Origin of the sequence: Vibrio renipiscarius, assembly GCF_000827885.1 — a bacterium.
Lineage (GTDB): Bacteria > Pseudomonadota > Gammaproteobacteria > Enterobacterales > Vibrionaceae > Vibrio > Vibrio renipiscarius.
On record NZ_JTKH01000024.1, the window covers coordinates 921,475 to 1,036,817 of the forward strand.

At 45.7% G+C, this 115,343-nt stretch carries 96 protein-coding genes and 8 tRNA genes (2 of these 104 only partly in view); 69 read left to right on the plus strand and 35 right to left on the minus strand.

All coding sequences use genetic code 11. The features are described from left to right. The 5 genes from OJ16_RS17770 to OJ16_RS17790 form a co-directional block, all read right to left on the minus strand. A protein-coding gene (locus OJ16_RS17770; RefSeq protein WP_040992599.1) for an FAD:protein FMN transferase crosses the window boundary here: on the minus strand, positions 1–874 show its 5' portion. 80 nt of this gene lie to the left of the window's left edge; only the first 874 of its 954 coding nucleotides appear in the window; it begins with the start codon at positions 872–874; its stop codon lies off the left edge, out of view. A 122-nt stretch (positions 875–996) separates the two neighbouring features. Further along, positions 997–4,011, minus strand: a complete 3,015-nt coding sequence (locus tag OJ16_RS17775; protein WP_040992600.1) for an NADH-dependent flavin oxidoreductase — start codon at positions 4,009–4,011, stop codon at positions 997–999. A gap of 405 nt (positions 4,012–4,416) precedes the next feature. Further along, positions 4,417–6,837 (minus strand): fimbria/pilus outer membrane usher protein, encoded by a 2,421-nt coding sequence (locus OJ16_RS17780; RefSeq protein ID WP_040992601.1) that lies wholly within the window; start codon positions 6,835–6,837, stop codon positions 4,417–4,419. A gap of 7 nt (positions 6,838–6,844) precedes the next feature. Beyond that, positions 6,845–7,510, minus strand: a complete 666-nt coding sequence (locus tag OJ16_RS17785) for a fimbrial biogenesis chaperone (RefSeq protein ID WP_040992602.1) — start codon at positions 7,508–7,510, stop codon at positions 6,845–6,847. A gap of 53 nt (positions 7,511–7,563) precedes the next feature. Next, positions 7,564–8,118, minus strand: a complete 555-nt coding sequence (locus OJ16_RS17790) for a hypothetical protein (protein WP_040992603.1) — start codon at positions 8,116–8,118, stop codon at positions 7,564–7,566. Positions 8,119–8,597: 479 nt separating this feature from the next. Here OJ16_RS17790 and OJ16_RS19645 point away from each other — a divergent pair, with 479 nt between their 5' ends. The 5 genes from OJ16_RS19645 to OJ16_RS17820 all read left to right on the plus strand — a co-directional run bounded on the left by OJ16_RS19645 (position 8,598) and on the right by OJ16_RS17820 (position 14,945). After that, positions 8,598–9,254 (plus strand): helix-turn-helix transcriptional regulator, encoded by a 657-nt coding sequence (locus OJ16_RS19645; RefSeq protein ID WP_052810374.1) that lies wholly within the window; start codon positions 8,598–8,600, stop codon positions 9,252–9,254. Positions 9,255–9,382: 128 nt separating this feature from the next. Continuing rightward, entirely contained in the window at positions 9,383–10,129 is a 747-nt protein-coding gene (gene fabG / locus OJ16_RS17805) for a 3-oxoacyl-ACP reductase FabG (RefSeq protein ID WP_040992606.1), read from the plus strand. 331 nt (positions 10,130–10,460) lie between these two features. Further along, complete coding sequence (locus tag OJ16_RS17810) at positions 10,461–12,344, plus strand: DUF294 nucleotidyltransferase-like domain-containing protein (protein ID WP_040992607.1); 1,884 nt, start codon at positions 10,461–10,463, stop codon at positions 12,342–12,344. Beyond that, the gene (locus tag OJ16_RS17815; RefSeq protein ID WP_040992608.1) at positions 12,341–13,087 is read left to right on the plus strand and encodes a 3'-5' exonuclease; all 747 of its coding nucleotides are present in this window, start codon (positions 12,341–12,343) and stop codon (positions 13,085–13,087) included. Before OJ16_RS17810 ends, OJ16_RS17815 begins: the two co-directional genes overlap by 4 nt. Before the next feature lie 193 nt (positions 13,088–13,280). After that, positions 13,281–14,945 carry a BCCT family transporter gene (locus OJ16_RS17820; protein ID WP_040992609.1) on the plus strand — a complete coding sequence of 555 codons (1,665 nt, stop codon included), beginning with the start codon at positions 13,281–13,283 and terminating at the stop codon, positions 14,943–14,945. 439 nt (positions 14,946–15,384) lie between these two features. Here OJ16_RS17820 and OJ16_RS17825 read toward each other — a convergent pair whose 3' ends face one another. Then, a complete protein-coding gene (locus OJ16_RS17825; RefSeq protein ID WP_082030275.1) occupies positions 15,385–16,836 on the minus strand; it encodes a DUF3131 domain-containing protein in 1,452 nt (483 codons plus the stop codon). Positions 16,837–17,129: 293 nt separating this feature from the next. Here OJ16_RS17825 and OJ16_RS17830 point away from each other — a divergent pair, with 293 nt between their 5' ends. From OJ16_RS17830 to OJ16_RS17840, 3 genes are all read left to right on the plus strand, one after another. Further along, the gene (locus OJ16_RS17830; protein WP_040992610.1) at positions 17,130–17,753 is read left to right on the plus strand and encodes a hypothetical protein; all 624 of its coding nucleotides are present in this window, start codon (positions 17,130–17,132) and stop codon (positions 17,751–17,753) included. A gap of 79 nt (positions 17,754–17,832) precedes the next feature. Further along, positions 17,833–19,524 carry a type I secretion system permease/ATPase gene (locus OJ16_RS17835; RefSeq protein WP_040992611.1) on the plus strand — a complete coding sequence of 564 codons (1,692 nt, stop codon included), beginning with the start codon at positions 17,833–17,835 and terminating at the stop codon, positions 19,522–19,524. An 8-nt stretch (positions 19,525–19,532) separates the two neighbouring features. After that, a complete protein-coding gene (locus OJ16_RS17840; protein ID WP_040992612.1) occupies positions 19,533–20,843 on the plus strand; it encodes an HlyD family type I secretion periplasmic adaptor subunit in 1,311 nt (436 codons plus the stop codon). Positions 20,844–21,367: 524 nt separating this feature from the next. Here the strand turns inward: OJ16_RS17840 and OJ16_RS17850 are convergent. Both OJ16_RS17850 and OJ16_RS17855 read right to left on the minus strand, forming a co-directional pair. Further along, positions 21,368–26,227 (minus strand): beta strand repeat-containing protein, encoded by a 4,860-nt coding sequence (locus OJ16_RS17850; protein WP_040992613.1) that lies wholly within the window; start codon positions 26,225–26,227, stop codon positions 21,368–21,370. A gap of 138 nt (positions 26,228–26,365) precedes the next feature. Continuing rightward, positions 26,366–27,268, minus strand: coding sequence for a hypothetical protein (locus OJ16_RS17855; protein WP_236688454.1), 903 nt, complete (start codon positions 27,266–27,268; stop codon positions 26,366–26,368). A 302-nt stretch (positions 27,269–27,570) separates the two neighbouring features. Between OJ16_RS17855 and OJ16_RS17860 the strand changes: the two genes are divergently transcribed. The 11 genes from OJ16_RS17860 to OJ16_RS17910 all read left to right on the plus strand — a co-directional run bounded on the left by OJ16_RS17860 (position 27,571) and on the right by OJ16_RS17910 (position 40,098). Further along, positions 27,571–28,824, plus strand: a complete 1,254-nt coding sequence (locus OJ16_RS17860; protein WP_040992614.1) for a PP2C family protein-serine/threonine phosphatase — start codon at positions 27,571–27,573, stop codon at positions 28,822–28,824. Beyond that, entirely contained in the window at positions 28,776–29,108 is a 333-nt protein-coding gene (locus OJ16_RS17865) for an STAS domain-containing protein (protein WP_040992766.1), read from the plus strand. The genes OJ16_RS17860 and OJ16_RS17865 overlap by 49 nt, the downstream gene beginning before the upstream one ends. Positions 29,109–29,118: 10 nt before the next feature. Beyond that, positions 29,119–30,240: a sugar phosphate nucleotidyltransferase gene (locus OJ16_RS17870; protein ID WP_040992615.1), complete on the plus strand. Its 1,122-nt coding sequence runs from the start codon at positions 29,119–29,121 to the stop codon at positions 30,238–30,240. 19 nt (positions 30,241–30,259) lie between these two features. Continuing rightward, on the plus strand, positions 30,260–30,739 hold the full coding sequence (locus tag OJ16_RS17875; protein ID WP_040992616.1) for an ATP-binding protein: 480 nt from the start codon (positions 30,260–30,262) through the stop codon (positions 30,737–30,739). Positions 30,740–30,786: 47 nt separating this feature from the next. Next, positions 30,787–32,646, plus strand: coding sequence for a glycosyltransferase family 2 protein (locus OJ16_RS17880; RefSeq protein WP_040992617.1), 1,860 nt, complete (start codon positions 30,787–30,789; stop codon positions 32,644–32,646). Next, the gene (locus tag OJ16_RS17885; RefSeq protein WP_040992618.1) at positions 32,636–33,955 is read left to right on the plus strand and encodes a DUF3131 domain-containing protein; all 1,320 of its coding nucleotides are present in this window, start codon (positions 32,636–32,638) and stop codon (positions 33,953–33,955) included. The genes OJ16_RS17880 and OJ16_RS17885 overlap by 11 nt, the downstream gene beginning before the upstream one ends. A 23-nt stretch (positions 33,956–33,978) precedes the next feature. Further along, positions 33,979–35,379, plus strand: coding sequence for a DUF3131 domain-containing protein (locus tag OJ16_RS17890; RefSeq protein ID WP_040992619.1), 1,401 nt, complete (start codon positions 33,979–33,981; stop codon positions 35,377–35,379). Positions 35,380–35,390: 11 nt separating this feature from the next. Beyond that, entirely contained in the window at positions 35,391–36,773 is a 1,383-nt protein-coding gene (locus tag OJ16_RS17895) for a DUF3131 domain-containing protein (RefSeq protein ID WP_040992620.1), read from the plus strand. After that, positions 36,770–37,762, plus strand: coding sequence for a hypothetical protein (locus tag OJ16_RS17900; RefSeq protein ID WP_040992621.1), 993 nt, complete (start codon positions 36,770–36,772; stop codon positions 37,760–37,762). Before OJ16_RS17895 ends, OJ16_RS17900 begins: the two co-directional genes overlap by 4 nt. A 124-nt stretch (positions 37,763–37,886) precedes the next feature. After that, positions 37,887–38,627: a family 16 glycosylhydrolase gene (locus OJ16_RS17905; RefSeq protein ID WP_236688448.1), complete on the plus strand. Its 741-nt coding sequence runs from the start codon at positions 37,887–37,889 to the stop codon at positions 38,625–38,627. 160 nt (positions 38,628–38,787) lie between these two features. Then, positions 38,788–40,098, plus strand: a complete 1,311-nt coding sequence (locus tag OJ16_RS17910; protein ID WP_040992622.1) for a glycosyltransferase family protein — start codon at positions 38,788–38,790, stop codon at positions 40,096–40,098. Positions 40,099–40,428: 330 nt separating this feature from the next. On the opposite strand, the gene OJ16_RS17915 is transcribed toward OJ16_RS17910, so the two are convergent. From OJ16_RS17915 to OJ16_RS17930, 4 genes are all read right to left on the minus strand, one after another. After that, positions 40,429–40,626, minus strand: a complete 198-nt coding sequence (locus OJ16_RS17915) for a hypothetical protein (protein ID WP_040992623.1) — start codon at positions 40,624–40,626, stop codon at positions 40,429–40,431. Between the two features lie 47 nt (positions 40,627–40,673). Continuing rightward, positions 40,674–42,302 carry a response regulator gene (locus OJ16_RS17920; protein WP_040992624.1) on the minus strand — a complete coding sequence of 543 codons (1,629 nt, stop codon included), beginning with the start codon at positions 42,300–42,302 and terminating at the stop codon, positions 40,674–40,676. Between the two features lie 217 nt (positions 42,303–42,519). Next, positions 42,520–43,413, minus strand: coding sequence for a cation diffusion facilitator family transporter (locus OJ16_RS17925; RefSeq protein WP_040992626.1), 894 nt, complete (start codon positions 43,411–43,413; stop codon positions 42,520–42,522). Between the two features lie 246 nt (positions 43,414–43,659). After that, positions 43,660–44,538 (minus strand): LysR family transcriptional regulator, encoded by an 879-nt coding sequence (locus OJ16_RS17930; protein WP_040992628.1) that lies wholly within the window; start codon positions 44,536–44,538, stop codon positions 43,660–43,662. 137 nt (positions 44,539–44,675) lie between these two features. Here OJ16_RS17930 and OJ16_RS17935 point away from each other — a divergent pair, with 137 nt between their 5' ends. Beyond that, entirely contained in the window at positions 44,676–45,257 is a 582-nt protein-coding gene (locus tag OJ16_RS17935; protein WP_040992629.1) for a class I SAM-dependent DNA methyltransferase, read from the plus strand. 17 nt (positions 45,258–45,274) lie between these two features. On the opposite strand, the gene OJ16_RS17940 is transcribed toward OJ16_RS17935, so the two are convergent. Then, on the minus strand, positions 45,275–47,326 hold the full coding sequence (locus OJ16_RS17940) for an acetoacetate--CoA ligase (RefSeq protein WP_236688447.1): 2,052 nt from the start codon (positions 47,324–47,326) through the stop codon (positions 45,275–45,277). A gap of 284 nt (positions 47,327–47,610) precedes the next feature. On the opposite strand from OJ16_RS17940, the gene phhA reads away from it, so the two are divergent. From phhA to OJ16_RS17990, 10 genes are all read left to right on the plus strand, one after another. Continuing rightward, the gene (phhA, locus tag OJ16_RS17945; RefSeq protein WP_040992768.1) at positions 47,611–48,417 is read left to right on the plus strand and encodes a phenylalanine 4-monooxygenase; all 807 of its coding nucleotides are present in this window, start codon (positions 47,611–47,613) and stop codon (positions 48,415–48,417) included. Positions 48,418–48,434: 17 nt separating this feature from the next. Further along, complete coding sequence (locus OJ16_RS17950) at positions 48,435–48,797, plus strand: 4a-hydroxytetrahydrobiopterin dehydratase (RefSeq protein WP_040992631.1); 363 nt, start codon at positions 48,435–48,437, stop codon at positions 48,795–48,797. 68 nt (positions 48,798–48,865) lie between these two features. Next, positions 48,866–49,531, plus strand: coding sequence for an SH3 domain-containing protein (locus OJ16_RS17955; protein WP_236688446.1), 666 nt, complete (start codon positions 48,866–48,868; stop codon positions 49,529–49,531). A gap of 211 nt (positions 49,532–49,742) precedes the next feature. Next, the gene (gene yjjG / locus OJ16_RS17960) at positions 49,743–50,426 is read left to right on the plus strand and encodes a pyrimidine 5'-nucleotidase (RefSeq protein ID WP_040992632.1); all 684 of its coding nucleotides are present in this window, start codon (positions 49,743–49,745) and stop codon (positions 50,424–50,426) included. Between the two features lie 275 nt (positions 50,427–50,701). Next, entirely contained in the window at positions 50,702–53,263 is a 2,562-nt protein-coding gene (nirB, locus tag OJ16_RS17965; RefSeq protein WP_040992633.1) for a nitrite reductase large subunit NirB, read from the plus strand. A 13-nt stretch (positions 53,264–53,276) separates the two neighbouring features. Further along, positions 53,277–53,600 carry a nitrite reductase small subunit NirD gene (gene nirD, locus OJ16_RS17970; RefSeq protein ID WP_040992634.1) on the plus strand — a complete coding sequence of 108 codons (324 nt, stop codon included), beginning with the start codon at positions 53,277–53,279 and terminating at the stop codon, positions 53,598–53,600. Positions 53,601–53,716: 116 nt separating this feature from the next. Beyond that, positions 53,717–54,565 carry a formate/nitrite transporter family protein gene (locus OJ16_RS17975; RefSeq protein ID WP_040992635.1) on the plus strand — a complete coding sequence of 283 codons (849 nt, stop codon included), beginning with the start codon at positions 53,717–53,719 and terminating at the stop codon, positions 54,563–54,565. A gap of 122 nt (positions 54,566–54,687) precedes the next feature. Further along, the gene (gene cobA / locus OJ16_RS17980; protein ID WP_040992636.1) at positions 54,688–55,476 is read left to right on the plus strand and encodes a uroporphyrinogen-III C-methyltransferase; all 789 of its coding nucleotides are present in this window, start codon (positions 54,688–54,690) and stop codon (positions 55,474–55,476) included. A gap of 239 nt (positions 55,477–55,715) precedes the next feature. Next, complete coding sequence (locus tag OJ16_RS17985; RefSeq protein ID WP_040992637.1) at positions 55,716–56,837, plus strand: HD-GYP domain-containing protein; 1,122 nt, start codon at positions 55,716–55,718, stop codon at positions 56,835–56,837. Between the two features lie 147 nt (positions 56,838–56,984). Continuing rightward, a complete protein-coding gene (locus OJ16_RS17990) occupies positions 56,985–57,467 on the plus strand; it encodes a LabA-like NYN domain-containing protein (protein WP_040992638.1) in 483 nt (160 codons plus the stop codon). Positions 57,468–57,506: 39 nt separating this feature from the next. Here the strand turns inward: OJ16_RS17990 and OJ16_RS17995 are convergent, their stop codons facing one another. Beyond that, on the minus strand, positions 57,507–57,728 hold the full coding sequence (locus OJ16_RS17995) for a DUF2986 domain-containing protein (RefSeq protein WP_040992639.1): 222 nt from the start codon (positions 57,726–57,728) through the stop codon (positions 57,507–57,509). A gap of 430 nt (positions 57,729–58,158) precedes the next feature. Here OJ16_RS17995 and OJ16_RS18000 point away from each other — a divergent pair, with 430 nt between their 5' ends. Further along, positions 58,159–58,515, plus strand: a complete 357-nt coding sequence (locus OJ16_RS18000; RefSeq protein WP_040992640.1) for a DUF3316 domain-containing protein — start codon at positions 58,159–58,161, stop codon at positions 58,513–58,515. 199 nt (positions 58,516–58,714) lie between these two features. On the opposite strand, the gene OJ16_RS18005 is transcribed toward OJ16_RS18000, so the two are convergent. Together OJ16_RS18005 and OJ16_RS18010 are read right to left on the minus strand one after the other, a co-directional pair. Beyond that, positions 58,715–60,190: a peptide MFS transporter gene (locus OJ16_RS18005; RefSeq protein ID WP_040992641.1), complete on the minus strand. Its 1,476-nt coding sequence runs from the start codon at positions 60,188–60,190 to the stop codon at positions 58,715–58,717. A 190-nt stretch (positions 60,191–60,380) separates the two neighbouring features. Then, positions 60,381–61,766 carry an L-serine ammonia-lyase gene (locus OJ16_RS18010; protein WP_040992642.1) on the minus strand — a complete coding sequence of 462 codons (1,386 nt, stop codon included), beginning with the start codon at positions 61,764–61,766 and terminating at the stop codon, positions 60,381–60,383. 72 nt (positions 61,767–61,838) lie between these two features. On the opposite strand from OJ16_RS18010, the gene OJ16_RS18015 reads away from it, so the two are divergent. Then, on the plus strand, positions 61,839–62,732 hold the full coding sequence (locus OJ16_RS18015) for a YdcF family protein (protein ID WP_236688445.1): 894 nt from the start codon (positions 61,839–61,841) through the stop codon (positions 62,730–62,732). 21 nt (positions 62,733–62,753) lie between these two features. Here the strand turns inward: OJ16_RS18015 and OJ16_RS18020 are convergent, their stop codons facing one another. Continuing rightward, on the minus strand, positions 62,754–63,032 hold the full coding sequence (locus OJ16_RS18020; protein WP_040992643.1) for a putative hemolysin: 279 nt from the start codon (positions 63,030–63,032) through the stop codon (positions 62,754–62,756). 195 nt (positions 63,033–63,227) lie between these two features. Continuing rightward, a complete protein-coding gene (locus OJ16_RS18025) occupies positions 63,228–64,145 on the minus strand; it encodes a chemotaxis protein (protein WP_040992644.1) in 918 nt (305 codons plus the stop codon). 189 nt (positions 64,146–64,334) lie between these two features. On the opposite strand from OJ16_RS18025, the gene ppiC reads away from it, so the two are divergent. The 9 genes from ppiC to OJ16_RS18070 all read left to right on the plus strand — a co-directional run bounded on the left by ppiC (position 64,335) and on the right by OJ16_RS18070 (position 72,269). Then, the gene (ppiC, locus tag OJ16_RS18030) at positions 64,335–64,613 is read left to right on the plus strand and encodes a peptidylprolyl isomerase PpiC (RefSeq protein ID WP_005594502.1); all 279 of its coding nucleotides are present in this window, start codon (positions 64,335–64,337) and stop codon (positions 64,611–64,613) included. 830 nt (positions 64,614–65,443) lie between these two features. Continuing rightward, positions 65,444–66,328 carry a ubiquinol oxidase subunit II gene (cyoA, locus tag OJ16_RS18035; RefSeq protein ID WP_040992645.1) on the plus strand — a complete coding sequence of 295 codons (885 nt, stop codon included), beginning with the start codon at positions 65,444–65,446 and terminating at the stop codon, positions 66,326–66,328. A 28-nt stretch (positions 66,329–66,356) separates the two neighbouring features. After that, the gene (gene cyoB / locus OJ16_RS18040; RefSeq protein ID WP_173425025.1) at positions 66,357–68,423 is read left to right on the plus strand and encodes a cytochrome o ubiquinol oxidase subunit I; all 2,067 of its coding nucleotides are present in this window, start codon (positions 66,357–66,359) and stop codon (positions 68,421–68,423) included. Between the two features lie 14 nt (positions 68,424–68,437). Continuing rightward, on the plus strand, positions 68,438–69,079 hold the full coding sequence (gene cyoC, locus OJ16_RS18045; RefSeq protein WP_040992646.1) for a cytochrome o ubiquinol oxidase subunit III: 642 nt from the start codon (positions 68,438–68,440) through the stop codon (positions 69,077–69,079). Next, positions 69,079–69,417: a cytochrome o ubiquinol oxidase subunit IV gene (cyoD, locus tag OJ16_RS18050; protein ID WP_040992647.1), complete on the plus strand. Its 339-nt coding sequence runs from the start codon at positions 69,079–69,081 to the stop codon at positions 69,415–69,417. The genes cyoC and cyoD overlap by 1 nt, the downstream gene beginning before the upstream one ends. Positions 69,418–69,426: 9 nt before the next feature. Next, positions 69,427–70,347 (plus strand): heme o synthase, encoded by a 921-nt coding sequence (gene cyoE, locus OJ16_RS18055; RefSeq protein ID WP_040992648.1) that lies wholly within the window; start codon positions 69,427–69,429, stop codon positions 70,345–70,347. After that, positions 70,344–70,949, plus strand: coding sequence for an SCO family protein (locus tag OJ16_RS18060; protein ID WP_040992649.1), 606 nt, complete (start codon positions 70,344–70,346; stop codon positions 70,947–70,949). The genes cyoE and OJ16_RS18060 overlap by 4 nt, the downstream gene beginning before the upstream one ends. Before the next feature lie 62 nt (positions 70,950–71,011). Next, positions 71,012–71,533, plus strand: coding sequence for a copper chaperone PCu(A)C (locus OJ16_RS18065; RefSeq protein ID WP_040992650.1), 522 nt, complete (start codon positions 71,012–71,014; stop codon positions 71,531–71,533). Between the two features lie 136 nt (positions 71,534–71,669). Beyond that, positions 71,670–72,269, plus strand: a complete 600-nt coding sequence (locus OJ16_RS18070; protein ID WP_236688742.1) for a hypothetical protein — start codon at positions 71,670–71,672, stop codon at positions 72,267–72,269. Positions 72,270–72,333: 64 nt separating this feature from the next. Here the strand turns inward: OJ16_RS18070 and OJ16_RS18075 are convergent, their stop codons facing one another. The 4 genes from OJ16_RS18075 to OJ16_RS18090 form a co-directional block, all read right to left on the minus strand. Next, a complete protein-coding gene (locus tag OJ16_RS18075) occupies positions 72,334–73,257 on the minus strand; it encodes an LpxL/LpxP family Kdo(2)-lipid IV(A) lauroyl/palmitoleoyl acyltransferase (RefSeq protein ID WP_040992651.1) in 924 nt (307 codons plus the stop codon). Positions 73,258–73,381: 124 nt separating this feature from the next. After that, a complete protein-coding gene (locus OJ16_RS18080) occupies positions 73,382–73,693 on the minus strand; it encodes a c-type cytochrome (protein WP_040992652.1) in 312 nt (103 codons plus the stop codon). Positions 73,694–73,885: 192 nt separating this feature from the next. Then, on the minus strand, positions 73,886–74,893 hold the full coding sequence (gene ltaE, locus OJ16_RS18085; RefSeq protein WP_040992653.1) for a low-specificity L-threonine aldolase: 1,008 nt from the start codon (positions 74,891–74,893) through the stop codon (positions 73,886–73,888). Positions 74,894–74,914: 21 nt separating this feature from the next. Then, positions 74,915–75,445 (minus strand): NUDIX hydrolase, encoded by a 531-nt coding sequence (locus OJ16_RS18090; RefSeq protein WP_040992779.1) that lies wholly within the window; start codon positions 75,443–75,445, stop codon positions 74,915–74,917. Positions 75,446–75,732: 287 nt separating this feature from the next. On the opposite strand from OJ16_RS18090, the gene OJ16_RS18095 reads away from it, so the two are divergent. Together OJ16_RS18095 and viaA are read left to right on the plus strand one after the other, a co-directional pair. Beyond that, on the plus strand, positions 75,733–77,394 hold the full coding sequence (locus OJ16_RS18095; RefSeq protein WP_040992782.1) for an ATPase RavA domain-containing protein: 1,662 nt from the start codon (positions 75,733–75,735) through the stop codon (positions 77,392–77,394). 7 nt (positions 77,395–77,401) lie between these two features. Then, the gene (viaA, locus tag OJ16_RS18100; RefSeq protein WP_040992654.1) at positions 77,402–78,847 is read left to right on the plus strand and encodes an ATPase RavA stimulator ViaA; all 1,446 of its coding nucleotides are present in this window, start codon (positions 77,402–77,404) and stop codon (positions 78,845–78,847) included. Positions 78,848–78,887: 40 nt separating this feature from the next. Here viaA and OJ16_RS18105 read toward each other — a convergent pair whose 3' ends face one another. Continuing rightward, positions 78,888–79,772, minus strand: coding sequence for a DMT family transporter (locus OJ16_RS18105; protein WP_040992655.1), 885 nt, complete (start codon positions 79,770–79,772; stop codon positions 78,888–78,890). Between the two features lie 193 nt (positions 79,773–79,965). Between OJ16_RS18105 and OJ16_RS18110 the strand changes: the two genes are divergently transcribed. The 7 genes from OJ16_RS18110 (at position 79,966) to OJ16_RS18140 (ending at position 81,596) form a co-directional block, all read left to right on the plus strand. After that, entirely contained in the window at positions 79,966–80,445 is a 480-nt protein-coding gene (locus OJ16_RS18110) for a MarR family winged helix-turn-helix transcriptional regulator (RefSeq protein ID WP_040992784.1), read from the plus strand. Positions 80,446–80,503: 58 nt separating this feature from the next. Next, positions 80,504–80,860, plus strand: coding sequence for an MmcQ/YjbR family DNA-binding protein (locus OJ16_RS18115; RefSeq protein WP_040992656.1), 357 nt, complete (start codon positions 80,504–80,506; stop codon positions 80,858–80,860). A gap of 177 nt (positions 80,861–81,037) precedes the next feature. Then, positions 81,038–81,111 (plus strand) — tRNA-Cys (locus OJ16_RS18120). A 50-nt stretch (positions 81,112–81,161) separates the two neighbouring features. After that, positions 81,162–81,237: transfer RNA gene (locus OJ16_RS18125), tRNA-Gly, on the plus strand. Between the two features lie 78 nt (positions 81,238–81,315). Next, positions 81,316–81,402: transfer RNA gene (locus tag OJ16_RS18130), tRNA-Leu, on the plus strand. A gap of 9 nt (positions 81,403–81,411) precedes the next feature. After that, positions 81,412–81,487: transfer RNA gene (locus tag OJ16_RS18135), tRNA-Gly, on the plus strand. Between the two features lie 35 nt (positions 81,488–81,522). Further along, positions 81,523–81,596, plus strand: a tRNA-Cys gene (locus OJ16_RS18140). Positions 81,597–81,872: 276 nt separating this feature from the next. On the opposite strand, the gene asnA is transcribed toward OJ16_RS18140, so the two are convergent. Continuing rightward, a complete protein-coding gene (asnA, locus tag OJ16_RS18145; RefSeq protein WP_040992657.1) occupies positions 81,873–82,880 on the minus strand; it encodes an aspartate--ammonia ligase in 1,008 nt (335 codons plus the stop codon). A 404-nt stretch (positions 82,881–83,284) separates the two neighbouring features. On the opposite strand from asnA, the gene OJ16_RS18150 reads away from it, so the two are divergent. From OJ16_RS18150 to OJ16_RS18165, 4 genes are all read left to right on the plus strand, one after another. Then, positions 83,285–83,371, plus strand: a tRNA-Leu gene (locus tag OJ16_RS18150). A gap of 32 nt (positions 83,372–83,403) precedes the next feature. Further along, positions 83,404–83,479 (plus strand) — tRNA-Gly (locus OJ16_RS18155). 35 nt (positions 83,480–83,514) lie between these two features. Then, positions 83,515–83,588 (plus strand) — tRNA-Cys (locus tag OJ16_RS18160). A 378-nt stretch (positions 83,589–83,966) separates the two neighbouring features. Then, positions 83,967–84,365 (plus strand): nitrous oxide-stimulated promoter family protein, encoded by a 399-nt coding sequence (locus tag OJ16_RS18165; protein WP_040992658.1) that lies wholly within the window; start codon positions 83,967–83,969, stop codon positions 84,363–84,365. A 99-nt stretch (positions 84,366–84,464) separates the two neighbouring features. Here OJ16_RS18165 and OJ16_RS18170 read toward each other — a convergent pair whose 3' ends face one another. Continuing rightward, positions 84,465–85,625 (minus strand): MFS transporter, encoded by a 1,161-nt coding sequence (locus tag OJ16_RS18170; RefSeq protein WP_040992659.1) that lies wholly within the window; start codon positions 85,623–85,625, stop codon positions 84,465–84,467. A 223-nt stretch (positions 85,626–85,848) separates the two neighbouring features. Beyond that, positions 85,849–86,283 carry a thioredoxin TrxC gene (gene trxC / locus OJ16_RS18175; RefSeq protein ID WP_040992660.1) on the minus strand — a complete coding sequence of 145 codons (435 nt, stop codon included), beginning with the start codon at positions 86,281–86,283 and terminating at the stop codon, positions 85,849–85,851. A gap of 155 nt (positions 86,284–86,438) precedes the next feature. Between trxC and OJ16_RS18180 the strand changes: the two genes are divergently transcribed. From OJ16_RS18180 to OJ16_RS18195, 4 genes are all read left to right on the plus strand, one after another. Beyond that, positions 86,439–87,539, plus strand: coding sequence for a ketoacyl-ACP synthase III (locus tag OJ16_RS18180; protein ID WP_040992661.1), 1,101 nt, complete (start codon positions 86,439–86,441; stop codon positions 87,537–87,539). A gap of 213 nt (positions 87,540–87,752) precedes the next feature. Further along, entirely contained in the window at positions 87,753–88,898 is a 1,146-nt protein-coding gene (locus OJ16_RS18185) for an exonuclease SbcCD subunit D (protein ID WP_040992662.1), read from the plus strand. A gap of 3 nt (positions 88,899–88,901) precedes the next feature. Beyond that, positions 88,902–91,949, plus strand: a complete 3,048-nt coding sequence (locus OJ16_RS18190; protein WP_040992663.1) for an AAA family ATPase — start codon at positions 88,902–88,904, stop codon at positions 91,947–91,949. A 192-nt stretch (positions 91,950–92,141) separates the two neighbouring features. Further along, entirely contained in the window at positions 92,142–94,187 is a 2,046-nt protein-coding gene (locus tag OJ16_RS18195; protein ID WP_040992664.1) for an ATP-binding response regulator, read from the plus strand. A gap of 49 nt (positions 94,188–94,236) precedes the next feature. Here the strand turns inward: OJ16_RS18195 and OJ16_RS18200 are convergent, their stop codons facing one another. Then, the gene (locus OJ16_RS18200; protein WP_040992665.1) at positions 94,237–95,202 is read right to left on the minus strand and encodes a TDT family transporter; all 966 of its coding nucleotides are present in this window, start codon (positions 95,200–95,202) and stop codon (positions 94,237–94,239) included. Positions 95,203–95,326: 124 nt separating this feature from the next. Continuing rightward, entirely contained in the window at positions 95,327–96,715 is a 1,389-nt protein-coding gene (gene clcA, locus OJ16_RS18205; protein WP_040992666.1) for a H(+)/Cl(-) exchange transporter ClcA, read from the minus strand. A gap of 509 nt (positions 96,716–97,224) precedes the next feature. Between clcA and OJ16_RS18210 the strand changes: the two genes are divergently transcribed. Next, complete coding sequence (locus OJ16_RS18210) at positions 97,225–98,214, plus strand: CobW family GTP-binding protein (RefSeq protein ID WP_040992667.1); 990 nt, start codon at positions 97,225–97,227, stop codon at positions 98,212–98,214. Between the two features lie 108 nt (positions 98,215–98,322). Here the strand turns inward: OJ16_RS18210 and ylqF are convergent, their stop codons facing one another. Beyond that, positions 98,323–99,258, minus strand: coding sequence for a ribosome biogenesis GTPase YlqF (gene ylqF, locus OJ16_RS18215; RefSeq protein ID WP_040992668.1), 936 nt, complete (start codon positions 99,256–99,258; stop codon positions 98,323–98,325). Positions 99,259–99,816: 558 nt separating this feature from the next. On the opposite strand from ylqF, the gene OJ16_RS20015 reads away from it, so the two are divergent. Continuing rightward, positions 99,817–100,083, plus strand: a complete 267-nt coding sequence (locus tag OJ16_RS20015) for a hypothetical protein (protein WP_152613869.1) — start codon at positions 99,817–99,819, stop codon at positions 100,081–100,083. An 85-nt stretch (positions 100,084–100,168) separates the two neighbouring features. Next, on the plus strand, positions 100,169–100,786 hold the full coding sequence (locus tag OJ16_RS18220; protein WP_040992669.1) for a LysE family translocator: 618 nt from the start codon (positions 100,169–100,171) through the stop codon (positions 100,784–100,786). Between the two features lie 201 nt (positions 100,787–100,987). On the opposite strand, the gene uxuA is transcribed toward OJ16_RS18220, so the two are convergent. The 3 genes from uxuA to OJ16_RS18235 all read right to left on the minus strand — a co-directional run bounded on the left by uxuA (position 100,988) and on the right by OJ16_RS18235 (position 104,193). Beyond that, positions 100,988–102,172 (minus strand): mannonate dehydratase, encoded by a 1,185-nt coding sequence (uxuA, locus tag OJ16_RS18225; protein WP_040992670.1) that lies wholly within the window; start codon positions 102,170–102,172, stop codon positions 100,988–100,990. Positions 102,173–102,321: 149 nt separating this feature from the next. Next, positions 102,322–103,110, minus strand: a complete 789-nt coding sequence (locus OJ16_RS18230; RefSeq protein WP_040992671.1) for an FCD domain-containing protein — start codon at positions 103,108–103,110, stop codon at positions 102,322–102,324. 99 nt (positions 103,111–103,209) lie between these two features. Next, a complete protein-coding gene (locus tag OJ16_RS18235; RefSeq protein ID WP_040992672.1) occupies positions 103,210–104,193 on the minus strand; it encodes a TRAP transporter substrate-binding protein in 984 nt (327 codons plus the stop codon). A gap of 313 nt (positions 104,194–104,506) precedes the next feature. Between OJ16_RS18235 and OJ16_RS18240 the strand changes: the two genes are divergently transcribed. The 8 genes from OJ16_RS18240 (at position 104,507) to OJ16_RS18275 (ending at position 112,345) form a co-directional block, all read left to right on the plus strand. Continuing rightward, positions 104,507–105,019 (plus strand): TRAP transporter small permease, encoded by a 513-nt coding sequence (locus tag OJ16_RS18240; RefSeq protein WP_040992673.1) that lies wholly within the window; start codon positions 104,507–104,509, stop codon positions 105,017–105,019. A 20-nt stretch (positions 105,020–105,039) separates the two neighbouring features. Then, the gene (locus OJ16_RS18245) at positions 105,040–106,341 is read left to right on the plus strand and encodes a TRAP transporter large permease (RefSeq protein ID WP_040992674.1); all 1,302 of its coding nucleotides are present in this window, start codon (positions 105,040–105,042) and stop codon (positions 106,339–106,341) included. Positions 106,342–106,430: 89 nt separating this feature from the next. Next, on the plus strand, positions 106,431–107,894 hold the full coding sequence (locus tag OJ16_RS18250) for a fructuronate reductase (RefSeq protein WP_040992675.1): 1,464 nt from the start codon (positions 106,431–106,433) through the stop codon (positions 107,892–107,894). A 112-nt stretch (positions 107,895–108,006) separates the two neighbouring features. After that, entirely contained in the window at positions 108,007–109,431 is a 1,425-nt protein-coding gene (gene uxaC, locus OJ16_RS18255) for a glucuronate isomerase (RefSeq protein WP_040992676.1), read from the plus strand. After that, positions 109,428–110,363, plus strand: coding sequence for a sugar kinase (locus tag OJ16_RS18260; protein ID WP_040992677.1), 936 nt, complete (start codon positions 109,428–109,430; stop codon positions 110,361–110,363). The genes uxaC and OJ16_RS18260 overlap by 4 nt, the downstream gene beginning before the upstream one ends. A gap of 71 nt (positions 110,364–110,434) precedes the next feature. Beyond that, complete coding sequence (locus tag OJ16_RS18265) at positions 110,435–111,061, plus strand: bifunctional 4-hydroxy-2-oxoglutarate aldolase/2-dehydro-3-deoxy-phosphogluconate aldolase (protein ID WP_040992678.1); 627 nt, start codon at positions 110,435–110,437, stop codon at positions 111,059–111,061. A 103-nt stretch (positions 111,062–111,164) separates the two neighbouring features. Continuing rightward, positions 111,165–111,830, plus strand: coding sequence for a hypothetical protein (locus OJ16_RS18270; RefSeq protein ID WP_040992679.1), 666 nt, complete (start codon positions 111,165–111,167; stop codon positions 111,828–111,830). Next, the gene (locus tag OJ16_RS18275; RefSeq protein ID WP_040992680.1) at positions 111,827–112,345 is read left to right on the plus strand and encodes a YgjV family protein; all 519 of its coding nucleotides are present in this window, start codon (positions 111,827–111,829) and stop codon (positions 112,343–112,345) included. Before OJ16_RS18270 ends, OJ16_RS18275 begins: the two co-directional genes overlap by 4 nt. Before the next feature lie 60 nt (positions 112,346–112,405). Here OJ16_RS18275 and OJ16_RS18280 read toward each other — a convergent pair whose 3' ends face one another. From OJ16_RS18280 to proW, 3 genes are all read right to left on the minus strand, one after another. Further along, entirely contained in the window at positions 112,406–113,248 is an 843-nt protein-coding gene (locus OJ16_RS18280; RefSeq protein WP_040992681.1) for a YhcH/YjgK/YiaL family protein, read from the minus strand. Positions 113,249–113,467: 219 nt separating this feature from the next. Next, positions 113,468–114,475 (minus strand): glycine betaine/L-proline ABC transporter substrate-binding protein ProX, encoded by a 1,008-nt coding sequence (gene proX / locus OJ16_RS18285; RefSeq protein ID WP_040992682.1) that lies wholly within the window; start codon positions 114,473–114,475, stop codon positions 113,468–113,470. Next, positions 114,472–115,343 carry the 3' portion of a glycine betaine/L-proline ABC transporter permease ProW gene (gene proW / locus OJ16_RS18290; protein WP_040992683.1) on the minus strand. It continues 220 nt past the right edge of the window, so 872 of the gene's 1,092 nt are visible here — the last part of the coding sequence; the start codon falls outside the window, past its right edge; its stop codon occupies positions 114,472–114,474. Before proW ends, proX begins: the two co-directional genes overlap by 4 nt.

Consider the following 115,343-nt stretch of genomic DNA (forward strand, 5'->3'; position numbering starts at 1 on the left):
TGGCAACGGCTTCGATACCGGTTTGTTGATTGAGATAAGTGATCGCATGATGAATCGAGGGTAAAAACCCTGCGGTGCTCCAGATTTCCCCATCCGTTGAATGTTCCGAAATGATGGTTAAGCTCGCGATGTCGGTGACGATTGGCATACCCGTGTGCGCATCAAGCAGGTGATGGTAACGTTGCCCGTTGGCATGAAAGAAACGCTCATTGATGCCAGATGTCACCATTGACGCTCCGTTAAGAGGCACTGCTCGGATGATGGTTCCTCGCTCAGCAAGCGGATGCTGAATGCCCACGTTCCATGCTTGATTAGCATTACTTGGAGAGTGGCCTATGGTGACAACATTTCCGCCCAAACTAATAAACCCCGATTGTACACCAGCATTGATGAGCCTATTTTTCACCTGATCCGCAAAATAGCCTTTCGCGATAGCGCCGAGGTCAATTTCCATCCCAGGTTGGCTTAAATACACCGAATGGTCGTGGTCATTTAGTTGAATGTTTTTAGGATCAACGTAGGGAAGCTTGGCGGCAATTTCCTGTTGAGTAGGGATCTTCGCATCGTGAAATCCGATGCGCCACGCTTTTACGAGAGGACCGATAGCGATGTTAAATGGATTTTCTGCATCTTCACTGATCGCCTTGGCGAGTTTGATCAACTGGAAAAGATCCGGCTGAACCTTCACTGGCATTTTCCCCGCCTGCTGATTGATCATCATGAGCTCTGAATCGGGTTGGTTTACGGTGAAACGCTGCGAATAGTGTTCAAGTTGCTGGTAAACCTTTTTAATGAGGGCTTCACCGTTTGGGTGGTAAACCACTACATCAATAAACGTTCCCATCATTTGAAATCGAGATTGAGTTTTTGTCATCGTATTACTCTGTGCCATCGTTCAGATTAAACGTGTTATCGATGGAGGAAAGCATGTGATCCATGCGCGCCCATCAATGCTAAAAGAGGGAAGCATGGCTTCCCTCAGTCTATTGGTATGAATTAAATCAAATCGGCGGCACTTTCACCGGCGATGCGGCCATAAGTGAAGATATCAATTAACGCATTACCACCTAAACGGTTACCCGCGTGGATACCACCGGTAATTTCCCCTGCCGCGTATAAGCCTGGAATAATCTCCCCTTCTTTATTGATCACGCGTGCTTTGGTGTCGATCTTTAGGCCACCCATCGTATGGTGAACCGAAGGTTGACGCGGGGTCGCATAAAATGGCCCTTGCTCTACTTTTAAGCCGAACGCACTCTTATTGAACTCAGGATCATGCCCCTGAGCCACATAACCATTGTATTGCTCGATGGTGTGGGTGAGCACATCTTGCGGCACACCAATCTTAGTGGCGAGCTCTTCGAGTGTTTCCGCTTGAATAATGATCCCTTCTTTGATCTCTCGTTCGATGGTTTCATCAGAGGTATTCGCGGCGGTTTGGCGAATTTTTTCATCGGCAATCATGTAAATAAGACCACCGTTATCGAAGAAGGCGTCAGACAACACATCGCGACTTCCACATTCGTCAGTAAAGCGTTTGCCTTGTTGATTCACAAAGACAAAGTTTTCTGGCGGCACAATTAAACCGGTTAATAGCGCACCAGATTTCGGGTTGCCAATCGGCATTAACTGTACAAAGCCCATGCCGACAAGCTCAGCACCGGCTTTTTCGCCGATTTCAATACCGTCGCCAATCAGTGCTGGGGAGTTGGTTGTTTTGATATCGTCAGCGATCTCTTTCCAATACGTGTTGTATTTTTTGATCATCTGCGTATTCGCGCCAAAACCACCAGACGCGAGCACGACACCATGATTGACGTGAATAACACGTTTATTTCCGTTCGCTTCAGTTGCCTTGATTCCGATGACTTTACCGTCTTCAATAATCAGATCTGTAGCGCGCGTATCGGTGATGATTTGGCCATTTTGCTCTTGAATGCGTTTTTGCAGTTTATCGACAAACTCAACCCCTTTTGGACGTTTTGGTTTGTGCGCGCGACGCCATAGTGCCCCAACCGGAATTTCGACCACGCTGCGATCAAAATCAATGCCTTTGGTGCTTAGCCAGTCAATCGATTCCATAGAACGCGATGTTAAGGTTTCGACCAAGTCATACTGACCATAAATCGATTCGCCATTCAGATCGGTACGTTTGCCGCCTAGATAGGTTTGAATGCGGTGTAATTCAATCGAGTCGAATAAGTACTGCTCTCCGCCTTCAAGCGCAGAAAAATAACCATCGAGCTGGGTTTTTAGCACTTTGAAATCAGCCAGATATTCACCCACAAACTCCGTTTCTGGCGTGTTAGCCAAAGCCATTAGGGTTTCTTTTTCGCCCGGTAAGGCGGCGAAATCATTTTGCCAGTCAGGTTCAGCTGCGTTTACCCAGCCTCCTGTGCGAACCGTGTTGCCACCAATCGCAGGGAATTTTTCCAGCAAAATAACCGATTTACCTTTGTCCAGAGCGGTCAGCGTTGCACTTAAGCCGGCACCGCCACCGCCAACCACGACGATATCAACGGTTTCTTCAATGGTTTTTGATGCCCATTCAACCACTTCGCGTGCTTTGCAGCGTAGAGCTTCAGAGTTACCACCGGCAAGATCGACAGCATTAGAGACACCATCAATCACCGCTTGGCTGCTGACGGTGGCGCCAGAAATAACATCAATGTTTAGGGTTTGGCCGTCAAGGATTTGCTGCGGAATACGCTCAAATGCCGGGTTGGCTATCCCATCCGATTCTTTTGATGAGTCGACCACAATGTTGAGGATTCTATCTTCAGAGAAAGTCACGGTTACTGGCAAATGACCATTGTGACCACGTCCGTACGCGGTATACTCGCCTGAGTCGAATTTGATATCGATGCTTTGCAGTTCTTTAATGCGTTGGTGTTTGATGGCCTCCGCTTCGCTATCGACGATCATGTAATCCATGATTTCCCAAAGTGGAGTTGGGATTTGTAGTGCGTGTTGCTGAGCGATATCGGCAAATTCGGCGCAGGTTTCGTTGTTCAGGGCTTTGTGTGCCCACGTTGGCTCTACTAAGTAACCTTTGCCGATGCTGACCATGTCATAGCCTTGAGCGAGTGCGTGTTCCGCATCTTCGCGCTGGGCAATCCCGCCCACGCCAATTACCGGTACTTTTGCAACATTGTCTGATTGAAGTTGGCGATATTTGGCAATCAGAAGTTCGGTATCTTCTGGGGTGACGATAGAGTTACGCGCCCAACTCCCCATTGAGAAATGGAAGTAATCTAAGCCATGGGTTGCCAATTTATCTAACAGATACAGGGTGTCATCAAAGCGAATGCCCGGTTGTTCAATTTCTTCAGGAGAGAATCGGTAGCCAATAATGAAATCAGCTCTGTCGTGTGAGGCCGCGACTTGTTTGGTTTTGTTGAGAATCGCGAGTGGGAAAGCGGTACGTTTGTCTAAATCGCCGCCCCATTTGTCATTGCGACGATTGGAATGTGGGGAGAAAAACTGTTGGATCAGGTAAGTATTTGCGCCGTGAATTTCAACACCATCAAATCCGGCTAAGATCGCGCGGTTAACCGCATTTCCGAAGCTTTCGATCATGTCGTCGATATGTGCAGCGGTCATTTCCAACGGAATTTCTGCATTGTCGCGCAAGGCCGCCACTGGACTGGCAGAGATAGGCTTGTGACCCCCATTGTATTCTGGGTTGGCCATGCGTCCTGCGTGGTAGATTTGCAAGATGGCTTTAGAGCCTTTCGCTTTGATTGCTTCCGCGAGTTTTTTTAAACCCGCAATTTTGCTGTCTGTGTCAATGCCCAGCGCCCCTTGGAAAGCGCGGCCGTAATTTTCTACAAAAGCACTTTCAACAATTATAGCGCCCGCATCACCTGAGCGAGCGGCATAGTAGGTGATCATTTCTTGGGTCACACCGCCATCAAAAAATGCGGATTGAATCGTCATCGGCGCCATGACGATGCGATTTTTTAGTTTGACCCCGGATTGAAATACGATCTCATCGATTAACTGAGCCATCAAATGTTCCTTTACAGATTAATTGTCATATTAAAATTGCCAGTGAAACCCATCGGTATTTAACGAGTAATTTTGATATGAGAACGACTAAATTCTGTCTAAGCGTGTCGCTTATTCCTAATAACCCTAGGAATTATATTGACTTATTTATATGAGTAAAATGAATGCTTTGCATTGACGATATGACTTTTTTGCATAAATACGGTGCTGGGTACGTTTTAAATAGAGGGTTTTATACCCGTCCTACTTGGCGTTGCAGTAGCGTTGCAGTGGCGTCAACAGGCACTCTCAAACCTCATCGCATAGCGTATTGATGCTACGAGATCCGAGCTCAGAGGCTTTGTTCGCTTGTCGCTTACCTACATCGTCACGTTGTTTGGGGATAGGGGAGAAGAAGGGGGCTATTTAACGAGAAATGACAATGACATTGCCAAGATCAATAAATAACTGTTCGTCGTCTTGAGTGGCGGAGATTTGAATGTCTCTGGCGCTGGCGGCGTTATCATAAAAGCGAACCCGATAGTCGCCTTCAGGTAAGACATCGAGTTCAAAATTGCCTTCTTTATCGGTGAAAAAAGGATAGGTTTGGTTGGTTGATTTACTTTGAAATTCACCGACGATGTCAGCCATCGGCTTCTGTTTTTGGTTATAAAATTGCCCACTGACGAAATAACCTTTATCAATGGTTAATTGATGAGAAGAGCCGCTGTATAAGCCAGACAACGCGACGAACTCGCCTTGTTTTAGTTCCTCATTAAACGCAAGATTGCGCCCATCGACTCTGATGGTTCGATACCCGTCATTACTGATAGGAACGAGTAATTCTGAATAACCGGCATTGTCGGCGGCATCGGTAATTTGAATGCGCTTATATTGGTCATAGCTGAGTTGATAGCGGTCTTGATATTCTTCTGGAAGTGAGACGATATTGAAACTGCTCGTCACGGGGGAGGTCAATATTACGTTGTTGCCCGCCCATGCGATGGCGGTATCGGCCCCAACACTGAGAATGCGGCTTTTTGTGGGGCGTGATTCATTGGTACTGGAATAGCGTGCATTTAATGTGACTCTATTTCCGTACCATTTGCCATAGCTGTCTAGGCCATCATATTCTTGGCCGACAAATTTCGTCGCGGCTCGCCAGTAATAATCGGGTTGATATTGGGAGGCGGCGACTTCTGTTTGATATTCATCATTGCGGCTATCAAACGATGTGCGGGCAGACACGCTGACATTATTCCAACGCAACGGCATTGAAAAAGAGAGATAGATGCTACGGTCAATCTGGTCTTCATTCTTTTGCCAACGCAAGTTGACGCTGGTGGAGATTCTTTCACTGAAACGATAACTGGCGTTTAATGACGCCCCCTGAGATTGGGTTCTTTCGTTATCGAATTCATGGTCAAGATTGACAGAAAGGTAGCCATTGTCAAAAGGCGTATCGATGCTAGAGCTAAAGGATAGCTTATGCACCAAAGGGTCGGGCTTAGTCGTTTGATTGACGCCGTAACGGAAAGAGACATTAGACAGTGATTCATCAAACAATTGCTCGATGAACACTTGGCCCAAAAACTGATAGGAATGTGAATCGGGAAACTGATTAAATTCACTATCAAGACTGAAAAAAAGATCGCCAAGCGCGAAGTTTTGGTTGAGAGCGAAGTTTTGCTCGTCGTCCTCGTACAAGATGACGGAAGAAAGTGTCCACCATTCGGTTAACCCATATGAGATAACCCCTTGCGCGCTCATTATATCCCTATCGATGCTTTTCGTGCCGTTGTTCTCGTATCGTTGTCGAGCGCCATACAGCAGCTGGGTTTCTATGTCGCCTTTGAGCAATAATTGAGGGTGATCGACGAGGTTAAAGAAGCGTTTTTGCTCAATACCACCTTGGTCGATGTAACTGACTTCGACTTCATTCACCCCTTGCTCTAGCGGAAGATCTTTGAGGTTATATTGGCCTGCGGCTAAGCGTAGCGTTCGGTACTCTTCACCGTTGATGTTTATCTTAACCAGAGAGGTGGATTCTAAACTGATCGGTACGGAGTTTGGGTTGGTAAGCTCTTCAAGGTATTGGGGCTGATAAGAGTACGAGAGCCCAAAAAGATCCCCGCTGGGCAGAGAGGAAATATCGGTTTCAATTTGGTAGTCGCCAAACTGAAGATAACCTGAGTTGTTGGGTAAATTACTTATCACACGGGTTCTATCCCTTACCCAAGTTCCTTTGTCAGTAAAGTGATTGTATGTGTATGTATGACCGTCCTCAAAAGTGATAGGCCCTATGGCGGTAATCCCCCTCAAAGCGACTTGTGAGGCGGAGTAATCGGTGTTGACAAGATTGTGGCTATGAGACCAATACGTATTTAATACGCCACTAAATAGCACGGGTTCAATGTGAGGAATGCCGGTTGGCGGTGTTTTCGTGCCAAGATTTTGCAGGGGAATGTCGACCAGTTTTCGGTCGGATACTGGAACCGATATCGAGATGATCAGCTCATCAGCACGGTATTCGCTATCCCAGCCGAGATCTTGCAAGGTCGCCCGCGTGACTTTTTCATTTTGTAGGGCACTGCGTAGCGTCTCTAAGCGCGTCGCATCGATAGATTGCGTAAGAATATCAAGTAACTCATTGCCCTCTAAGGCCCAATACTCCTCACGTTCATCATCCAGATAGCCCGTCACTTCAACCCGTTGATTTACCACCTCAACATCAATCGGAATTTGCATCTCCTCGGCGAAGAGAGGAAGAGACGCACTCGCTAAAATGACGCAGGTAAATAAACTGCTGTGGGTAAAGCCTTGTGATCGCCGCGCTGAATGAGCCATAAATCACCTAGTTCAAAATGACTTCGGCTTGTTGATATTGTTTGCCAATGCTTTGTAGAGGCAAAAAGACTTGAGTCTCTGCCAGCATGTTGATGTCGGGTAACGGTTTGTCATAGAAGATACTGCCATTTTCCGAACTGAGCTTGAGCTTCCAATCGTCAAGAATGATGTGCTTGTTGCCGCGGTTTTGTAAGGCAAGTTGCGTACCTTTTGGCCCGTTACTCACCGTGGCTGTGAGTTCTGGTTCAGCATTTTTGGGCGTAATATAAAACGCGGTATGGAAGTTGAATTTTGCATTGAGTCCTTCTTGGTCATCTTCACTCACGTTACGATCCAATTGTTTGAATACGACACGGAACGATTTTTCTTTCGAGATGTTTTTCTTGCCCAAATAAATGACTTTTATGCGCTTTTTTTGTTGAGGTTCGAGAATTATTTTGGACGGGAATACGCGAATATCTTTGGTCGCGCCACGTAACTCTTCACCTGATTCACTTAACGAGCGGGAAGCCACATCCACTTCATAGGCGGCTTTGCGGTTAGTCAGGTTTTCTAAGGTATAGCTGGCCGACTTTTCTTTAATATCAATGCTCTGTGAAAGAGGTGAAATATTAAAATTGGCGTAGGAAATATTGGCAAAAAACAGAATAAATAACGCAGCGATTTGTATCATGGCGGGTTCTCCAATCAATTTAGGAGGGCATAACGCCCTCCTAATACAAAGAATTACAATGGAGTTAAATCAAAAGTCAGTGTTTCAGTGTATTGGCCTGCATAAGTGAAACTTTCATTGTCTGCGAGTTTCATAATAAGTTGGAAGCTGGCGATTTCAGTGGTTGCGCCTTCCGCCAGCAGCATGATTTCGCCTTGGCTCGGATTATAGTCAGAACCAATCGTTCCCACGGCTAGCTTATCAAAGTTGCCTTCACTTAGTGTGTATTCGACCCCTTGAGAGCCGCTAGCATCATTGTTTTCGAGTGAGCCGTTGGTTGCCGTGACATGGATGGTGTAGCCTCCGGATGCGTTACACAGTGCTTTACCAGAGATACTTTGCCCCGCTCCCGTGAAGTCGTTTATTTCACTGTGAACATACTGTCCGCCTACGTTGCTGACCGGGTCACCCACATCACCATCATTTGATGTGGCGAGGAGGCCAATATTACACTCCTGAGCGACATTTTTCGTTAGCGTGGTTGATGCTCCGGTGACATCGGCATGCGCTGCTGTGCTGCTTAAAGCCGTTGCGGAAAGAATGGCGACTGTGATTGCTACTTTGTTCATAAAGAATTCCCTTTTGTCTTTGTAGTATTTGTATTTGGTGTGTCTTGTGAATCGACACAAGCAATGATAGATAAAAGTGAACAACGGGGAGTGTTAATTAAGTTGCCATTTAAATTTGTGATTAGTGGTATTAAAGTTTACGACTTCGATGCCTTGTTGTATTTGGGTTTTTATATTACTGGCATGTCGATTTGGATTGGTGATTGTATTTTTGGTTAAGTATTAGAATGAAAAGAGCATTTTGCTTATTAGTATGCTGTATTCTTTTTGCTTTATTCTTTTGATGTAATACTTTTTGTTACAAATGTAATTATTACGCATTAGTCGATAAGTTTAATTGGCATTAAGCTATTGAAGTGATGGTTAATTTTCTTTCTTGATAGAGATCTCATTATCTATATATAGTCATTTTTTCTATTGAATATATAAATGGCGGGCCTACTCTTGTAGGGTCAGGAAGCTATAGAGGCAAGAGTGTAATGGATAATAATCAAAAGAAAATCGTACTAGTCTGTGAGTCTAATATTCAATTCGGTTTAATTAAAGAGGTTTTAGAAAGTGTTAAAAGTATCAAGCTTTCGCTTTGGTATTATAAAGAGTTAGGGCAGGAGATTGCTGATAAAGAGTTGGATATAGCCTTGATTGATTATAACTATATTAATAGCGAAAACTTGGAGCAGCTATATTCTAATTTACCTTCGGGTTGTGGCATTGTCTTTTTCAATGTGCGAGAAAAAATGCCAAAAAATCAGTTGATTAGATGGCCTAATTTGAAAGGTGTTTTATACAACACCGCTCCAGTATCCCATTTGGCGAAATGTTTAGATCATGTGGCATGCGGTGATATGTGGCTGCCAAGAAAACTGATGGTGGCGATGTTGAAGCAATCACACGAGTCCACTCAAACCGAGCGTAATGTAGAGTTGTTGACGCGTAGAGAGCGTCAAATATTGAATTTGTTAGTCACCGGGCAATCCAATCAAAAAATTGCTGATAATTTGTATATTACGGAAAGCACCGTGAAAACGCATATCTATCGTTTGTATAAAAAAATGAATGTGCGATGTCGTAAAGAAGCCATGTCATGCGTCAATCTGCAATCCAATCGGTTTTATTACGATGGCGCGCTCTCTTGATGCGATGATCTTGCCGCCGCTATTTTACTAACGAGTACAAGTTAGTGATGAATTTAGACTATGTTCATTGTGTTTGAACGTGACTTTGTACGTTCTCTTTTTTGCCCACAATGAGAAGGAATAGCAACATGCAAGGAAATAGCTTCGACAATAAGATATGTATTGTGACAGGAGCCGCACAGGGGATTGGCCAGGCGGTAACGCAACGGTTGAGTGATAATGGCGCGCTCAAAGTGTATGCGTTGGATCTTAACCATGAAGCATTAACTCACGCGTGGCATGCTTACTCCAACGTGATACCCGTCGCCTTGAATATTTGTGATAGAGAGGCGATCCGGTTGTTGGTGGAAGACATTCAACGTGAACATAGCCACATTGATGTATTGGTGAATAATGCGGGGATAACGCAAGATGCCCTATTGGAGAACATGTCTGAATCTCAATGGGATCAAGTCGTAGAAGTGAACTTGAAAGGGGTGTTTAACCTTACTCAAGCCGTCGCCTCTATCATGATGGCCAATGGCTATGGGTCGATTATCACCATGTCATCGGTGGTTGGTACGGACGGCAATATTGGCCAGAGTAATTATGCCGCAACCAAAGGCGGTGTGATTGCGATGACAAAAGGTTGGGCGAAGGAGTTTTCTCGTCATGGTGAGCAAGTGAGAGCCAACTGCGTGGCGCCCGGTTTTGTCGAGACCCCAATGACCGCCAATTTACCAGAGAAAGTATTGAATATGATGCGCCAAAAAACACCGTTGCAACGAATGGCCTCCGTTGATGACATTGCCGATGGTGTCGAATTCTTGGCCAGTGATAAATCCCGCTTTATTACCGGGCAGGTGCTAAAAATTGATGGTGGTCTGGTGCTTTAACGATGCATCGATGATGGCGAATCTGACGCGTACGTAAGCCAAGCTGTCGGCTGCGCGTCTTCGGGGGTGATGGCCATTCTACTTGACGTGCAGAGGTGTTGTTCAGACCTCTTTCCCTCCCAGCCATAGTGGTTTGATGCTTAGAATTTTTTGTTGGTAACGTGCCAGCATCTTCAAGATGTTTGAGTATAGAATGACCACTGTGAGTAAAGTTTAAACGTAGAATAATGACGTAGATTGTAAAATATTTAGATTAATCATGTTTTAATTGCTAAGGAAGCAAGTTGGTGATATTTATCGCATATATACAGGATTATATATGGAATAACGAATGGAAGCTGAGCAATTAGAAGTCCTCAATTTCATTAGCCAACACCCGCCATTTGATGACTTACCCGAAGAGCATCTGAAAAATATCGCCCTTAATGTCGAGGTTGCCTACTACCGTGAAGGCTCCGACATCCTCAAAGTGGGTGATGATATACGAGACCTATACATCATTCGCAGCGGTGTGGTTGAGATCTATCGTCGTAAAGGCGAGCTCTACAACCGATTCACAACCGGTGGATTGTTCGGTCAGATGGGTTTGCTGATGAAGAACCGTGTTCGCATGCCGGCCAAAGCAACAGCGGATACACTGGTTTATTGCATTCCCGAATCTATTTTTATTCAACTGTGTGACGAGTTTGAAAATTTCGCTGACTTTATGGAGTTAGAGGATAGCGCGCGTCTGCGTACCGCGGTTTCTAACCATGCGGAAGGCAATGATTTTACGACCGCGAAAGCACGTAAGATTTTAAGCCGTGATCCTATCACCCTAGAAGCGAGCGCCACAATACAGCAAGCCGCGAATTTGATGGCAGAAGAAAATGTCACCGCCTTGTTGATTGTTAAGTCGGCAGAAGAATGTGAAGAAGATGAAGACGAAGATCAGTTGATAGGGATCCTAACTGACCGTGATTTATGTCTTCGAGTCATTTCACAGGGCATTGATACCAACTTAACGGTGAGTGAAGTGATGACGACGGATGTCGTCTCGCTGGGTTATAACGCGTATGTGTTTGAAGCGATGCTCACCATGCTGCGCTATAACGTTCACCATTTGCCTATTCTTAAAGATAAAAAGCCTATCGGCGTCATTGGCATGACGGATATCGTTCGTCACGAATCGCAAAACAGCTTGTTACTGGTGAGTTCTATATTCCAGCAAAACACCGTGGCAGATTTGCAGCTGGTTGCGGCGCAGGTGAAAGATTGTTTTGTGCGCATGGTTAATGAAGATGCCAATGCACACATGGTCGGTCGCGCAATGTCGGTAATTGGTAGCAGCTTCAAACAACGCTTAGCCGAAATGGCCGAAGCGGAGTTGGGCCCAGCCCCGATCCCTTATTGTTTATTAGCGATGGGTTCAATGGCGCGTGATGAACAACTGATTGTGACTGACCAAGATAATGCCATTATTCTGGATAACAGTTATGACCCTGCGTTGCACGGCGAGTACTTTGCGCAGTTTTCAGCGTTTATCTGTGATGGTTTAGCAGCGTGCGGTTACACCTATTGCAGTGGCGATATTATGGCCACCAATCCTGAGTGGCGCAAAACCCGCTCTGAGTGGGAAGAGTGTTTTGCCAATTGGATTGATCACCCAACCCCAGAACGCCTGTTAAACAGTTCAATATTCTTCGATTTGCTTGGTGTTTGTGGCCGGGTTAAATGGGCAGAGCAACTGCAGAGTTTTATCGTGCGTCGCGCAAAACGCAACAACCGATTCTTAGCGTGCATGGCCTACAATGCCATCAGCCGTACACCACCCTTAGGTTTCTTTAAAGATTTTGTTATGGAAAAAGATGGCCGTCATCGTAATTCCATCAACCTAAAACGTCGGGGTACCGCGCCTCTTGCCGATTTGATTCGTGTCCATGCATTGGCGATTGGGTCACGTTCGCAAAACTCATTTGATCGTCTTGATGATATTAATAACGCCGGAATTTTGCCAAAGGGCAGGGGGATGGATTTGAAGGACGCAATGGAACTGATCTATATGGTTCGTATTCGTCACCAAGCGTTGGATATCGAAAATCAGGAAGAACCTGATAATAATATTGAACCAGAGCAGATGTCTGAGTTTGAAAGACGCAATCTGAAAGCGGCTTTCCAAATCTTAAGTAATGCTCAAAATTACATCAAGTTCCGTTATCAGAGAAGCAGCAAATGATCGCTCTGCCGAATGAAAAAAGAACACCGTCTTTGCTTGATACTTCGCAAACACCGGACTGGCCTGTGTATTTTGAACAGCTCCAGCAGCAAGCGAACGATCAGCGTTTAATAGACTATTATTCAGTGCCGATTCCTAGCGGTGATACGCCCCTTAAAGAGGTGCAGTTTGTCGCGCTTGATTTTGAAACGACCGGCCTTAATGCTCAAGAAGATGCGATTTTAACTATCGGTTTAGTGCCGTTCACATTGTCACGAATAGCGTGCAAAGAGTCGGCCCATTGGGTGGTGAATCCTAATCGAGATCTCAATGAAGAGTCTGTTGTCATTCATGGCATTACGGACTCTGAAGTCAAAGCGGCGCCACAGCTTGAAGAGATACTCAATGACGTTCTCCAGGCGCTTTCGGGTAAAATAGTGGTTGTTCACTATAAAAATATTGAGCGTCAGTTTTTCTATCAAGCGTTGGTGTCGAGCATTGGTGAAGGCATCGACTTTCCGGTGGTGGATACACTTGATATTGAATACGCGATTCAGCGTCAGCAATGCCAAGGGTTTTTTAATTGGCTCAAGCGCAAGAAGCCAGGCTCTGTAAGGCTTGGTCAATCTCGTGAGCGTTATGGTTTGCCTGCTTATCACCCTCACCATGCGTTAACGGATGCATTAGCCACAGCGGAACTTTTCCAGGCACAGTTTCAATACTATTTTGAACCAGAAATGCTTCTTTCTGAAGTATGGTTATAGGGATAAATGTTCATTATTGGTAAAAAATAAGTGCAATTTAGGTAGCTTTAAGATTATGATCCTTCATCCTTTCGACTCGGTAAGGGAATGCTCAATGGTCAATGTTGAGCACTTGGATTTAAGTGTATTTCTCATTTTCACCGATTATGAAAGCACAATTTTATAAATGGTCACGTTTTTAAGGAGATAATTCGTGAGCACAGAAAACAATGGCGGGATTCAACGTCCTGATGGCAAAGTAAACGCAATCGATACTGATTACCAAATCGGTCAAGATAACGTTGCTTTAAAAGTAGGTCCATTTGGCCTTGATATACATAACCGTGTTTTTGCAATTTCAGGCATGTCCATCATCCTGTTTGTTATATTAACACTTACTTTCAGACAACAAGTGGAACCATTTTTCGCAGGATTGCGTGGATGGCTTGTTTCCAATTTAGACTGGTTCTTCTTAGCATCAGGCAACTTCTTTGTTGTTATCTGTTTAATTCTTATTTTTACACCACTTGGTCGAGTAAGAATTGGCGGTACGGAAGCGACTCCGGATTATAGCTATACGGGTTGGTTAGCGATGCTATTTGCTGCCGGTATGGGTATTGGTCTGGTTTTCTTTGGTGTGTCAGAGCCAATGTCTCACTTCAGCGCGGCGCTTAATGGCGTTTCTGTTGAAAACGGCGTTCGTACTGACTGGGCGCCTTTAGGCGCTGCAATCGGTGATACTGAGGCGGCTTCTGCGCTTGGTATGGCTGCGACGATCTACCACTGGGCATTACACCCATGGTCAATCTATGCGTTGCTTGCTCTAGGCCTTGCGATTTTCTCGTTCAACAAAGGTCTGCCACTGACGATGCGTTCAATCTTTTACCCGCTATTTGGCGAGCGTATTTGGGGTTGGACTGGTCACATCATTGACATTTTAGCGGTCGTCGCGACGGTATTTGGTCTTGCGACTTCATTGGGTTACGGCGCTTCTCAAGCGGCAACAGGTCTGAACTACTTGTTCGGCATTCCAATGACGGATATGACTCAAATTGTATTGATTGTCATCATTACAGCATTGGCACTAGTATCGGTGGTTGCAGGTCTAGACAGCGGTGTTAAACGCTTGTCAGAAATCAACATGGGCGTAGCGGCAGTTCTACTGTTGTTTGTGATTGTTGTGGGTCCTACTCTGGCTATTTTCACCGGTTTCTTTGATAACCTGGGTGCATATTTCTCGAACATTGTTGATCTCTCTATGCCGTTTGGCCGTGAAGATGTGAACTACTCGCAAGGTTGGACTGCGTTCTACTGGGCTTGGTGGATCTCTTGGTCACCATTCGTAGGTATGTTTATCGCACGTGTTTCTCGTGGCCGTTCAGTGCGTGAGTTTATCATTTGCGTTATTTTGATCCCTTCAACGGTTTGTGTATTGTGGATGACTGCTTTTGGTGGCACCGCGATCAGTCAATACGTAAACGATGGTTATCAAGCGGTATTCAATGCTGATTTACCATTGAAGTTATTCGCAATGCTTGATGTGATGCCATTTTCTGAAATCACGTCTATTGTTGGTATCATCTTGATTGTGGTGTTCTTCATCACTTCTGCGGACTCTGGTTCACTTGTGATTGATACGATTGCTGCAGGCGGTAAAGTGGATGCGCCAACCCCACAACGTGTATTCTGGTGTACGTTTGAAGGCTTGGTGGCGATTGCCCTATTGTTAGGTGGTGGCCTTGCGGCGGCTCAGGCGATGGCGGTGACGACGGGCTTACCGTTTACACTGGTCTTGCTGGTGGCTTCTGTATCTTTGGTGAAAGGTTTGATGGACGAGCCTCGCCCGAAGAGTAAGAAAGAGAAAAAAGCAGCCGCGTAATCGACGCATAAAAAAAACAGCATGCCATGGCATGCTGTTTTTTTTTGTCCGAACCTTAAGCAGCAAAAGTAGGTTCGGTATTCCAGATAGCAAACGAAGGTGCTTTTTAGTTATGTTATAAAAAATACTATCGAAAGTTAGCTGTGTAAAATATCAACACGTATTTGGTTTCATTTTGCGTCGAAAAAGCCAAGCGTTTCACGTATCAATGTAACTGATGATTTAATCATTACAATTGATCACACCAATAACGACGGTGTTTTGACGATGACATTTAATTGACGCTCGTAATATTAATGAAACACACGATAAGTAATAGTAGAATTTCGTCACACAAATCAATATGCGCGCGAGTGAATACTGGCGGACTGCGTTTTTACTTCTTTCTTTCTTCTATTTTCCGCTTATTTCATTTTCTCTTTGCACGCAGGTTAGTGCATTAGTTTACGTTTGTATTATGAGTGACTTTCTTATTCGTTTGTCTGAAGGGTTCGTTTAACTTCGCTTTCGTTGCGGGTTTAGCGATGGATGGTGCAATCAGTGGGATTTTTCTGTTTTGCTTGTACCACAGCGCGACTAAGATTAATGAATTGGTATTGATGTTAAAGGCGGTATTGATGCCACCATTCTCGTATTGGCCAGTAGGAATGCTGCGCGCTTGAAGGCTGTTATCGAGTACAGTGTCGTAGAGTTGTTGGCTGAATTCATCATCGAAAAGCACACTGAAACCAAAAGCAACTTTATGGCTGAGAATTTGTGGATTCTCGATCACCTTGCCACCAGGACTGACACTGGTCCAGGCTTTGCCGTAATAAAATAGGTTGTTGTAGGCAAACCAAGGGTTTTTGTTCATGGCATCTTCGGCATAACTGAACAACTGACTTTGTTGCTTCGATCGATTTTTATGCAGCGCATAGACGCTGTCTATTTGATTCCATGCATTCTCTGCACCAAATTCGATACTGGCGAGCACATAAGGATCGCTGGTCATAAACGGAACATTTCGTTGGTCAATTTGTAACGATGTCCCTGAAATGTCGATATCAACTAAATAGTTTTGTACATCGGGTAGAGGAACCGGATAACCGAAAAGTTCAAAACCGGTGGCGGCGTATTGCAAATAGCCATTTCTTCCTTCTTGTCGATAGTATTCTTTGCCTTTATAAAAATTGGCCCCATACAGTGTGCCTTCGTGGATCGCTTTGCCTAATTCCCAATAGCTCAGTAAATCGAGAATCTCATCTTCAAGCTCTGGATGTTGTTGGCAGAGTATTTTTAACCAAATAAGCAGTCGGCCTATATCGAGAGCAGACCAACCACTGCCTTTGGTTGCACTGGTACTTAGTCGCCCTGATGGCAAGCCAGTTTTTGTGCTGTACTCACGGTTTGGCAGCCAATCTTTATAGAGTGGCATTGCGCGCAGGGTGGCGAGGGTTTGGTCTAACTCTCGATGAGCTTGCTCTTTGGTTTTTAAACCGAGCGCCTCTAACGCTAAGGTGGCCGCGATACCACTGGCAACATCCCACATGGTGGAATGCGCGTAACCTTGGACGGAGTCCCAAAGCCCCGTCGCTTCTCGTCGATTTCTGTCGAAATAGTATTGCGCTTTTTTTGCTAGAAGCAGCTCATTACGAGAGAGTGGATAGAGAGGAGTGGTCTGTTTATGCTCATGCTGAAGTTCGGTTCGTTCTTCGTTTGATTCTTCTATAATGGCTGGTGCAATGGTTCTGCGATGGAAGGTGGCGGGCGGAGCTTTATCGCTAGACGCTTTCGTAATGCTACGCTGTCCATAAAAGCTAATCTCTTCGTCCACACTCTCGTCGCTCGCCGAGGCAAACAGTGACAGTGACGTGCTGATTCCAAGAGCCAGCAAGCATAAATTTGCTTTCATTAAGTTGGTAATTCCATTTAATACAGCTTCCTAACATAATGATAATACAAGATTTGTGATATGCCAGTTATGACAAGGATGAGGCGGTTAGGCCGACAATATTTGTGAATGCTCACACGATCTCATCATTTATCTATGTAACAGAATGGCGCTCTGAGTGTGCATTGGTTCTTTTTCTGCATGATTACCTCGTTTTGTTATATTTAATAGAGGGAGATGGATATGTCTTTGCTTAATGAGCAGAACATAGATAAAGGGGACCTCGATGGTTATGAAAGTTAGGAAAGGCGGTTATGCGACATTTTTGTGATTTTGTTCAGGACATCGGCTTTATGGAAGGTCAATTGAGCGTCTGTTCCATTTATGCTGAGCCGACGTTTAATTATCATTCACATCGTTATTTATTAGGCGATGAGGCCAAAAAGCGGGTTTACGATTATCTGACGAGCGCGCCTTTATTTATGCAAAATTTTGGATCACTTGAGCAAGCTTCTTTCATTTTGGGTTTCTCTTTTGGTGATAGTGATTGTGTGAATCAAGAGCTCGCCAACCTTGCGTGTATCGCTCATCAAGACGCACCCGCACTTCCCCTCTACCTCCAACAAGAGATTGCGGTACTGGCTCCAAATTTACCGTCGATTCCCCTCGAAGAGCAGCAATACCAAACGACACGAGATGTGGCAGAAAAAGCCACGCGACATCAGAAAGGCAGAGAGGTGGCTGTGCTCGCGCAAGCTTGGCATGCGAAACGGTGCATTGAGACGTGTCAATCGATTGGCTTAGATGTCGTGGCATTAAGAGTCGTGAATGGCTTTCCGGCGAATGATCCTCAACCTTGGGTACGAAACCCAATTAATTGGGTAATCAAAGAGAGCCTCCGTGATGTTGGTACGGGTTATGAAATTAGTCAGCAGTAATCAATTAGTTTGACCGCGCAAAACGAAAACACCGTCTATACTCAACTTTATAATTATATGCAACAAAGTTGGTTAGGCTATGGTTCGTCGAGATAACAACCCGTTCGATGCGGTTCGCAAGGAAATTTGGGCTGCGATCGCATTTAGTTTGGGTGTGAATTTATTGGTGTTGGCTGTCCCAATCTACAGCTTACAGTTGTTTGATAGGGTCATGAGCAGTGCTAGCCTTGAAACATTAATGGCCTTGCTCGCCTTAACGGTTTTTTTAGTGACGTCCCAAGCGTTACTTGAATACATACGCACGTTGCTGATGCAGCGCTCAGCACTAAAGTTGGATGAGACTCTCAGTGGGGATTTGTTGGCAAAAAGTATTGCCGAATCTTCCAAAGCGAATCGCATTGAGAAACATGCGTTACAAAACTTAACGACGTTACGTAATTTTTTAGTTTCCCCTTCGACGTCTTCAATTCTCGATCTTCCGTTTACCCCGTTGTTTTTATTATTGCTGTTTGCTTTTCATCCTTACATTGGCGTGGTCGCTCTGGTTGGCGTCTGCGTTTTCGCCGGTCTAGCGGCCATGATGATGTTGGGAGGCCGAAGAATCAGTGCCGAAGCTCAAGAAACGACCGCCAAAGTCAGCATGGAATTAAATGACTATCTGAGAAATGCGCCGACCTTAAAAGCCATGGGCATGAGTGAAAATGTGGGTAAAGCATGGCGTGAAACGAATGCCAGTGTGCTGTATTTACAATGGTTGGTTAATTCACGCGTGGGCCTGCTTCTTGCGATTAGCCGCTATTTTCGCACCTTGTTGCAAGTGGCCGTATTAACCTGTGGTGTCTATCTTGCCCTCCAGCAACAGATAGGAATAGGCGCGGTGATCGCAAGCTCGATCTTGATTGGGCGTGTATTAAGTCCGTTCGAGAGTGCAGTGAGTGGTTGGAAGTCTTGGTATAGCGCGTTCAAGGCTTGGCAGAGTCTCAATAAAACCATCACAGAAGAGTCAAAGATACAAAGAACGCTGTTGCCGGAGCCCAAAGGCGACATTCAGTTTAGTAATGTAAGCCTAAAGTTTGCCAATGCAAGTAAGCCCACGATTCAAGGCGTCAGCTTTAAGCTAGGGGCTGGGAATGCGCTCGCGGTGATGGGGAATTCCGGTTCTGGGAAATCAACGTTAGCGGGGCTGCTGATGGGCATCCAACAGCCGAGTATGGGTGAAATCACGATCGATGGTGCGAGTATTGAAAAATGGGACTTGAACCAGTTCGGGCAATATATCGGTTATTTACCGCAACACGTTGGGCTGTTGGCTGGCACGGTAAAACAGAATATTTGTCGCTTTACTTGCGGTGATGATGCCGCCGTGGTGAGTGCCGCCAAGCTCGCTTGTATCCATGAAATTATCATGACACTTCCCGATGGGTACGACACCTATATCGGAGAAGGTGGAGTGCTGTTATCGGGCGGGCAAAAGCAGCGCATAGGTTTAGCCAGAGCCATCTATTCCAACCCTAAAGTGCTGGTTCTTGATGAGCCGAACTCTAACTTAGACCCTGAAGGGGAAACCGCTTTAGCCATCGTATTACAGCATTGCAAGGAGCATAAAATTACGGTGGTTATGATCAGCCACCGACCGGGTTTCTTACGCCAAATGGATTGGGTGATCAAACTCAAAGAGGGTCGAGTGGAAAAAGCGGGGACCAGCGAGCAATTCTTGGGCCTTCATATCGAACCAGAACTGGTTGAAGACAGAGCAAGCAAAACCGCCTAGGAGTGATTATGCAGGGAAATTTTAGTACAAGACGACTCATTCTCACTGGGCTGTGCGTTCTTATTATCACAGTCGGTGGGTTTATTACGTGGTCGATGACTTTGCCTTTAAGCTCGGCATCGGTCGCGCAAGGCAGTTTGGTGGTCGAAAGCAAGCGTAAACAAATTCAGCACTTGCAAGGGGGTTGGGTTAAGCAGGTTTTCGTTAAAGAAGGGCAAAGTGTTGAAGTAGGGCAGGCGCTTATTGAATTGTCAGATACCAAAGCCGAAGCGGATTACCGTCGCTTTCTCTACCGTAACTATTCCTTATTGGCACAGCGTGCTCGTTTGAACGCGTTGGTCAACGATTCAACAAAAATTGTGTGGTCAAAAGATCTGAATATCGACCGTGACGAGTTGGTGGTTGAGGCTTTACTACGCAGCGAGGATGTGCAATTTGAACAAGCGTTACTGCGCCAGCAATTGCTTGAATCGCAGTACCAGCAGCGAATCGCGCTCTATGAAGAAAAAATCAAAGGTAATCAGTTTCAAAAAAGCGCGATTTCGACGCAGAGAGATTTAGTGCAGCAAGAGGTTTCGATGACCAAAGGGTTGGTTGATAAAGGTTACGTTTCTAAAACCCGAATGTTGGAGTTATTGCGTCACCAAGCGCGCATTGATGCGGAGTTGGCGGAAGTGACATTAACGATGGAATTGGCTGGCCGCGAGCTTGAAACGTGGCATCAAACCCATCAAAACCAGTTGTTGGATCTAAAGCGAGAGTACTCAAGCCAACTCAAAGTGGTGAATGATGAATTAAGGGATGTGCAGCAGTTGATCACTACCGCGCTCGATATTCGCGAACGTATTTTGATTCGTAGTGAATTTGCGGGGCAAGTGGTTGGTATGAACATCGCGAATATCGGAGGCGTCATTAAACCGGGCCAAGTGTTAATGGAAATCGTGCCAGAGAGTGATGAGCTGATTGTCGAGGCCATCGTGTCACCGAAAGACATTGACGTTGTACGTCCTGGATTAGATGCACGGGTGCGCTTGACGGCCTACAGCGTGAGAAATACGCCACCGGTCATTGGTGAGGTCTTGCATGTCTCGGCAGATAGAGTGTCGCAAGGAAGCTCGAATGAAGAGATGACACAAGGCTATTTAGTGACGATTCGATTTGATCCTTCCTCGGCAGAGAATTTGATCCAACATCATGGTGTTGAACTTTATCCGGGCATGTTGGCAGAGGTGTTGATTCTCGGTGAAGAGCGCACTCTGTGGGATTATTTGATGAGCCCAATATTAAGTGGCTTAAATAAAGCAATGAGGGAAGTGTAGTGACACAAGAAATGTTTTTTTGGCTTTGTTTCTACGGTTTTTTTATGGTGGCCGCGACAATGGTTGGGTATCACAAAAACAATCTTATTGCGGGGGTGCTTTTGGGGTATGTTTTAGGACCCATTGGGCTTATGTTGATGATAATGAGCAAAGATCGTCGTCATGGCGCTTGCCCGCATTGCTCTGCGAAAGTCGATCTGCACGCGTATTATTGTCCGCGCTGTGAAAATAAATGCTACAAACAATTAGTGTAGCGGCTAGTCTTACTTGATACGGGGTTGAGAGAGGCGATTCTTTGGGCGTAACTTTCTGACGAGTGACTGACTTTGATTGGTCAATGCCCAAACAATATCAAGCAGGATGAGTATAAGAGGCGGCGCATAAGCCGCCTTTTTACGTATGCGCTCTATGTGCCTTGGTGGAAAATTGATGATTGACGCATGATTGGCGTAGAGTACGAGTCAAAGAAAAGGCCCACATTTGTGGGCCTTTACGCTTATGTCACTTCCGGTGAGGTGACGAGATTATACGTCCGAGGTGCCCGGGAAGTTAATGTCGCTGTCGTCTAAGTCACTCCAAATAACCACTTCTTGGCCTGCGTCATTTTCAAAGCGATAGCCATATAGAGAACCCGTATCAATGTTGCTCGCTTGATAGATGCTTTGCACCGAATCACTCATTTCTACGTGGCTTTCGGTTAACTGCCAGCCCCAACCAGAGAGTTCAATACTGCTTGCGCCTGTACACACAAATTGACCCGCCGTATCACCGGAGGTGTTATTGGCCGCGATTTTATCCAGAGCCAGCGACAGTTCGGTATCGTTTGAGTTGATATTCACGCCTTCCAACTCTTGGAAAGTGTTGTGGCTCATGTCGATCATTTGGCTTTGGTTGTCGTCGCCGACCAAGAGTACATCAAAGTCAGCCCCGCCACTAAAGTGGACCATGTTCGGTTCACCGCTCGTCAGCTCGTTTGAGTCGAAGACTAATTGGTCGTTACCTGCGCCGCCAAAGAGTTGGTCAATACCTTCGCCGCCATTCAAGATGTCGTCACCGGTTTGGCCGTAAAGAGTATCGTCACCGGCATCGCCCGAAAGGGTATCATTACCGATGCCGCCATCGAGCGTATCGGCGTTATCGTTACCACTTAGCGTATCGTTACCTTCGCCGCCCGACACATAGTCTTCTCCGCTGCCACCGCTCAGCTTATCGTCGCCTTTCGCACCATAAAGCATGTCGTCTCCTCCATTACCAGATAACGTATCGTTACCGTCTTCACCGAATAGCGTATCTGCAGATCCACCACCAGAAAGGTTATCGTTGCCGGTTCCTCCCCAAAGGGTATCACTGCCGCCATCGCCGCGAAGTGTATCGTCACCTTCATTACCGTAAAGTGTATCGTTGCCTGACCCACCAGAAACGTAGTCATTACCTAGGCCACCGGTTAAGGTATCGTTGTCATTTTGTCCCCAGAGCGAATCATTGCCTTCATCACCTTGTAGTACATCATCACCCGAACCACCGTAAAGCTTATCGTTATCTGCGCCACCATAGAGCTTGTCAGCACCACTGCCGGCATTAAGATTGTCTTGGCCTTCGTCGCCATAGAGTTCGTCAGCGCCTGAACCGGTGGTGAGTGTGTCGTTGCCTTCTCCGCCGTATAGAGTATTCGCGCCAGCGCTGACCGTAATGGCATCATTACCTAAGCCGCCTTCGATGCGATTTGAGCCTCCTTGAGCGGTAATGGTGTCGTTACCGTCACCCCCGTCAATTTGGTTATGACCTTCGCCGGTCACTTGAATTTGGTCATTGCCGAGGCCACCAAGAATGGTATTGTTGTCCCCAGAGGCTTTGATGCTGTCGGCTCCTTCACCACCATCGATGGTGTTTGAACCTGCGCCTGATAATTCGATAATATCGTCGCCATCACCCCCTGAAACGGTATTATTGGCACCGCTGAGTTTGATCGTATCTTGGCCTTCGCCACCTTGTGCGACGTTATCGTTGGAGTCATCTTCGATGTAATCATCACCTTGGCCACCGATCAAGGTATCTGCGCCACTGCCACCCAGCAAGATGTCGTCGCCATCCTCACCGGATAAGGTGTTTGTGCCACCTTCACCAATGAGTTTATCTTGGCCGTCACCACCGAATAACGTGTCATTGCCAACGCCAGAGTAAAGTTCATCGTCCCCTTGGCCGCCTTGCAAGTTATCGTTGCCAGCACCACCAAATAGAAGGTCATTGTCTGCGCCACCAAAAACGGTATCATTGCCTTCACCGGCATCGATGAGATCTTGTCCTTCGTTACCGCTGAGGTGATCGTTACCCGCGGCGCCGTAAAGAGTGTCATCGCCTAGTCCGCCCGTGGCCGTATCATTACCAGATCCGCCAAATAGAGTGTCTTGGCCTTCATCTAGGCTGATGGTGTTATTGCCTGCTTCGCCATAAACCGTATCATCGCCCAAGCCTGCGGTGATGACATCGGCACCGTCGCCGGCATATAAATTATCATTGCCGTCCGCACCCGTAATCGTGTCGGCATCGGCCCCGCCATACAAGGTGTCGTCCGCGTCGCTGCCGACGAGTGTATCGTCACCTTCGCCACCAAAAATGTTGTGGCTGCCGGTTTCAGCGGCGTAAAGTGTATCGTTACCTTGCTCACCTAAGATGGTGTCTTGGCCATCGTCTCGCACGATATCGTTACCTGCGCCACCGGCAATAAAGTCGTAGCCTGCACCACCGATTAATTCATCGTCGCCCGCACCGCCAAAGAGGGCATCGTTACCGGCACCGCCTTTCACGATATCAGCACCATCGCCCGCATCGATATGGTCATCACCATCGCCTGCGTCGATGTCATCATTACCTGCGCCCGCAAAAATTTGGTCGATACCTTCGCCGGTGGTAATGGTATCGATATCAGTACCACCATAAACGGTATCGTTGCCTAATCCGGTATGGATGGTGTTCTGACCTGATTCACCATAAACCGTATCGTCACCGTCACCGGAATCAATGGAGTCTGTGCCTGAGCCCGCGAAAATGGTGTCGTCGCCTAGACCTGATTGGATTGTATCGTCGCCAGCGCCTCCGGAAAGAAGGTCGGCTTCATCATGGCCGAGGATAGTATCGTTACCATCTTCACCATAAATTTCGCTTCGACCCGTCCCACCATCTAAGGTGTCATCGCCTTTACCGCCGACTAAAATGTCGTCACCTTGGCCGCCGAGTAGGGTGTCGTCACCCGCATCGCCGATTAGGGTATCGTTACCTTCACCGCCTTCAACGTAGTCTTTGCCTTCGCCACCGAATACAGTGTCATGGCCAAGGCCTGCGGTGATCGTATCATCGCCGTCGTTACCTTCGATGATGTCGTCACCGGCATGAGCCGTAATGGTGTCATCGTCGGCGCCGCCATAGAGCTTGTCGCTCTCTTGGGAGCCGATGAGGGTATCTTGTCCTGCGCCGCCATAGAGTTCGCTCGCATTCAAGCCCGCAGAAATAGTGTCATTACCCGCTTCGCCAAACAGTTGGTTATTGCCTTGCTCACCTTGAAGGGTGTCGTTGCCTGAACCAGCAAATATTTGGTCGTTGCCTTCTCCAGCGTAAATGATGTCGTCACCCGCACCGGTAAAGGCTTTATCGTGCCCTTGACCAAGCGTCACGCTATCGACGCCATCACCTGAATAAACGGTATCGTGATCGTCACCAGCGTCGATGGTATTGTCACCATCACCTGCGTAAATGGTGTCATGACCTGTCCCGGTGCTGATTGAATCCGCACCACGGCCAGCGTACATTAAATCGTCACCTTCTCCGGTGGTTAATGTATTGTCCCCGTCACCCGCATAAATAGTGTCGTGGCCCGTGCCGGTTTGGATGACATCATCCCCCATGTCGGTGTAAACGGTGTCATCGCCACTACCGGAGTCGATGGTATTGTGGCCTGTTTCACCAAATATGGTGTCGCTTCCCGTACCCGTGCTAATCACATCATCACCAGAACCGGCAAAGACTTGGTCATCACCGTCACCAGTGGTGATGATATCGGCCCCCTCATTGGCATGAATGATGTCGTCACCTTCGCCACCATCGATTGTATCGTTACCTTCACCGCCAAACAGTTGGTCGTTACCTAAACCACCGGTCAACGTATCATCGCCCGCGTCACCATAGAGGATATCGTGACCCTCACCACCATCGAGTTGGTCATCGCCGAGTTCACCAACTAAGGTATCGTGCCCAGCGCCACCGATGACGGTATCATCACCATCGCCAGCAAGTAATAAATCGTCGCCCGCGTCGCCTGAAATTGTATCGTTGCCTGCGCCTCCGAGAACAAAGTCGTTCCCTTCGCCTGCGAGAATGGTGTCATCGCCATGCTCACCATGAATTTCATCATCGCCCGCATTGCCTTCTAAATAGTCGTTATCTTTGCCGCCAAATAGTTTGTCTTGGCCTTCACCACCAATCAGAGTGTCTTCGCCATCGTCACCAATTAAGGTGTCGTTGCCCAAGCCGCCTTCGAGCGTGTCATTGCCCAGTTCACCCATGAGGAGGTCATCCCCTTGGCCACCAAAGAGGGTGTCTTCACCGTCTGAGCCAAGCAATGTATCGTTGCCTTCGTCACCGTGAAGAATATCGTGACCAGCGCCGCCAATCAGGACATCGTCGCCTTGGCCGCCATGCAGGGTATCGTCGTTAATATCACCGTCGAGGAAGTCATTGCCGTCGCCGCCGAAGATGGTGTCGTCACCTTGCTGGCCTTTAAGAATGTCATCGCCCGCACCACCATCGATCGTATCATTGTAAATGTTACGAACTTGCACGTTCATGTCATCAACGGTTGCAACTGTGTCGCCTTGTTCGTCGATAAACGTCAGTACGACACTGCCGTTACTTGGGAGTGATTGCACGGGAATGTCGATGTCGATACTGATGGAACCGTCATCTGCCACGGAGGCAAGTTGAGAGGTAATGAGATTGCCTTGTTCGTCGGTAATCTCGATGGTCACCTCAGTGTTGGCGGTGAAACCACTGGCCGTCGTTGAGGTTTGAACCGATTGGTCAACCACGAAGTTATCGAGGTTTAACGCATGGCTTATTTGTTCGCCACTTTGAGAATCATATTGATAAACGGTGTAGGCAGTGCCCCAAGAGTCATCATTATCTTGTGGTTCTTGATCCTGAGTCAGTGCGTATTCAACATCACCGAGAATGGTGTCAGAGCCTTCTCCAGCAGAAATTTTGTCGCTGCCTTCGCCCCCTGCGACATAATCGTCGCCAGACAGCGTCGAGATATCATCGTTACCCGATTGACTGTTAATCACATCGTCTTCTGACGTACCAATGATCGTGTCGTCGTGTTTAGTGCCTTCCATAAGCCTTCTCCTAGCCATTGACTGTGAATCCTTGGTATTGCAAGTGTGATACCAGGTTCATAATTTTGCTTATAGAAATAGACTAGTAGTTGGTGGGGGAATTGCCACGAAAGTTTAATTTGTTAATAAAAACAATCGTTAAAATGAGAAGCTGTAGGCGAGAGTTATCGCTCCATCTTTGAAGCGACCGGTGTCTTCTCCGCGATCGGATGCGTTCCACCGATTCCCAGAATAATTGTTATATTGCAAAGTAATCGTCCCTGGTCTCCAATCAAAATAACCAAAACCGTAGGTGTAGTCTGGGTTCCAAGGCTGTTGCTGCGCTTTGTCAAAATAGTAAAAGGCCGTTCCGTTCACGTACCAGTTGCCGAAAATGGAATATTTACAGCCAAGGCTAAGCGTTTGGTGATTTTTTTGGTAAGACGTGGACGCTAAGTCGAAATACTCGGGTGTATGGTTAAAATCGACTTGGCAGCCGATCGCACCTTGTTCAGTAAAGCTAATCCAGTCTTTTATAGGGCCTGTGACGGGGAACTTCCAACCTAGGGCCCAAGTACCTTGATTAAACTCGGTCACTCGGCTGTTGCCATCGGGCGAGAATCGATTCCCGCCATAATTTGAGTAGACCAAACTTAATGTGTATGGCCGCCAATCGCTGTAACCAAAGACGTAGGTAAAATCGGGGTTCCACGCTTGCTGTTGGTCTTGATCCCAGTAGTAATAGGCCGTCCCAGAAATAAACCACGCACCCGCAATGGTATATTTTAACGAGAGTGTTGAGGTGGTATTGCTGTTTGATGGACCACTCGTGGCACCGGCGGGTAAGTTGGCAGACTCTGTTTTCGCTAAAGGGTGGTGATAGCCAATATTACCGCTTAATCCTTGCAAAAAAGTACGCGATTGCCATTCTTCATAAGGAAAGTCGAACGAGCTACTCACGCCATTCCAAATGTCATCCAACTCTGTATAGGCCCCACGATCATCCGCAGCCACTGAGGGCGTGCTGGTTGTGATGACATGTTTAGAAGGATTCACTGCCATAGGGCTAGTGTTTGAGAGATATTCATCTGCAAAAACCGCACTCGCCCCTAGATTAGCGACAGGCAAGAACAGCAGCGTATAAAAAGTCCTTTTATTCAATTTGCCGGCTTCCATTTAAATTAGGAGATGGGGTCGATAAGTTTAAGATAAATATACTAAATTATTTGCATTGCAACTAATCGAGTCTAACCTAAAGTTATAGAGCTTGCGAATATGTCTACAAAATAAAAACCATCGCAATGCTGAAACGATACGAAAGTTAATCGTACCAACGTCAAACATAATAAATGATAAGGCTAGGGATGAAGGAAATTCTGCTGGTTGATGACAGCCGAACCATTCTTATCTATATGAGTTCGGTGCTTAAAAAACGGGGATATAGAGTCTTCACGGCGGCAAGCGGTGAGGAGGCTCTTGACGTGCTTGGCTCCCAAAATAGCATCCAATTTGTGCTCTCTGATTGGATGATGCCCGGAATGAGTGGAATCGACTTGTGTCAGACACTGAAGTGCCACAACTATGGGCGCTATATCTTCTTTGTACTGCTGTCCTCCAAAAATGATCAAGAATCCATTATCAATGGCATTGATGCGGGCGCTGATGACTTCGTCGATAAGAAAACATCGGTAGAAGAACTTGAAGCGCGTATTCGGGCTGGTTTCCGTTCTTTGGCTCTACACAATGATCTGTTGGCAAAAAATCACGAACTTGATCAAGCCTACGAAACCATCAAGCGTGATTTGGATTCTGCGGGTGATTTGATCAAACAAATACTTCCAAAAGCAAAGACGTTCCCTTGCGCTGAACTCAGCTATGTTTCGATTCCAAGCGCCCAAATTGGGGGCGACATGCTTGGCTACATGCAACTCGATCCCAATCATATTGCTTTTTATCTTTTCGATGTTGCAGGGCACGGTGTCTCTTCTGCTCTTATGTCGTTTTCGGTGCAGCAAAGTTTATCGGTCGTGAGCGGAAACGCATCGGTCGTGATGCGGCAGGGACAAAATGGACTCGAAATCACGCCGCCAGAAGAAGTGATAGAAAAACTCAATCAAATTTATATGAGTGGTGAAACAAACGTTCTTTACTTCACCATGATTTATGCCGTTTTAAATACGAAAACAGGCTTGATGTCATATTGTTGTGCTGGCCACCCCCCTTTAGTTTGGTACCACGGCAGCAATGGCCAGGCCGAATTGATTGGCCACGATAATTTTGTCGTCGGGGCGTTTGATGATGTTGACTACCAATCGTCCATTATCCAGCTAGAGGCGGGCGATAAAGTTTGGTTTTATTCCGACGGTATTACTGAAGCAGATAATGGTTCCGAGCAGTTTTCAGAAATTGGTTTAAGAGATGCGATTGAATCCCTTAACCAATACCCAACCCAACAACAAACCGCGATGGTGGTTAAATCTGTTCAGCAATGGCGTAACAAGGATTGTTTTGATGATGATGTCAGTGTACTCGTCACTGAATGGAAAGGATTTATTGAAGGAGAAGATCAATGCGATATGAGATTAGTGAAAAAGGAAACAGCACAGTTCTTCAAATAAATGAAGAACGTTTTGACGCAAAACTGGCCCCAGAGTTTCGAGCGCAGATTGAAGCGCTGATGGGGGATCTTTCGACGCATTTGGTGTTAGATATTGGTGATGTGAAATTTATGGATAGCAGTGGTTTGGGGGCGGTCATGGGCGTGTATAAGTTGCTTCGTGATAAAAAAATCAGTGTCGCAAACCCTCAAAAACCCGTCAGAGATCTGTTTAAGTTAACACGAATGGATCGCCTAATTAAAACATACGATAGTGTTGATGCCGCTTTGGCTACCGCTGTTTAGGAGAAAGGCAATGAAAGGGATGATTCTTGCAGCAGGTAAAGGTACGCGTGTGCGTCCTATTACCCAAACCATACCCAAACCAATGATTCCGATTTTAGGTAAGCCGGTGATGGAGTCAATGATAGAACTCTTCGCCCAGCATAACATCAGTAAAATCATGATTAATACCAGCCATCTTGCTGAAGTGATTGAAGGCTACTTTGGTGATGGGCATCACTTTGGTGTTCAGCTTTCTTACTCTTATGAGGGCGAACTCAAAGAAGGCGAATTCATTAGTAAAGCGGTGGGCTCTGCTGGTGGCATGAAAAAAATCCAAGAGTTTTCGGGTTTTTTTGATGAAACGTTTGTCGTGGTATGTGGTGATGCATGGGTCGATCTTGATCTTTCTGAAGCGGTACGAAAACACAAAAAACATGGTGGCATGGCGACCATTATCACCAAGCATGTCTTTGATGATGAAGTTGAGAAGTATGGCGTGGTGGTCACGGACGATCGCGGCCAAGTGACAAGCTTTCAAGAAAAACCAAGCAAAGAAGAAGCGCTTTCTAATCAAATTAATACGGGCATTTACATTTTTGAGCCGGCGATTTTCGATTTTATCCCGAGCGAAACGGAATTTGATATTGGCAGCGAGTTGTTCCCATTATTGGTGGAATCACACGTCCCTTTCTACGCGGTTAACTTGCCATTTCAATGGTTGGATGTGGGTAACATTACCGACATCTGGGGAGTCACTCGCGACATTTTAGACGGCAAAGTACCGGGCTATCGTATTCCTGGAACTCAAGTTAAAGCAGGTATATGGCTTGGCATTAATACCGTTGTCGATTTGGAAAATTGTCATATCGAGCCGCCAGCGGTCATAGGCAGTGGCTGTAAAATTGATCCCGAAGCCCACATTATTGGACCCGTGCTCATTGGCGCCAATTGCATTGTCGATAAAGGCAGTCGCGTTCAAGAATCGCTGATCTTTGACAACATTCATCTTCATCAAAATGCATCAGTGAATCAGCAGACGATCTTTGGCCATTATTGCATTGGCCACGATGGGAAGACGAGTGAAGACATTAATTGGAATCACTTGCGTTCTAGCCCGCGAGATAGGGTGTCGGACGCATTCAAATCGATTTAATCCTCACTAGGAGACAAGGATGAGTCATAACCAGTGTCGGCATTTTAATCATACCTATCTAAGTTCACTCGAAGCCTCGAGGTTGGCCTCAGAAGATCTACAAAATTTTTGTACATCGGCTGGGATAGCGAACGAGTTTGCTGCGCAACTTGAACTGTGTGTCGTGGAAATGGTCAATAATGCTTTTATTCACGCCTACCAAGAAAAAGAAGGCTTGCCGATCGCGTTGCAACTGGAGATAGAGGGGGATGCGCGTTATTCCACCTTGAAACTCAGTGTTTCTGATTACGGTAGCGTGATGTCTCAGCAGGAATTAAAGAAGAAACTCGATAAGCAATTTATCGAACCGGATCCTGAAGACGATAGTACATGGCTCACGTCAGGCCGTGGTTTTATTATCGTTTCGAGTTTGATGGATTCCGTCTCACTAAGCAGTGAAAACACGAAAAATACATTCTTAATGGTCAAAGCGATCGAAGAGCAATTTTTGAATGCTTAGAACAATGCTGTTGTGTGACTAAAAAATTAAAATAACGGAGCGCTAGGATGGACCACTATTTTAAGCACTTTGAGCATCGTGTTCCGCCGGAGCCCGTTCCTCATAGTATACCTCGCGAATTACTGTATCAGTATTTGGCAACTTGTAACTTGACGCTTGGCCTATGGTATTTATGGTGGCGTTGGAGCTTCGCGCTTAATTACGATGCGTTGTGGTTTTCACTTCCGCTTGCGTTCGCTGAATCTTGCGCGTTTATCGGATCGATACTCTTTACTTTTAATCTTTGGAAAGTGAAGGATGAGCCGCGTAAAGCCCCCCCATTTAAGATCGCGGAATGTGTTAAAGACACAGAAGAAAATCGTCCCATAAATGTGGATGTGTTTTTCCCGAGTTATGATGAAGAGCCAGAATTGGTTAAGTTATCGATTCTGGATGCGAAAAAAATTCGCTACCCACATGCTATCGAAATCAACATCTATATTCTCGATGATGGAAACCGTCCTGAGATGAAAGCTCTCGCCGATGATATGGGAGTTGGTTACATCACTCGTGAAGGCAATATTGGGTTCAAAGCGGGTAACTTACGAAATGCCATGGAGCAAACCTACGGGGACTTCGTGGTGATATGTGATGCCGACACCCGACCTTTCCCAACGATGTTAGAGAACACATTGGGGTATTTTCGTGATCCAAATGTGGCTTGGGTTCAAACGCCGCAGTGGTTCTTTGATATTCCTGAAGGGGAGCGCTTACCTGATTTTATGCAGCGTAAAATGGGTAAATGGTCGCGATTCTTAGGGACGGGATTTGAAAAAATCTATGGTCCAGTGACCTTGGGCGAAGATCCCTTTGTGAATGACCCACAGATGTTTTACGACGTGATTCAGCGTCGTCGGAATTGGGTTAATGCCTCTTTTTGCTGTGGTGCAGGTTCAATCCACCGCCGAGAAGCCGTGATGGAAGCGGCTCTTCGTGCTTACGCTGAACAAATTACCAATGAGCAAGATGAAGTTGAACGTCAAATTCGTCGTTTAACCAAAGAGACCAAAGTTGATCAAGACGTCTCTGACAATCTACGCAATGAAATTCTGTTTGATACGGAGTTTACACCGTACAAATTCCACGTTTCAGAAGACTTATATACATCGATTGTGCTGCATTCCGATAGTGAACGACAGTGGCGTTCGGTGATGCACCCAAGAGTAGAAAGCAAAATGCTTTCTCCACAAGACTTACAAACTTGGACCGTACAACGCTTTAAGTATTCGGGTGGTTCGATTGATATTTTCATGAACGATAATCCGGTCTTCAGGAAAGGGCTCAACCTGAAGCAGAAGTTAATGTATGGCGCGAGTTTTTGGTCAAACTTATCGGCTATATGGAACATCATATTCCTGGCTTGTCCGATCATTTACTTCCTGACTTCAATTGCCCCCGTCAGTGCTTATGACGTGACGTTCTACATGCATTTCCTTCCTTATGTACTGACTGCTGAGTTAGCCATGATGATTGGGACATGGGGCGTTGCCGGTTATAAGGGTAAGACGAACTTCTTATCGTTCTTTCCGGTCAATTTGCGTGCACTTTGGACCGTACTCCGAGGCAAAAAAATTACGTTTCCGACTACGCCAAAAGAGCGACAGGCCGGTAACTTTTTCAAACTTGTGTTACCGCAGACGTTGGTCTTTCTGTTGAGTCTTTTCTCTCTGGCATTTGCTTGGACAGGCCATAGCCTTGGCTTATGGGGTAACTATTCATTCGGTGGTTTGGTGCTCAATACCTTCTGGATTATTAATAACATGATGGCAATGTGGGGCGTGATGGCAGCAGCATTTTGGGCCCCGCCTCCAGTGGATGAGCAACAACAGGAAGTCAGCGATCAAGAGGGATTGAAATATGGAGTTTAAATCTGCATTAGTGAATGCTCGTCATCACATTGTCTTTATTCTGGGGCTATCGACGGCACTTCTGATCGCGTTTAGCATCGAGACTCGAGAAACGGATCAGGTTTTAGGGAACTTTCGTTTTGAGACGGAAGAAGTTGTACCGCTTAAGCAGAGTCGCGTGCTTACCTCGCAGGAATACGAGTGGGCTAGCATTGCGTGGCAATACTTCGAAAATAACTACCAAGAAAATACCGGATTGGTTAACTCGGTAGATGAGTACCCGTCGACCACGATGTGGGATACCGCTTCTTATTTAATGGGGTTAATCGCAGCAGAAAAACTCAATGTTATCTCCGCTGAAACCTTCAACATTCGTATGGACAAAGTACTGACGACTTTGGCGCGATTACCTCTGGTTGATGGCCAACTTCCAAATAAAGCCTACAACACTCAAACACTTGAAATGGTGGATTACGAAAACAACCCTAAGGTTAACGGCATTGGTTGGTCTGCGATTGATATTGGTCGAGTGCTCGTACCGATGAACATTTTGATTTGGCAGTACCCTGAGTTTAACAAGCAAGTGAACGATGTACTGACTTATTGGAATGTCGGTGAAATGCTGACCGATGGTTATATGTTTGGTGCACGACCAAGCGCGAAGGACGGCGAAATGGAACGTGTGCAAGAAGGCCGAATCGGTTATGAAGAATACGCGTCTAAGTCACTCGCTTTGATGGGGCGAGATGTCTTTAATGCGATGAAGTACATTGATTTTATTGAAATGGTCGATGTCTATGGCATTCAAATTCCGACGGATAAGCGTGACCCAGCTGAGTACCATGCCCATAACTATGTGGTGAGTGAATCGTACATTCTAGATGGCATTGAATTTGGTGCTGACAGTGTCTCTAAAATCTTTGCGCATCGTGTGTATCAGGCTCAGGAACGCCGTTTTCAAGAGACTGGAATTTTGACGGCGGTGAGTGAAGACAACGTTGATGAAGCACCTTATTTTGTCTACAACACGGTCTTTTCTGACGGCAAAGTTTGGAATGCCATCTCTGACGACGGTAAAGACCAGTCGCATTTAAAAACACTATCAACGAAAGCCGCGTTTGGTTGGTATGCACTTTATGAATCGGATTATACCGATCAATTAATCAAAGAAGCAGGGCAACTGTATACCAATAAGAAGGGGTGGTATTCAGGGCGTTATGAGATTGATGGCCGAACCAACAAAGCCATTACTGCCAATACAAATGGGATCGTATTGGAGTCGTTGGCTTATATAGAAAATGGACCATTGCTAACGATTGGCGAAAAATAATTAGAAAAACATAGGAAGTTGATATGCGTAGTATTTGTGTTGGCTTAATTACGATAGCGCTGTTTGGTTGTGGCAATAAATACAACCAATTTTCAGATGATATTATTGACCGAAAGTCCCATTGGAACATTCCTAAACCTCGTTCAGGCGAGCTGACGGAACAAGAAATGGAAATGGCTCGAATTGCATGGCGTTATTTTGAAAATAATTACCAAGAACAGACCGGCTTAGTGAATGCGGTAAACAACTATCCCTCGGTGACGTGGTGGGATGCATCGTCGTATCTTGCGGGTATGGTCAGTGCGTATGAGCTGGGTATTATTGAAAAAGCCGAGCTTGATTCTCGCTTAACGCGTTTTTTAGCGACATTGAATAAGTTGGATCTTTTCCGTGGTGAGCTACCGAATAAAGCTTACAACACGCAAACCTCCGCTAAGGTGGATTACGGAAACCAACCCGGTGAAATTGGCTATTCAGCACTCGATTTGGGTCGTCTGATGATATGGCTGCATATCCTTAAGCACCGCTATCCTGAATTTGCCACCAGTATTGATTCTGTCGTGTTACGTTGGAATTTTTGTAACATTATTGATGAAAATGGTACCATGTTTGGTGCGTTATTGGAGCCAGGTAAAGAAGTTCAGTACTTGCAGGAAGGTCGTCTAGGCTACGAGGAATATGCGGCTAAAGGCTTTGAATTATGGGGGTTCGATGTGAGTCAAGCTCTCTTGCCAGAGCCTTACTCGACCATCAACCTCTTTGGTTATGATGTGCCTTATGATACGCGTGACCCAAGAAAGCTAAAAGCTCACAGTTACGTGGTAACTGAAAGCTACGTACTGGACGGTATCGAACTAGGGTGGGATACCGTGGATGATCGCTCTGCTCATGATAATCGCTATTCACATGAATGGATGGCGGAATTTGCTTTGCAAATTTATCGAGTTCAAGAGGAGCGTTATAAGCAAACGGGGATCATCACGGCTCGAACTGAGCACCAGTTAGCGGGTGCGCCTTACTTCGTTTATGACACTATCTATACCGATGGCTTTGCTTGGAATACGATTTCTGAGGTGGGTGATTATCTTCCACAATACTCAGCCGTAGCCGTAAAGGGGGCGATGGGTATGTGGGTGCTTTGGGATACCGAGTACACCGATTTACTGTTTAATCATGTCGCGACGGCCTACGACAAAGAGAAAGGTTTCTATGAAGGCATTTTTGAAAACGGAACCGGACTCATTAACACGTTTACATCCAACAACAACGGTATCACGCTTGAAATTTTGTTGTACAAAAAAGAAGGCAAGCTACTGAAATATAAGGATGATGTGCCGCCAAGCTTATGGGAAAAAGCACTTGAGTCACCTTTTGGTTACGAAGGGCAGTGTTTACCACGCAAAAAAATTGAGCCTGTAAAATAGCGGGGCTATCGATGCTAAAGAATATCGTTGTATTAGCGTTAATTCTCGTCTTATCGGCGTGTGGTGTGCTCTATCAGGGAGCGACGGATGGCTTTACGGCCATCAGTCAATCTCAAATGTTACGCCAAGGTCGTCATGGTGATTTGAGTGAAGAAGAGTTGGCGTGGGCGGCCATCGCGTGGAAATACGTCAATAACAATACTCAGCTCTCTACTGGGCTTGTGAATAGCCTGGATAATTACCCGACAACCAATATGTCGGGTATTGCCGATTATTTAGTCGCGCTTCTTGCGGCCAAAGAGTTCGGCTTTATTGAGAATAAAGAGTATGACGAGCGATTGTCATTGGTATTGAGCTTTCTGAATAAAATGCCGCTAAGCCAAGGTGAGGTTCCTAACAAGGTTTACAGCACTCAACATGGGCAAATGGTCAATTATGGCAACCAGCCCCAAGATATTGGTTGGTCGTCGTTGGATGTCGGCCGTTTGCTGATCGTGTTGGCGATTGTCAAAACACACTCACCACAATTTACCGAATACATTGATAAGGCAGTACTTCGCTGGAACTTCTGTGAACTGATCAGCTCTGATGGTGAATTGTATGGCTCGTCAGTGCATAACGGACAAGTGCATCGTTACAAAGAAGGGCGTCTAGGCGTAGAAGAGTACACTTCATTTGGTTATATCGATTGGCACATAGTGCCAGAAAAAGCGATGAATATTGAGCCTTATGATGTGGCCACAATCTACGGTGTAGACTTGATTTTCGATGGTCGAGACCCTCGATTATTCAATGTGTTAAGACCCGTTTATAGCACGCCTTATTTATGGATGGGTTTAGAGTATAACTGGGATGACATAGCGGATGACAGCTCAAGTGATGCGAGTCATTCCAATCAAACGCTCTCTGCGATGGCGGATGCCATTTACCTTGTACAAGAAAAACGTTGGGATAATGAACGGATCTATACCGCGAGAGGAGAGCATGTCGTCTCCGGTGAGCCTTATTTTGTTTATGATGCCATTTATGGGCTTGGAACACCGTGGATCACGCTGGCAGAAGACGGATCATCGCATGATCATTTGGCGCTAGTATCGACGCGAGTCGCGTTCCAAATGTGGGCATTGTGGAAAACCGATTATACCGACGACTTAATGATCCTGGTGAAAGAACTGTACGATCCTCAACGAGGTTGGTACGAGGGGAGATTTGAAATGACGAGTGCTTACGAGAAAAGCTTGAGCCTGAAAACCAATGCCGGTGTTTTAGAAGCGCTCTTGTATAAAAAACTCGGCAAGCTCTATCAAACTAGCTCCGATAAAGCGTATCGCGATGTGAAATTTAATTCGCGCTTTGATCATCCAGGACACTGCTTAGTGGAGACATTTCGATGAAAAAATGGGTCCTATTCGTCGCGTTACTTTGTAGCCCTTCGATTCTCTATGCAGCGCAGCAGGTCTTGAAGAAATCGGCCATCGATGCACTCGTTACTCCTACGCTTTTACTCGGGCAGGGGCGCTATGCGCAAGCGGCGGACAGTTTTCATCAGCAAAGTACTATGGTGCTTACGCTTGAGAGGAAATTAGGGGCGAAAGCCATGTGGCAGGCTGCCGGTTTATCGGAAGGCTTAGCCGCGATCGCGGCAGAGAAAAACCGCGATGCGATTGCGTATGAATACTGGGCGAATAGCGTGCGTTATTTTTTAATGTCGGGCAGCAGTTGGGATCAAGTGCAAAAGACACTTCATCAAGAATTTGAACAATCGAGTACGCGCTTACAGGTGGGCATTTCGCCGGGGGATGCGGGGGTATCATTAGACAGTTCGTGGCTACAACTGTTTACATTGGTCGAAGTCTGGGAAGACAAACTTGGTTACTTTTCTTACCGGTCACCGTCTTCTGACTTGGCGTTAGAAGCAGAGAAATCGGCGACGTTGGGCGATAATTCCAGCTCAAATGGCGCGCAGTTAAGGCAATACGTACCTAAAAAATCGTTACAACTGAACGAGGCATTTAAAGATAAGCAAGGCTTCACTCCTGGCGCGGTTGATGTCACGGATGTGGGAAGCATTCCCGTCCGTGGCTCAGCATTCACCGTCGATACGTCGGTGAATGCCTCGAATGAAGAAAAGAAGGAAGGCAAGCAAGCGGTGAGCACAATCAATGGTTCGACCACGAATGAGAAGGTCGTCGCGACGCCGTTGTCAGAACCAGCAGCCTTTATCGAACAAGAGCATTCCGGTCATTCAACACAAACCAAGCAAGCGGAAGTGGAACCAAAAAGCGAAGAAAAATGGATATCACGAGGAATTGCGGGAACGGAGAGTGGGCAAGCGGTAGAGGCGGTTCAACGTCGTGGTTTCGCACCCGCTGAGGAAGAATAGTTTATCAAAAATGAGACATGGCCTCGCAAAGGTCACATTTTGGATTACGCTTATTAGACCGTAAAACAAATAGCAGTGCATGTTTATGCCCAATTTCACTACATTAATGATGATGTGTCTTGTTATGCTCCCGATGATCGGTAATAGCCAAAGTTTTCAAGATGACTTTACACAATTAGACAGTACGCAATGGCGCATTGCTGACGGCTGGCAGAATGGTTTTCCGTTTCTGAGTCGCTGGGAAGGCAAAGCGGTGTCTTTTGGTCCTAGAGGTATGAGCATTGCTTTAAAGTCAGATCGAAAACGCAATGAAAACGGAGATCGCACTTTCTATTCGGGGGAAATTCGCAGCACCAACTACTATGCGTATGGATGCTACGAAATGGACATCAAACCGATTCGCGAGCCAGGCGTTGTAACGTCATTTTTCTTATTTGCTGGCCCATACGATAAGCCGCCAGGAGGCAGCGGAAAGCATAATGAGATTGATATCGAATTCTTGGGCTCAAACACCAATATGGTCCAACTGAATTTTTGGACCGATGATGACGCCTACGCCAATTCGCATGAAACGTTGATATTTCTAGACTTTGATGCCTCAAAAGCCTTCCATCGCTATGGCATCTATTGGGGGGAAGACTTTTTAGAGTGGTTTGTGGATGGCAAGTCGGTTCTGAAAGTGAAAAACAACAAATTTGACCCTCTGCCGAATGCTGAACATTCGACGCTGCGTGTTATGGCGAATGTATGGGCGACGGATCCTGAGATTGCCAACTGGGCAGGTTTGTTCAATCAAGAGCAAAAAACACGTCTTAAAGCGCGATATCGCAATTTCTCATTCCAATCTGACCAGCAATGTGAATAACCGTTCATTCGATATTCGCGCGCATCAAACCAGATGCAATCAAGCAAGGACATCCGGCAAGAGTTTTATCGAAAATTAGCGACACAACTTGTATTCAACTGCCTGCATACTATCTTTTATGTACAACATGGATAATATAACGTCAGCCTGGGGTAACAGTATGGATACATCGCTGTCGCGCGCACTTACTTTGCTGAATCAAGCAAACACGGATTTTGATTTGACGAACAATCAACATCAAACCCATTTGCTGGATCTTGCCGATAATCTGCTTGCTTTAACCGATTTAAAATTTTCGCAACTTCTCGAACTTTCCACTCAACACGATGCACCACTCGAGTTTCAACTGGCTCTAAAGCTGGTGGATTCACGTCAAAAAGTGCTCGCATTCACGAAACCAGTCAACGTAGGCGTGGTCTTTGCGATGTGGGGAGAGCATCATCGCCTATTACCTAAAAGCCAATCTAATCCAAATGGAGAAGATTCACTGCGCATTAAAATTCGTCAATTGGATTGGGTCACGAGAGATTCTCAAGTCCAATGGCAGATTTATGCCGTTGATGATGGATGCCCGCATGATAGTGCACATATCGCTAAGCGTATCGCACACGAGCAGCCACGAGCGATCAGCGAGCGAGTAAAAGTGCTGCAGCTTTCTAGAGCGCTGCCGTCTAAAGTTGGACCGTTGCAGTCGCTGGATTCGGTGGAGGACTCACGTAAAGGGGGATCGATCATCTTAGGCTGTGAGTATGCGCTTTCCGCGGGTGTCGACGGTGTACTTTATACCGATGCAGATAACTCCGTGCATTTAGGGCAACTCGGTCTGGTTCTAGACCCCTATATGAACCACAACAAGCAAGTTGTTTTAGGTAACCGTAAGCACGCAGACTCTATATTGGTAAAACAAGAAGAGCGTTGGGGGGCGGGTATTAAAACGCTTCGTCACATGCAACGTATGATTGGCTCTCAAATCTTTGATCAGGGTATCAAAGATACGCAAGCGGCCTTCAAGTTCTATAGTCGCCCTGTCCTTGAAAAGATACTGCTAAAACCAACAGTGTATGATTTTTCATTTGATACGGATTGGATCTTGGCAGCGATGGAAATGAATCAGCCAATTACGACAGTGCCTTTTGCGTTTATTGATTCGGCCGCCGAGTCGGCATCGGTAACGCAAGGACCGATGACAACGTGGTATGTACTGCTCGATGGGCTAGTCAAAGCCGTAAAAGCCCGTAAAGCGGACTACAGTGAGGAAATGGCCGATGTGTTTGTGCGAGAAATTAGTTCGCATAAGGATCTTGAATTGATCATCGATACGGTTCCTCCAGAGCTTGCTATCGCATCAGACAAAGATTTAGGTAATCCGAGAGTGATGTCGCCTCAATCGGTGAGAAACTGGATTCTGAGTGCAAAATCTTTGCGCTCTCGACAGGCGAATCCAAAATCGGTCAGCCCAGAACAAGCTTAAACCATTCAATAGCGCTGTTTCATTATGTGAAGCAGCGTTATCCATTCGGTTAGAGTAATAACCGCCTGTGCCCAGTTCTAAGCGATTTTTCTCGCGCAAACGACGGGCGCTTATCTGGATTGCCTCTGTCTTGTTCGGTCTTATTGTGGTTGGCCTGCTTTGATTGTTTTGCTTTGATTGATCTGTTTTGATTGATATCGCGCAATGAGGAGAACCACGGTAGATACATTTTAAGCATAAAGTGATTAAAAAAAGAAAGCGCTTGATGCTGGCATCAGGCGCTTTCTAGTGTCTAACTGTGTTCGATTGATCGTGATTTGGTCCGTTATGTTAGTCCCCGAGTTCGTCTCTCGTCATGTTGCTTTCTAACGTGACCGCATAGATCATCTCAAGCTCTTCTTGTGTCACGATGTCTTTAACCGAATGATGCGATTTAGGTGCCTGTAAATAGGCCGCCAGTTGTTGCTTTTCACTCACGGACAGTTCATCGACGGTTTGGTACATTTTTTTTAGCTCTTTATTATTCATAGCAGCCTCCTGACAGAACGGCATATAGTTGTCACCACTTGTGGGCGTTATATTCTGTTAAAAGTAGATAGCGAAAAGGCGGAAGGTGGGATGACTGAAAAGTTATTCTCTCTGCCAGTAATTACCCAGTTTTTCCAGTTTGGAGGAAGATCCAATGTCATCAGTTCAGTGATGATGCGATTCATTTTTTTATTATTTCGCGGCTTGGTCTTTCCAGTGTTCGTTTTCTCATTATAGTTATGCAAATATTGAATTTTTGCCTCACTTGAATATGGGTAGTGTTCAAGCAGTACCTCATTTTTCGCAAGGTCGGTATTCGTCTCCCAAAGGTTTGATGAGTTAACACGATGCAGTAGCGTAGCTTGTTTGCATCGACCCAGTTGCTGAAAATTTGCCCCGCGAGCGTTAAGCACGCGCACTAAGGTGTTACGTATTTCCTGTTCACCAAATAATTCGAGCGCAGGTAAATATTCCATCAGTAAGATTAGTGGACATTCAAACAACTCGTCATAAAAATTTGCTATCGACTGCATTAATTTGCTGTGTGCAAGAGAGTCATTGGTTTGATCAATCAAAATATGACTTTGGAAAAGCTGGTGCAGAGCATCAAGCTGTTTCTTACGTTTTTTCGTTAATTTACGGCTGGCGATATAAACAAATTTATTGGCGTGCTGAAGAATTTCAGTTTTGGCTGACAGGCTTTCCGTTAATGGGAATACATGCACTAAAGAGTGGAAGTGCTGAATGACGCTTTTTAGCCAATTAACATCCACCAGAGACATATGTTGTGCGTAGGTGTGGCCAATTTTTAATAGCGCATTGCGTTTATTAGCCGATGCATTCAATTGACTGGCCTTTGATGCTCGTTCACCGATACTCGGGGTGAGTTCAAACGCTTTTGTCGCCCAGTAGGCGGCATTAATGAGTTGGTCAGACTCGGCATAGAGTTGCGAAAGCGTATCCATGACGCGGATAGAGAGCGGATTTTCGGTTAAAAATTGGTGAAGCTCTTCAATCGCTTGCAAGGTATTGTTATCACGATGAAGTAAGTGAGCCACTGCACACATCTTAGCAGGGTGAGCTTGGGTCGAAGACATGGTGATATACATATCTACCAGCGCCCAGTTGTTTTGGCTCATCCAGTGTTCTAACAAAAAGGCTTCTAAGCTGACGCTAAATCCTGAGCGATTGATCAGTTCAAATAAACTCGCTGCAGACACAGGATGACCAGCCTGAATCGCTTGCGCAATTTGCTGTAGCTTTTGAGTTTCGCTATGGATGGTAAACAGTTTGGCTGCCAGTTTATCGTTGCTTAGCGGCTTGGTAATGAAATGACGGACCTTTCCCGACAAAGCGGTTAATACGGTTTCTTGCCGCGCATCACCGGAGATCATTAATACACCAGTGGTCTGGCTAATCAAACGGTTGCGGTAGAGCAGCATTGCTAATTCGTAACCCGTTAAGTATTGGTCAAGATGGTAGTCGATGATGATGACGTTAAACTGATGAGTCTCTACCGCCTTGATGGCATTTTGATAGCGTTCAACGGTGACGATTTTTTCATACTTAACGCCAAGACTGATCAGCTGCTGTTTAATCAGTTGCAGCGCAGTGCTTGAATTATCGACAACCAGCACCCGTATGTCTTTTAAAAAGTAGGTATTCGCCTTTCTCAAGAGCGCCTCCAAGCACTACCACGTCATTGACATCCATCTCTACGCTGAAGGTTAGTATACTTGTTTCATATTTGCCAGTGTTTGAGTGCGCAAATTTCAGACTTATTGCTTAGTTTTATTGGCATTGATATTGGTATTGGTATTGGTATTGGTTAGCAAACGCAAATAAGAGCGCCTAAGCGCTCTTATTGAAATGGACTGATTAAGAGAGAGGTGTTTAGTGAGCGATATTCATCGTTAGCTGCAAATCCAGCTTCAACGGAGAAAGCTTGCGAGTTAGTAAGCGTTTTACCTTGTCAATTTCTGCCAATTCAAGGTGTTTCTTATCACTATGAACATCGATATTAACCCACAGCTCTTGGCCAACTTTGGTGACACCAGCCAGTTCAATGTGTTGAGAAAATTGACGGTCAACATTGATGACTTCTGCGTCTACGGCATCGTGAATGGCATCGCTTGGTGTCATTAATAACAGCTCTTTCATTGCTTGCTTAAGCATGTCAAACGGCACTTTAATAAAGTAAAACGACATTAAAATCATCATCATTGGGTCGGCATAAACACTTAAATGCGCATACGGTGTCAATGTGAGTAAGAAAGCGACAACAAAGCCTAACGTCACCGCCACACTCAGCAGGGTATCCATTTGCCATTGCTTAGTCTCTGCACCAATTAAGCCAGATGAAAAGCGCTTTGATTTTTGGGCGATATACCACCAACCATAACCACAGCCGACAACGTTAACGATGCCAAATAAAGCCGCAATCGACGCGTTAACCTCGCGTCCACCGGTCAATACGGATGTTAACGCAGAGTACAGTGAATAACCGACAATTAAGAGAATAACGAAGCCTTTGATCGCAATAACAATCGGCTCGATGACCGCTTTACCATACTGAAATTGGCCTTGTGATGGGCGACTGATATAGCGTGATGCAGCAAGTGACAATAATGTTAGCAGTAAACTGACCAGTGAATAAACACCGTCAAATACGATAACGAGTGACCCCATGATTAAGCCAAGCACGAGCCCACCAACAGCAAACCCTGATGCTAGAAGGGCTGAGAAGGTTAAGATTCGCTTTTCGTTTAAGCTTGATTGGGCACACATGGTTAAAATACTCCTAAGAATGTAAGTCTATTCTTGTGAGTTCTGCCCATTTTATCAAACGGATTGTGGTTGGAAAGCCATCGGCTTTCGTGTGGTAAATGGTTAATTTCTTGTAAAACAGTGTGTTAAACCAAAATTTCGCTGTCATTTATTTTGACGCTGAGTGATTCTGAATCACTGATGAGTCGGCCCGTTTCGTAATGCTTGGTGATGAAAAGAGGCTATTCAAAGACCGTTCGGGAAAGATCAGAAGTCAAATAAGTACTCATTCAGTTTATCGGCAAGCCAAGTCATCCCCGGATGCTCATTCATTCCGACCAGCGAGAACATGCAGTAATCTTCTTGTGTGAGACCATAAGTGTGTTTGATTACCGCAAGATCTTGGTTTCTTAGATGATGACGGATCAGTGGTTCGGGTAGAACGCCCCACGCACCTTCGGTCAGAATAGAATTTAAAATATAATCAAAGCTTGAAAAACCAATGTGCTGGATGGAGAGAGGCTGCAATTCAGGATTGTCTTTCTCATTCAGATACACCATGACCGCTTGCATGTTGTTACGCAATTCATTGTCTGAAACACGGCGCAATTTACTCAGTGGATGCGTTGCGTTGCAGACCGACATCATACGAATTTTACCCAGAGGTTGTGACGTCGTATTGGGGTCATTGATGCGCTCGTAATCAACGCCGAATGCAAAATCCACTTGGCCAGTGACAACCAAATTGGCTAAGTCGCCAGAGGAGGCGAGCGCCATATTGAAAGACGTGGCGGAGAATTGCTTGTTGAGCCGGTGCGCAAGATCTTGCCAAAGTTCATCAGGCAACGAGTCATCGCGAGCGATCCAAACTTCGGCGTTAAATTCGCCAGAAGCTTGTACACACGTTTGACGAATACGAGACTCGGTCACTAATAAGTTTCGGCAGTCTTTATAAATCGCTTTTCCTGCTTCAGAGAGCGAAAGGTGGTTGCCCGAACGAATAAAAAGCTGCGTATCGAGTTCTTTTTCTAGTGCTTTAATCGCCATGCTCAATTTAGTCCGGTTACAATCGAGCTGACGCGCAGCTTCCGATACAGAGCCAGTATCGGCGATGATACAAAAAGCGTCGATTTGCGATAAGTTCATGGGCATCAATGTGAAACAATAGAATAGTATGATGGTAATTTAATTTGCGCCAAATGTCTGTTTCCACTTAAAAAGGTGTGGCATATAATAGGGAATACACTTACCTTTGCGGTGAAAGCAGTTTTAAGGAGACCACAATGGCGATCAATTGGGATGAATGTGCGAACACGTGGGACAGCAATACAGCATCGATAGCGTATGCTGAGGAAGCATTTTCTTCACTAATTAAAACCATCGATATAACGGGCACACATGTTTTAGATTTTGGTTGCGGCACAGGGCTGCTAAGCCAAAAGCTATCGACATTGGTGAAAGATATCGTAGCACTAGATAGCTCGGAAGCGATGATAGAGCAGCTTGATAACAAAGCATTGATGAATGTCGAACCTGTTGTCGATATGCTTACTCGAGGCTTAGTGGCAATCCACCCAGCATTTCGCAACCAGTTTGATTTAGTGGTTGCTTCTTCAGTATGCGGGTTGATCCCTAACTACGCGGATGTGTCAGACATCATTTATAGCGTACTTGATAAAGGCGGTAAGCTTGTTCAATGGGATTGGTTAGCAAGCGATGAGAGTGACCCTCAAGCAATGACGCCAGCTCGTGCTGAGCGCGTACTGACGGGGGTAGGCTTTAGTGAAGTGACGACCTCAGTACCATTTGAAGTGACGACAGAGCAAGGCACGTTGAAAGTGCTGATGGTCGTGGCGACAAAATAGCGAAACAAAACCTCTCGCTATTTTGAGTTCCAAACCTGTTCAATTTCTTCGAAAATATCTGGGTTAGCTATCGCGCCCAGATTTTCTATTTCCTCCCCATTGAGCAAGCGCTTTACCGCCAGCTCAACCAGCTTTCCTGATTTGGTTTTAGGCACATCGCTGATCGCGAAAATATACGATGGTACATGTCGCGGAGAGCATTGGCGCTTCAATGTTGATTTGATGCGCTCAATCAGTGCGTCGTTTAGCTCCAGAGTGGGTTTAAGCTGCACAAACAAGATAATGATTTCATTGCCCTCGACTTGATGCCCAACTGCTAAAGAGTCCACCACCTCATTTAATAGGTTTACTTGTCCGTAAATCTCACTGGTGCCAATACGTACGCCTCCTGGATTTAATGTGGCATCGCTTCGGCCAAAGAACAATACACCCCCGTGTCGGGTCATCATGATGTCATCACCATGATGCCAAGCATTGTCAAAACGTTGCCAGTACGCGTTGTGGTAGCGTTGGCCATCATCATTTAAAAAACCAATCGGCTGGTTCGGAAAACTGTTACAGCAGACTAATTCGCCTCTTTGTTCAATGACGTTTTGGCCTTTTACATTGAAAGCGGCGACGTCTAAGCCTAACCCTGGCGCTTGGCATTCTCCTCGATAGACCGGTGAAATAGGGTTGCCTAACACAAAACACCCGCAGATATCGGTTCCCCCCGAGATAGAGGCTAAATGCAGATCACGCTTAATATGTTGATAAATGTAGTCAAACTGGTCCGGATAAAGCACGGAACCCGTTGAACAAAGTGTTTTTAGGGCATCGAGTTTGTATTTTTGTTGCGGTGCTATTTTCGCTTTTTCAATGTGTTCGAGGTATTTTGCCGAAGTTCCAAACAAGGAAACCCTTTCTCGTTCCGCCAATTGCCATAATCGTTCTGCGTTTGGATAGACCGGGCTGCCATCGTAAATCACCAGTGTTGCACCACTTGCAAGCGCTGAAACATGCCAATTCCACATCATCCAGCCACACGTAGTGTAATAAAATACGCGATCTGCGGGTTGAATATCGCAATGCAACTGATGCTCTTTAAGATGATTTAATAACGTCCCCCCAACACTGTGAATGATGCACTTGGGCTTACCCGTTGTGCCGGAAGAATAGAGAATGAACAACGGGTGATTGAATGGGACATCAGTGTAGTGAACATCGCCTGGTTCACCTTGGTGGAGAAGTGTTTGCCAGTCGGTGAACGTGATGGATAGCTCTGACGGTAACGGTTGAGGCGTGATTACGTTGGTCGGTGTTATAGCATTAATACAACACGCGCCCCTCAAGGTGGGCAGTGCGGCAATGATGGCGATATTTTTGTCATGCAGCGCCATTATTTTTCCGGCAAAGTGGGCGTTTTCGGCACAAAACAGCACCTTGGGGGCGACTTGCCCAAAACGTTCGACAACGCTTTCGACACCAAAATCAGGAGACGTCGAGGTCCAAGTAGCCCCTAGGCTTGTTGTGGCGAGCATCGCGATGACCGATTGCGGCCCATAAGGCACATAAGCGGCGACCACATCCCCCTTAGTGACACCTTGCTGTTGGAGCCATTGTTGAATGACGGAAACCTGTTGAGTTAGCGCCGTCCATGTGAGTTGCTGGCGTTGGCCATCTTCCCGTTCATAGATGATCGCGAGTGGCTTATCGCCATCTTGATGGGCGTGACAGCGCTTATTACCCGTCAATAAGTTCTCGGCGTAATTCAGTGTTGAATCATCAAACCACAGGGTGTCTCGGTGCTTTACCGTACTTTGCCATTTTGCGGGTTGTTGCTGTTTTGTGTGTCGCCCTTGCTGACCAACCACTTGGCAAAACTGCCAAACACTCTGCCAGAATAGTTCGTTGTGTTGTACCGACCAGTTGTGAAGGTCGCGATAGCTCATTGGCGTCGATGCTTGAGGAAATACGCTTTTTATATAGTGGGTTAACCGCGATGTTTGCACCCTTGCATTGCTTGGTTGCCAGCAAATGTGTGATTCAGGATCAGGCATTTGTATCTGCTCATTCAATACGCTCTTCATTTTAGTATCAAAACGAAATGACAAAAAATCAAACCCCATGTCGCTGAAATAACGTGGGAAAGGCTCGCGTGTAAAATTTATGTTACAGGCTTTTCTGCTTTTAATGACCTGATTTTTTGGTTAAGCAACCGCCCTTGAATAAGATTATAGGAGGTAGCGTCCGTTTCTTATTGGGCCGTTAGGGCGTTTAAACGCCATTTCTAGGGGGCGAGCAACAAGCGCTAAAGGCGGTTTCACGGTGGGAGCGATAGCGCTCAATGTTCCTGATATAAGGAGTGAGTATGATGTCTCAATATCAGTCGAAAGCCATTGATAAGCATGGCATAGTGGCATGGAGTGACGATGAAAATACCCTGTGGAGTGAGCTGATTTTACGACAGTTAAATCTGGTGAAATCGCGAGCGTGCAAGGAATATCTTGACGGGTTAGACATGCTTGATTTACCTGTTGACCACATCCCGCAACTTGGGGAAATCAATCAGGTACTCAGTGGTGCTACCGGCTGGCAAGTCGAGCCTGTTCCTGCTCTCATCAGTTTCGATAAATTCTTTGATCTACTGGCGAACCGCCGCTTTCCTGTTGCGACTTTTCTACGTTCACGTGAAGAATTCGACTATTTGCAAGAGCCCGATTTTTTCCATGAAATCTTTGGCCACTGTGCCATGCTCACCAATCCGAAATTTGCTCATTTTACCCATGTTTATGGTCAACTGGGACAAGGTGCTTCACCTGCGGTAAGAGGTTATCTGGCGCGTTTATATTGGTTTACCGTTGAGTTTGGTCTTGTGCGAGAAGGCGATGAAGACAAAATTTACGGTGGCGGTATTCTATCGTCGCCAGGCGAAACACTACGAGCACTGGAAGGTCGACTAGAAGAAGCTCCTAACGAGGGAGTGATACAGCGTGAAGCGTTTAATATTAATCGCGTGCTCCGAACCCCGTATAGGATTGATATCATGCAACCGATTTACTTTGTATTGTCGAGTGTTGACGAGCTCTATCAACTGAGTGAGGTCGATTTAATTGCAGAAGTTCAACGAGCACAATTGGATGGGCTTTACCCCCCTTTATTCGACATTAAGGACGTTTAAAATCAAGGATATGCAAAATGATGAATGAATTTAATTTAGATCCAGAGGCGTTGACTCAACTTCGCTGTGAGGTTTGCCATAAGGGTGCTCCGGCGCTTGATTATGATCAGCAACAGACGCTATTAGCGCAGTTGGATGAATGGCGAATCGAAGTCAGGGAGGGGATTCCTCAATTAGAAAAAAGTTTCAAATTTGATAACTTCCTTTCTGCCTGGTCATTTGCGAATCGCATTGCTGAGATCGCGGAAGATGAAGGTCATCATCCGGCCATTTTACTGGAATGGGGCAAAGTGACCGTTACTTGGTGGAGCCACTCGATAAAAGGGTTACACAAGAACGATTTTATTTGTGCAGCAAAATGCGACGAGGTGAGTCCTTAATTCTCCATTAAAGATTTTGTATTTAAGCCGATATAGAGATAACCCTGATTGTGACTTAGGACATCTCGATGAAAAAGCTTCTAATGGTGATACTGCTACTAGTGGGTGTTGCTTTAGCTGGTGGCGGCTATTACGTCTTCTACTATAAGCCTGCGGAAGATGCCGCAAAACAAGCGGCATTGAACGCAGTGCCTACCATTGTGCCTGTTGAAACTACGCTGACGCCGCCAACACCTGAACCGATCATCGAACCAACCGATTATTACGTGAGCCCTGCAAAACTGAATGTGCATGAAGCGCCATCAAAAAGTGCGTTTATTGAAACGCAACTTTACCGTGGTGACAAAGTGAATGTGTTAGAAAAGCAGAATGGCTGGGCTCGAATTTCACCGTATTATACGTACAAGGAAGGTGAGAGTGAGGTCGCGGAGTGGATACCGATGGACGTCTTATTGGAAGTGCCCCCAACAATAACTCATGAAGAGCATGTAAAAACAATCAGCAGTTATGTGGAAGGTTCTGACGACTTTAAACAGCACTTTGATGTTTTTATTCAAACCACCGACGAATTAATTCAAGAAGGCATTTGTCTTCCACCTGATTTCGAAGAGCTAAAAGGCTGGGTGCGTTCGCTAAGATATGAGCAAGACGTGTACTTTGTGTATTGCGGTGGCTTAGCACAAGCGAATAAAATTTATCTAAACGTACAGACCGAGACCATCTTTTATCAATAGATATAATTTAACTCATTGATTTTGTTTTGGTTTACATTGTAAATTTTACACTGGCCAGATTGTCGATTTTAAGGCTGATTTATTCGCTAACATTGAGATGGCATCGAATGATGCGATATTTCGCTTCATTGACTTGGATTACGTATAATACCTTGGCATTTTTAGCCTATTTGGCTTTTTTCTCTTTCTTATTATAAAGGTAGTTAGAATCATGAAGTATGATTGGATTCTGTTTGACGCCGATGAAACCCTTTTCCATTTTGATGCATTTAAAGGTATGCAGCTGATGTTTGAGCGCATGGGTACGGTTTTTACTCATGATGATTTTGAACAATATCAACAGATTAATAAACCTTTGTGGGTTGATTATCAAAACGGTACGATCAATGCGGATGATATTAAACATATTCGTTTTAAAGGTTATGCGGAGCAATTTAATACCACGACATCGGCTTTAAACAGTGCTTTTTTGGACGCAATGGCCGACATTTGCAGCATGATCCCTCAAGCACGCGAATTATTGGATGCATTGGCCGGTAAAGCGAGATTAGGCATTATTACGAATGGTTTTACTGAACTGCAAGAAGTTCGCTTAGCGCGAATGGGGCTGAGTGAAGCATTTGAGCACGTTGTGATTTCTGAGCAAGTGGGTGTGGCCAAGCCTGATGCAGGTATCTTTGAATATACGATGGAAAAATTGGGCCAGCCGTGCAAAAGCCGTGTGTTAATGGTGGGGGATAACCTTCATTCTGATGTATTAGGCGGGATGAATTTTGGTATCGATACGTGTTGGCTTAATCGTACGACAGAACCAGAGAGTGCGGACATCACGCCAAGCTATACCGTGACATGCTTGAGTCAGCTGCAAACCATTTTGTTGGCAAACGCGCGTTAAAGTAGGGTTTACATCATTCCTATTCGCCGATCTTGGATTGAAATAGAGACAGAAAGACGCTGAAAAGGCGTCTTTTTTTATGTCAAAAAAATCAGTAAAGAGACGTATGTGAAAGTAAATGACGAAAATATTGGTCGTCTTATGCCTTTGTTGGCGATTATTTGTTCTTCTACCCCTTTAGGGTAGTTTAAAGCTGTAATTGATTTACATCATGTATTAATTTTTCTTCATAAATGAAAATTCAGTCAGACATAAAATAATGACTGGAATTGATTATGAGCAAGCTTAAGCTAGTGGTCGTCGGTAATGGGATGGTAGGCCATCGCTATATCGAGGATTTGGTTGAGAAAACCGATGTCTCACAAATGGAGATCACCATTTTCTGTGAAGAACCTCGTGTTGCTTACGACCGAGTTCACCTTTCTTCTTACTTTTCTCACCACACGGCGCAAGAGCTCTCTTTAGTTAAAGAAGGTTTTTACGAAAAGCATGGCATCCAAATCCTTGTGGGTGAGCGAGCCATCAACATCAACCGCCAAAATCGCATCGTTTATTCTTCAACGGGCCGCGAAATCCAATACGACAAACTGGTTTTAGCGACCGGTTCTTACCCATTTGTGCCAGCAATCAAAGGCAATGAGAGCAAAGATTGCTTTGTATACCGCACGATTGAAGATCTAAAGCAAATTGAAGCGACGGCGAAAAATAGCAAAGTCGGTGTCGTGATCGGTGGTGGTCTACTTGGCCTAGAAGCAGCGGGCGCGGTTAAAGCACTCGGCATGCAAACGCATGTGGTTGAGTTTGCACCAAAATTGATGGCTGAGCAGTTAGATCAAGCGGGTGGCGATCAACTACGTCAAAAAATCGAGCGTATGGGTGTGAATGTTCATACCAGCAAAAATACGTTAGAGATTGCAGCCGAAGGGTCAGATGCGCGAAATGTCATGCGTTTTGCCGACGGAACCGAATTAGAAACCGACTTTATTGTGTTTTCTGCCGGTATTCGCCCTCAAGACAAACTGGCTCGTCAGATGGAGTTAGAGATCGCGCCTCGTGGTGGTATTGCGATTAATGATCAATGCCAAACCAGCGATGAAAACATCTACGCCATTGGTGAGTGTGCATCTTGGAATGGCATGTTCTACGGCTTGGTTGCTCCAGGTTACAAGATGGCGACGGTGGCGGTTGATCATTTACTGGGTAGCGATAGCCAGTTTGAAGGCGCAGACATGTCAGCCAAGCTGAAATTGCTGGGTGTCAAAGTCGGCTCTATTGGTGACGCGAATGGCCGTACACCAGGTTGTAAGAGTTACGTTTATCAAAACGAAGAGTTAGAAGTTTATAAACGTATTATTGTCTCAGCAGACAATAAAAAGCTGTTGGGCGCGGTGATGGTTGGCGACACGTCAGACTACGGCGACCTTCAACAGCTCATGCTAAATGAAATTGATCTACCAGAGCATCCTGATGCGTTGATTTTACCCGCGCACGCTGGCGCAGAAAAACCAACCCTTGGCGCTGACTCATTGCCTGAATCCGCGGTGATTTGTTCATGTTTCGATGTGACAAAAGGCAAGATTGCACAAGCCGTCGCTGCCGGTCATCACACGATTGGTGACATCAAAGCAGTCACTGGGGCGGGGACAGGCTGTGGTGGTTGTATTCCGCTTGTCACGTCAGTGTTGAATGCAGAGCTTGCAAAATCGGGCATCGAAGTCAAAAACGATGTGTGTGAGCACTTTGCTTATTCACGCCAAGAGCTTTTCCACCTAATCCGCATTGAAGAGATCAAAACCTTCGACGAATTACTAGAGAAGTATGGCAAAGGTTACGGCTGTGAAGTGTGTAAGCCTCTGGCTGGCTCTATTTTGGCGTCATGTTGGGGTGAGCACATCCTTAAGCCGCAATTGGTTAAATTGCACGACACGAACGATAACTTCCTCGGCAATATTCAAAAAGACGGCACCTATTCTGTCATCCCGCGTATGGCGGGCGGTGAAGTGACACCTCAAGCATTGGGTGCACTGGCCAAGGTGGCTGAAGACTACAAGTTGTATACCAAGGTGACGGGCGCGCAACGTATCGGTCTATTTGGTGCACAAAAAGATGACCTTCCAGAGATCTGGCGCAAATTAATTGAAGCAGGGTTTGAAACCGGCCAAGCGTATGCCAAAGCACTGCGCATGGCGAAAACCTGTGTGGGTTCAACCTGGTGTCGTTACGGTGTTCAAGATTCTGTGGGCTTAGGTTCTTATATTGAGAACCGTTATAAAGGCATCCGTACTCCGCACAAAATGAAGTTTGGTGTGTCTGGTTGTACGCGCGAATGTGCCGAAGCACAAGGCAAAGACCTTGGCATTATTGCAACAGACGCGGGTTGGAATATGTATGTGTGCGGCAACGGCGGCATGAAGCCACGCCATGCCGATTTATTGGCGAGCGATTTAGACCGTGAAACGCTCATTCAATACATTGACCGCTTTATGATGTTTTACATTCGTACCGCTGCGCCATTACAACGCACCTCCGTATGGATGGAAAACATGGAAGGTGGTGTTGACTACCTTCGCGAAGTGATTGTTAACGACAAACTTGGCATTAATGCTCAACTTGAAATGGATGTGGCGAAGTTAGTGGGCGAGTTTGAATGTGAATGGACTGCGACGATTAATGACGAAGCACAGCTAACCCGTTTTGCGCACTTCATCAATACCGACAAACGTGATGATAACGTTGTTTTTGTTCAAGAGCGCGAACAGCACCGTCCGGCAACATTCACAGAAAAACACCCAGACGTGAAAGGCGATATTCTTCACGTTACGCTGACAGAAGCATAAGGAGCAGTCGATTATGTTATTTGAAAAAGTATGTCAAATCAACGACATCGTACCGGGAACCGGTGTCTGTGCTCTCGTGAATGGTGAGCAAGTTGCTGTATTTCGTCCAACACAAGAAGAACAAGTCTTTGCCATCAGCAATACCGACCCTTTTTATCAATCTAACGTGCTATCACGCGGTTTAATTTGCGAACACAAAGGAGAGCTTTGGGTTGCAAGTCCGTTGAAAAAACAGCGTTTTAACTTAGCGACAGGCGTGTGCATGGAAGATGAGGGTTTTAGTGTGAAGTCTTATCCTGCGCAAGTGAACAATGGCACAGTAGAAATCGCCGCGTAATCACTGAGATTCAATAGCTCAAAGGTTTCCAACCCATTATCCCTTAGCGGTGTTTTTTATCCGGGGTCGGGAGCCTTTTACTATTCAATTTTATTTTTACTTTTTGGAGAGACATGATGTCTTATTTAAAACCAGCAGAGTTCGTTCAAACCATGGTGGATGTCGGTGAAGCCAAAGTTCGTACTTCTACACGTGATCTTATTTTACGCGGTACGATGGCGGGGATTATTTTATCGCTAGCGGTTGTGGTGGCCATCACTACGATTACGCAGACGGGCATTGGTATTGTGGGCGCGTTAGTCTTTCCTGTTGGCTTCTGTATCTTAAGTTTAATGGGCTACGATCTGGTCACTGGCGTGTTTGGTCTTGCGCCTCTCGCTAAGTTTGACAATCGTCCAGGCGTAACTTGGAATCGCGTTTTTCGCTGCTGGGGCCTAGTGGGCCTAGGCAACCTTATCGGTTCATTGTTGGTTGCAGGTTTAATTGCGCTGTCACTCACCATGAATTTCAGCGTTGCACCCGATGCGGTCGGTCAAAAATTTATTGCGATTGCAACCGCGCGCACCGTGGGTTTTGAAAACTTGGGCGCTGATGGTTGGATTACTTGCTTTGTTCGCGGCATTCTTTGTAACTTGATGGTGTGTCTTGGTGTGATTGGTAATATGACTGCTCGCAGCGTTGCAGGCAAAATCGCAGCAATGTGGCTACCTATCTTTATCTTCTTTGCTTTGGTATTTGAACACGCCGTGGTGAACATGTTCTTGTTCCCGCTTGGTATGATGCTTGGTGCGGATTTTGGTATCGCGACTTGGTTGAACTACAACCTGATCCCGACCATCCTAGGTAACATTGTGGGTGGTTTGGCAATGACGTGTATTCCTCTTTACCTGACACACAAGAAAACGGCACCAGCGCTGGATGCGGGTATTGACGCCGATGCACAACCAACACTGACCACAAAATAGTATAAAAGGGAGTGGTAGGGCATGCGCCTTACCACTTTTTTAAGGCGCATTTGGCTATAAAAAGCGGTACTTATGAATGAGTGTCGCTTGTTATATCCAAATTTGAATTGATAGGCATTGCTATGCAAAAGACTCCTTCAGCCGCGGCTAGTCTCGCCCCTTTTAATCCTCAAACGACAAGCCAAGGGTTTGTGTCATTAGTTGGCGCAGGCCCTGGCGACCCAGATCTCTTAACCGTAAAGGGTTTTCGAGTCATCCAACAAGCGGATGTCGTGGTGTACGACCGTTTGGTTTCCGCTGAGATACTCGCGCTAGCAAACGATAAGGCCGAAATGATTTACGTCGGCAAAAAATTGGATTATCACTGCGTTCCTCAAGATCAAATTAACCAAATCTTGGCGGATAAAGCGTTAGAAGGTAAGCGAGTTGTTCGCCTTAAGGGCGGGGATTCTTTTATTTTTGGTCGTGGTGGCGAAGAGTTAGAAACATTAGCAGAACAAAATATTCGCTTTGAAGTGGTGCCAGGCATTACGGCTGCGGCGGGGGCGACCGCTTATGCAGGCATCCCATTAACGCATCGTGATCACGCCCAAGCGGTACAATTTATTACCGGGCATGTGCAAAAAGATGGCCAAGAAATGGATTGGAATGCCGTCGCGCAATCGAATTCGACATTGGTTTTTTATATGGGTTTGAAGCAAAGTGGCTATATTGCGGATAAATTGATCACTCATGGTCTAGACGAACAAATGCCATGTGCGATTATTGAGAATGGCACGCGTCGCGAGCAACGTGTTTTTCGCTGCCCTTTGAATGAACTACCAGAAATGGCGAAACAAGCACAAAGTCCGGCACTCATTGTGGTTGGCAGTGTGACATCATTGCACGAAAAATTAAGCTGGTTTGAGTGACAAAAAGAACAACAGTTGATAGCTGTTTTGACTAGGATCACGAGATAGACCGAATTTCGCGAAATAGACTAGCGGAAAGTAGAGATTGTTTTGTATGTTTTATAGACAGTTAGAAAAAACGCTATATGCATACGAATCCTTAAGCGGATGTTTCTTGGTTGCTGACAAGAATGAGTGGGCGCAGTGGTCATATTGCGCCTTCCCTTATGCATAAGTGAGACTATGTATTAAGGGATAAGATGAATAATCGCTACTTTCAAACCGCTAAGCCTGTCAATGAACAGCTCCAGCAACTCATGCAGAGGATGCACACGCGCGTACCGACGATAGCCCGAGTCTCTTTTGCAAAATATTCCAGAGAAACCGATACACTGGTGACGTACGCGGACAGTGAATTTGAACTGTGGAGCGAACTGCATCATGAAAAACGCCTCAGTAAACTCAAACACTTAAAGTACTCCGCTCAAACGGCCATTCCCAGAGTGATCGACGATCTTTCCTGCGCGGCTCGAAATGAACGTGTAGAACTGCTTCTCAAAAAAGGTTATCGCTCTTCGGCTGCGATACCGTGTTATCACCAACGTAAATTCAGTGGATTTATTTTTTTGAACGCCTGTGAAGTACAAGCGTTTGATAAACCTGCGTTAGCCAGTTTACAACCTTACCTAGAAATGGTTCAGTTTACAGTGGAATCCCAATGCCAAGTGGTGGAGGCGATTGTAAAACTGGCTGAGCGAGTGACCAGCGGTGCGCAACTGTATGGACGTGATGAGTATTACCACGGTCGCAGAATGCGCATGTACAGTCGAATCATTGCGGAAGAGTTGGGTGATAAGCACTATTTGGATGATGAGCAAGTCGATGCAATTTCGCTCTTTTCTCAATTTCACGATATCGGCAAAACTCAGTGGACGGAGGCCGTAAGGTGCAATCGTGACCCATTTCTCTCTTCGGATTTCTTCGCTTCTCACAACTACATTGATCAGGGTGTTAAGATCATTGAAGAGATTATCTCGTCTGTTGGCGAGCCAAACCATCCTAGCATCCAATTGCTCAATCAAATCATGCGTTTTCAATCAGAGTGCTTAGACGGTAGTGGCTACCCTTATGGGTTTAAGGGTGATGAAATTCCGTTATCCGCGCGGATTGTATCGGTGGCGAGCCGTTTTGATGCGATGACAACGAACAAGAGTGAACGCCAAGCCTTGCCGGTTCAGTCGGCCTTGCTAGAGCTTGAAAAAGAAGTGCAAAAAGGCAAATTAGACGGTGAGTGTGTCAACGCTTTACGAGCAAGACAGGATTACCTTAAGCAGGTTATTCGCAAGTTTCCTGAGCCGCTTGGTTGGGGAGAGATGTTATAACGCATTATGACGTCGATGTTGTAGGCGCTTTCCATCGTCATTCTTCGTCCTGAACGCAGCTCTTTAATTAGAGAGAGAATCGCTCGACTTACTCATCTTATACTTTGCTGTTACTATGGCAGACTATTATGTTAAGAGGCGAGATTAATGGAAAAAGTGGCGATTTTTGTGGATGTGCAAAACATTTATTACACCACCAAGCAGCATTATCAAAGTAACTTCGATTACAACCAATTCTGGGCCCAAGCGACTCAGAATCGCGATGTTGTGCTAGCCAACGCCTACGCCATTTCATCTCAAGATCCAAAGCAACGCCAGTTTCATCACATTTTACGTGGTATTGGTTTTAATGTGCAGTTGAAACCCTTCATACAGCGTCAAGATGGCAGTGCAAAAGGTGATTGGGATGTGGGGATCTGTCTTGATGTTTATGAAGCAGCGAGTACGGTTGACCGTGTGATCTTGCTTTCAGGGGATGGAGACTTTGAATTATTGGTAAAACGAGTACAACAACGTTTTGGCGTCAACGTTGAGATTTACTCTGTGCGTGCATTAACAGCACAAGGATTGATAGAGGCTTGTGACGTTTATACACCAATCAGCAGTGAGTTGTTACTTGAACGACGCTGAGTGACGGCTTAGGCTTGGTCACTCAGCCTCAGTATCTAATTATTGAGCTTCATTTGTAGAGGTTGCTTCAGCCTCTACAGCATCAATATTAACGGTCTCAACCGTTGTCGTTGCATCCGCTGCCAAAGCCGCTTCTTCTGCTTCCATTTGCGCACGATCTGCTTTTGAAATATAACGCGGTTTATTGCTGCTATGCAGTTTCGCGTTTTGCTTCTTCATTCTGTTTTTATAAATCTGATTAATCTTTTTCTTGCGGTTCATTCAGATGGCCTTTCTACCCAGCATGCTGCGGGTTTTTTCATTAAGTTCGGTGTTTCTCAGGGCGCGAATAATAGCAAGAAGTGAAGGTGTTTGCATCGGGATTTGTTACTTGCTTCAAGAATGATGAAAAAATTAATATCATTTTGTTCTAAACATATAACCACAAATTATAGACACGCTAGAGGAAAATGATGAAATTTTACTTCGCGAATCAAATTAACTACAAAGAAATCATCTTGTTTGGCACTTAAGCAGGAATTGAGCCGATTAGAATCGGGTATTCGGTTGTCATGATATGAAACGTGGCTTATCAAAAAAGTCGAAGATGTTGTGCAATTTATTTTAACTCTTAAAGGTCATTTGTTACGTAGAGTTAAAGTATCGAGCAGCGGAGCAAGAGCTCGAGTTTTGGTAAGCAAAGGAGTCTATTATGATTAAAACAATAAGTTTAGCGAGCGTATTACTATTTAGTTCTTTAGCGACGGCGGGCCTAAGTGGTCCTTATTCAAAGGTTATGTCAAACAGCACGATGACAGGTGATCTATACGCAACCAAAGATGCGGCACTGCAAGTCGGCCGAGATATGATTATGGATGTGAACAATATGTCATCGGTTGAGTTGAGTCATAACGTATCATGGAAATCTAACGATCAAGTCGACATCAATTCATTCGAGCTACTCAACTCACAAGTCCAGTTAGAAGAAATCATCACGAGCCAGGGGGCGATTGCCTACCAACCTGTGATTAGCGTGAGTTATGAATATCGAGCACGAGAACGCGATTAACCCCATTCCATTTTTGCTAGCACAAAAATAGTCATTGACGTTCGTGACACAAAAAAGCCCCAAACCTAGGTTTGGGGCTTTTGCATTTAGAATGAGGCCGAGAGCACGATTCCGATAGATTGCGTTATTGTTCAGAGCCTTTAGAACTCAGGGAACAATGCTGACACCATCGCGAGAAACGGTCGCTAGAAACGATCGATTAGGCTTCAGTTTGAACCAATGTCGCTTCGTCTTCACGGCGAGCACTTTCTAGCATCTTACGGATCACATAAGAAGAGATAAACGCAATCGCAACCATCACAACCGCAAGGATCGTGAGCAGTTGGAAGTAGTCACCGTATACCGTTTGTACCACTTCTTGAGTGATCTTTTGACCTTTCTCAAGCGCAATCGACGTCGAGAATACGGCGCCAATGATACCGCTCAGTGCCATCGCAATGTAGAACAGCGATACCGAGAAGTTCTCAATGTGTTTAGGCGCAACAGAAAGAATAAATGCCACCACAAGGCTACCAACAATCACTTCTGCAAACGCTTGGAAGAAGTGGATCAGCAAGAAGGTTTCAGGGCGAATCACCGCGTCTGCACCTACGTTCATGACAGCCAATGTCAAAATACCAAACGCGACTGCGGTTAGGATAAATGAAAATCCAATTTTGGTCGCCGTAGAGAAGGTAATGCCACGCTTCTCAAGTTTGGTGAAAGTGTAAGAAATCACTGGGCCAGCCAAAATACACCACAATGGGTTCATTGCCATTGATGCTTCAGGAGCAATTGGGATAAAGCCAAATAGATCGCCGCGCATGGTGTTGATGGTCACCATCGTCATTGAGGTCATCATTTGACCGTAGTACACAAAGAAACACGTGGTGAGTACAGTCATAATAAGGATCGTACCCATCTTCAATGCGTCAGATTTACCTGATTTAAACATCAATGAGATAAAGTACAAAATAGCCGCACCGCCAATGGCATAAACGATATTCTGGCCAATATCCATATTCGAGAACATGAAGAAAACCAGACCAACCATCGCAGCAGAAAGGCCTAAGAATGCCGTCCAATTTGCCACGCTAACCGGTTTTTGGTCTATTTCAGCGCCAACGCTAACAAGTGGTTTATTAAAGACAATCAGCGTGATTAGCGCAAAGGTCGCCATCACTGCGGATAGAGTAAAACTGCCGTGGAAGCCAATGACCAAAACAAACATCGGGAACAGGTATTGACCTAGTAGTGCGCCAACGTTGTTCACTGAATAGTTCACAGGGTAACCATTCTCGAAGTCTTCTTGAGACGCAAATGTGCGTTTGTATAGGCTTGGGTAAGCTGGTGACATTAAGCCACGAGCGTAACTGGCGAGAGCAATACCCACTAAGCTGATGGGAACGTTAGTGGTTGATGCGCCAAAAATAAGCAGCAAATAACCAACAGCAAACGTGCCGTAAGATATGGTCAGTGAGCGATATGCGCCTAGGAATTTGTCGGCGATGAAACCGCCAGCAATAGCAAATAGAGGGCCGATAGAAGAGAAAGCACCGACAACCATCATAGTATCGGCTTCGCTATAACCTAGATCTTCTAGGAAAAAGCGAGTCAAGATCACCATCACGCCGTAGAAAGACAAGCCAAACATCATTTGGCAGAACATCATCGACTTATTTAGCCTATTCCACATAGTTTTCTCTTGTGTGTAGAAATTAAGGCCGGAGATTATGCCAGAAATCGACGTTGATGCACGAAATTTCCCCATAAAAGTGCAGTGTTTTATGCTGAATTGCTGGGGAAACGTTTGCTTAAGGCGTGAGTTGTTTAATTAAGCAGCAGTTTATTGCATAAGCGTTTGTTTTTATTTGATGCCGATTCCGTCATTCACAGGGCGGTGCAAGATGAATGAGTGCCAAACCGCCAAGCGAGGTTTCGCGGTATTTCTTGTTCATATCTTTGCCTGTTTGGTACATGGTTTCGATGACCTTATCGAGTGAGATAATACATTTACTGGTGCGTTTAAGGGCCATTCTCGAGGCATTAATGGCTTTCATTGCCCCCATGGCATTTCGCTCAATGCATGGCACTTGTACCAATCCGCCAATTGGATCGCACGTCATGCCGAGAGAGTGTTCCATCGCAATTTCAGCTGCGATACAAATTTGTTCGTTACTGCCTCCGCGCAGTGAGGTAATGCCTGCCGCAGCCATTGATGACGACACGCCTATTTCACCTTGGCAGCCTACCTCGGCACCAGAGATGGAAGCGTTGGTTTTATATAAAATGCCGATCGCCCCTGCAACGGCAAGAAAGTCTTTGATCTGTTTGGTATCCAGCGGTCGAATAAATTGATGGTAGTACATCAGCACCGCCGGAATGACGCCCGCCGCGCCGTTGGTTGGAGACGTGACGACTTGGCCTCCTGCGGCATTTTCTTCACTGACGGCGAAAGCAAAGAGGTTGATCCAATCCAATATCACCATCGGATCGTTTTCAAGTGCTTCCTGAGTGAGGAGTTTTTTATGCAAATTAGGTGCACGGCGAGTAACGTTGAGTCCACCTTCCAAAATGCCCCCGGTTTCAAAGCCGCGCTGCATACACAGAGACATGACTTTCCATATCTGATCGGCTTTTTTGTCAATCTCACTCATGGGTTGGAAGCAGACTTCATTTTTCATGATCATCGCTGCAAGACTTAATCCTAACGTGTCAGCATTACGCAGCATTTCATCGGCATGACTAAATGGGTGCGGGACGACAACATCCGAATCTTTGATGCCATGAAGCAACTCTTGCTCGGTAGCAATAAATCCGCCTCCAATTGAATAATAGGTCTGCTTTATGAGTGGGTTTGTCTGGGAATCAAAGGCGGTAATCGTCATGCCATTTTCATGCAATGGCAGGTTTGTGGTGTGAAAAAGAATATCGCTTTGGTAGTGGAAATGAATACTGTCTAAATTGGGCAGTGGCAATATGTCTTGTTCAAAGCATGTCTGTAGGGCTTGTTTGGCGCTGGTGACTTTTAGTGTGTCAGGTCGATAGCCCATTAGGCCGAGTACGGAAGCGCGGTCAGTATGATGGCCTTTTCCCGTTAGAGAGAGTGAACCGAAGAGGTCAATTTGAATGCGTTTGACTGTACGGCTTGGCTGGTCACTTAGAGCGTTTTGTAGGCGTTGAATGAAATCATAACCCGCTAGCATCGGGCCGTTAGTATGAGAACTAGAGGGGCCGACTCCGATTTTGAAAATATCAAAGATAGATAACATAACAACAATCCTTTGCATTAAGGGCGACAACAGGCACACTGAAATTATAGCCACAAAATAAGGGATTGATTTGTGACCGTTAAACACTCTGGTGATGCCAACATAAGTCGCGTTATGGGCAACGTGATTTATGAAAAAATTAACCGTGTTATTTTGGTTTTGGGTAAAAGATTAAAAGACAACGCGTTAACGGCGGAAGGCCGCTCTCGTGTCGATGCGCTTCCAGAATTATTATCTCATTTTGATTTGAATGAGACGGCGTTGATTTTTTGTGGCGGCGTGCTTGAAGGGCAACGTTGCTCCGAGGCGCGGGCGATGGCCGAGCGGTTTGCAACTCGATGTGCAATGAAATTGGCCCAGGCGTTACCTGCAGAGCATTGCCTCTTGGAAGACCAATCAACTAACACGATAGAAAATATTCAAAATGCCGCTCACCAACTGGCTCAATATGGACTGACTCACGCGAAAAATCCGATTGATATAGTGTTGGTGTCTAATGACTATCATCTCGAACGTATTGTTGAAATACAAAAAATGTTGCCGCAGCAAGGTTTACTGAGCGTATTGAAACGGCGTTGTCAGCAAGCAGGACTCGATGTTTCTATTTCATTAAATGTGGATGATCATTGCTCGGTGCCGTACCCGCACAGTGGGCAACAGGCGCGCGCTTTTTTATTGCTTGATGAACTCACGACTTACCGAGTGTACCTCGAAGGGGTACTCAATGGCGTATTGGGCACAGATTTACAGCAGGTAAGAGGCGCATCGTATCAAGTGGCTATCGATGCATTGTCTGAACTCATCGCATTAGATTGCTGCCAGGGAAGCCTGCGACAAATCAATCGGTTAATTGCGATCGTTAACGGCACACCACCTCAGTGTACTCCGGCGATGATGAGTCCATTGTACACTGAGTTTAATCACGTATTAACGCAATTGAATCGTCAGTTCGATCCAGAAAATTAGATCGTTAACCAGCAAGCAGGCTTACTGACTTTGTGTGGAATTAGATTGGGTGTGATTCTGTTTGTAGTACTCCCACTGTTCCACTTTTTCCCCATTTTCCAAAACGCAAAAAGTGGTTCTTTGGCCATCTAGCGTCATCATTTCGAGTGCGCCGCCACGTTCAACGCAGTACACCGATGCGGGGTTACTTTTGGTTTGATATTCCTTTGAGCGGTACGGACTGTCTTCTGAGGCACAGCCAACGATAGCAAGAGCAGAGGTTAACCCTAGCGTCATCAACAATGTTTGTGTTTTGGTCATTGTATTCTCCATTTCATCTGTTTAGCTTTCCTTTTCAAACGAAGGGGTTCGTTTGTGCTAAAGGATAGTCGAAAAATGGCAGTGTTGCTGAGTGGCAAACGACTTTGCCACTGTGCTAAGTGATTGCTTAATGTGGGATAACCAACGATTGGGCTCTTCGATGTTGGTCAAGAGATAGCCTCCGTATCGGCTTAATCATGTTGTCATGAAGTGATTCGGTTGGATTTTGGCTGCGCCCCGTAACATCGCTTTGATTAAATCCCCGGCATTAAATTTTTCTAATGCTTCATGTGCCCCAACTTGTTTTGCCCGTTCAAGGCAGATTTCACTGGAAAGTGAGGTATGCAAAATGATGTAAGCGTGGGACAGTTCCGGATTGTTTTGAGTTTCGAAAGCCAATTCATAGCCGTCTAATCCGGGCATTTCAATATCGCTCACCAACAAATCGATCGCTTTTCCTTGAGCGGCGACTTCTCGCATCATTTGGAGTGCTTCTATACCGTGAGTACAGATTCGGTATGGGATGTTAATACTGTCCAATGCGTCAGCGAGTTGTTTTCGCGCAATGCTTGAGTCATCGACGAGTAAAATGTTAAGTGTTTTGAGTTTTTCTCGCTCTACATCGGTCAAGATCGGAATACGCGCCGACTCAGAAGGCGGATAAATTTTTGACAATAACAACTCAACATCGAGCATTTGCACGATCTTCTCTTCGTAACGAGTGATGCCGGTAACAAAGACGTCTTTCCCTGCCGTGGTAGGCGATGGTTCTATATGACGCCAATTGCAATCAATGATCTTCTCGATACCACGCACCATAAACGCAACCACCGTTCTTAAGCAGTCAGTGACGATCAGATAACAGTCATTATATTCCTCCGGTTGGATAGGGCGAAAACCGATGGCGGCAGGCATATCAATGACAGGAACGTTGAGCTCACGAATGGTTACGGTTCCAATCACATGATGGTGAGAATAGGGGATTTGTGTCGCCACTGAAAAGGGCACGATTTCGCGAACTTTTAAAGTACCAATCGCGAACAACTGTTTGCTTGCCGTTAGAGTGAACATCAGCATGCCTTGTGATTGATTCGCTTTGCTTTTTATCGCCATTGGTTATTCTCAGATTTGAAACAGATGGCCGACATGGTAACGAAAATAAGGAAGGGTTCTATCGACCGGATCAGAGATTGGCGGAAATAAGCGGCGGGAAAGGAATGAGGAGGCAAAGGTTTGATGAAGATCGCATAAATTTTCGTTACAATTGAGCGATTAAATCCCCATTTATAAAGAGGCAGAGCCATGGCGAACACAGCAGCGGCTTTACACATTTTGGTTAAGCACAAAGAACAAGCTGAAGATATTATTAAACAGCTAAAAAAAGGCGCAAAATTTCAAGCGCTAGCGAAGAAATACTCAAGTTGTCCATCGGGTAAGAATGGTGGCGATCTTGGTGAATTCCGCAAAGGCCAGATGGTGCCTCAGTTCGACAAAGTATGCTTTAGTGGTGAAACACTCGTGCCGCATCTTGTTAAAACAAAATTTGGTTGGCATGTTGTAAAGGTTTTGTATCGCACTTAGGCTTCGCCAGTCAGAAAGTATTTTGTTAAAAAAAGCACCTATGGGTGCTTTTTTTGTATTCTGATTTTCGTAACAGCGCTGTTTTGATTATTTGGTTATATGTCATGAAGAAAAAACAAATAAATGCACGTCAAATTCTAATTCTAGAGTGATCTATTTATGGTTGTTTGTTCATATAAGATAGTTGAGGTCGTTGCATTTAACGCCATTGAATGGGTGGTTAGTTAAGGAGGGTTTTTCAAATGCTTATTTGTATTGTTGTTTAATGAGTGTGGTTGATTGTTGTTATGTAGCATTTTCGGGGTGGCGATAAAAAGTGTATTTTCATCTTTATGCCTAAAAATCAATGTCTTATGTTTTATTGTCGATCGTTTTAATTTCACTTGTTTATGTAAGGTTATATTTATCCTTATAAATTAAGCGGGTAATGAATAGGTGGTTTCCTTCGTAATAAAACCACTTTATAAATATGGTTAATGGCCTCCCTACACGATTTTTATTCTCATGTGCAAATAATATTCTTATAAGTAATACACATCTAACATTTTTAGATAGAGTTATCTTAAAACTATTTCAAAATGTTCTTTTGGGTTTTCTATATTTTAACAAATTGTGTATAAAGTGTTTTGAGTCTGATTTTAAATCTAATGTCGAACAACAATAATAGTAAGATTACACCGATTACATGTTAATAGGGTGTTAAGTAATTGTTATTTTAATCTTCGTTGTTTTCTTTTGATATTGACATTTTTTAAGGTTTGGATCGTCAGTCAGAGTTGTAATTGTCCTATTTTACAATGTCTTATCAGCGATCTTCATAGGGAGGATGAATGAAGATTAAATGTAACACTAAGGTTGCATTAATGTTAACTGCAGTGTTGTCACTGGTTTTATTAGGCCTACTTTTTAGTACCAACATGGTACTTTTCGACCCGAAAGGACCGATAGGGGAAGCTCAACAGTCCCTAATCGTGACCTCAGTTCTTTTGATGGCGATCATCATTGTGCCCGTCCTGTTTATGTCTGTGTACTTTCCTTATAAGTACCGCCATACCAACACTGAAGCAGAGTATAAGCCTAACTGGGAGCACTCGACCAAAATAGAAATTATTGTTTGGGCGGTGCCTTGTTTGATCATTCTGGCGCTCGGTTGGGTGACTTACCATTCAACTTTTGCTCTTGATCCACGCAAAGACATTGTGTCAGACAAAAAGCCATTAACCATTCAAGTGGTGGCGATGAACTGGAAGTGGTTGTTTATCTATCCTGAGCAGCAAATTGCCACTGTGAATGAAGTTCGCTTTCCTATCGATCGTCCGGTTGAGTTTTTGGTGACCTCGGATACCACAATGAACTCTTTTTTCATTCCTCAACTAGGCAGTCAGGTTTATGCGATGGCGGGTATGGAGAATCGAGTGAACTTATTGGCTAGCGAGCAAGGAATCTATCGTGGCGTATCGGCAAACTACAGTGGATACGGTTTCGCCAACATGCGTTTTAAAGCGCACGCGACCGACGAAGCTGCGTTTGGGCAGTGGATTAGTGATGTGAAAGCGGCGGATGCCCAACTGGACGAAGAGACTTACGCAGGGCTGACGGCCAATGCGAAAGAGCAAATCAAAGTGCCTCATCCTGTTACGTACTACGCCTCAGTGGAACCACTGAAATTCAAGGACATTATCGAAAAGCATTCAGGAGCGCAAAATGGCTTATAAAGGCGATGTTTACGCCGAAGCGGATCCCATTTTCGGCAAATTAAATTGGGATGTTATTCCTTTTCAAGACCCGGTTATCTTACCGGTACTACTTGCTGTTGTATTTGGTGGGGTGGGTCTACTCGGTTTGATCACTTACATGGGTAAGTGGAAGTATTTGTGGCAAAACTGGCTCACATCGGTTGACCACAAACGCATCGGTATCATGTACATCATTGTCGCGCTGGTCATGATGGTTCGTGGTTTCTCAGACGCGATTTTAATGCGTTCTCAGCAGGCGGCCGCCACGATTGATGCTTCCTATTTGCCGCCTGAGCATTACGACCAAATTTTTACCGCCCACGGCGTTATTATGATTTTCTTCGTGGCGATGCCTTTGGTCGTGGGATTGATGAATATTATCGTTCCGCTTCAGATTGGTGCTCGTGACGTCGCCTTTCCGTTCCTTAACTCACTGAGCTTTTGGTTCTTTGTGGTTGGCGCGATTTTGATCAATCTATCGTTGTTCGTGGGTGAGTTTGCGGCCACGGGTTGGTTGGCGTATCCACCATTATCAGGAATGGAGTACAGCCCTTGGGTTGGGGTCGATTACTGGCTCTGGTCTCTACAGATTTCAGGGATTGGTACTTTGCTCACCGGTGTTAACTTTGTGGTGACCATTATCCGAATGCGCGCTCCGGGCATGAAACTGATGCAAATGCCGGTCTTCACATGGACGGCACTCTGCTCAAATGCGCTGATTGTACTCGCGTTCCCGATCTTAACCGTTACGCTGACGTTGCTAACGCTTGATCGTTATGCCGGCACCCATTTCTTTACCAATGACATGGGCGGCAACCAAATGATGTACGTCAACCTCATTTGGGCATGGGGTCACCCAGAAGTGTATATCTTGATCTTACCTGCGTTTGGTATCTTTTCTGAAGTATGTGCAACGTTCTCTCGCAAGCGTTTATTTGGTTATACCTCACTGGTGTGGGCAACCGCGGTTATTACGATCCTTTCGTTTGTGGTTTGGTTGCATCACTTCTTTACCATGGGCGCAGGTGCGAGTGTGAATGCCTTCTTTGGCATTGCCACCATGATTATTTCGATACCCACCGGGGTCAAAATATTCAATTGGCTGTTTACGATGTACAAAGGGCGAGTGGAGTTTACCGCGAGTATGTGGTGGACAATTGCTTTTCTGATCACCTTTACCATTGGGGGCATGACGGGTGTGATGCTGGCCGTACCGGCTGCAAACTTTGTCTTACATAACAGCTTGTTTGTTATCGCTCACTTCCACAACGTGATCATTGGTGGTGCGGTATTTGGTTACTTTGCCGGTATCACATACTGGTTCCCTAAAGCGACTGGCTTTATGTTAGATGAAAAACTGGGCAAGTTGTCTTGTGCATTATGGACGATTGGCTTCTTTGTTGCCTTTATGCCGGTTTATGTATTGGGCTTTAACGGAATGACCCGTCGCTTGAACGTGGCCGATAATCCTGAGTGGGCGCCGTTATTATGGATTGCCGCATTTGGTGTGTGCATCATCGCAGCCGGCATCGCCACCCAGTTTTACCAAGTTTATGTCAGCATTCGAGATCGTAAGCAGAATCTGGATACCACCGGCGACCCTTGGGATGGTCGAACCCTGGAATGGGCGACATCGTCACCACCGCCATTCTATAACTTCGCGACGTTACCGAAAATACATGATCGTGATGAACACTATTACCGCAAAGAAAATGGCATGGCGTATCAGAAGCCTGATCGCTACAAGCGTATTCATATGCCGAAGAATACTTGGGCTGGAGTGGTGATCAGTGCGTTCTCATTAGCCTTTGGTTTTGCCTTTGTTTGGCATATTTGGTGGATGGTTATCTTTGGTGCACTGGGTATGGTGGCGTCTTGGATTGCATACAGCTTTGAGCGCAGTAAAGATTACTACGTCGAAGTCTCGGAAGTGGAAGCACTTGAGCACCCTCACTTAGAAAACGTTTATCAAGCAAGGCCAGAATTTGGCGCGGCCTCGTCTCGTGATGATCGTGATGATGAAGACGACACCGATAATGATAACGATCTTAAACCTGTAGATGCGACGGCATAGGGAGCTAGCGAATTATGACGGCAATTATAGATGAAACTCTAAAGGAGCCGGTATCCGCACCGGCGGAACCTGAGGCTCATGACGATCATGATCATCATGATTATGCGGGCGATACCGTATTTGGTTTTTGGATTTACATCCTGAGCGACTGCTTACTGTTTGGTACCTTATTTGCAGTATTTGCAGTGTTCTCGAATAGCTTTGCGGGCATTGTTGAACCGAGAGAACTGTTTAATTTGTGGTTCGTTGCGGGTGGGACTGCGTTATTGCTTTTAAGTAGTTTCACCTTTGGCATGGGTATGCTGAAGGCGCAAGCACATGACATGAAAGGGACGATGCGCTGGCTAGGGATTACGTTTGCGCTTGGTCTCGGTTTCTTGGTCATGGAGCTGTACGAGTTCCACCATTTCACTGCCGCAGGCGCAACGTTTGATAGCAGTGCTTATTGGTCCTCGTTTTATGCGTTAGTTGCGACGCACGGTCTTCACGTCTTCGCGGGATTGGTATGGATGATCGTCTTGTATTTCCACTTTAAACGTGACGGCTTTACCGAAGACAACCAAGCGCGCCTAAGCTGTTTGAGCTTGTTCTGGCACTTCTTGGATGTGATTTGGATTTGTGTCTTTAGCGTTGTTTACTTGATGGGAGTGTTGTAATGGGGCAGGCACATGGACAAAGTCATGCAGGTCAAGCGCATGGCAGTGTAAAAGAATATGTAACGGGTTTGGTTTACTCGATCGTTTTAACCATTATTCCATTTTCGATGGTGATGTTCGATTTGGGTTCCACACAGTTAACGATTGCGGTCATTATGGTGACAGCAATCGCACAAATATTGGTTCAATTAATTTTCTTTCTTCATATGAACACGTCTTCTGAGCAGATGTGGAATACCACATCGGCGGTTTTTGTAGTGGTGATTGTTGCCATTATTTTAATCGGCTCGCTTTGGATTATGGAGCACTTAAACCACAACATGCTGATGGGACACTAGCCAATAATTATGACCTTAAATCATTATATTCAATTGACTAAACCGGGCATTATCCGTGGCAACTTAGTTGCTGCGGCTGCAGGCTTCTTTCTTGCCTCTCAAGGGCAGATTGATTGGCTGATGTTTGCTGCGGTGTGTATAGGGACCAGCTTAATCGTTGCATCAGGCTGTGTATTTAATAACTATGTTGATAGAGATATCGACGCAAAAATGAAGCGTACGTGTCAGCGCGAGTTAGTGCAGAAAACCGTACCGGTTTCGCACGCTTTGATCTTGGCCAGTGTATTAGGATTGGCGGGTTTTCTTAGCCTGTATCTCTTTACCTCGATGATGGCATTTGCATTTGGCGTGTTGGGCTTTGCTGTTTATGTCGGGCTCTACACCTTGCACTATAAACGTCAGTCGGTTCACGGCACGCTTATTGGTGGTTTATCAGGTGCTTGCCCACCGGTGATTGGCTATTGCGCAGTGGCAGGGCAATTGGATATGGGTGCTGTTATCCTCTTCATTACGTTCTGTATCTGGCAAATTCCTCACTCTTACGCGATTGCGATCTATCGTTTTAATGACTACAAAGCCGCCTCAATTCCGGTACTCCCGATTCAAGAAGGCATTGCGACTGCGCGTTACCACATTATCGGTTATATCGTAGCGTTTGCCGCCGCGACCTTTGCGTTGACTTACCTTGGTTACGCCGGAAGTTGGTATGCGTTAGGCATGGGTCTAGTCAGCTTATATTGGCTTTATTTGGCAAAAGTGAGTTTTCAAAAAATGCCCGCTGAGCAATGGGGCAAGCAGTTAACCATTTTTTCGATCGTCAGTATCATGGTGTTCTGCGTATTGATCTCGGTTGATTTTTCAACGCCAGAGGCGTCGACAAGTGAGCAATTTGCTTGCGTTATTACGCTGTTTGATGGGATGAAATCATGACAAAAAATCCTGGTAGATGGGTGTTACTTGCTGGCGTACTGGCGCTAGCAGGTATTCTTGCACTGTACTTTTATAATTCAACCATTCCTATCGGCGAAAAACCGCGCCAGTTGAAAGATTTGGGAGGGGATTTTAGTTTGAACAGCGCTGACGGTACGGCCAATTTAGATCAGCATCAAGGCCAGGTTGTGGTGTTGTATTTTGGTTTTCTAAATTGCGCTGAAGTGTGTCCCTCTTCAATGGGCGTCATGTCGGCTGCATTTAAACAAGTTGATCAACAGTATTATGATGATATTCAGGGGTTCTTTGTCAGTGTCGATCCGGGCCGTGATGATCTGAATTCATTAAAGGATTTCGCGCAATATTTCGACCCAAGAATGCTGGGAGTGACAGGCACTGAAGAAGAGATCAAACAACTCACCCAACAATACGGCGTCTATTTTGATTTGGTGAATATGGAATCCTCGGAGCTTGCTTACACCGTCGATCATGCTTCACGTTTTTATATCATTAATCAGCAAGGCCAATTGGTTGACTCTATGAGCCATAGCACGACACCGATTGAATTGGCTGCGCGTATTGAACGAGAATTAAGGAAATAACGCGTTGTTAAGCCGTTCTGAGCAGTCACTATTCTGAACAATCACTACAAGGTAGGAAGTTTATGAAGTCTCCAATCCTAACACTCTCTCTTGCGCTGATACTCAGTGCTGCCCCTACGCTAGCCAGTGCGCATGCTCATGCCGAGGTACAAGATGGTGATGGGCTTAAAAACACGCATCAACTCTCCACAACAGATGCTCAATCTCAACAAGCTCAAATTGATCACCTACAAGTTGAGAACGCTTACGTCAAAGCAACGATTCCGGGAATAAAAGTCAGCTCGGGCTATATGAAAATGACGAATACCGGTGAGTCACCCATTCGTATTGTTGCGGTCGAAACGAGCGCTGCGAAACACGCCGAAATTCACAGAATGTTTATGCGCGATAGCAAAATGGCAATGCGTAAAGTGGATTCGATTGAAATCCAGCCAAAGCAAACTTTTGAGCTTACGCCGGGTGGGTTTCATTTGATGTTCATGGGTGTCGCACAACAATTTAAAGCCAATGAGTCGATTTCTTTGACATTGATAGAAGAGGGCGGCTCACGTCATTCAATCAACATGCCCATAGTGAAGGAATAGGCATGCTTCATTCTATTTTAAGTGGCAGTGTATTGACTCTCGTAAACCTCGCTTCAGCGCCCAGAGATGCGCGAGGCTTTGTTTGTCGTTTATCTGCCCCTTTAAGTTGTTTGAAGATAGGAGTGAGGAGTCAGTGATGAAGCGATTGGATCTAATCAAGATGAAACGAAGTAAGTTGAAACTGATACAGGTGCAATTAAGCCAAGTGAAGCTAAAAACAGCGCTATGTGGGCTGGTGCTATCGTTCACAAGCTTACAGGGCGTCGCACAGGTAGCGCCCGAATATTCGACGTCGATGGATATCATTGCGGATAAGCAGTCATTACCGTGCAATTCAGAGCTGCGAGTGCTTGCCCAGCAGGCTTTAAAGAAAAATCCCCATCGTTTAATTGGTTATCAAGAAGTGCCCGATGATGTGCATTTGTATAATGCGTTAGCGGTGACGCAATACCGCGACCGAAAAAGCCATGTTTCCTTTCATGGGGTAAAAAACAGTGCTGGTGGGTGTGATACTTCCGTCACGGAAAGCTACGTCTTACAAACCTCCTGCAGTGACGCGCGTCATGAAGCGTTTAGTAAGTGGGCATTTGAAGGTCGACTCGATGCTATGACATCGGTCTTGCGCGATAAGCGGGATGAATCAAAGCAAGCCTTTTTAACCGATCAGCCGCCGACGCTTTGTTTGGTGACAACACGAAAGGTGATCTTTAATCCGGTCACGAGTGATATTGAGTGAGATGTCGAGTAATAAAAAAGCAGCGCCTTTTCAGGCGCTGCTTTTTTAATGTTTGAGCGGAGTATTAAACGTAGAGACACGCTTCGCCTTCAGGGCGAGTTTTGAAACGGCGATGCAACCACATGTATTGGCTTGGTGCTGCCATGATCGATGTCTCAACCGCTTTATTAATAAAGATAGCGGCTTCGGTCTCATCATCTCTTGGAAAGCCTTCCAAGAATGGATGAATAGTCAAAATGTAATGATCGTTTTCATCTCGAACCATAGTGAATGGCACGATTTCACAATTTGCGGCATTCGCCAGCAAGCTTGTGCCGGTCGTCGTACAAGCCTTATCAACGGCAAACAACGGCGCAAAAGTAGAACGACGACGACCGTAATCATGGTCAGGGGCGTACCAAACGCGCTCACCTGTATTCAAGGCATGGATCATACCTCGAACGTCTTTGCGATCAATCAAGGTACGATTTGAGCGTGAGCGCCCATGGTATTGAAAATGGTCAAAACATGGGTTGTTGTTCGGGCGATACACGCCCATACCCGACATTTTGATGCCAAAAGCACGTGCGCCAAGCTCTAAGTTCATTGAATGAACGGCTAGCATCAACGCGCCTTTTCCTTGTTTTTCGAGTTCAACTAATCGTTCAATACCAACAATCGTCACGTGTTTATTGACACGCTTATCTGGCCAGAACCACGCCATTGCCGTTTCAAAGATGGCAATGCCGGTATTTTCAATATTGTGTTTGATGAGCAGTTCTTTTTCTTCATCGCTCATTTGTGGAAAACATAATTCCAGATTGCGACGAATCGTGTGAGTACGCTTTTTCATGCGACTTAACGCAAAGCGCCCAACGCTTTTCCCAAGCTTAATTTGAACTTTGAAAGGCAAGGTGCTCAGAAAGTACATAAACGCGACAAGGAGAAGTGTTCCCCAGTATCGTGGGTGGAGAAACTGTCGCTGAAACGAACGGGTTGGGTTGCTCATTGATTCTTCGTCATATTTGGAAGGTGGCGCAGTCTATATCGAACTGGGTAATGACACAAACAAATTGTGTGGACGCGAAGAAGAAACCAATGAGCGAAATTTCATTGGTTTTCAGTATTAAAGATTATGGTTGTTGTGCATAAAAGGCAGCAATATCACGGAGATCTTGTTCATTCAGTTGTCTAAGTTGTGCGGCCATCATTTGCGCCATGCCACTGGTGCGTTTACCTTGTTGGTAATCGACCATTGATTGATAAAGGTATTCAGCATTTTGGCCGTTTAGGTTTGGGTAACTCGGGTTAAGGGCTTGGCCATTTTGGCCATGGCAGAATACGCAGCTTGGGGATTTCACCTTGCCAAGGTCAGCGTTGCCCAAGGCGTTGGCATTTACAAAGGGAGACGCGAATAGAAATACAAGAGTAATCAGTGGCTTCATGTGCAGTGTCATTGTCGGTATTGTTATCATTGATAAGAAAGAGAAAAGGGTTTCGGTGTGTCTTTAAAGGTGTTACTGAATGCCATTTATCATGTGTTTGGCCATATAGCCGCTCACATTGAAGCTGAGAAGGCGCTCGACTGCGCCCTCATTGAGAGAGCGCGGTCTATTGCGTTGCCTGATCGAACGGCGTTATGCCATGTACTGCTCCAGTTTCTCAAGCAGTGTTTCGATGTCGGATGCGGAAATGTCTTTATGCGTTACAAATCGCAGAGGATTCGCAGCAGAAATAGTAATGCCATCTTGCGCGAGCTTATCGGCCAATGCATTAACATCAATCGTGTCGGCTAATTTTACAAAGACAATATTGGTCTGAATGAAATCGGCATTGACAGAAAAACCATGGATTTGGCTTAGCCCTTCCGCGAGACGCTTGGCATTGATGTGATCTTGTTTAAGCTGTGGCACTTGCTCGGTTAATGCCAGCTTACCTGCCGCGGCTAATATACCCGCTTGTCGCATACCGCCCCCAAGCATCTTACGCAAGCGACGTGCTTTCGCAATAAACTCATTTGTACCTAACAGCAACGAGCCTATCGGCGCAGCAAGACCCTTTGAAAGGCAGATTGTCATTGAGTCAAAGTGTTGAGCGATTTCGCATACATCGACATCCAGTGCGACAGCTGCGTTATAAACGCGCGCGCCATCCAGGTGCAAGGCGAGGTTGTGCTGATCAACAAACTCACGAGCTTGTGCAAGGTAGGCCAAAGGCAGTACTTTGCCATTAATCGTATTTTCAAGGCTGAGTAAGCGAGTGCGAGCAAAGTGACAATCGTCCGGTTTGATCACCGCTTTGAGTTTGGCGAAATCGAGCGTGCCATCAGGGTTGTTTTCTATTGGCTGTGGCTGAATAGAGCCTAATACCGCAGCGCCGCCCGCTTCATAACGATAGTTATGCGCTTGCTGGCCACACAGATATTCGTCGCCGCGTTCGCAGTGAGCCATCAAGCCAAGTAGGTTGGCTTGCGTGCCGGAAGTCGTAAAAAGCGCCGCTTCAAAGCCGTGTCGTTGCGCGGCCCACTGTTCCAATTCGTTAACGGTAGGGTCGTCCCCATAGACGTCATCACCTACAAGTGCATTCGCCATGGCATGACGCATTGCTGGGGTTGGTTTAGTTACCGTGTCTGAACGAAAATCCATGAATACCTCTTTCTGTATCGTCTATATATACCCACACAGCTTTGCCTTCGATAAACAGGCAATGCTTTTGGCGTCCGTGATTTCACCATTAATGATCATTTGCTCTACTTGGGCAAGTGGTAAATGGATGACCTCAATGATTTCATCGTCATCACACAGATAACGTGCAGTTTTAGAGAGTTTTTTAGCCACAAATAAGTACTGTATCTCGTCACAAAAGCCAGCCAGTGGCGTAACTTGGCCAAGAGGATAAAGCGTTTCAGCACTGTAGCCGGTTTCTTCTTCAAGCTCTCGGCTCGCACATTGCTCAATGGGCTCATTGTCTTCTAGCGTGCCTGCCGGTAATTCAAGTAGCCACTTTTTTAATGAAGGGCGGTATTGATTAATGAAGACAATGTCACCGTTATCGGTGATTGGCAGGATGACGGCGGCGCCGGGATGCGCGATCGTCGTATGCGTGATCGGCTGACCATTGGGCAGTAGAAGGTCCTCTTCAACCAGAGAAATACGCTTCCAGGTATGGATCACATTTTGATAACTTGATTGCGTCATGATTTTGGCCAGCGTTAAAGAGATTGATGCTACCTGAAGGCACAGCGATAGGAAATAAAAGGTTCGTAATTCTAAGGTGTTGAGAATTTTGCACACTAAAAGGTGATGCATATCTCAATTGTGCAAACAATGATTGCATGCTGTCTCCGCGAAAATGGTTCTGCTATAAATATTTACGCTATTCTTTAAAAGTAAATGTAACAATTTAATAACATTTCACTGTTCACCATGCTGCTGTTTCGCTATAAAGCATCGTTATCGAATGATCATAATAAAAGGAGCTAGTGTTGATTAGTACTTCTCGAATCAGTCACTCAAATAAGGCGCTACTTGCCGAGCGCATTAATAAGTTGGCGAAAGCACTTTCTGATGGTGTTTACGAACGCGAAGACACCATCAAAATGTGTTTATTGGCAGCTCTCGCCGGTGAAAGCGTGTTTCTGCTTGGGCCTCCGGGGATCGCAAAAAGTTTGATTGCAAAGCGTCTTATTCAAGCATTTGATCACTCGTCGTATTTTGAATATCTGATGACACGCTTTTCCACGCCAGAAGAAGTCTTTGGCCCTCTCAGTATTCAAGAGTTGAAAGATCATGGTCGTTATCACCGCTTAACTCAGGGGTATTTGCCTACTGCGCAGGTGGTTTTCTTGGATGAAATCTGGAAGGCGGGTCCTGCTATCCTCAATACCTTGCTGACGGTCGTGAATGAAAAAACCTTCAAGAATGGCAGTGATATAGAGCGCGTACCAATGCGCTTGTTAGTCTCAGCATCCAATGAATTGCCAGACAAAGACAGTGGTCTTGAGGCGCTTTACGATCGCATGCTCGTGCGTATCTTTGTTAACCGCATTCAGAATAAGCAGAATTTCAAATCGATGCTGACGGTCGGCACTGTGCAAGAAGCAAAAATCCCACCGGGCCTCGCGATCACGGATAGTGAATATCATCAATGGCAACAAGAGCTCGATCAGTTGACGCTGGGTGATGACGTATTTGAAAAACTTTATCAGCTGAAATCGTTACTTGAGCAAAAGGCGGCGGAAGTAGGGGCCGATTTCGCTCAATCAGAGATGTATGTTTCTGACCGACGTTGGAAAAAAGCCGTTAAATTGCTTAAAGCCAGTGCTTACTTTAATGGGCGCGATGCGATTAATCCGTTAGATCTATTGCTGTTGCAAGACTGTCTATGGAATAGCCCGGAATCGCTAGAAATGGTTCAGCAAGTGATGAATGAATTTGCGTTGAATCATGCCTTTGATCAGCAATCGGTCGAGCAACAGTTAACCTTATGTCGTGAAGAGTTACTTGATATCCAAGAGGAGTTAGAGTCGGAATTTTCGATGCTCGTTTCGCTTGAATCGACCACCGGACTGATCAAAAAGCAGATCCATCATTATGATGTAAGCCACGCAAAATCGTATCGAGTGGGCAGTGCAGGTGATTTAGTTAAACTGGTTCTATTGCAAAGTAATATGTCTGTGTCGGAATCAGAAAAAGGCGATAGTCGGTGGGTTTATGTCCCAAAAAACGAGCTAGAGCGAGTGATTAAAGAAGGCAGCGGTAACGTTTATGGTTATGTGAATCAGAACACGAACCTTTGTCTATTACGTTTTGATCTCGATGCGGCGAATACCCTCATCGTTAAAGATATTGCAAATCGGGCGGTTTTGGTCGGGTTAGTGGATCACAAAGGCTTAGATGCGTCGCTGTATCAAGAGTGGTTAACGAAATCTCAGCAGGCGATGGCACAACTAGAGCAGGCTGAACATCATCTACGCAAGGTAAAATCCGATTTTCATGGCGCTTTGCCGCATGGTTTTATTCATCCTGAATTACCGTTGGCGATGGAAGCGGGCTTACAAACATTGCAACAGCAGCTTGAATCGACCAGAGCAGAATGTGAACGTACGATATTTCGATTCCGTAGTCTTGATCAGTTCTTCGTGTAGGTGATGTATGCTGGGTGCTGATGGACTTAATCTTGCTTTAATGATTGCCGATTCAGGCATTATTGATTCTGCTGTAAATGACTTAATGGCACGCTCTCAAGTGATGGCCATGGCGGAAAATCGAGGGATTAAATCCTCGGTGAAAAATCATCTTGTTAAATGGCGCGGTAACGTAAAAAAACGCATCACCAAGGTGTGCGAAACCGAACGCTTTCAACAAGAACTAGCCCTCTATCAGGAAGTCATTCATTGGGACGAAAAAACGTTCTTTCAGAAAATTCCTGACGTCGTTAAGCAGTTGGAGTGGCATAGTGCTTTCTATTTGCATGCAAGACGACTCCTTGAGAAAAATAAAGGTTTAACCAACCCTATGTTTCCTCATTACTTCTGCGATCAATGGTATCAAAGTCTTTATGACGCGATTCGCCAGGCTCAACTGACGGAATTAGAAGTCAATAAAGAGAAAGTGCTGAAAGATCTCTACCAGCGAATGGAAACCATGAAAAATATGGATAAAGTGACGCAGGAAGGGGATGAAAGCAGTGTAGGCCGGTTGTGGGACATGGCGTCTGCAAAATTGAGTAAAAATGACTTGTCGGTCATGAAGCGACACGCCGAGTTTTTAACGAAACACCAAGGGTTGCAAGAGATTGCCGAGCAGCTTGGCAGAATGGCGAGCGATGTGGATGATCCGAGTCTACAGCGAACACCAAAAGAAGAATTGCAAGTGGTGGAAGCGCTATCCGATGAGGCGACCGATGATATTGTCGGTGTGCATGAAAGTGATGACCTCAACAAACTACTGCCGAACGAAACCCTATTTTTGGCTTATCCTGAGCTAGAGGTGATTTTTTATAAACATCTAGTGGATAAGCGTTTGATGAACTATAAAACTCAGGGTAAATCGCGCACCTTAAGAAAGGTTCGCGCGCTAACGCCAGATCATCGACAAGCGGATATTGATAAAGGGCCGTTCGTGGTTTGTATTGATTCGTCAGGGTCGATGAGTGGTTTCCCTGAACAATGTGCAAAAGCAATGGCCTACGCCTTGATGCAAATCGCGCTCGCGGAAGATCGTGATTGCTATGTCATGTTGTTTTCAACACAAGTCATCACCTATGAGTTAACGCGACAAGACGGCTTACGAGAAGCGAGCGATTTCCTCAGTTACAGTTTTCATGGCGGCACGGATTTAGAGCCGGTGATTGAACAAACGGTGGCTCTGATGCGAGGTGATAAGTATCGTAATGCCGATATGGTGGTCATTTCTGATTTTATTGCACCGGCGCCAATGGAAGCGATGCAGCAACAAGTCGCCGTATTAAAAGCGCGTTCAAACCGCTTCCATGCGATTAGCTTATCGAAATACGGCAATCCAGAACTGTTAGGAATGTTTGATCACAGCTGGGCTTATCACCCAACGCTGGTAGGACGCTTGATGCGCAAGTGGTAAGACTCGCGCATCCTTTAGATGATGTCGATGCGCTTTAGGGTCATACGCGAGGCGATTTACGCTGGCGCAACTGCTGCACAATTTGAGGCAGTAACGACATCATGATCATACCAAACATTAAGCTATATTGAAGTGGGCTAAATTGCTCACCAAGCAGCAGTAAACCAAAAACGATACCCGCAATCGGGTTGGCAATGCCGCCAAACGTAAATTCTACCACCGTCATCCGTTGCAACAACCACACATATAAGCCGTAACCCAAGGCAGTATTGAGCACGATGACCCACACTAATCCAAGTAAATTATGCAGGTTGAACTGACCTATCGCGGTTAAGTACGGTAAAGGCTCCATCACCGCGTGCACCGTTGCCACTAAGCTCAGCACGCTACCACCCAGAATTAATTGCCAAGTCAGCACTTGCCACCAATGCATACTGCTTCCCAATGACTGGGTGATATCACTGCCAATCACAATGCAGATCACGGCGGCCAGCATGGCCATTAAACCAATAGGGTTTAGGGTAATCTCACTGGGATCAAACAACCACCACGCCAACAGAATCAACAACGCACCGCATAAGGCTTGAATCGCAGCAGGGGTGCGCTGGCGAAAGATCCAGTGATAGAGCATCGCAAAGACGGGCAGCGTCATCATGCCTACGCCGGATATGGCGGAAGGAAGGGTCAAGGCCATGACGAAAATGAGGCTGAAGAATACGGCGATGTTAATCGTGCCTAGCAAGGCGAGTTGGCGCCATTGCTTGCCGATTGGAAAGGTTGGCTTAATGGCGAATAGCAATAAACCCGCAGGGAGTGCACGCAGCGCGCCCAGTAAAATCGGTGGCCAATCGGGCAGAGTATATTGGGTCACGGCATAGGTAGAGCCCCAAAAAAAAGCGGGGATCATCGCAAGAAGTACGTTCATAGTTACTTATCTTTACATAAAGATATTAAAGTGAGAATTTACGGCGTTATCGCGGCGCTGTAAAGTATCTTTACATTAAGATAAATATCTCACCGTTCGATGATAGAGGCTCTGCTGCGGCATGAACCCTAGCGCCGATTTTCCTGTGTGAGAGTGAGTAAAATAAGAACCGAATATGAAAGATTCGTTAGGCATAGACCCCGTTGAAAGAGCGGTTAACCAGTGGGCGACAGAAAAACCCCAACTCGACACCGAGCCAATGGCGATTATTGGGCGGATGCTACTGCTGAGTAAGCACTTGGAGACACAAATTTCTAAACTGCATAAGCAGCATGACCTTAAGCTTGGAGAGTTTGATGTATTGGCATCGTTGCTTCGTAGTGGGAAGCCCCATGCGTTAACGCCAAGCGAATTGCTTGACGCATTAATGCTTACCTCGGGTGCGATGACTAACCGACTCGATAGACTTGAAGGAAAGGGGCTTATTACGAGAGTGAGTAATAAGCATGATCGTCGTAGCGTCACGGTGCAATTAACCGAAAGCGGTTTTGAACTGATGACACAATTGATCGAACAACACGTCAATTTGCAAGAAGAGCTCATCGCGGGTATCGCGCAACAAGAACGTGGACAATTAAATGCGATGCTCACGCAGTGGCTGGCAGCGTTTTAATGTCTATTGCGATTAACTTGGGCATGCATACGGCGATCAGTCCAAAAAAGGAGTACCAATGACGAATAATGAATTAGCAAGGTTTCTCGATTCATTTCAATGCGTGGAAGCCGATTATCCGTTTGGACCAGATACGTTGGTCTATAAAGTGAAAGGGAAAATGTTCGCCATATTGGCGAAACGGGAAGGACGTGAATTCGTCACATTAAAAGTAAAACCAGAAGATGGGGAAGTGCTGACGTCTCAATTTACCGATATCACTCCGGGCTACCATACCAATAAACGGCATTGGATTACGGTTTATTATCCAGGCGATGTGGAAGACGGTATGGTGGAAGATCTGAGTGAACGTTCGTATGCGCTGGTGGTTAAAGGGCTAAAAAAACTGGAACGCGTTGCATTGGGTTTTGATTAACCAACGAAAACTCAACAAGTCAGCATTATAAAATTTGTTCAATTTGATCGAATAGTCACCCAATCGCTTTTATATTCGGCAAACGAACAACAATTTAAGTTTTTTGTTTGACTCTGATCGCGGAATCCGTAAAGTATGCAGCGAACGCAGCGGTGGGTAACTTAAGCGTTTCATTAAGGCGCCTTGGCAGAGTGGCTATGCAGCGGATTGCAAATCCGTGGACCTCGGTTCGACTCCGGGAGGCGCCTCCATTTTCTCTTAGATTATGTGTCTAAGAAGAAAGTGGCAATGTGATAAAAATGCGACACTAGCTCAGTTGGTAGAGCGCAACCTTGCCAAGGTTGAGGTCATCGGTTCGAACCCGATGTGTCGCTCCAAATTAAACGATATGGCGAAAGCGGTATCAAAAGATGGTGTTTTACGTTTCTGTAAAGGCATCACAAAGAAATTTGTGTGCCCTGGTGGTGGAATCGGTAGACACAAGGGATTTAAAATCCCTCGACGTTCGCGTTGTGCCGGTTCAAGTCCGGCCCGGGGCACCATCAACATATGCGACACTAGCTCAGTTGGTAGAGCGCAACCTTGCCAAGGTTGAGGTCATCGGTTCGAACCCGATGTGTCGCTCCAATTTCATTTTTCTTGATGAATTGGTTCAAAATTAAGGCGCCTTGGCAGAGTGGCTATGCAGCGGATTGCAAATCCGTGGACCTCGGTTCGACTCCGGGAGGCGCCTCCATTTTATTATAAAGCCTCAGCATTCGTGCTGAGGCTTTATGCTATCTGGGGTTTACTCAACGAAGCTCAAGACGCCATCAGACCTGTTAGCCAATAAAAAGCCCCAACGCTAGGTCAGGGCTCATCGGCAAAATAAATCGTTGTACCTGTCCTACTTGACGTTGCAGCGGTGTTGACTGGCACTCTCAAATCTCATCGCATAGCGCATCTATGATCAGAGGTGTTGTTTGCTTGCCGCCTACCTGTTCCTTCAAGCTGTTTGGGCATGTAGAGTGATTTACAGCAGCTGGATCTTATTCTCTTCACACTCTGCAATCATGCTGTCAGGCCATATTGATGACTGCACTTCCCCAATATGGGCTTTTTGTAAGAAGAACATACAAATGCGTGATTGGCCGATACCACCTCCAATCGTGTAAGGCAGTGATTGGTTCAAAACCATGCTGTGGAAGGGGAGAGAAGCGCGATCTTCACAACCTGCAATCGCTAATTGCTCTGTCAAACTCTGCTCGCAAACCCGGATGCCCATTGAAGACAACTCAAGCGCGCTGTTTAACACGGGATTCCAAAACAATAAGTCACCGTTGAGATTCCAATCGTCATAGTCAGGTGCTCGCCCATCATGACGCTCCCCATCGGAAAGGGGATGGCCTATATTGCCAATGAAAACCGCGCCATGCTCTTTACAGATAGCATTTTCGCGATCTTTAGACGAAAGGCCCGGGTAACGATCAAGCAATTCTTGTGACGTGATGAATGTCACCTTAGCCGGAAGGCGTCGTTCTAAAACAGGGTATTCCTGATAGATGTAATTCTCGGTTTTTAAAAACGCGTTATAGATTTTTTCTACCGTGATGCGCAAATACTCTTCGTTTCGCATCGATTTATCGAGAACCTTTTCCCAGTCCCATTGATCGACATAGATCGAGTGAATGTTGTCGAGTTCTTCGTCACGACGAATGGCATTCATGTCGGTATAAAGGCCTTCATCTTTTTGAAAACCGTAACGACCTAGCGCCATACGCTTCCATTTGGCTAATGAATGCACCACTTCTACATTCGCCCCATTGTCATCGAGTAAATCGAAGCTCACTGGTCGTTCCGTACCGTTTAGGTTGTCGTTAAGACCCGTTTCTGGTTTGACGAATAATGGGGCAGAAACGCGCGTTAAATAAAGTTCATAAGCCAGGGCATACTCAAAATAATCTTTGAGTTTTTTTATGGCCACTTCGGTATCGCGAAGCGTCAATAACGGTTGATAATTTTCAGGTATCTGCAATTTCATGAAAAGTCCTTTTCTAAATATGTCCATTTTTTAACAATTTACGCGAGAGTGTTATGAGCGTCTATTGTTTATTCCGCCTCAACGTCCGTTTTGAAAGCAGAATACGCAGCGAAATCTCATCAAAATGAGAGACATTGATGATCCGATTTTATTTATGGCGGAGTTTAGTGAGGCGATTGCGATTTAATTTGGAGGGTTTGAAGACTGAAAAACAGGAGCTAAAGCACAAAATTAGATCAAAATACAAGCATTACGAATGCAAACTAACCACTTGATTAAATTGCGCAAATTTATTGTTGACCAAAAAAAATAATCCGGTAAAGTACGCCTCGTTCTCAAGGCAAAAGCGGCGAGGGCATGGTGCTTTACTTATTCAGTAAAGGCATCACAAAGAAATTTGTGTTGCCCTGGTGGTGGAATCGGTAGACACAAGGGATTTAAAATCCCTCGACGTTCGCGTTGTGCCGGTTCAAGTCCGGCCCGGGGCACCATTAATTCTTTTGCTAGTTAAATAGCAAAAAATGCGACACTAGCTCAGTTGGTAGAGCGCAACCTTGCCAAGGTTGAGGTCATCGGTTCGAACCCGATGTGTCGCTCCAATTTATCTTCTTGATACATTGGTTCAAAACAGTAAGGCGCCTTGGCAGAGTGGCTATGCAGCGGATTGCAAATCCGTGTACCTCGGTTCGACTCCGGGAGGCGCCTCCATTACTGGTTCATTCGAACGTGATTCCCTAAGTATTTTATAAGACCTGTTAGCCATTAAGTTGGTTTTTCTCGATCTTGGTCTAAATACGTTTCCTAATACGGCCTTTCCCGATAAACCTCTTGTTCTATCCATTATTTACTCCCCATCATCTTGTGTAAAACCTCATTCTAATTAGCCACAATGCTCAAAGACTTATTTGATTAATCGTTAATTGGCTTATTTATTGATCGCTATTTCGTGATAGCGGGTCTTTGTTGGTGGACCGTTTCATTGGAAGTTGAACGTGGCTATTAGAGACTGTTGTTTTACATGAATCGTATTATCATAAGTATCGTATTATTATCGCTATCTTTGACGTCGCTAGAGGGCATCGAGTTGTGAAGAAACCGAGTTCAGAGTTGTTGACGGGCGAGTTATTGAAAGAGTTTCATACGGTCGCCTTTATGGTTGCGATTTATTGCCGTGATCACCATCAAGGGGCAATAAAGCAAGGTCACGCGCTCTGTGAAGAATGCCAGGCGTTAATTGATTACGCTGAAATACGCCTTGATCGTTGTCCTTATGGGCAATCTAAGCCTACGTGTAACCGTTGTCCTATCCATTGCTATAAGCCTAAGCCGAAAGAGCAGATGAGGCTTGTGATGCGGTATTCGGGGCCAAGAATGCTGTTACCTCATCCTTTGTTGGCACTGCGTCATTTACGACACGAGCGTAAGCAAGTGCCTGATAAACCAAAGCCAAACCAATCTAATCGTCATATCCGATTATCGAAATAAGCACGTTAGAGTGATTTTTAGATAGCAAAAAGGGGCATAAATGCCCCTTAAGTGTATTTTGGTCATCTGCTACGTGTCGCTGAAAGCAATCGCCAGAGTTTATTCGCCAGCCATCGCTTGGCGTTTTGTTTTGATACTTGCAAATAGCATGTAGATGCACGTTGCCATCAGTGTTGCGAATAAGTAACCCAACAGACCTTGCTCACCCAACATAAAGTGGTCAGCCAGTACAGGGCCAGCAACGGAACCCACACTGTAGCTAAACAGCATCACTTGCGTGACTGACACAATGTATGCTGGATCCAGTTTGTCGCAGCCAAGGTTAATCGCAACTGGGTACAGTGCAAAAATTGCCATCCCCAATACAAACAGGCTAACACCCAATACATAAATACCATCACCAATGGCCGTAAAGCCAATTGCTGCAACGCCAAGCAAGCAGAAAAGCGCCATAAGCAGTGTGCGACCAAGATACTTAGAAAGCCAAGGCACGATAGGTTGAACGGCCATGCCACCCAAAATAACCAATGCCATCAGGCTGCCAAGATCGCTGTTATCGATGCCACGATTACGCAGTTCAACAGGCATTAGGCCGTAAATCGCACCCAAAGTCATACCCGATACGATACAACCAATGATTGCCGCATGGTTTAACTTGCTGATTTGTTTTAGCGACAGCGCGTGGCTTTGGCCTTCTTCTGGTTGATCAGTACGGCCAAACGCCAAAACGATGATCGCTAGCACCAATAGTGCGATGATCGCAATAAATGGAATGCTACCGGTTACGCCTAATGCACCAATACCAAGTTGGCCAAGTGAGCTACCACCGTACAGTGAACCCATGTACAAGCCAAGACGTTTTGCACGTGCGCTTTCATCGCCATGTAGCAACCATGATTCCACGATGACAAACACACCTGCCACCGCGATACCCGCGATAAAGCGCGCAGATAGCCAAGCTGGTGTATTGGCAAATACAGGCAGTACGACGATGGTGGCAATGAACGCCAACAAGCAGCCGATAAAGGCTTTGCGGTGACCAATTTTGTTCACGATAGGCTCAAACACCATCGCACCGACTAACAGACCGGCATAAAACACACTGGCTAACCAACTCGCAAGCGAAATATCCAAACCATAGTGTGGAAGCATTAGCGGGATGATACTCATTAAATAGCCAGACGCCACCGCATATAAAGCAAGCGCAATTACAGGTACTGAAATGCGAGCTGGGGATGCAGGAGCAAGTGTATTTTCCAATGTCGTAGCCTCATGTAAATAGTTCTTATCATGGAGGGATAAGAAACAAAAAAGGGGGAGTTGATGGGCGGACTATGGGGATTTTTTGTACAGCGGTAAAATGAAATTTTTTATCGATGTCGATAAAAAAACGTTATCGATATTCGCGGCGTATAGTTATGCAAAAAAACATACAAAAAAACCGCCAAAACACAGGTTTTGACGGGAGTTAAATAGGAATAAGTTATTTTGTGACAGCTTGTTCAAGCCATTGTTTAAATTGGCTTTCTGGTAGAGCGCCGTTGATGAAGTCAACTCTTTGTCCGTTTTTGAATACCATTACGGTTGGGATGCTTCTTATCTGATATTGTGCCGCTAAATTTTGCTGTGCTTCGGTGTCAATTTTTACAAAACGAATTTGACCAGATTGCGCTTTAGCGACGGACTGAAATACGGGCGCGAAGCCAACGCAAGGATTGCACCAAGGGGCCCAAAAATCGATGACAACCGGTTGACTGCTATTGAGCAAGGCCGACAAGTTGAGCTCCGTACCCTCGATAGGCGCTCCATCCAGTAATGCTTGCTGACATTTGCCGCAAACAGGACTTTCAGAAACACGTTCAACAGGCACACGATTGACACCTGAGCAAGATGGACAACGAGTATTAAATGTAGACATATTTATTTCTCTTATTCTTATAAGTGACCACTTCACGTGCGCGGCTAAACACAAAGTTGGTTGTTTGCATTCTGATTGTGCTGCGGTGCTCACTTTCGATTGTGGGACTATAGTTATACTATTTGATGGAACAGAAGAAAATACAAAGGCTTCCTATGACCACATATTCTGCATCAGCCAATTTCGCCGAAATAACCGGTTGGGGGAAGTGCCTTCCTCCTGCGGTTCTAACCAATGAACATTTAAGCACCTTTATCGATACCTCTGATGAGTGGATTCGCACTCGTACTGGTATCGAAGAGCGCCGTATTAGCCACGTTGAAACATCAGATATGGCGACCGTTGCCGCCTTGCAAGCCATCGCTTGTGCAGGGCTGGAAGCGCAAGACATTGATTTGATCATTATTGCCACATGCTCGCCTGACTCACTTATTCCTAATATCGCTTCAAAGGTATCGCAAAATTTAGGCATTTCTGGCGCGACAGCGTTTGATCTGAATGCGGCTTGTACCGGATTTTTATATGGTTTAGAAACCGCCACGCGTTTAATTCAAGCAGGCAATTATCAACATGCAGTTGTCGTAGGAGCTGAACGCCTTTCGTTCTATATTGACTGGACAGAGCGCGACACGGCGGTGTTATTTGGTGACGGAGCAGGGGCTGTCGTGCTCAGTAAAACCGAGGAAAAATTGGGTTTGCAACAGGCGCAACTTGGCTGTGATTCTCAAGGCCGCGATATACTTTCTGTGCCTAAGTTCGGGACGTCGATGGATCGCTTTGCCGATGATAACGGTTACTGGAGCTTTAATTTTGTCGGTAAAGAAATTTTCAAGCGTGCGGTTAAAGGCATGAGCGCTGCGGCACAAAGCGTTTTGACTCGTAGCGAAATGACAACAGACAATATTGATGTGGTGATCCCGCATCAGGCGAACCTGCGTATTATTCAAACGCTGTGTGATATTTCTGGTATCGATCAAGACAAAGCGTTTGTGAACATCCAGCATTACGGTAACACTTCTGCAGCGACAGTGCCGATCGCGCTATGTGAGGCCGTTGAGCAAGGAAAAATCAGTGCCGGTGACAACCTTTTACTTGCCGCATTTGGTGCAGGTTTAACGTGGGGCGCCGGTCATGTAAAGTGGGGAGAACGTTTGACCCCAATAGCGCACAGCAATGCAGAGCTGCCACCATGTGAACAAAGTGCGCTTGAACTGCTAGAAAGCGCGATTGCTCATTGTAAAAACAAGCCAGTATAGATAGTTACTCTGCCTTGAGAGTGATAAAATTGCGCCTTAAACGACAATAACGTTGTCAGAATAGACATATACCCGTCCTAATTGAAGTGCAGCGGTGTTGACTGGTACTTTCAAACCTCATCACATAGTGCATCTATGCCCAGAGGCTTTGTTTGCTTGTCGCCTACCTGTCTCTTCAAGTGGTCTGGGTATCGTGAGTAAGTTAGGGCGCACATGAAGTTTCTCCACACCTCAGATTGGCATTTAGGCCGACAATTCCACAACGTGTCATTGCTGGAAGATCAGCAAGACGTGCTCAAGCAAATCATTACTTATATTGAACAGAATCCCGTTGATGCTTTGGTGATCGCGGGGGATATTTATGATCGCAGTGTGCCACCGACTGCCGCGATTGAGTTGATGAACGATTTTGTTGAGCGTGTGTGTGGGGAGCTGGCGTTACCGATAATCCTTATTCCGGGTAACCATGATGGTGCCCAGCGTCTTGGTTTTGCGGCGAGTCAAATGAAAGGCTCAGGGCTGCATATTGTGGCTAATTTTGAGGATATGCTGGACCCTGTCGTCATTTCGAGCGACATCGGAGAGGTGGCCTTCTATGGGATGCCTTACCATGATCCTGAACTTGTACGTCACGCTTTTCAATCAGACCAACCGATTAAAGATCACGACGATGCGCATAAACTGCTGGCAGAGAAAATCTGTGCGCAATTTAAGCCTGATCAAAAGCATGTTCTGGTGAGTCACTGCTTTGTTGACGGCGCGATGGAATCTGATTCAGAACGACCGCTTTCGATTGGCGGGTCTGATCGCGTCAGTCACCAGCATTTCGTGCCGTTTGATTACGTTGCCCTTGGCCATCTGCATCAGCCACAAAAGAAAGGCGAAGACTACATTCGTTATAGCGGTTCTTTAATGAAATACAGCTTTTCTGAGCAGCATCAAGCCAAAGGGATGACCTTAGTAGAATTTAACCAAGATGGCTTTCTGTCAGCCACGCACATCCCGCTGACGGCGCCGCATCAAATGCGTATCATTGAGGGTGAAATGGACGCCATTTTGCAACAAGGCAAGACCGATCCAAACAATCACGATTACATTCTCGTTCGACTACAAGATAAGCACGCAATCCTCGATCCAATGGAGAAGTTGCGTAAGGTATACCCTAACGTTTTGCACCTTGAAAAACCGGGTATGTTGATTGGTGTAGATCAACAATTAGGCAAAGCGCGCTTAGCGCGAGGCGAGCTAGACATGTTTAAAGACTTTTTCTTAGAAGCGAAACATGATGCGTTGAGTGAAGCGCAAGAACAGGCGGTAAGCCAGATTATCGAACAGCTAACACGCCAAAAGGATGCTTAAGCAATGACCCCGTTAAAACTAACCATTCAAGCATTTGGGCCATTTGCAGGCAAAGAAGAAATTGATTTCACAAAGCTAGGCCATGCGCCGCTGTTTCTGATTAACGGACCGACCGGCTCAGGAAAAAGCTCGATTTTAGATGCGATCTGCTTCGCGCTGTATGGTGAAACCACCGGCAGTGAGCGAACCGGCGATCAAATGCGTTGCGATCATGCGGCGCCTGATTTGATCAGTGAAGTCAGCTTTGAATTTTCTCTCGGCAATAAGCAATACCGCATTGAGCGTGCGCCCGATCAAATGATGCCAAAAAAACGCGGCGAAGGACTGACGAAAAAAAGCCACACGACGACGTTATTTCAATTAGATACTGGTCAAGAAATTCTGATCGCGAACAAACCAACGCCCGTCGGAAAAGCGGTCGTGGATATTATCGGTTTGGATGTGAAGCAATTTCGCCAAGTCATGGTGCTGCCTCAAGGTAAATTTCGTGAATTATTGATCGCCAACTCTAAAGAGCGTGAAGTGATCTTTGGTCAATTATTTCAAACGCACATTTATGCCGCGATTGAAAAAGCCCTGTTTGAAAAGGCGGCGCATATCCGCCGGGCTAAAGATGAATTTGACAACCAAATCAAAGGCGCATTAGATGTTGCGTCGGTTGAGAGTGAAGAACGACTCAATGCTGAGCGAGACGCGTTGATCCCGCAAATCGCCCTTGCAGATGAACAACTTTGCCTAGCGAAGCAGGCATTTGATTCTGCTCAATCTCAACATAAATCCGCCATAGAATTAGTGAATCGTTTTGCTAAGCGCGATGCGTTGTTGCAAGAAAAGCATCAACATGTCGCCAAGCAGTCTGAGATCGATCGCCTTGTCTTATGTCGCAAGCAGGCTCAGCAAGCCGATGCGTTGCAGTTGCCTTATACCCAGCAAGCACAAGCCGCCCTAAAATTGGCACAGGTACAAGCTGATGCACAACACATTGAGCAGCAACTCAGTGGCGCGCAACAGCGTTTGTCTCAAGCGACAATCAATGCAGAACAAGCCAGTCAGTCAGCTCAAGTGTTGCCTGAGTTGACGGAAAAACTCTTCAAGCTAAATGAAGTCACGAAACGGCTAGTGGAGCGCGATAAACAGCAAGCGAACCTTCACCGTGCTGAGGGGCTTACCGCTGATCTACAGTCTCAATTTGAACACAATGCAGCACGTGCAAAAAGTTTAGAGCAGCAAGCTCAAAGTCAGCAAACCGCCTTTCAGCAAGCGAAAGAACAGTCGGCGATGCTTGGGCTTAAAGAAGCTGAGTTAGATCAAGTCAGTAAACAACTTCATACGCATCAAGAGCTGATTAAAACGCAACAAGCGGCGATTCAATTCCGTTCGATTCTCACAACGAAGCAAGCTGAGTTGGATAGTGCAAAACAACGCACCGAGCAAGCGAAAACGCAAGCGGATACATTGGAATATTATTGGCATAGTTCCCAAGCGGCTCAATTGGCAAAAACCTTGCGACAAGGTGAACATTGTCCGGTTTGCGGTAGCCTAGATCACCCACAGTTGGCCACGTTTACAGAACAGGAAGTGACGAAAGATCAGGTTGATGATGCGCGTCGTGTTCAACAGCAATGCTCGTCACAACAAGAGCAAGCCAGCGCGACGGTGCAACATGCTCAGTTGGATGTCGCCAAGGTAGAGCAGGCGGTCTCTGGCTGGCAGGCACAACTTCCAGCAGCGCCGTTAACGGTTGACCAACTTCAACTGAGCGCTTCTGAGCTCACCCAGCAGATTCATGCGCTGAGAGCGATTAATTTAGAGCAGTTAGCCCATGTGTTACAACAAACAGAGCAGCAAAGCGAGCAGCTTCAAGGTACGCAGCGTTTGCTGGAAAAACAACTCGATGAGGCGAAGCAGCAAAGCGCGACGATTCGAGGAACGCTGAACTCATTGCTCCAAGATATTGCGCCTGACGAGCAGAACAGAGACAGCGTTGTAGCGGAAACGCAGCGGATTGAACAGCAACGTATTCAGATTCAAAATGATGATCAGTTGGCCAAACAACAACGAGAGTTGGCGAGTACACAGCACGTGACCTTACAGGCACAATGGCAATCACTAGATCAACAGCTTAGCCAGGCGTTAACTGATGAAAGTAACGCTCAAAATGAGTGGACACGGGCGCTGACCTCAAGTCCGTTTGTTGATGAAGAAAGCTATCTGCAAGCCAAATTGTCGCCGAATGATATTGAGGCCATTGAACATAGTATCAATCAGCACAGCGAACGCACCTCAAGCCTCAATGGGGCTTTAAGTACGCTTGAGCAAGATCTTGATGGACTGTCATTGCCGAACATCGATGAGTTAGCGCAGCGCAGCGAATTGGCCGCGGCAGCTTATCAAAAGGATCTGGACGCCAAAGGCCAGTTGCAATCGGTATTGGACAATTTCAATAAAGTCGCGGCACGTTTAAGCGATTTGTATCAACAAAATAGTGCGTTAGAGAAAGAGTACCAGGTTATTGGCACGTTGAGCGATATTGCCAATGGGCGGACTGGTGCGAAAGTCAGTTTGCATCGCTTTGTACTTGGAGTGCTTTTAGATGATGTGCTTATTCAAGCGTCACAACGATTAAGAGTGATGAGTAAGGGGCGTTATGAGCTTCGTCGCCGTGAAGACCGTGCGAAGGGCAATGCGGGCTCTGGGCTCGATTTAATGGTTGAAGATGGTTATTCAGGTAAGCTGCGTGATGTGACCACATTATCGGGCGGTGAATCGTTTATGGCGGCCCTTGCGCTGGCGCTAGGGGTTTCGGACGTGGTTCAATCCTACAGCGGTGGTATTCGATTGGATACCCTGTTTATCGATGAAGGTTTTGGCAGTCTTGATCCTGAATCGTTGGATTTAGCCATTCAAACGCTGATCGACCTCCAACAGGGCGGTCGCACAATTGGTTTGATCTCACACGTTAGCGAACTCAAAGAACAAATGTCGCTACGTGTGGATGTCATCGCTCAGCGCAATAGTAGCCACATTCGCTTACAGGGTGTGTCGGCTTAATTTTCTTATTTATCTAGGTCTACGATTCCGCATCAATGGCAGCTTGCTGTTCATCATTATGGTTTTCTTAATGTTGGTTTTTTGCCAACGTTAAGAAGACCACTGACGTCGATGCGGTTCAATGGTAACTAATCAAAAACAATCCCCCCAATAGCGTTTGCTTTTTAGTCGGTGAGTGATGAGAGAGGTGTAATGGATTCGGTTCGTAAAGTGTATCAATATGCGGAACCCAACTTAACGGTAATGGGCTGGATGGGCTTTTTAGGCTTTCCAATGTATTACTATGTTTGGGCACAGCTTTTTCCGCAAAACTATGAATCGCTTCCTTTGCGTTTGTTCTGCTCATTGTTGTTTTTGGTGATTGCGTTACGTCATTATGTGCCTGTTTATTTGCAGCGCTATTTACCCGCGTATTTCGCGATTTGTGTCCCGATCTGCTTGCCGTTTTTTTTCTCATATATGATGTTTAAAAATGACTGGTCTACGGTATGGGTGATGTCATTCATGGCCGCGATCCTCATTCATATTTTGATTGTCTATCGGACATTTTTGGTGATGCTGCAAACCATCATTGCGGTGACATGCTCTCTATTGGTTGTCTATGGCGCGAATTTATCACTAATACTCGGTAGTGTGGTGTGGGCTTATGTGCCGATTTTTCTCTTCACCTATGTGTTCGGTAATCTATTTTATCTGCGTAACCAAACGGAATATGAAAGTCGAGTGTCTTTAGCGAAGTCATTTGGGGCTGGTATTGCCCATGAAATGCGTAATCCATTGAGTGCGGTAAAAGCCACATTAGATGTTCTAGAGTCGTTGTTGCCGAAATCGAAAGGTCAAGGTGACGAGCCGTTGGTGTTTGATCCGCAGGCGTTATCGCTCGCTCATGAAGTGCTTCAAGATGCAAATGAAGCGATACGCAGTGGAACGGAAACGATCGATCTATTGCTGACATCGATTGATCAAAATCGGATTACGAATGCGACTTATCGTAAACATTCAATGCGGGAAGTGGTGGAGCAAACATTAGCGAGTTTTTCTTATCCATCCAAAGTAACTAAAGAGTCCATGCGCATCAATTTAGAGCAGGATTTTTTCTTTTTTGGTAGTGATACATTGCTGAAATACACGCTCTATAATTTGCTTAAAAACGCGTTCTATTATGGTTTACGCGATAATTTTGTGGTCTCGATTGAGCTGAAGCGCTTGCAAGGCCATAACCAACTTATCGTCCGAGATAATGGCGTAGGCATGAGCCCAGACGTCCGCAAATTGATTTTTGAAGACTTTTACACCCACGGCAAAGCAGGAGGCTACGGACTCGGCTTACCATTTTGTTATAAAGTGATGCAGGCGATGGGAGGAAGCATTCGCTGCCGCTCTGAGCTAAATCAATTTGCAGAGTTTACGTTGTCATTCCCTCCTTATTGCTCGGGTGGGGTATCACAAATCAAACTTGATATGATGAAGTCTAAATCCATTCTCTATATTGGCTCATCCAATATTATGATGCGTACCATTGAAGACTGTTCTTTTTATCAGGGCTTTAAGTTTACACAGTTGAGCATACAAAAAGCATTGGCCCGCGAAGAATTTGAATTTGAATTTGAAGTATTGCTGGTGGATATTGATGAGCAGATGTTAGCGCAATCGGTATTAGAAGCGCTTGAAAAGAAATTAAGCTTTACCGAAGGTCGAATTGTATACCTGTACAATAAGAGTGCCGTGCCTTTCTATGAACGTGAGCGCAGTGTCGAGTTTTACCCAGTAGAGAAGCGACAATTACTCAGCCAGTGCGGCAAAACACTGGATGAGTTGTGTTTTGAATCACCCAAAGCGAGTCGCAAACTCGACAATCACGAAACCAGCTTTCAAGGTAAAACCTTGTTGATCGCCGATGACAATCAGTCATTCCGTGCGTATACCGCGATCTTAATGCAGCAATACGGCTTTAATGTTTTACAAGCCCAAGACGGGCAAGAGGTGTTGAGTTTACTGACGCAAGTGCCGGTGAATCTTATTGTGATGGATATTGAAATGCCCACGATGGACGGAATTGTCGCAGCAAGAGCGATTCGCGCTGCGCCACATCCATTTTCACAAACGCCGATTATCGCGTACTCGGGTGATTCGTCACACAGCATGGCGGAGCGGATCAAAGCCGCCGGTATTAACGACTTTTTGGTTAAACCGGCGAACAGTGACAGTTTATTGAAAAAAGTCGCTAAATGGTTATAGCTCTTTTTTCTTAAGGGCTGGGGCGCTCAAGCTATATTGTATGTCTGACTTAATGTGAATGAGACGTACGAGTGAAAAGCTCAGGAAAATACATACGCACATAACCAAACGTCACCCAAATGACTAATATGGTCGCGATGGAAAGCTCAAATAGTCCGAAATCGTGTAGCCAATGCCAACGTGGATGATATTGTTCAAAAAAGCTGGTCAATCGGTGCATGGCAACGGCGCTGATCACGGAAGGGAAGGTGACGGCGGCAATGGATGGCTGAAATTTAAGACGCATTAAACGGAAGTAACACAGGTAAATCATCAACGTCATCGTAATCGCAATGCCGGCCAATGCGCCAGTCAGGATCGGATCGGGCTGTTTAAAGTTCACCAAATAAGTGGCTAGAGTGAGGTTAATGGGCGCGGCCATGATCGCTAAAGTTGGACGAGCACGTCGAGGCAGCATCCCCTCAAAAACAAGGCGATATAAAACCAGCGGCAACATAAAAAAGTAAATTGTGATGCAGATATTCACCAAGGTTTCTGAAAACAAAGTATGGCCGAATTGTGTACCTGCAAGCGAACTACTAATGAGTCCTACAGGGTATAAGAACCAACTCGGTACTACGTTTGACATCTTGAAATTGGTCAATTGAAAGCTGAAAAAAATCACCATCATCGACACATGGAGCAGCAAGGCGACAAACCAAATTGGGTAGGCGATAATCGGTGAAATAACGGCCAAATAATCACATAAGATCAGTAGTGCCATGCTCATTGGTGCCATTAGGCTGCCACTGAGTGGGTGACGTAAATCGGCGATAAATATTTTCGGGTTAGAGAAATATTTAATGAGCACAGGGGTCAGCATTAGCGCGCCTAATCCGGCAAGATAAGGACGGATCGCTTCGCCAATTTCAGGGACATAGAGAGCCCAAGCGTGACCTAGCCCGATCATTCCCAGCGCGAGAGCGGCTTGAGAGGGGGGAACATTTTGAAATTGTGTCAGCCTTCTCCAGTTCAAGCTGAGCTCCTAACTACCGTGATAGCAAAATACGCCATTGATAATACAAACTTTTTCATTAAGTCTAATTGAGAGGCGGCGATAATATCAAGCTCAATGGTCTTCCTGCAATTCAATTTCAATATTAAGGCAGGTCTTCTTGTCGTAATTTCTCATTTTTAATTGTGCGATGAAGTAACTGGCTATAAATGGGTTGTCCGCCTAACATCTGAGCGAAAATAACCGCCCCTAAGCTGGTTATAATAAGAGGAAGAATCAAGTAATAATTATTGGTCATTTCAATCACCAATAAAATGCCGGTAATGGGTGCACGCACAGTACCCGCAAACAACGCGCCCATCCCCGCGATGGCAAACATGCCTGGTGTAATGGGTAAGTCCGGAAAGAGTTGTTGGGCAATCAGGCCAAAAGCGTAACCAAATAGCGTACCTAGTGCCAGCATGGGAGCAAAAATGCCACCAGGCGCTCCAGAGCCAAAACACAACATTGTTGTAATTATACGACCAGCAAACAACAGCAATAGGAACCCTGCGGCGTAGTCACCATTCGTGATGCTTGGGATAAGCGCGATGCCACCGCCAGTGAGTTCTGGTATATACAGCAGCATGATCCCAAAACAACCGCCAATAAGTGAACCAGTCAGAAGATAGCGTTTTCGATCATTGTTATGTAAGCGAACAAACATGTCTTGTGAAAAGGTGACGAGGCGATTAAACACCACGCCAAATATTCCAAATAAAGCCCCCAGCACCAAAAATAGCCACAGAGTACTTAACTCTGGCGATTGATATTGTGGCATTGTGATCACGGCATCTTGGCCATTGATATAGCGAAACACAATATTGGCCGACACGGCAGAAATGATCACGGCGCGAATCGAGATTAATGAATAGCGAAACTGAGGGCGCATTTCTTCAACGACAAACATGATACCGGCCAGTGGGGCGTTAAACGCGGCGGCGAGTCCGGCGGCGGCTCCTGATGCGAGCAATGAATGACGGGTGTCATCGTTCTTAACGCGGAAAATATCCGTCACCATTCGACCGATTGCACCGCCCATTTGAACTGTCGGTCCTTCGCGTCCCAGAACCATGCCTGATCCGAGAGCGCCCATACCGCCAAAAAATTTCACCGGGAGTACGCGCCACCAGCGAACTGGACGAATGCCATCCATTGCGCCCTCGATCTCGGGAATTCCTGAACCAGCCGCTTCCGGTGCAAAGCGGTGTACGAGGTAATAACCGATAAACGCTAATCCGGCACTGATGACGAAGGCCGCTAACCATAACGGAATGACGCTGCCAATTTCGCTCTTTAGCCACTCCGTTCGAGTTTCAGAGACAAATTGCACCGCGTGTTCAAAGTAAGTACCGACTAAGCCCGCTAAAACCCCTACGATCAACGACATCAATAGCACTGGGATCGGGGTCGTGTCTTTTGAGAGAAATTGATTAATCGCATCTTTAGGCATTTTTGCTAAGAATGATTGCTTAATTTTCTCTCTTTTTGTCATGGGTTTATGTACCTCTTGTTCGAGTAAAACGCGCGATAGCCTTGAAAAGGATAGTAAAATTATACGCTCTTGCTCCTCTAACTATAGCGATAAGAATGCAATGTTGAGTTTCAAATTTGGTAATTTGTGAGCAATAGGTATTAATGTGCCCAGTTGCGTATTTGATGGTCTTTTTTGCTATTAATCACACTTTTTAACTTGAAGTTTATCTAATTTGAGCCATATTTAATGTGTAAGGCAAAGAGAACGAACTCGCATGGAGGAACAAGTGCCTTACATACAATTTGGATGGAATCGAAAGTTCATTTCTATAGCCTCGTTTAATATCAGAATGCACCTATAGCCACTCTGATTCGCAAACTCACGATTGAGTAACGAGGGATAAGGCGCACTCACGGTGCGCCTTTTGTCATCTTATCCCCATCTGATTATCCGAGATCAGAATAAGGTGGCTGCCACCAAAGGTAACTAAGGGTATAATTCTCCCAATATTTGTTCGGAGAGCCACCATGACATCAAAAGTGCCTACCAATATCATTACCGGATTTCTCGGTGTAGGAAAAACCACCACAATACTCAATTTACTTAAGCATAAGCCTGAAAACGAAAACTGGGCGGTGCTGGTGAATGAATTTGGTGAAATTGGTATCGATGGTGCAATATTGACGGATCAGGGCGCCATGATTAAAGAGGTGCCGGGTGGCTGTATGTGCTGCACCGCCGGTGTTCCTATGTCTGTGGGTATTAACGCCTTATTGCGCCAAAAGCCTGATCGCCTAATTATTGAGCCGACAGGGCTTGGCCATCCTAAGCAGGTTGTGGCGACGCTTACCTCAGAGCAATACCACAATTATGTGGATTTGAAAGCGACGATAGCCTTGGTTGACCCGCGTAATTTACGTAATGCTAAATATACGACCAATCAAAATTTTAATGATCAGTTGGATAGCGCGGATGTGGTGATTGGCAACAAAGTGGATGTTTGCCAACCGGACGACATTGAAGCATTCAACCATTGGATTGCCTCACAAGCGGTGCCGAAAACATTCAGCCAACTGGTTGAGCAAGGCGCGTTGCCGCTCAGTGTACTTGAGATTGAACGAGTTCAGGGCAGTGCCTCATCGCATATTGAACATCATCATCATGATCATGCAAGCCAAGAACCGCAATTTGAGCTGCCACCGGGTGAAGCTTTCATTCGCCGAGAAAATAAGGGCCAAGGTTATTTTAGCTGTGGTTGGTTATTTGGTGCAGAGTATGAATTTGATTTTGATCAGCTGTTTTCGATGCTCTCTGATTTGACGGCAGAGCGTGTGAAGGCCGTCGTGAATACCGATCAAGGTACGTATGCGTTTAACGTAGCAAACGGTGTTGTGTCGGTGAATCAAATGAGTTTATCGGGTTTTGAATCCCGCTTAGAAGTGATTGATACGCACTTAATGCCTTGGCAAGATCTAGAAGTGATTTTACTTAAACTGTGCGGCATTGCTCAGGCTTGATATTCAGCTTTTGAGCAATAGGTTAGAATATTCTGCTAGAAATAAAACAGGGCGGCTAAAATGCCACCCTGTTTTTATTTTCAATTAACGCGAAGGAAAGGCGATTAATTAACGTTTGTTTCTCAAGTAACGTTTACGGCGCTCTTCTTTCTTCTTAATCTTTTCTTCGAGCTTACGCGCAGTGTCAATCTCAACTTGCACTAGCTCTTCTGTGATCATTTCAGGGCGTTCCAGCGTGATTTGGCCCAGAGTACCGCTACGCAGTTCGTGCAGAAGAATCTCTGAAGCTTTGTGCAAATCAACACGGCCACCAGAGCGCAGTGCACCACGACGACGGCCAATTTCTTCCATTAGCTCAACATCACTTTCTGGTAACTCTTCGATTTGGTAACGTTCTTTAAGTCTGTCAGGATACGCTTGAGCGAGGTATTCCACGGTGTAGAAAGCCACTTCATCATATTCCATCGCCGTATCTTTTACCGCGCCTGTTGCCGCAAGACGGAAACCACTGTGCGGGTTTTCTACTTTCGGCCACAAAATCCCCGGAGTATCAGACAAAACGACGCCGTTTTGTAGGTTGATACGTTGCTGACGACGAGTGACTGCCGGTTGGTTACCGGTAATGGCAATCGTACGGCCGGCAAGCGAGTTGATGATCGTCGATTTACCAACGTTAGGAATGCCCATGATCATGGTGCGGATATTCTTACCCACTTCTTCACGGTTCGGTGCCATTTTGCGGCACAATTCGAGAATTTTTTGCACTTCTTGCGGTTGTGACGTCGTGATCGCCATTGCTTTCACATTTTGTTCTTTTTCCAGATGCTCAATCCAAAGCTGAGTCATTTCAGGATCAGCAAGATCGCGCTTGTTCAGTACCTTAATCACTGGTTTCTCGCCACGTAGCTCGGAGATCATTGGGTTTTCGCTACTAAACGGGATACGAGCATCCAGCACCTCGATGATGACATCGATTTGAGGGATCGCTTCTGCAATCTCCTTTTGTGCTTTGTGCATATGGCCAGGGAACCATTGAATAGACATGAAAATAACCTTGTTTTCTGATTTTGAGCTAATTGTAAGGGGAAATAGCACAGAGTAAAGGATTGAGTCGTGAAAGATCACCAATCTCACCCTAAACGCTCAATGTCACTGCGTTTTAATCGGCGACTGCACTTTAACGGTGTTGCCTTGGGTATGAGGTAAAACGTCGGGCTCATCAATATCAGTACGCAATATAAGTACAGCGGTTTGAACGATATCAAGTGCGGCGAATTTCTTTGCACATAGTAACGTTATCAACAAGGCCATTTTTCTTTTTTGCGCGTTACGAGGAGAGTATGTTTGCCTGCCACAATATGGATGTGATGCCCAAGTTTGCGGAGTGTTCTCACCCAATAATGCGCTCTATCGCACGCTTCCATACCTATACGCCTTAGTGACAGGTTTGTTATCGTAGTCATTAGTTTAGAGTGGGTTACCGACTTAAAGGGCAGGATTTTGACATTTGGTCTGCCGCATGAGGGTTAAAGTGCGTTTTAGCCAGGTCGATGTGTCGTGGCCCGTCTAAGGGGGGCATAGTGAGCGTTATGAGCATTAATCATGGATGAGTTTTCTTTTAAAGTTTGTGCCTGTTGCGGTTACGAACGTGAGGAAAATGACTATAGAAATCCAAATCGTTGTCCTCGTTGTAAACAGCGATATGTGTTTGCGCGCGCCGGTTATATGAGGGGAGAAAGCTACCGTCCTAATGCTGTCCTTTTAGAGGCAAGGATATTCTATGGCATGCTTGCTGTTGTTCTCATTTGCTGTCATTTGTTGTCATTTGTTGTTGCTGGCTATCAAGGCGAGGCTTTGATTGTGAAGTGACATCTTCACAACAAGAACCGTTTGTATTTTAAATGATGAATGTGTTCATTTGAGTACAGGTGTTTTTTTAGGGAAGGGGAGTATTGTGGAAATCTGGACGTTGTTATTTTTTATACCGGCGTGTTTTACGCTAAATATGACCCCTGGTCCCAATAATCTGTTGTCTATGAATAACGCTCGTTGTTATGGTTTCAAGTCTGCTTTCATGGCCGGTCTTGGTCGTATTGCCGCATTTTCTGTAATGATTGCATTCGCCGCGTCAGGTTTAGCGGTTGTTTTATATGCGTCTGAAACATTATTTCTTATTATTAAAGTCGTGGGTGCCGCTTACTTACTGTGGATTGCTTTTAATCTTTGGCGCTCAGACACGAGTCCGATCTCGGACATTGAAAATACGAGGAATCGTTTCGGGTTAGCAAAGCAAGAGTTTGTCTTAGCTGCCGGTAATCCTAAAGCTATCTTAATCTTTACGGCGTTTTTGCCACAATTCGTTGATGTTTCGGCAAGTGTCAATGAACAGTTTTTCGTTCTCGGAGTCACCTTCTTGTTATTGGAAATGTGCGCGATATCGCTATACGCTGCATTTGGAATCTATTTGAGGCAATGGTTCACAAAACCGAACATGGCAAAGCGCTTTAATAGAGCATGCGCGACCTTTTTAGCTCTATCTGGGGCTAACTTGTTGTTTAGTCGCCAGCAATAACCCAGAATATTTAGAATGATTCGCAGCCCTTTTCATTCTGCGTGATTTTGACGTTTTTGATTTTTAGTCGGCGGGATTGGTTTTGTCGGCAGTAAAAACGGAAAGCACGGGTTGGTGGGTAATAAGTTCGCATTCAGAAATAAAAATCCCTCGAATAATTCGAGGGATTTCATTAACCAGCAGTTAATATGCTAGTGCATTTTATTTCGTGAAGAATGCGCGCTTAAGGCCAAGCTCTAGGCCGCGAACTTCGGCAAGACCTTTCAAACGACCGATGGCAGAGTAACCTGGGTTGGTTTTCTTCTTCAGGTCGTCCAGCATTTGGTGACCATGGTCTGGACGCATTGGGATCTTGCGTAGATCGCCTGCTTCTTCACGGCGTTGCTCTTCTTCAAGAATCGCCATTACTACGCCGTACATATCGACATCGCCGTCTAGGTGCGCCGCTTCATGGAAGCTCAATTGGTTTTCTTCACGTTGCGTTGAACGCAGGTGAGTGAAGTAAACGCGATCGCCGTGCTTTTTGATCATGTTCACTAGGTCGTTGTCGCCACGTACACCGTAAGAGCCAGTACACATAGTGATACCATTGTTCGAGCTTGGCACTTTTTCCGTTAGCCAATCGATATCTTCGATGGTTGAAACGATGCGTGGTAGACCTAGGATAGGGCGCGGTGGATCGTCCGGGTGAACCGCCATCTTAATATTTTCTTCGTCACACACGGTCATGATTTCCGCTAGGAAGTACGCCATATGCTCACGAAGTTTGTCTTTAGTGATGCCCGCGTAGCGATCAAGCTGTGCTTGGAATGCTTCTAGCGTGTAACCTTCTTCAGCGCCAGGAAGACCGGCGATGATGTTGGCAGTTAGCTGCTTGATTTGCGCTTCAGACATGTTATTGAAGTACTCAAGTGCTTGTGCTTGTTCTGCTTCGGTGTAATCTGCGTTTGCGCCTGGGCGTTTTAGAATGTGTAATTCAAACGCAGCAAATGCGATTTGGTCAAAGCGCAGTGCTTTAGAACCGTCAGCCATTTCGTATTCAAGATCAGTACGTGTCCAGTCAAGAACCGGCATGAAGTTATAACAAACGGTGTCGATACCACATTGCGCTAGGTTACGCAGTGTTTGCTTGTAGTTGTCGATCCAAAGTTGGAAGTCACCCGTTTGAGTTTTGATTTCTTCGTGCACAGGCACACTTTCCACAACCGACCAAGTTAGGCCTTTTGCTTCAATGATTGCTTTACGTGCAAGGATTTCTTCTTTTGACCACACTTCACCATTTTTAATATGGTGTAGAGCATTTACGATACCTGTTGCGCCTGCTTGACGAATATCGTCGAGAGAAACTAGATCGTTCGGACCGTACCAACGCCACGTTTGTTCCATGACTAATCACCTTTTAATAGGCAGACTTAACCCGCTCAAATCAATTGAGTTAATTAAGTTGCAAATAACAAATATAAATAACGACTTTATTAGCTATTATTTAGCTATTTTTTTCAGCAGCGAATGCTGCTTTTATAGATGACAAACTATTATTGTTTGCCACCGAATAAGACGACCGGATTGGAACTAAAGAGATAGCCATCAAAGTCCGGATCGTCAATATCAGACAATTCGAGAAGTCGCTGTTTCACATTTTCAAGGTGCTGCCACATGGCGCTTTTTGCAGTGACCGGATCTTTACGCTGCATCGCAGCCAAAATCCGGGCATGATCTTCCATCCATTCCTGGCGGTAATCATGACCGCTAATGCGTGAATGAAGCTTTTGCCACATAGGACTTTGCTCACGACGTTCCCATGAGTTTTTCAGCATATCCACTAACACGGAGTTGTGGGTCGCTTCTGCAATACTCATATGGAACTGCTCGTCACCGATGCAAAGTTCACTTTGTGCTGCCAGCTCTTGGCGCTCTAGTTCGAGCGCCGCACGCATTTTTGCGATATCTCCTGGTGTTACTTGTAGTGCTGCAAATTCTGCAATATTACTTTCAAGTAACTGACGCGCCTGTAACATTTCAAAAGGTCCCGCATCATCAGTGATGATGTGTTCACGATGAGGTGATTGATTTGGAATGTTGATCACATATACCCCAGAGCCTTTTTTGACTTCGACAAGGTTTTCCAACTCGAGCATGATGATCGCTTCTCGTACTACTGTACGGCTGACATCTAGTCGTTCTGCAATATCGCGCTCAGGTGGGAGACGATCGCCCACGTTATAGTGGCCATCAGTCAATTCTTGTCGTAAAACCAACCCTAGTTCTTGATAAGGACGTTTGGGTTCAAAAGGCATCATGATGATATTATCGCTTCTTTCCATTTCAGTTCACTCCATCATAACTAACCAGATTAATTGGTCAACCTATCTGAATCGTTATGTGGCAATACCTTTACTTCTCTAATAAATATTTTAACTGGTTTATTTAACTGCTTGAATACGTTCAATTAGAGTAAACAATTCAGGATTATTTTTCTGTACGTCGTCGTACATTGGTTGAACCGCTGTTACGAATGATGCTTTGTCTACTTCAACAAATTTCACGCCAATTTCTTCAGCTTTAGCGCGTTCTTCTTTTTCAGATTCAGCCCAAAGTGTTTTCATTAGCTGCATTGAGTTCAATGCTGCGGTCTTAACTGCTTTTTGATGCTCTTCAGATAGACCATCAAACGCATTAGTTGAGATCACTAGTACGTCAGGAACCATGGTGTGCTCGTCAAGAGAGAAGAATTTTGATACTTCGCTGTGGCGGCTCATGCCGTATGAAGGAATGTTGTTTTCTGCTGCATCTACAACGCCTTGTTGTAATGCGGTGTATAGCTCACCGTACGCTAGAGGTGTCGCGCTGCCACCAAGAGCTTCAACCATCGCGATTGCTGATGGGCTTGGCTGTACGCGTACTTTCATACCTTTTAGATCTGCTGGCGTATTGATTGGCTTGCTAGTGTAGAAGCTACGAGCGCCTGCATCATAGTACGTTAGACCGATGAAGCCGCTTTTGCGTGAAGATTCAAGGATCTCTTCGCCGATTTCGCCTTCTTGAGTCGCATAGAAGTGTGTTTGGTCACGGAAAAGGTAAGGCATGTTAAATGCAGAGTAGGCCGGAGCAAACGCTTCTAGTTCTGCTGCATTGGTTTTAACCATTTGCAGCGCGCCATTTTGCATCAGTTCCATTGACTCACGTTGAGAGCCAAGTTGTGCATCTGGGTAAATACGAATACGGACTTCACCATCAGTTGTTTCACGCACTTCTTTTGCCATCGCGTCCATCGCTTTATGCACGGCGTGGTCACGAGTGTGATTGTGGCTCAATTTTAGAGTCGTTGCAGCAAAAGCTTGTGCACTGACACCAAACGTTAATGCTGCACCGATCACTGCAGTTAATAGGCTCTTACGTGTTTTCATTATTATTTCTCCGTGAGATGTATTCCGTAAATTTTGTAGGAGTAACTTGTTTCGACGCTAATCTTGCGACCAATTCTGGGCGTCGTCAAAGTAAAAAACATAATTGGTTGAGCAATATCACACTTATCAAGAAAGAATTGGTCAACCAGTTCAAGTGTGAACTCGGTCACGGACGATGTGTGAGCAGTGAATATAATGCCCGCAGAAAAAGAAATGTTAATGCTTAATAGATATGAACGTGAGTTTATATTGGTTAACCAATAGCAATAATTTGCTAGTCATATGAAATGACGGCGATGTTAAGGAAACAACAATGAAAAAATTGGTCGAATACATCAATAAAGGCTTGGCGACATTCACCGTCTCGCTTTCTACTTTCCTCGTACTTTGCGTGGTTTGGCAAGTCCTATCACGCTACATCATCGGTCGTCCAAGTACTGTGACTGATGAGCTTGCTCGTTACTTGTTCATGTGGGTTGCTCTTATCGGTGCTGCTTACACAACAGGCCAAAAGCGTCACCTTGCCATTGACCTATTAACAATGAAGTTAAAAGGCAAACGTAAAGTGATTAATGAATTGATTATCCAAATTGCTATTGCTGTGTTTGCATTCGTTGTTCTGGTTTACGGCGGCTCTAATTTAGCAATTAAAACGTTGGCAACAGGCCAGCTAACGCCGGCACTAGGTTTTGAAATGGGTTACATCTATTTCTGTCTACCAATTAGTGGTGCGCTGATGATTTTCTACTCTGTGGTTTTCGGCATCGAAAAAATTCAACAACTTATCTCTGGTGATGTGGCTGTAAGCGACGCACAACAAAACTAATTTCGAAGAGGAATTCCACAATGGAATGGCAATTAATTCTTACCCTATTTGGTACCTTCGCTGTGTTGCTCACGCTTGGTATCCCAGTCTCGTTTGCGATTGGTCTTTCTTCTCTTGCAACCATTATGATGAGCTTGCCGCTAGAACCTGCAATCGCAGTCGTCGCGCAACGTATGGCTGCTGGTCTTGATAACTTTGCACTATTGGCTATCCCGTTCTTTATTTTAGCGGGTAACATCATGAACCAAGGCGGTATCGCGATCCGTCTAATTAACTTTGCTAAAGTACTGGGTGGTCAGCTACCAGGTTCACTAGCACACGTTAACGTTCTTGCTAACATGATGTTTGGTTCAATCTCTGGTTCCGCGGTTGCATCAGCTGCGGCAGTGGGCGGCACGATGGCGCCACTACAAAAGAAAGATGGCTACGATGAAGCGTTCAGCGCAGCGGTAAACATCACTTCTTGTCCTACTGGTCTATTGATCCCGCCAAGTAACACGCTAATCGTATTCTCACTGGTTTCTGGTGGTACATCGATAGCTGCTCTTTTCCTTGCAGGTTACCTACCGGGCATCTTGATGGGTCTAAGCTTGATGGTTGTGGCCGGTATTATTGCCAAACGTCGTGGCTACCCAGTTGCAGCCCGTCCTACGTTAGCGGCTGTTTGGGATACATTTATTAAAGCAGCACCGTCACTTCTTCTTATTGTTGTGATCATGGGCGGCATCATCGGCGGTATCTTTACGGCAACAGAAGCATCAGCAATTGCTGTGGTTTACACGCTAACATTAGCAGTGGGTGTTTACCGTGAAGTGACGATTCGTGATCTACCAAAAATCGTGCTTGAGTCTGCAGTAACAACCTCAATCGTATTGCTTTTGGTTGGTGCATCAATGGGTATGTCTTGGGCAATGGCGAACGCTGATATCCCTTACATGATTGCGGATGCGCTACTAGCGGTTTCTGAAAACCCACTAATCATTCTATTGATTATCAACGTAATCCTATTGATTGTTGGTATCTTCATGGATATGACACCAGCGGTTCTAATCTTCACGCCAATCTTCCTACCAATCGTGTTAGATATGGGTGTGGACCCAGTACACTTCGGTATCATGATGACATTCAACCTTGCTATCGGCCTATGTACTCCACCAGTGGGTAGTGCACTGTTTGTTGGCTGTTCGGTTGCAAACATCTCTATCGATAAAGTAATCAAGCCACTACTACCGTTCTACGCGGCGCTATTCCTAGCACTATTGGCAATTACGTTTATCCCACAAATCAGTCTTCTGCTTCCACAGTTGATTCTAGGTTACTAAGTCAATAATTAAACAATTCGACTATCGGATTTGCCTCCATCAATTTGCCTCGCAGCCTTTAATCGGCCGCGAGGCCAAGGAAAAAAACAATGAAAACAATCGCAAATACCAACTTGAATGAACAAGTAATTCGTCCAACTTTCGCTCGCTCAAATCTTAAATCTCGCATTGTTCACCTTGGTTTTGGTGCTTTCCACCGCGCACACCAGGCGTTATTCACCAATGAAATGTTAGAGAAAACCAACAGTGATTGGGGCATCTGTGAAGTAAACCTATTTGGCGGCGAAGATCTGATTGAGCAACTTCGCGCACAAGACCACCTATACACAGTGGCAGAGAAGGGCGCAGAGTCGACAGACGTTAAACTGATTGCATCAGTAACGGAATCGCTACACCCAACCCTAGATGGCAAAGCGGCTGTATTAGCTAAGATGACCGAAGAGCAAGTGGCGATCGTATCGATGACCATCACTGAAAAAGGTTACTGCGCCGATCCAGCAACTGGGCGTCTAGACAAAAACAATGGCCTAATCATTGCGGATTTGGCAAACCCACAAGATCCAAGTTCAGCGATTGGTTACATCGTTGAAGCGCTGCGTCAGCGCCGTGAAAAAGGCATCCAACCATTTACTGTGATGTCTTGCGATAACGTACAAGAAAATGGCCACGTTGCACGCGCGGCAGTATTGGATTTCGCTAATCTTGTTGACGTTGAACTGGCATCATGGATTGAAGCGAACGTGACGTTCCCATGCACCATGGTTGACCGTATTGTGCCTGCGGCAACAGAAGAAACGCTGACTGAAATTGCTGAGTTAGTGGGCGTAGAAGATCCATGTGGTATTGCTTGTGAACCGTTCCGTCAATGGGTTATCGAAGACAACTTCGTTGCTGGTCGCCCAGATTGGAACGTTGCGGGCGCAGAGTTTGTCAGTGACGTGGTGCCGTTTGAAGAAATGAAACTGCGTATGCTAAACGGCAGTCACTCATTCCTAGCGTACCTAGGTTTCCTTGGTGGCTACGCACACATTTCAGACACCATGACGAACGAAGATTACCGCAAAGCGGCGTTTAACATGATGATGAAGGCGCAAGCGCCAACGCTGAACATGCCAGAAGGGACTGATCTAGAAGCATACGCAACGCTACTGATTGAGCGCTTTACTAACCCAAGCCTAAAGCACCAAACATGGCAAATTGCGATGGATGGTAGCCAGAAGATCCCACAACGTATGGGTGGTTCGCTACGTCATCATCTAGCGCAAGGTACGGATTTCAAATGGTTGGCAATGGGTATTGCGGGTTGGATGCGTTACGTTGGCGCCGTGACTGAGCATGGCGAAGCGATTGATGTTCGTGACCCAATGGTAGAGCAATTCCAGGCGATTTACGCTGAGCACGGTCTGAATGCCTCAGTGGTGAAAGCGCTACTTTCAATCGAAGCGATTTTTGGCACGGACCTTATTGCTAACGAAACCTTCGTTACTGCGGTAACAAACGCGTACCAGTTAATCCTCGATAAAGGCGCTCGCGAAGCTGTCGCTTCTCTTTAATCGTGAAATGATGCCCTCCGATGTGAGGGCTTCTTTGTTTTAAATCTTGCTGTTGTAAATAGTGTTTAAAATTTCTTTGGTGTGGGCGAGGCCGGCACCTACGGAGTAGAAAATGAAAAACTTTTTGTGTGAAGACTTCTTGCTATCGAATGACATCGCTCGTGAGCTATACCATGATTACGCCCAAGCGATGCCAATCTACGATTACCACTGCCATCTAAACCCAAAAGAAGTGGCTGAGAACCGCCAGTTTGAAAACCTAACCAAGATCTGGTTGGAAGGGGATCACTACAAGTGGCGTGGTATGCGCTCAGCGGGCGTGCCTGAAGCATTGATCACAGGTACTGAAGCGTCAGATTACGAAAAGTTCCAAGCGTGGGCAAAAACCGTTCCGCAAACATTGGGTAACCCACTGTACCATTGGTCTCACCTTGAGCTTCGCCGCCCATTCGGTATTACCGGTAAACTGTTTGGCCCAGAAACGGCAGACCAAATTTGGCACGAGTGTAACGAACTATTGGCAACGCCAGAGTATTCAGCGCGCGGCATCATGAAGCAAATGAATGTTGTGATGGCGGGCACCACTGATGATCCTATTCACTCATTGGAATACCATAAAGCGATTGCAGAAGATGACAGCTTTGATGTTGAAGTCGCGCCAAGTTGGCGTCCTGACCGTGCGTTCAAGATTGAATTGGATGGCTTCGCTGAATACATGACACTACTTGGTGAAGTAGCGGATGTTGAAATTACTCGCTTTACCGATCTTTTGACTGCGCTTGAGCGTCGTCTAGAACACTTTAGCGCACACGGCTGTCGCGCAGCGGACCACGGTATTGAAATCGTTCGTTACGCCGCTGTTCCAAGCGAAGCTGCATTGGATGCGATGCTAACGCGTCGTCTGCAAGGTGAAACGCTGAGCGAACTAGAAATCGATCAGTTCAGTACCGCTGTTCAAGTTTGGCTTGGCAAGCAATACGCGAAAATGGGTTGGGTAATGCAGCTGCACATCGGTGCACAGCGTAACAACAGCACGCGTATGTTCCAATTATTAGGCGCTGATGCAGGCTTTGACTCAATTGGCGATCGTCCGTTCGCACTGCAATTGTCTTGCTTGATGAACGCCATGGACATCACAAACGAGCTACCAAAAACCATTCTTTACTGCCTAAATCCACGTGATAACGAAATGATGGCAACCATGATTGGTAACTTCCAAGGTGGCGGTATTGCAGGCAAGATTCAATTTGGTTCTGGCTGGTGGTTCAATGACCAAAAAGATGGCATGGAGCGTCAAATCCAGCAGCTTTCTCAACTGGGTCTACTGAGCCAGTTTGTCGGCATGCTAACGGATTCACGTAGCTTCCTGTCGTACACGCGTCATGAATACTTCCGTCGTATCCTTTGTAACATTATTGGCCAATGGGCAGTCAATGGTGAAGTGCCAAACGACATCAAGATGCTGGGTAAAATGGTGCAAGACATCTGTTATCAAAACGCTAAGTCTTACTTCGTTCTACCAGGAGAGAAAGCATGAAGCGTATTGCCTTAATCGGGGAATGCATGATCGAGTTAAATGGCGCGCCATTTGGCGCCATGACTCAAACGTTTGGCGGTGATTCGCTTAATACTGCGGTTTACCTTGCACGCGTTGCGGGTGAAAAAGTGGCGATTGATTACGTGTCAGCGCTGGGCTGTGATGCGATTAGTCAAGGTATGCTTGAGCGCTGGCAACAAGAAGGTGTGGGCACCAATCTGGTGCTGCGCGACGAGACTCGTCAACCAGGTCTTTACCTTATTCAGTTGGATGAGCAAGGCGAGCGTACTTTCTTGTACTGGCGTAATCAATCCGCAGCGCGTTACATGATGCAACATGCGGATTTTGGTAAAATTGAAGCATCTTTAGTGGATGTCGATATGGTCTACCTTAGCGGTATCAGCATTGCTATCTTACCCGCGCAAGACCGATCTAAACTCATCACGCTTCTTGCCGCATTACGTGCTAAAGGTGTCGAAGTGGCGTTCGATTCTAACTATCGTCCAGCGCTATGGCGTGACGCGGACGAAGCTCGTGAATGCTATCGCGAGATTTTTGCTATCACTGATTTGGCGCTAGTGACCAACGATGACGAAGCTAATCTTTGGGGCGACAGCGATGAGCAGGCAACTTTAAACCGTCTGCAAGCTGCGGGTGTAAAAAAAGCCGTAGTGAAGATGGGCGCGAAAGGTAACTTGTACCAAGAATTTGGGGCTGGAGAGCTTGAAGCGATTGCAACGACACCGGTTGAAGTCGTGATTGATACGACTTCGGCGGGCGATTCATTCAACGCCGGATTCTTAGCGGGCTACCTACAAGATAAAGATGCCCAGCAGTGTTCGCGTCAAGGCCATCAACTGGCGGGTATCGTGATCCAGCATAAAGGCGCGATCATCCCAACACACGCAACAGAAGCGGTTCGCTTTGTTTAGTCACCTCGATGACTCGACATTGGTGACTAGATATTGATGTAGAGAAACGGATTTTAAAGTAAGGATTAAATATGACCACGATTGCACAGCAATTGGCTGAAATTAAAGTTATTCCCGTGATTGCGATTGACCGCGCAGAAGACATTATTCCACTGGGTAAAGCGCTAGCAGACAACGGTTTGCCAGCGGCTGAAATCACTTTCCGCTCAGATGCGGCAGTAGAAGCAATTCGTTTACTGCGTGAAGCGCGGCCAGATATGCTTATCGGTGCAGGTACGGTGTTAAACCGCGAACAGGCGATTGCTGCTAAGCAAGCGGGCGCAACGTTTGTGGTTTCTCCGGGGTTTAACCCAAACACGGTTAATGCATGTCGCGAAATCGGCATCGATATCGTCCCAGGCGTGAATAACCCAAGCGCGGTAGAAGCGGCGATTGAAATGGGATTAACAACCCTGAAATTCTTCCCAGCAGAAGCATCTGGCGGCATCAACATGCTGAAATCCTTGCTTGGCCCGTACACGCAAATTCAATTTATGCCAACGGGTGGCATCAGCACCAAGAACGTTAATGACTACCTTGCCATTGATCGCGTAATTGCTTGCGGCGGTACTTGGATGGTGGATAAAGCTCTGATCAATGAAGGCCGTTGGGACGAGATCGGTCGCCTAGCACGTGAAGCCGCAGATTTAGTGAAATAAACTCGCGCAGCAACAGTCAAACCCAATGATTAAGGCTTCTTTCGAGAAGCCTTTTTTAGATAAGCCGTTTTAGAACGATATCCATATTTTCTAGTGAGGCTCTATGCAGATTGCTTTTTTACATACCTTAGCGGCTAACCAGTCGTTATTTGAACCTTTTATCGCATCCAGTGGTTTAGATAAATGGGCGAGCATGCACCACCATTGCGCGCCGCAATTACTGCAACACGCGAGCACTGTCGGAATTGATGATGAATTGGCATCGATGGTTGAACAACAAGTGCTGAAATTGGAAGCGCAGGGCGCTGATTGGGTGGTTTGCAGTTGTTCGAGTATTGGCGCATTAGCCGAACAGGCGAACACCCGATTTGCCCAAGTGATACGTGTGGATAGACCCATGGCGATTGAAGTCAGCCAAGGCGATAGCGTCACAATTTTGGCTGCGCTCTCAACCACCATAGAGCCGACCATGAACCTATTAGCAGAATACGACGCTGATATCGCACAGCGAGCCACGGTGGAAGTGATTCCAGAAGCGTGGTCATATTATTTAGCCGGAGATAATGACGCGTACCTGGCGAGCATTGCGCAATACATCGACCAACATTGTCAAAATGATCGCCGTATTGTGTTGGCGCAAGCCTCAATGGCGCCGGCGATAGTACAACTAAACCAAGCAACGCGTGATCGCACTCTCACCAGTCCAAACCTGTGTTTGGCGTATTTAATTGCTGAGTTAGCAACGAACGAGCTAGGCGAGAAATCATGAATGGTCTATTACCTGAATGGGATCTTGCCCAAGCCGTTGGGATGTTTGGCTTTGCCATCGGTACAACTGCATTTCTTCATCGTGATGGCCAGCGCTTTCGTCTGCATTTGATGATCTTTCAATTTATCATGTGTGGTCATTTTGTGATGATGGATGCGATGGTTGCCGCGTTTGGGAGTGGCATCAGCGCGATACGCAGTTACAGTTCCACCAAGACGCAATCCACGGGTGTGATGGTGTTCTTCATTGTAATGATTTGGGGGATGGGTTTACCTCAGTTAGATTACCTCTATGAGCTATTACCGATTATTGGATCGACAGTCGCAACATTGGCGTTGTTTAAGTTTCAAGGCTTGCCAATGCGATTACTGATGTTAGTGAGCTCATGCTGTTGGGTGATCAATAATCTTTTGATGGGGTCTATAGGTGCCACTTTGATGGAGGTGATCTTTATCTTCGTTAATTTAAGTACGATTTTACGGTTGTATTTTGCGCAAAGCACGTCTCGCGCTTAGCGTCGATAATATAAAAAAACCGAGCACAGAACGCTCGGTTTTATCGTGATTTATGAACCATTAGATGGCACTTAGTTTGCCGTCTTTGCTCATCATTGCTGGAACCCATGCTAGCTTATCTGCTGACATTTTGTTACCGCATGGTAGTTTAATATGGTTCACTAACCACACAACACAACCGCGTTCAAGATTGAATAGAACACGCGCTTGTGAGAACAACTCACCATCATCAAAAGCTTCAGAAATAGGCATCGCAGCGCCTTGCCATGCGTTGATGACATCTTCTACTTTATGCTCAACCTTAAGAGTAATGACTTCAGGCTCCACATCTTTGACAATGCGCATTTCAATATTCGTGTGCAATCCCACTTGTTGTAGCGAGATCTGATGCGGAATATTGCTATCATTCCAAGTTAATGTGCTGTTTATGGATTGGGCGGCCAACCATTCATGAGAGATTTTAATGATTGCTTTGCGTACCGGCATTGGATCGTTCACCGCAACTAATGGGCGGTGTGGTTGCTGGGTATTGAAGACAATAAAGTCATGCGCTTTAAGATCGGCAAATTGTTCATTCACAAGATCTTCGCTAAAAGCCACATCACGCGCTTCAAGAAGATCTTCTGCGATGCTGTTGAATGGTTGAAGGCTATAACCAAAGCGCTCTTCACCGGCCAGGATGATTTGAACGTCGATGTACTTGCGATGAATCTCAGATTTACAGTCGGTGATAACCTTGGTGTTGTCATCAACGACAAAGAAGAAAACGTCATCACCGTCAAGTTGGTAACGACCATTCTCGACTGAAGCACTTAAGCGTTGTTTTACCTGTTCAATCACTTCAAACATTTTAACTGGAAGATTCTGATATGTGTCCAGTTCAGATAAGTTGCCTTTAAACACTAATTACCCCAATAGCCACGTGGTGGCTGCATTAGAAAGGGCCATTATAAACGAGGAATAGAACTGGTTGACCAATTATGAGTGAATTTAGATGAGGAAGGAGAGCTGGATCAACAATTTGTTTGAGTCGGTATTCAAGCAAAGAAATAGGCGTAATAAAAATGCCAGAGAAGTGAATCCCTGGCATTAAATATGGGGGTTAGCGTATCTGACTAAACGTTAGAGTGCCGCTTGTTTTGCTTCAGTAATCCAAGAGTCAAAGAGTGCTTGGTTGGCTTTTATCCACCCATTAGCGTGCGCTTCAATATCGGCGGCACTGTTTTTACCTTTGCTCATGATCATGTTTTGTGCGCTGACATCGTTAATATTCACCTTGATGATTTCAAACAGTTTTGCGGCCGCTGGGTTATTGTCAGTAAACTGTTTGTTCGCGACAATACGCATTGAGTTCATTTCAAAGCCATAGTTTTTACCATTGGGTAAGGTGGTGTCGACATCTTTTCGCTCACCCGGTAAGGCTGAAAACGGGACTTCCAGCCAAACCACGTCTTTACCCGGAACCAACACACCACTTACCCAGTACGGTGTCCATGTGTAGTAAACGATAGGGTCGCCTTTCTTGTAGCGAGAGATGGTATCGGCGATGATTGCGGCGTAGTTACCTTGATTGTGGGAAACCGTATCACGCAGTTTGAAAGCATTGAGTTGTTCTTCGATCACCATTTCACATCCCCAACCCGGGTTGCAGCCGGTTAGGTCTGCTTTGCCATCACCATTGGCATCAAACAGTGCCGCAATTTTAGGATCAGACAGTTGGCCTATATTGGTAATGTCATATTGTTCTGCGGTTTTTTTATCAATCAAGTAGCCTTGCGCTGCACCGCTAATAAATTGGCCTTTACGATAAAAGCTATCATCACCGCCTGCCATTGTGTATTTGTCGGCATGGAGTGGGAACCAACCGACGGCAAGAAAAGTCGCATCGCCATTGGCGATCGATGTATAGCCCACATTGTAGTCAACTTCTTTGGTTTCTTTAACTTGGTAACCCAGCGCTTCAAGTGCTTTGTTAACGATCAGCGTTTGGAAGGTTTCTTCTGCCACAGTCGATTGAACGGGCTGCACCGTGACGCCTTCACCGGGTAATTTTTCCGCCCATGCATGATTGGATACCGCAAGAGCCGATACAGCGCTTACGACGAGGGTTTTCTTCCATGAATTATTCATTCAGTTTTCTCCTGGATTGATTTTCCCAATGAATTTTTTGACGCCAGCTTGACGAATAATGAAGCTGGGCCGGTGTGATACCAACGTTGTTTTGTATTTTGGGCATTAATGCCAAGTTGTTGCGTAACGCGATCGAGTAAAATCGCGAGAATAACGATGCCTAATCCGCCAACCGCCGCGAGCCCCATATCAAGTCGACCAATACCACGCAAAACCATTTGGCCAAGCCCGCCCACGGCGATCATCGAGGCGATGACGACCATTGAAAGGGACAACATCAGAGTTTGGTTGACGCCGGCCATAATCGTCGGCATGGCAAGTGGTAGTTGAATGCGATAAAGCATTTGTTTACGACTTGCTCCAAATGAGTGGCCTGCTTCAATCAGTTCGTCAGGGACTTGCTGAATACCAAGGATGGTTAAACGAACGACAGGGGGAAGGGCAAAAATGATGGTCACTACGACGCCAGGGACGTTACCAATACCAAACAGCATCACGATTGGGACAAGATAAACAAAGGCTGGTGTGGTTTGCATGGCATCCAGCAATGGGCGAACGATTTTGGCTGCCGTATCGTTTCGGGCAAGCCAAATTCCCATCGGTAAACCGATCAGTAAACAGAAAAATACCGAAGTCATCACCAGCGATAGCGTTGTCATGGCTTGTCCCCAAGCGCCAATCAACCCAATGAGAACCAGTGACACTAGCGTTGTCGCGCCTAGCTTGAGGTTTGAAAACTGCCAAGTAATAAGAAATAAGATCAACAACATAATGGGGGCTGGGGTAGAAACTAAACCCGTTTCAAATGTCGTGAGAATGAAGTCGATAGGGACACGAATCGCTTGGAAAACCGGACGTCCGTGATTGA

What these genes read in the sequence shown, in the direction of transcription:
- OJ16_RS18065 (WP_040992650.1), top strand. Translation starts at nt 71,012, where the DNA reads ATGAAGTCTCCAATCCTAACACTCTCTCTTGCGCTGATACTCAGTGCT.
- OJ16_RS18275 (WP_040992680.1), top strand. Translation starts at nt 111,827, where the DNA reads ATGAATGGTCTATTACCTGAATGGGATCTTGCCCAAGCCGTTGGGATG.
- ylqF (WP_040992668.1), bottom strand. Translation starts at nt 99,258, where the DNA reads ATGTCTATTCAATGGTTCCCTGGCCATATGCACAAAGCACAAAAGGAG.
- OJ16_RS18080 (WP_040992652.1), bottom strand. Translation starts at nt 73,693, where the DNA reads ATGAAGCCACTGATTACTCTTGTATTTCTATTCGCGTCTCCCTTTGTA.
- OJ16_RS17880 (WP_040992617.1), top strand. Translation starts at nt 30,787, where the DNA reads ATGGACCACTATTTTAAGCACTTTGAGCATCGTGTTCCGCCGGAGCCC.
- OJ16_RS17870 (WP_040992615.1), top strand. Translation starts at nt 29,119, where the DNA reads ATGAAAGGGATGATTCTTGCAGCAGGTAAAGGTACGCGTGTGCGTCCT.
- OJ16_RS17840 (WP_040992612.1), top strand. Translation starts at nt 19,533, where the DNA reads ATGCAGGGAAATTTTAGTACAAGACGACTCATTCTCACTGGGCTGTGC.
- cyoE (WP_040992648.1), top strand. Translation starts at nt 69,427, where the DNA reads ATGACCTTAAATCATTATATTCAATTGACTAAACCGGGCATTATCCGT.
- OJ16_RS17915 (WP_040992623.1), bottom strand. Translation starts at nt 40,626, where the DNA reads ATGAATAATAAAGAGCTAAAAAAAATGTACCAAACCGTCGATGAACTG.
- OJ16_RS17895 (WP_040992620.1), top strand. Translation starts at nt 35,391, where the DNA reads ATGCTAAAGAATATCGTTGTATTAGCGTTAATTCTCGTCTTATCGGCG.
- OJ16_RS19645 (WP_052810374.1), top strand. Translation starts at nt 8,598, where the DNA reads ATGGATAATAATCAAAAGAAAATCGTACTAGTCTGTGAGTCTAATATT.
- OJ16_RS18230 (WP_040992671.1), bottom strand. Translation starts at nt 103,110, where the DNA reads ATGGAAAGAAGCGATAATATCATCATGATGCCTTTTGAACCCAAACGT.
- yjjG (WP_040992632.1), top strand. Translation starts at nt 49,743, where the DNA reads ATGAAGTATGATTGGATTCTGTTTGACGCCGATGAAACCCTTTTCCAT.
- OJ16_RS18265 (WP_040992678.1), top strand. Translation starts at nt 110,435, where the DNA reads ATGACCACGATTGCACAGCAATTGGCTGAAATTAAAGTTATTCCCGTG.
- OJ16_RS17850 (WP_040992613.1), bottom strand. Translation starts at nt 26,227, where the DNA reads ATGGAAGGCACTAAACACGACGACACGATCATTGGTACGTCAGAAGAC.
- OJ16_RS18235 (WP_040992672.1), bottom strand. Translation starts at nt 104,193, where the DNA reads ATGAAAACACGTAAGAGCCTATTAACTGCAGTGATCGGTGCAGCATTA.
- OJ16_RS17940 (WP_236688447.1), bottom strand. Translation starts at nt 47,326, where the DNA reads ATGAAGAGCGTATTGAATGAGCAGATACAAATGCCTGATCCTGAATCA.
- viaA (WP_040992654.1), top strand. Translation starts at nt 77,402, where the DNA reads ATGCTGGGTGCTGATGGACTTAATCTTGCTTTAATGATTGCCGATTCA.
- OJ16_RS17900 (WP_040992621.1), top strand. Translation starts at nt 36,770, where the DNA reads ATGAAAAAATGGGTCCTATTCGTCGCGTTACTTTGTAGCCCTTCGATT.
- OJ16_RS18090 (WP_040992779.1), bottom strand. Translation starts at nt 75,445, where the DNA reads ATGACGCAATCAAGTTATCAAAATGTGATCCATACCTGGAAGCGTATT.
- fabG (WP_040992606.1), top strand. Translation starts at nt 9,383, where the DNA reads ATGCAAGGAAATAGCTTCGACAATAAGATATGTATTGTGACAGGAGCC.
- cyoD (WP_040992647.1), top strand. Translation starts at nt 69,079, where the DNA reads ATGGGGCAGGCACATGGACAAAGTCATGCAGGTCAAGCGCATGGCAGT.
- OJ16_RS17905 (WP_236688448.1), top strand. Translation starts at nt 37,887, where the DNA reads ATGCTCCCGATGATCGGTAATAGCCAAAGTTTTCAAGATGACTTTACA.
- OJ16_RS17990 (WP_040992638.1), top strand. Translation starts at nt 56,985, where the DNA reads ATGGAAAAAGTGGCGATTTTTGTGGATGTGCAAAACATTTATTACACC.
- OJ16_RS17975 (WP_040992635.1), top strand. Translation starts at nt 53,717, where the DNA reads ATGTCTTATTTAAAACCAGCAGAGTTCGTTCAAACCATGGTGGATGTC.
- OJ16_RS18250 (WP_040992675.1), top strand. Translation starts at nt 106,431, where the DNA reads ATGAAAACAATCGCAAATACCAACTTGAATGAACAAGTAATTCGTCCA.
- OJ16_RS18005 (WP_040992641.1), bottom strand. Translation starts at nt 60,190, where the DNA reads ATGTGGAATAGGCTAAATAAGTCGATGATGTTCTGCCAAATGATGTTT.
- cyoA (WP_040992645.1), top strand. Translation starts at nt 65,444, where the DNA reads ATGAAGATTAAATGTAACACTAAGGTTGCATTAATGTTAACTGCAGTG.
- uxaC (WP_040992676.1), top strand. Translation starts at nt 108,007, where the DNA reads ATGAAAAACTTTTTGTGTGAAGACTTCTTGCTATCGAATGACATCGCT.
- OJ16_RS18070 (WP_236688742.1), top strand. Translation starts at nt 71,670, where the DNA reads ATGAAGCGATTGGATCTAATCAAGATGAAACGAAGTAAGTTGAAACTG.
- OJ16_RS17775 (WP_040992600.1), bottom strand. Translation starts at nt 4,011, where the DNA reads ATGGCTCAGTTAATCGATGAGATCGTATTTCAATCCGGGGTCAAACTA.
- OJ16_RS18105 (WP_040992655.1), bottom strand. Translation starts at nt 79,772, where the DNA reads ATGAACGTACTTCTTGCGATGATCCCCGCTTTTTTTTGGGGCTCTACC.
- OJ16_RS18190 (WP_040992663.1), top strand. Translation starts at nt 88,902, where the DNA reads ATGACCCCGTTAAAACTAACCATTCAAGCATTTGGGCCATTTGCAGGC.
- OJ16_RS17875 (WP_040992616.1), top strand. Translation starts at nt 30,260, where the DNA reads ATGAGTCATAACCAGTGTCGGCATTTTAATCATACCTATCTAAGTTCA.
- OJ16_RS17885 (WP_040992618.1), top strand. Translation starts at nt 32,636, where the DNA reads ATGGAGTTTAAATCTGCATTAGTGAATGCTCGTCATCACATTGTCTTT.
- OJ16_RS18020 (WP_040992643.1), bottom strand. Translation starts at nt 63,032, where the DNA reads ATGACCAAAACACAAACATTGTTGATGACGCTAGGGTTAACCTCTGCT.
- OJ16_RS17825 (WP_082030275.1), bottom strand. Translation starts at nt 16,836, where the DNA reads ATGAAAGCAAATTTATGCTTGCTGGCTCTTGGAATCAGCACGTCACTG.
- OJ16_RS17995 (WP_040992639.1), bottom strand. Translation starts at nt 57,728, where the DNA reads ATGAACCGCAAGAAAAAGATTAATCAGATTTATAAAAACAGAATGAAG.
- OJ16_RS17950 (WP_040992631.1), top strand. Translation starts at nt 48,435, where the DNA reads ATGATGAATGAATTTAATTTAGATCCAGAGGCGTTGACTCAACTTCGC.
- proX (WP_040992682.1), bottom strand. Translation starts at nt 114,475, where the DNA reads ATGAATAATTCATGGAAGAAAACCCTCGTCGTAAGCGCTGTATCGGCT.
- OJ16_RS18115 (WP_040992656.1), top strand. Translation starts at nt 80,504, where the DNA reads ATGACGAATAATGAATTAGCAAGGTTTCTCGATTCATTTCAATGCGTG.
- OJ16_RS18060 (WP_040992649.1), top strand. Translation starts at nt 70,344, where the DNA reads ATGACAAAAAATCCTGGTAGATGGGTGTTACTTGCTGGCGTACTGGCG.
- OJ16_RS18270 (WP_040992679.1), top strand. Translation starts at nt 111,165, where the DNA reads ATGCAGATTGCTTTTTTACATACCTTAGCGGCTAACCAGTCGTTATTT.
- OJ16_RS18245 (WP_040992674.1), top strand. Translation starts at nt 105,040, where the DNA reads ATGGAATGGCAATTAATTCTTACCCTATTTGGTACCTTCGCTGTGTTG.
- OJ16_RS17935 (WP_040992629.1), top strand. Translation starts at nt 44,676, where the DNA reads ATGGCGATCAATTGGGATGAATGTGCGAACACGTGGGACAGCAATACA.
- OJ16_RS17910 (WP_040992622.1), top strand. Translation starts at nt 38,788, where the DNA reads ATGGATACATCGCTGTCGCGCGCACTTACTTTGCTGAATCAAGCAAAC.
- OJ16_RS17925 (WP_040992626.1), bottom strand. Translation starts at nt 43,413, where the DNA reads ATGTGTGCCCAATCAAGCTTAAACGAAAAGCGAATCTTAACCTTCTCA.
- OJ16_RS17790 (WP_040992603.1), bottom strand. Translation starts at nt 8,118, where the DNA reads ATGAACAAAGTAGCAATCACAGTCGCCATTCTTTCCGCAACGGCTTTA.
- OJ16_RS17865 (WP_040992766.1), top strand. Translation starts at nt 28,776, where the DNA reads ATGCGATATGAGATTAGTGAAAAAGGAAACAGCACAGTTCTTCAAATA.
- OJ16_RS18210 (WP_040992667.1), top strand. Translation starts at nt 97,225, where the DNA reads ATGACATCAAAAGTGCCTACCAATATCATTACCGGATTTCTCGGTGTA.
- OJ16_RS18180 (WP_040992661.1), top strand. Translation starts at nt 86,439, where the DNA reads ATGACCACATATTCTGCATCAGCCAATTTCGCCGAAATAACCGGTTGG.
- OJ16_RS17810 (WP_040992607.1), top strand. Translation starts at nt 10,461, where the DNA reads ATGGAAGCTGAGCAATTAGAAGTCCTCAATTTCATTAGCCAACACCCG.
- OJ16_RS18025 (WP_040992644.1), bottom strand. Translation starts at nt 64,145, where the DNA reads ATGGCGATAAAAAGCAAAGCGAATCAATCACAAGGCATGCTGATGTTC.
- OJ16_RS17830 (WP_040992610.1), top strand. Translation starts at nt 17,130, where the DNA reads ATGCGACATTTTTGTGATTTTGTTCAGGACATCGGCTTTATGGAAGGT.
- trxC (WP_040992660.1), bottom strand. Translation starts at nt 86,283, where the DNA reads ATGTCTACATTTAATACTCGTTGTCCATCTTGCTCAGGTGTCAATCGT.
- clcA (WP_040992666.1), bottom strand. Translation starts at nt 96,715, where the DNA reads ATGACAAAAAGAGAGAAAATTAAGCAATCATTCTTAGCAAAAATGCCT.
- OJ16_RS17835 (WP_040992611.1), top strand. Translation starts at nt 17,833, where the DNA reads ATGGTTCGTCGAGATAACAACCCGTTCGATGCGGTTCGCAAGGAAATT.
- OJ16_RS17955 (WP_236688446.1), top strand. Translation starts at nt 48,866, where the DNA reads ATGAAAAAGCTTCTAATGGTGATACTGCTACTAGTGGGTGTTGCTTTA.
- OJ16_RS18010 (WP_040992642.1), bottom strand. Translation starts at nt 61,766, where the DNA reads ATGTTATCTATCTTTGATATTTTCAAAATCGGAGTCGGCCCCTCTAGT.
- OJ16_RS20015 (WP_152613869.1), top strand. Translation starts at nt 99,817, where the DNA reads ATGGATGAGTTTTCTTTTAAAGTTTGTGCCTGTTGCGGTTACGAACGT.
- OJ16_RS17985 (WP_040992637.1), top strand. Translation starts at nt 55,716, where the DNA reads ATGAATAATCGCTACTTTCAAACCGCTAAGCCTGTCAATGAACAGCTC.
- OJ16_RS17930 (WP_040992628.1), bottom strand. Translation starts at nt 44,538, where the DNA reads ATGAACTTATCGCAAATCGACGCTTTTTGTATCATCGCCGATACTGGC.
- OJ16_RS17780 (WP_040992601.1), bottom strand. Translation starts at nt 6,837, where the DNA reads ATGGCTCATTCAGCGCGGCGATCACAAGGCTTTACCCACAGCAGTTTA.
- OJ16_RS18185 (WP_040992662.1), top strand. Translation starts at nt 87,753, where the DNA reads ATGAAGTTTCTCCACACCTCAGATTGGCATTTAGGCCGACAATTCCAC.
- cobA (WP_040992636.1), top strand. Translation starts at nt 54,688, where the DNA reads ATGCAAAAGACTCCTTCAGCCGCGGCTAGTCTCGCCCCTTTTAATCCT.
- OJ16_RS17860 (WP_040992614.1), top strand. Translation starts at nt 27,571, where the DNA reads ATGAAGGAAATTCTGCTGGTTGATGACAGCCGAACCATTCTTATCTAT.
- ppiC (WP_005594502.1), top strand. Translation starts at nt 64,335, where the DNA reads ATGGCGAACACAGCAGCGGCTTTACACATTTTGGTTAAGCACAAAGAA.
- uxuA (WP_040992670.1), bottom strand. Translation starts at nt 102,172, where the DNA reads ATGGAACAAACGTGGCGTTGGTACGGTCCGAACGATCTAGTTTCTCTC.
- nirB (WP_040992633.1), top strand. Translation starts at nt 50,702, where the DNA reads ATGAGCAAGCTTAAGCTAGTGGTCGTCGGTAATGGGATGGTAGGCCAT.
- nirD (WP_040992634.1), top strand. Translation starts at nt 53,277, where the DNA reads ATGTTATTTGAAAAAGTATGTCAAATCAACGACATCGTACCGGGAACC.
- OJ16_RS17855 (WP_236688454.1), bottom strand. Translation starts at nt 27,268, where the DNA reads ATGGCAGTGAATCCTTCTAAACATGTCATCACAACCAGCACGCCCTCA.
- OJ16_RS17815 (WP_040992608.1), top strand. Translation starts at nt 12,341, where the DNA reads ATGATCGCTCTGCCGAATGAAAAAAGAACACCGTCTTTGCTTGATACT.
- cyoC (WP_040992646.1), top strand. Translation starts at nt 68,438, where the DNA reads ATGACGGCAATTATAGATGAAACTCTAAAGGAGCCGGTATCCGCACCG.
- ltaE (WP_040992653.1), bottom strand. Translation starts at nt 74,893, where the DNA reads ATGGATTTTCGTTCAGACACGGTAACTAAACCAACCCCAGCAATGCGT.
- OJ16_RS17890 (WP_040992619.1), top strand. Translation starts at nt 33,979, where the DNA reads ATGCGTAGTATTTGTGTTGGCTTAATTACGATAGCGCTGTTTGGTTGT.
- OJ16_RS18240 (WP_040992673.1), top strand. Translation starts at nt 104,507, where the DNA reads ATGAAAAAATTGGTCGAATACATCAATAAAGGCTTGGCGACATTCACC.
- OJ16_RS18195 (WP_040992664.1), top strand. Translation starts at nt 92,142, where the DNA reads ATGGATTCGGTTCGTAAAGTGTATCAATATGCGGAACCCAACTTAACG.
- OJ16_RS18260 (WP_040992677.1), top strand. Translation starts at nt 109,428, where the DNA reads ATGAAGCGTATTGCCTTAATCGGGGAATGCATGATCGAGTTAAATGGC.
- OJ16_RS18000 (WP_040992640.1), top strand. Translation starts at nt 58,159, where the DNA reads ATGATTAAAACAATAAGTTTAGCGAGCGTATTACTATTTAGTTCTTTA.
- OJ16_RS18075 (WP_040992651.1), bottom strand. Translation starts at nt 73,257, where the DNA reads ATGAGCAACCCAACCCGTTCGTTTCAGCGACAGTTTCTCCACCCACGA.
- phhA (WP_040992768.1), top strand. Translation starts at nt 47,611, where the DNA reads ATGTCTCAATATCAGTCGAAAGCCATTGATAAGCATGGCATAGTGGCA.
- OJ16_RS17785 (WP_040992602.1), bottom strand. Translation starts at nt 7,510, where the DNA reads ATGATACAAATCGCTGCGTTATTTATTCTGTTTTTTGCCAATATTTCC.
- asnA (WP_040992657.1), bottom strand. Translation starts at nt 82,880, where the DNA reads ATGAAATTGCAGATACCTGAAAATTATCAACCGTTATTGACGCTTCGC.